Source organism: Chitinophaga eiseniae, from assembly GCF_012641265.1.
GTDB classification, from domain to species: Bacteria; Bacteroidota; Bacteroidia; order Chitinophagales; family Chitinophagaceae; genus Chitinophaga; species Chitinophaga eiseniae_A.
In genome coordinates, this window is sequence record NZ_JABAHZ010000008.1 from 57,672 (window position 1) to 173,014 (window position 115,343).

The 115,343-nt window shown below is 48.1% G+C and carries 79 protein-coding genes (2 of these 79 cut by a window edge); 20 read left to right on the forward strand and 59 right to left on the reverse strand.

Features of this window, described 5'->3' with window-relative positions:
• Window positions 1-728, reverse strand: partial view of a hypothetical protein gene (locus HGH91_RS25845; protein ID WP_168741831.1) — the 5' end (the start) only. The gene continues 3,226 nt to the left of window position 1, outside the view; only the first 728 of its 3,954 coding nucleotides appear in the window; the start codon lies at window positions 726-728; its stop codon lies beyond the left edge, outside the window.
• A 682-nt stretch (window positions 729-1,410) separates the two neighbouring features.
• Between HGH91_RS25845 and trxA the strand changes: the two genes are divergently transcribed.
• From trxA to HGH91_RS25865, 4 genes are all read left to right on the forward strand, one after another.
• The gene (gene trxA / locus HGH91_RS25850; protein ID WP_133810785.1) at window positions 1,411-1,728 is read left to right on the forward strand and encodes a thioredoxin; all 318 of its coding nucleotides are present in this window, start codon (window positions 1,411-1,413) and stop codon (window positions 1,726-1,728) included.
• 141 nt (window positions 1,729-1,869) lie between these two features.
• Complete coding sequence (locus HGH91_RS25855) at window positions 1,870-4,008, forward strand: M43 family zinc metalloprotease (RefSeq protein ID WP_168741833.1); 2,139 nt, start codon at window positions 1,870-1,872, stop codon at window positions 4,006-4,008.
• Window positions 4,005-5,186: an aminofutalosine synthase MqnE gene (gene mqnE / locus HGH91_RS25860; RefSeq protein WP_168741834.1), complete on the forward strand. Its 1,182-nt coding sequence runs from the start codon at window positions 4,005-4,007 to the stop codon at window positions 5,184-5,186. Before HGH91_RS25855 ends, mqnE begins: the two co-directional genes overlap by 4 nt.
• A gap of 12 nt (window positions 5,187-5,198) precedes the next feature.
• A complete protein-coding gene (locus tag HGH91_RS25865; protein WP_168741836.1) occupies window positions 5,199-5,738 on the forward strand; it encodes a DUF192 domain-containing protein in 540 nt (179 codons plus the stop codon).
• 98 nt (window positions 5,739-5,836) lie between these two features.
• On the opposite strand, the gene HGH91_RS25870 is transcribed toward HGH91_RS25865, so the two are convergent.
• From HGH91_RS25870 to HGH91_RS25880, 3 genes are all read right to left on the reverse strand, one after another.
• Window positions 5,837-6,214: a GreA/GreB family elongation factor gene (locus HGH91_RS25870; RefSeq protein WP_168741838.1), complete on the reverse strand. Its 378-nt coding sequence runs from the start codon at window positions 6,212-6,214 to the stop codon at window positions 5,837-5,839.
• A gap of 16 nt (window positions 6,215-6,230) precedes the next feature.
• Window positions 6,231-7,796 (reverse strand): FMN-binding glutamate synthase family protein, encoded by a 1,566-nt coding sequence (locus HGH91_RS25875; RefSeq protein ID WP_168741840.1) that lies wholly within the window; start codon window positions 7,794-7,796, stop codon window positions 6,231-6,233.
• Between the two features lie 279 nt (window positions 7,797-8,075).
• Window positions 8,076-10,367, reverse strand: a complete 2,292-nt coding sequence (locus HGH91_RS25880) for a c-type cytochrome (RefSeq protein ID WP_168741842.1) — start codon at window positions 10,365-10,367, stop codon at window positions 8,076-8,078.
• Window positions 10,368-10,515: 148 nt separating this feature from the next.
• On the opposite strand from HGH91_RS25880, the gene HGH91_RS25885 reads away from it, so the two are divergent.
• Window positions 10,516-11,778, forward strand: coding sequence for a NupC/NupG family nucleoside CNT transporter (locus tag HGH91_RS25885; protein WP_168741844.1), 1,263 nt, complete (start codon window positions 10,516-10,518; stop codon window positions 11,776-11,778).
• 215 nt (window positions 11,779-11,993) lie between these two features.
• On the opposite strand, the gene HGH91_RS25890 is transcribed toward HGH91_RS25885, so the two are convergent.
• Both HGH91_RS25890 and smc read right to left on the reverse strand, forming a co-directional pair.
• Window positions 11,994-12,389 carry a DUF4259 domain-containing protein gene (locus HGH91_RS25890; protein WP_168741846.1) on the reverse strand — a complete coding sequence of 132 codons (396 nt, stop codon included), beginning with the start codon at window positions 12,387-12,389 and terminating at the stop codon, window positions 11,994-11,996.
• A 77-nt stretch (window positions 12,390-12,466) separates the two neighbouring features.
• A complete protein-coding gene (smc, locus tag HGH91_RS25895) occupies window positions 12,467-15,997 on the reverse strand; it encodes a chromosome segregation protein SMC (RefSeq protein ID WP_168741848.1) in 3,531 nt (1,176 codons plus the stop codon).
• Window positions 15,998-16,354: 357 nt separating this feature from the next.
• On the opposite strand from smc, the gene HGH91_RS25900 reads away from it, so the two are divergent.
• Window positions 16,355-18,589, forward strand: a complete 2,235-nt coding sequence (locus tag HGH91_RS25900; RefSeq protein ID WP_168741850.1) for an FUSC family protein — start codon at window positions 16,355-16,357, stop codon at window positions 18,587-18,589.
• A gap of 232 nt (window positions 18,590-18,821) precedes the next feature.
• Here HGH91_RS25900 and bshC read toward each other — a convergent pair whose 3' ends face one another.
• A complete protein-coding gene (gene bshC, locus HGH91_RS25905; protein WP_168741852.1) occupies window positions 18,822-20,414 on the reverse strand; it encodes a bacillithiol biosynthesis cysteine-adding enzyme BshC in 1,593 nt (530 codons plus the stop codon).
• A 188-nt stretch (window positions 20,415-20,602) separates the two neighbouring features.
• On the opposite strand from bshC, the gene HGH91_RS25910 reads away from it, so the two are divergent.
• Together HGH91_RS25910 and HGH91_RS25915 are read left to right on the forward strand one after the other, a co-directional pair.
• Window positions 20,603-20,842, forward strand: a complete 240-nt coding sequence (locus HGH91_RS25910) for a GlsB/YeaQ/YmgE family stress response membrane protein (RefSeq protein ID WP_168741854.1) — start codon at window positions 20,603-20,605, stop codon at window positions 20,840-20,842.
• Window positions 20,843-20,976: 134 nt separating this feature from the next.
• On the forward strand, window positions 20,977-21,978 hold the full coding sequence (locus HGH91_RS25915; protein WP_168741856.1) for a glycosyltransferase family 4 protein: 1,002 nt from the start codon (window positions 20,977-20,979) through the stop codon (window positions 21,976-21,978).
• A gap of 14 nt (window positions 21,979-21,992) precedes the next feature.
• Here the strand turns inward: HGH91_RS25915 and HGH91_RS25920 are convergent, their stop codons facing one another.
• From HGH91_RS25920 to HGH91_RS25930, 3 genes are read right to left on the reverse strand one after another with little or no spacing between them, the layout of a single operon-like run.
• Entirely contained in the window at window positions 21,993-23,462 is a 1,470-nt protein-coding gene (locus HGH91_RS25920) for a glycoside hydrolase family 130 protein (RefSeq protein WP_168741858.1), read from the reverse strand.
• Window positions 23,463-23,475: 13 nt separating this feature from the next.
• Window positions 23,476-24,747 (reverse strand): glucose-1-phosphate adenylyltransferase, encoded by a 1,272-nt coding sequence (locus HGH91_RS25925; protein ID WP_168741859.1) that lies wholly within the window; start codon window positions 24,745-24,747, stop codon window positions 23,476-23,478.
• 54 nt (window positions 24,748-24,801) lie between these two features.
• Window positions 24,802-26,217 (reverse strand): glycogen synthase, encoded by a 1,416-nt coding sequence (locus tag HGH91_RS25930; RefSeq protein ID WP_168741861.1) that lies wholly within the window; start codon window positions 26,215-26,217, stop codon window positions 24,802-24,804.
• A 254-nt stretch (window positions 26,218-26,471) separates the two neighbouring features.
• On the opposite strand from HGH91_RS25930, the gene HGH91_RS25935 reads away from it, so the two are divergent.
• Window positions 26,472-27,644, forward strand: a complete 1,173-nt coding sequence (locus tag HGH91_RS25935; protein WP_211092434.1) for a DUF72 domain-containing protein — start codon at window positions 26,472-26,474, stop codon at window positions 27,642-27,644.
• 105 nt (window positions 27,645-27,749) lie between these two features.
• Complete coding sequence (locus HGH91_RS25940; protein ID WP_168741863.1) at window positions 27,750-30,677, forward strand: FAD-binding and (Fe-S)-binding domain-containing protein; 2,928 nt, start codon at window positions 27,750-27,752, stop codon at window positions 30,675-30,677.
• Window positions 30,678-30,750: 73 nt separating this feature from the next.
• Here HGH91_RS25940 and HGH91_RS25945 read toward each other — a convergent pair whose 3' ends face one another.
• Genes HGH91_RS25945 through HGH91_RS25960 form a run of 4 tightly spaced genes read right to left on the reverse strand, consistent with a single transcriptional unit; the run spans window position 30,751 to window position 37,251 of the window.
• On the reverse strand, window positions 30,751-31,512 hold the full coding sequence (locus HGH91_RS25945; protein ID WP_168741865.1) for a class I SAM-dependent methyltransferase: 762 nt from the start codon (window positions 31,510-31,512) through the stop codon (window positions 30,751-30,753).
• A 10-nt stretch (window positions 31,513-31,522) separates the two neighbouring features.
• Window positions 31,523-34,696, reverse strand: coding sequence for an efflux RND transporter permease subunit (locus HGH91_RS25950; protein ID WP_168741867.1), 3,174 nt, complete (start codon window positions 34,694-34,696; stop codon window positions 31,523-31,525).
• Between the two features lie 20 nt (window positions 34,697-34,716).
• Window positions 34,717-35,871 (reverse strand): efflux RND transporter periplasmic adaptor subunit, encoded by a 1,155-nt coding sequence (locus HGH91_RS25955; protein WP_168741869.1) that lies wholly within the window; start codon window positions 35,869-35,871, stop codon window positions 34,717-34,719.
• Between the two features lie 33 nt (window positions 35,872-35,904).
• Window positions 35,905-37,251 carry a TolC family protein gene (locus tag HGH91_RS25960; RefSeq protein WP_168741871.1) on the reverse strand — a complete coding sequence of 449 codons (1,347 nt, stop codon included), beginning with the start codon at window positions 37,249-37,251 and terminating at the stop codon, window positions 35,905-35,907.
• A gap of 166 nt (window positions 37,252-37,417) precedes the next feature.
• On the opposite strand from HGH91_RS25960, the gene HGH91_RS25965 reads away from it, so the two are divergent.
• Together HGH91_RS25965 and HGH91_RS25970 are read left to right on the forward strand one after the other, a co-directional pair.
• A complete protein-coding gene (locus HGH91_RS25965) occupies window positions 37,418-38,125 on the forward strand; it encodes a TMEM175 family protein (RefSeq protein ID WP_168741873.1) in 708 nt (235 codons plus the stop codon).
• A gap of 11 nt (window positions 38,126-38,136) precedes the next feature.
• Window positions 38,137-39,165 (forward strand): hypothetical protein, encoded by a 1,029-nt coding sequence (locus HGH91_RS25970; RefSeq protein WP_168741874.1) that lies wholly within the window; start codon window positions 38,137-38,139, stop codon window positions 39,163-39,165.
• 44 nt (window positions 39,166-39,209) lie between these two features.
• On the opposite strand, the gene HGH91_RS25975 is transcribed toward HGH91_RS25970, so the two are convergent.
• Complete coding sequence (locus tag HGH91_RS25975) at window positions 39,210-40,184, reverse strand: terpene synthase family protein (protein ID WP_168741876.1); 975 nt, start codon at window positions 40,182-40,184, stop codon at window positions 39,210-39,212.
• A 198-nt stretch (window positions 40,185-40,382) separates the two neighbouring features.
• Window positions 40,383-40,910, reverse strand: a complete 528-nt coding sequence (gene idi / locus HGH91_RS25980; protein ID WP_168741878.1) for an isopentenyl-diphosphate Delta-isomerase — start codon at window positions 40,908-40,910, stop codon at window positions 40,383-40,385.
• Between the two features lie 178 nt (window positions 40,911-41,088).
• Here idi and HGH91_RS25985 point away from each other — a divergent pair, with 178 nt between their 5' ends.
• Both HGH91_RS25985 and HGH91_RS25990 read left to right on the forward strand, forming a co-directional pair.
• Window positions 41,089-41,562, forward strand: a complete 474-nt coding sequence (locus HGH91_RS25985) for a GAF domain-containing protein (RefSeq protein WP_168741880.1) — start codon at window positions 41,089-41,091, stop codon at window positions 41,560-41,562.
• A 37-nt stretch (window positions 41,563-41,599) separates the two neighbouring features.
• The gene (locus HGH91_RS25990) at window positions 41,600-42,340 is read left to right on the forward strand and encodes a tyrosine-protein phosphatase (RefSeq protein ID WP_168741882.1); all 741 of its coding nucleotides are present in this window, start codon (window positions 41,600-41,602) and stop codon (window positions 42,338-42,340) included.
• Here the strand turns inward: HGH91_RS25990 and HGH91_RS25995 are convergent.
• The 25 genes from HGH91_RS25995 to HGH91_RS26115 form a co-directional block, all read right to left on the reverse strand.
• Window positions 42,330-43,907 (reverse strand): gliding motility-associated C-terminal domain-containing protein, encoded by a 1,578-nt coding sequence (locus tag HGH91_RS25995; RefSeq protein ID WP_168741884.1) that lies wholly within the window; start codon window positions 43,905-43,907, stop codon window positions 42,330-42,332. The two genes, HGH91_RS25990 and HGH91_RS25995, sit on opposite strands and share 11 nt — an antisense overlap.
• Before the next feature lie 97 nt (window positions 43,908-44,004).
• Window positions 44,005-45,177, reverse strand: coding sequence for a DegT/DnrJ/EryC1/StrS family aminotransferase (locus HGH91_RS26000; protein WP_168742144.1), 1,173 nt, complete (start codon window positions 45,175-45,177; stop codon window positions 44,005-44,007).
• 18 nt (window positions 45,178-45,195) lie between these two features.
• Window positions 45,196-45,777, reverse strand: coding sequence for an acetyltransferase (locus tag HGH91_RS26005; RefSeq protein ID WP_168741886.1), 582 nt, complete (start codon window positions 45,775-45,777; stop codon window positions 45,196-45,198).
• 19 nt (window positions 45,778-45,796) lie between these two features.
• The gene (locus HGH91_RS26010) at window positions 45,797-46,408 is read right to left on the reverse strand and encodes a sugar transferase (protein ID WP_168741888.1); all 612 of its coding nucleotides are present in this window, start codon (window positions 46,406-46,408) and stop codon (window positions 45,797-45,799) included.
• Window positions 46,383-47,660, reverse strand: a complete 1,278-nt coding sequence (locus tag HGH91_RS26015) for a glycosyltransferase family 4 protein (protein WP_168741890.1) — start codon at window positions 47,658-47,660, stop codon at window positions 46,383-46,385. Before HGH91_RS26015 ends, HGH91_RS26010 begins: the two co-directional genes overlap by 26 nt.
• 6 nt (window positions 47,661-47,666) lie before the next feature.
• Window positions 47,667-49,559, reverse strand: a complete 1,893-nt coding sequence (locus HGH91_RS26020) for an alginate lyase family protein (RefSeq protein ID WP_168741892.1) — start codon at window positions 49,557-49,559, stop codon at window positions 47,667-47,669.
• Window positions 49,556-50,674, reverse strand: a complete 1,119-nt coding sequence (gene wecB, locus HGH91_RS26025; RefSeq protein WP_168741893.1) for a non-hydrolyzing UDP-N-acetylglucosamine 2-epimerase — start codon at window positions 50,672-50,674, stop codon at window positions 49,556-49,558. The genes HGH91_RS26020 and wecB overlap by 4 nt, the downstream gene beginning before the upstream one ends.
• 85 nt (window positions 50,675-50,759) lie before the next feature.
• The gene (locus tag HGH91_RS26030) at window positions 50,760-52,937 is read right to left on the reverse strand and encodes a bi-domain-containing oxidoreductase (RefSeq protein WP_168741895.1); all 2,178 of its coding nucleotides are present in this window, start codon (window positions 52,935-52,937) and stop codon (window positions 50,760-50,762) included.
• Window positions 52,938-52,952: 15 nt separating this feature from the next.
• Complete coding sequence (locus HGH91_RS26035; RefSeq protein WP_168741897.1) at window positions 52,953-54,320, reverse strand: hypothetical protein; 1,368 nt, start codon at window positions 54,318-54,320, stop codon at window positions 52,953-52,955.
• Between the two features lie 4 nt (window positions 54,321-54,324).
• On the reverse strand, window positions 54,325-55,287 hold the full coding sequence (locus HGH91_RS26040; protein ID WP_168741899.1) for a glycosyltransferase family 4 protein: 963 nt from the start codon (window positions 55,285-55,287) through the stop codon (window positions 54,325-54,327).
• A 12-nt stretch (window positions 55,288-55,299) separates the two neighbouring features.
• Window positions 55,300-57,432 (reverse strand): DUF4091 domain-containing protein, encoded by a 2,133-nt coding sequence (locus HGH91_RS26045; RefSeq protein WP_168741901.1) that lies wholly within the window; start codon window positions 57,430-57,432, stop codon window positions 55,300-55,302.
• A gap of 6 nt (window positions 57,433-57,438) precedes the next feature.
• On the reverse strand, window positions 57,439-58,812 hold the full coding sequence (locus tag HGH91_RS26050) for a hypothetical protein (protein ID WP_168741902.1): 1,374 nt from the start codon (window positions 58,810-58,812) through the stop codon (window positions 57,439-57,441).
• Window positions 58,813-58,816: 4 nt separating this feature from the next.
• Complete coding sequence (locus tag HGH91_RS26055; protein WP_168741904.1) at window positions 58,817-59,974, reverse strand: glycosyltransferase family 4 protein; 1,158 nt, start codon at window positions 59,972-59,974, stop codon at window positions 58,817-58,819.
• Window positions 59,965-60,513, reverse strand: coding sequence for a serine O-acetyltransferase (locus HGH91_RS26060; protein ID WP_168741906.1), 549 nt, complete (start codon window positions 60,511-60,513; stop codon window positions 59,965-59,967). Before HGH91_RS26060 ends, HGH91_RS26055 begins: the two co-directional genes overlap by 10 nt.
• 6 nt (window positions 60,514-60,519) lie before the next feature.
• Window positions 60,520-61,614 carry a polysaccharide pyruvyl transferase family protein gene (locus HGH91_RS26065; protein ID WP_168741908.1) on the reverse strand — a complete coding sequence of 365 codons (1,095 nt, stop codon included), beginning with the start codon at window positions 61,612-61,614 and terminating at the stop codon, window positions 60,520-60,522.
• Entirely contained in the window at window positions 61,614-63,131 is a 1,518-nt protein-coding gene (locus tag HGH91_RS26070) for an oligosaccharide flippase family protein (protein WP_168741910.1), read from the reverse strand. Before HGH91_RS26070 ends, HGH91_RS26065 begins: the two co-directional genes overlap by 1 nt.
• 48 nt (window positions 63,132-63,179) lie before the next feature.
• Window positions 63,180-64,493 (reverse strand): nucleotide sugar dehydrogenase, encoded by a 1,314-nt coding sequence (locus HGH91_RS26075; protein ID WP_168741912.1) that lies wholly within the window; start codon window positions 64,491-64,493, stop codon window positions 63,180-63,182.
• Between the two features lie 26 nt (window positions 64,494-64,519).
• The gene (locus tag HGH91_RS26080) at window positions 64,520-66,907 is read right to left on the reverse strand and encodes a GumC family protein (RefSeq protein ID WP_168741915.1); all 2,388 of its coding nucleotides are present in this window, start codon (window positions 66,905-66,907) and stop codon (window positions 64,520-64,522) included.
• 17 nt (window positions 66,908-66,924) lie between these two features.
• Window positions 66,925-67,731, reverse strand: a complete 807-nt coding sequence (locus HGH91_RS26085) for a polysaccharide biosynthesis/export family protein (RefSeq protein WP_317166857.1) — start codon at window positions 67,729-67,731, stop codon at window positions 66,925-66,927.
• Window positions 67,732-67,782: 51 nt separating this feature from the next.
• Complete coding sequence (locus tag HGH91_RS26090; RefSeq protein ID WP_247651849.1) at window positions 67,783-69,594, reverse strand: polysaccharide biosynthesis protein; 1,812 nt, start codon at window positions 69,592-69,594, stop codon at window positions 67,783-67,785.
• Between the two features lie 984 nt (window positions 69,595-70,578).
• Window positions 70,579-71,148, reverse strand: coding sequence for a lactate utilization protein C (locus HGH91_RS26095; protein WP_168741919.1), 570 nt, complete (start codon window positions 71,146-71,148; stop codon window positions 70,579-70,581).
• A complete protein-coding gene (locus HGH91_RS26100; RefSeq protein WP_168741921.1) occupies window positions 71,145-72,524 on the reverse strand; it encodes a lactate utilization protein B in 1,380 nt (459 codons plus the stop codon). Before HGH91_RS26100 ends, HGH91_RS26095 begins: the two co-directional genes overlap by 4 nt.
• Entirely contained in the window at window positions 72,505-73,260 is a 756-nt protein-coding gene (locus HGH91_RS31555; RefSeq protein WP_168741922.1) for a (Fe-S)-binding protein, read from the reverse strand. The genes HGH91_RS26100 and HGH91_RS31555 overlap by 20 nt, the downstream gene beginning before the upstream one ends.
• A gap of 273 nt (window positions 73,261-73,533) precedes the next feature.
• On the reverse strand, window positions 73,534-75,774 hold the full coding sequence (locus tag HGH91_RS31560; protein ID WP_168741924.1) for a helix-turn-helix domain-containing protein: 2,241 nt from the start codon (window positions 75,772-75,774) through the stop codon (window positions 73,534-73,536).
• A 192-nt stretch (window positions 75,775-75,966) separates the two neighbouring features.
• Window positions 75,967-76,158: a cold-shock protein gene (locus tag HGH91_RS26115; RefSeq protein ID WP_079472790.1), complete on the reverse strand. Its 192-nt coding sequence runs from the start codon at window positions 76,156-76,158 to the stop codon at window positions 75,967-75,969.
• 258 nt (window positions 76,159-76,416) lie between these two features.
• Between HGH91_RS26115 and HGH91_RS26120 the strand changes: the two genes are divergently transcribed.
• Window positions 76,417-77,700 carry an MFS transporter gene (locus tag HGH91_RS26120; protein WP_168741926.1) on the forward strand — a complete coding sequence of 428 codons (1,284 nt, stop codon included), beginning with the start codon at window positions 76,417-76,419 and terminating at the stop codon, window positions 77,698-77,700.
• Here the strand turns inward: HGH91_RS26120 and rpiA are convergent.
• The 5 genes from rpiA to HGH91_RS26145 all read right to left on the reverse strand — a co-directional run bounded on the left by rpiA (window position 77,666) and on the right by HGH91_RS26145 (window position 83,302).
• Window positions 77,666-78,367, reverse strand: coding sequence for a ribose-5-phosphate isomerase RpiA (gene rpiA / locus HGH91_RS26125; protein WP_168741928.1), 702 nt, complete (start codon window positions 78,365-78,367; stop codon window positions 77,666-77,668). The two genes, HGH91_RS26120 and rpiA, sit on opposite strands and share 35 nt — an antisense overlap.
• Before the next feature lie 153 nt (window positions 78,368-78,520).
• The gene (locus HGH91_RS26130) at window positions 78,521-79,765 is read right to left on the reverse strand and encodes an NAD(P)/FAD-dependent oxidoreductase (RefSeq protein ID WP_168741930.1); all 1,245 of its coding nucleotides are present in this window, start codon (window positions 79,763-79,765) and stop codon (window positions 78,521-78,523) included.
• Window positions 79,766-79,778: 13 nt separating this feature from the next.
• Window positions 79,779-80,780 (reverse strand): 4-hydroxyproline epimerase, encoded by a 1,002-nt coding sequence (locus tag HGH91_RS26135; protein WP_168741932.1) that lies wholly within the window; start codon window positions 80,778-80,780, stop codon window positions 79,779-79,781.
• Between the two features lie 12 nt (window positions 80,781-80,792).
• A complete protein-coding gene (locus tag HGH91_RS26140) occupies window positions 80,793-82,382 on the reverse strand; it encodes an aldehyde dehydrogenase (NADP(+)) (protein WP_168741934.1) in 1,590 nt (529 codons plus the stop codon).
• Window positions 82,379-83,302 carry a dihydrodipicolinate synthase family protein gene (locus tag HGH91_RS26145; protein ID WP_168741936.1) on the reverse strand — a complete coding sequence of 308 codons (924 nt, stop codon included), beginning with the start codon at window positions 83,300-83,302 and terminating at the stop codon, window positions 82,379-82,381. Before HGH91_RS26145 ends, HGH91_RS26140 begins: the two co-directional genes overlap by 4 nt.
• A gap of 216 nt (window positions 83,303-83,518) precedes the next feature.
• On the opposite strand from HGH91_RS26145, the gene HGH91_RS26150 reads away from it, so the two are divergent.
• Genes HGH91_RS26150 through HGH91_RS26160 form a run of 3 tightly spaced genes read left to right on the forward strand, consistent with a single transcriptional unit; the run spans window position 83,519 to window position 88,694 of the window.
• Window positions 83,519-86,218: a gliding motility-associated C-terminal domain-containing protein gene (locus HGH91_RS26150; RefSeq protein ID WP_168741938.1), complete on the forward strand. Its 2,700-nt coding sequence runs from the start codon at window positions 83,519-83,521 to the stop codon at window positions 86,216-86,218.
• Between the two features lie 60 nt (window positions 86,219-86,278).
• Entirely contained in the window at window positions 86,279-87,898 is a 1,620-nt protein-coding gene (locus tag HGH91_RS26155) for a M28 family metallopeptidase (protein ID WP_247651850.1), read from the forward strand.
• 28 nt (window positions 87,899-87,926) lie between these two features.
• Window positions 87,927-88,694 carry a zinc-dependent peptidase gene (locus HGH91_RS26160; RefSeq protein WP_247651851.1) on the forward strand — a complete coding sequence of 256 codons (768 nt, stop codon included), beginning with the start codon at window positions 87,927-87,929 and terminating at the stop codon, window positions 88,692-88,694.
• 39 nt (window positions 88,695-88,733) lie between these two features.
• Here HGH91_RS26160 and HGH91_RS26165 read toward each other — a convergent pair whose 3' ends face one another.
• From HGH91_RS26165 to HGH91_RS26190, 6 genes are all read right to left on the reverse strand, one after another.
• Window positions 88,734-89,894, reverse strand: coding sequence for a hypothetical protein (locus tag HGH91_RS26165; RefSeq protein ID WP_168741942.1), 1,161 nt, complete (start codon window positions 89,892-89,894; stop codon window positions 88,734-88,736).
• Window positions 89,895-90,279: 385 nt separating this feature from the next.
• Complete coding sequence (locus HGH91_RS26170; RefSeq protein WP_168741944.1) at window positions 90,280-90,789, reverse strand: tetratricopeptide repeat protein; 510 nt, start codon at window positions 90,787-90,789, stop codon at window positions 90,280-90,282.
• A gap of 32 nt (window positions 90,790-90,821) precedes the next feature.
• Window positions 90,822-95,192: a DUF6443 domain-containing protein gene (locus HGH91_RS26175; protein WP_168741946.1), complete on the reverse strand. Its 4,371-nt coding sequence runs from the start codon at window positions 95,190-95,192 to the stop codon at window positions 90,822-90,824.
• 106 nt (window positions 95,193-95,298) lie between these two features.
• Window positions 95,299-98,541, reverse strand: coding sequence for a hypothetical protein (locus HGH91_RS26180; RefSeq protein WP_168741948.1), 3,243 nt, complete (start codon window positions 98,539-98,541; stop codon window positions 95,299-95,301).
• 117 nt (window positions 98,542-98,658) lie between these two features.
• Window positions 98,659-100,080: a coiled-coil domain-containing protein gene (locus HGH91_RS26185; RefSeq protein ID WP_247651852.1), complete on the reverse strand. Its 1,422-nt coding sequence runs from the start codon at window positions 100,078-100,080 to the stop codon at window positions 98,659-98,661.
• A 25-nt stretch (window positions 100,081-100,105) separates the two neighbouring features.
• A complete protein-coding gene (locus HGH91_RS26190) occupies window positions 100,106-101,155 on the reverse strand; it encodes a hypothetical protein (RefSeq protein ID WP_168741950.1) in 1,050 nt (349 codons plus the stop codon).
• 210 nt (window positions 101,156-101,365) lie between these two features.
• Here HGH91_RS26190 and HGH91_RS26195 point away from each other — a divergent pair, with 210 nt between their 5' ends.
• Window positions 101,366-101,710 carry a VOC family protein gene (locus HGH91_RS26195; protein WP_168741952.1) on the forward strand — a complete coding sequence of 115 codons (345 nt, stop codon included), beginning with the start codon at window positions 101,366-101,368 and terminating at the stop codon, window positions 101,708-101,710.
• A 51-nt stretch (window positions 101,711-101,761) separates the two neighbouring features.
• Here the strand turns inward: HGH91_RS26195 and HGH91_RS26200 are convergent, their stop codons facing one another.
• From HGH91_RS26200 to HGH91_RS26230, 7 genes are all read right to left on the reverse strand, one after another.
• The gene (locus HGH91_RS26200) at window positions 101,762-105,118 is read right to left on the reverse strand and encodes a family 16 glycoside hydrolase (RefSeq protein ID WP_211092436.1); all 3,357 of its coding nucleotides are present in this window, start codon (window positions 105,116-105,118) and stop codon (window positions 101,762-101,764) included.
• A gap of 34 nt (window positions 105,119-105,152) precedes the next feature.
• Window positions 105,153-106,430 (reverse strand): Gfo/Idh/MocA family oxidoreductase, encoded by a 1,278-nt coding sequence (locus tag HGH91_RS26205; RefSeq protein ID WP_168741954.1) that lies wholly within the window; start codon window positions 106,428-106,430, stop codon window positions 105,153-105,155.
• Window positions 106,431-106,633: 203 nt separating this feature from the next.
• Window positions 106,634-108,232 carry a RagB/SusD family nutrient uptake outer membrane protein gene (locus HGH91_RS26210; RefSeq protein ID WP_168741956.1) on the reverse strand — a complete coding sequence of 533 codons (1,599 nt, stop codon included), beginning with the start codon at window positions 108,230-108,232 and terminating at the stop codon, window positions 106,634-106,636.
• Window positions 108,233-108,250: 18 nt separating this feature from the next.
• Window positions 108,251-111,529 carry a TonB-dependent receptor gene (locus HGH91_RS26215; RefSeq protein WP_168741957.1) on the reverse strand — a complete coding sequence of 1,093 codons (3,279 nt, stop codon included), beginning with the start codon at window positions 111,527-111,529 and terminating at the stop codon, window positions 108,251-108,253.
• A 117-nt stretch (window positions 111,530-111,646) separates the two neighbouring features.
• Window positions 111,647-112,777, reverse strand: a complete 1,131-nt coding sequence (locus HGH91_RS26220) for a FecR family protein (RefSeq protein ID WP_168741959.1) — start codon at window positions 112,775-112,777, stop codon at window positions 111,647-111,649.
• 68 nt (window positions 112,778-112,845) lie between these two features.
• Entirely contained in the window at window positions 112,846-113,457 is a 612-nt protein-coding gene (locus tag HGH91_RS26225; protein ID WP_168741961.1) for an RNA polymerase sigma factor, read from the reverse strand.
• 145 nt (window positions 113,458-113,602) lie between these two features.
• Window positions 113,603-114,481 (reverse strand): ROK family protein, encoded by an 879-nt coding sequence (locus HGH91_RS26230; RefSeq protein WP_168741963.1) that lies wholly within the window; start codon window positions 114,479-114,481, stop codon window positions 113,603-113,605.
• A gap of 433 nt (window positions 114,482-114,914) precedes the next feature.
• Here HGH91_RS26230 and HGH91_RS26235 point away from each other — a divergent pair, with 433 nt between their 5' ends.
• A protein-coding gene (locus HGH91_RS26235) for an SPFH domain-containing protein (protein WP_168741965.1) crosses the window boundary here: on the forward strand, window positions 114,915-115,343 show its 5' portion. Its footprint extends 1,482 nt past the window's final position; 429 of the gene's 1,911 nt are visible here — the first part of the coding sequence; the start codon lies at window positions 114,915-114,917; its stop codon lies off the right edge, out of view.

Below are 115,343 nucleotides of genomic sequence, written 5' to 3' on the forward strand. Positions count from 1 at the left end.
AACGGAGCAATAATCCTGGTAAGGTTCCACGCAATGGGATAATATTGATATTCATGAATGGCAGCATTGGATTCTCCATCAAACTTCTCCAGATCTATGTCCCTGAACTCATACCTGGTGCCATCTTCTTTAGTAATTATAAAGCCAGTAAGGGAATATGTCGCATTGGGAAGTGAGGTAAATTCTGGTACAATTTTTAGGTTCTTTTGCTCAATTAACTTTATGCTGCGATCCTTAGCTATTACGAATCTTCCTGATGCACCATCAAAATTGAAAGTAAATATATCCGCCTGTGCATCCAGCTTGTTATCATAGTATTTCATTCGCGTACTATCTGCCATTGTAGTTGGATAGGCTGGCAAGTTCAAATACCCCACCTGCGGATAGTCATCAGGCACTCCTCTGACAGATCGCATAACAACTCCGCCTGCATTCAGATTCCAGCTAAGTCCTGATTCTGGCGCATCCTCATTCACTTGTACTCCTCCGGCGAAATAGTTAAGTCCGATATTTAAGCTGAGTGCCCCCCGATCATAAGTAAATAAAGGCACGTACACTTGAGGAATACCTGTAAAAAGGTTAACCGATATAGCGGTATTGCGTTGTTGTGCTATAGTGCTCGCATCCCCATTCGAACTTCCCGTAGCGTTCTCCTGTGCTAACAATCTAAATGGCAGGAATAAAAAAACGAGGGCACAGGCAATTATCAACTTCTTAAATACTCTCATAAGTAACAGGTAAACTGACAACAATCGGTGTCAGACATGAAAAATATTACACTACGGGTTATGTAGTGCTTATCTAGGATTTTAAAAAATACGTTTTAAAACAACAACGTGCCAACGCCGTTAGCGCTTTAACATTGGCCAGGAATAAGACATTAGTGGCGAGTTTGCCGGTGTGGTGATAGATAAACGGGCTCTCTTAACAGGACAATGTATATTCTCATTCTTCAAAAACAACAACATATAATATAGGCTGGGTTAATTATGAATCTTTGGCCGCAAAGAAAATAAATAGCGCGGAGAAAAACAAATAAGGAAATAGAAAAACCTGGATTAAAGCCAGCTGAAAATAATGCCTGCCTAGGATTAAGCTATCTGCCTTACAATTGTCGGAATGTCAGCTATTATATGACGATTCGTCTCACCATGTTTTTACTGTCATCGTTGCCACTTATTGCTTTTTGATCAACCAAACTCATACTTACTTGCTGGTATTGTCGGAAAAACCATTAATAATCACAAATTCATTACTTTTACACCCTGCTTAATCAATACCTGTATAGAGATAATCAATAAGTACCGTGTCAAAAATGCAGTAATTTGCGTTCGGATCAGGATTTGATGACTATTATACGAATTTGAAAATCAAAACAATCATTAATATACCTTTTTAAAACTTTTGAATATGGCTTTAGAAATCACAGACGCGAACTTTGAAACAGAAGTTCTGAATTCCGATAAATTAACTGTTATCGACTTTTGGGCAGAATGGTGTGGTCCTTGTCGCGCGATCGGTCCGGTTATCGAAGAATTGTCTAAAGATTACGCAGGTAAAGTAAACATCGGAAAAGTGAACGTGGACCAAAACCCACAGTTGTCTATCAATTACGGTATTACCAGCATTCCTGCTATCCTTTTCGTAAAAGGCGGTCAGGTAGTGGACAAACAGGTAGGCGCAGTGCCTAAATCTGTGCTGGATAAGAAAATTCAGGCCAATATGTAATTTTTATAAAAACTGAGTGAAAAAGCGTTCCGGTATATACCGGGACGCTTTTTTTTTGATGTCACCTTTCCTCATTCCTTTTTTGGCGACATATACATTCGCAGATTCTTTCTCGTATCTTCATTCCCAAAACTTACCTTTTTGCGTTATCTCTTTATTATCCTGTTTACCTCTTTTTATGGCCTGACAGCGGTGGCGCAGCGGAAATGCGGCACGGCCGAAGTCATACAACAACGCGTAAACGAAAACCCACGATTGCTGCAGATTGTACAGCAAAATGAACGTCAGATGATGTTGGGGCAAGCCCAGCGCGCCAAAGTAGAGGCTATCCCGCAAACGGTGTCTATCCCCGTAGTGGTGCATATTGTGCTCGATGATACCAGCGCCGTTACCTACAACCAGGTACTCTCCCAGATAGATGTATTAAACCGTGACTATAATGCTGCCAATACAGATATCAGCCAGGTGCCGGCAGTATGGCAACCGCTGATCGGCAATACCCGTATTAACTTCTGCCTGGCCCAGCGTACGCCGGATGGAGAACCTACCAGTGGCATTGTAAAGGTGAAAACTGCCGCCGGTCAAAGTTTTTCGATCAATGGTGGCGCCGCCGACGCCAAGTACAACAGTACAGGTGGTTCTGACGCCTGGGATCATTCCAGATACCTCAACATATGGGTCACCCGCCTTTCCGGTAATTACCTCGGTGTGGCAGCTCCTCCTGGTACCGGCTTCCCGGAAGAACAGGAGGGCGTAGTGGTACACTATACCGCTTTTGGCACCACCGGCAGCGTAGGCAGGGTGTATGACCTGGGCCGCACCTGCACCCATGAAATTGGACACTATTTTGGTTTAAAGCATATCTGGGGAGATGATAACGGCGGTTGTACCATCGATGATGGGATTGCCGATACGCCCCTGCAGGGCGATAATACCTATGGCTGCCCCACTTTCCCTAAACTGGATAACTGCACCACAGTGGCGCCCGGTGTTATGTTCATGAACTACATGGACTATACCGACGATGCCTGTATGCACCTTTTCACGGCCGGCCAGGTAGACCGTATGCGCTATGTGCTGGAAAATATCACTGCCACGCTGATGACCTCCGATGGTTGTGTACCGCCTATCCTGGTAGCCAACGATGCCTCGTTGGTGAGTATTGAAGCCCCTTCCGGTAAAATATGCGATCCCCGTATTAACCCGGTGGTGACCATCCGCAACCGCGGCAGCCGCCCGCTCACGGCTGCTACCATCTGGTACCAGCTGAACAACGGCCCCCTTACCTCCTATCAATGGATTGGTAACCTGAACCCACTTCAGCAGGCCACCGCCACTTTACCGCCGGCCGATGTGGCCATTGGCAGCTATAACCTGAAAGCCTATACGCAATTGCCCAACGGCGTGGCCGACGAAAATGTGAGTAACGATACCGCACGTATCCGCTTCCGCTACGATGCCGAAGCTCGCCTTCCCTTTGAACAGGGCTTTGAAGACGATAGCTTCCCCCCTCCCGGATGGGACCTCTACAACCCCGACCGCAGCTTCACCTGGGAACGCAGTCGCGATGTAGGCAAGAACAGCAACGCCTCCGCACTCATGCGTAACCTGGGTTATAATACCAACGGACAGGTAGACGACCTCATTACCCCGGTGCTGGATCCGCAAAACAGCGACTCCGTGTTCCTGTTCTTCGATGTAGCTGCCGCGGTATACACGGATCCGGCCACTGCATCTCCTTCCAATCCCTGGGATACGTTACAGGTGCTGGTGACCACCGACTGCCGCCAAACCGCCCAACTCCTCTATTCAAAATGGGGCGCCAACCTCATCACCCGGCAAAAAGCAGTTCAAACCGAATTTGTGCCCACCGTCACCGAATGGCGCCGTGATTCTGTGGATCTGACCGCTGCCATACATCAATCAAAATTCCAGGTAGCCTTCAGAAATATCTCAAATTCAGAGAATAACATTTATATTGATAATATAAGGATTGTTACTAAAGAAGTGAACCCTACCCTAAGGGAAAAAGGCGTTTTAGTGAATCCTAACCCGACCACCGGGGTAGTTTGGGTCACTTTTTACCAGGTACCGGAAGACCTGGTACAGGTATCTATCTACAATGCCGCCGGACAGTTTATTATGAGCAGAATAGCTAAGGAGATAGGCATCGGGAACCGGCTGACCTTTAATTTGGTAAATGAGCCAAATGGTGTTTATTTTGTAAAATTAATTTACAGGAACAGGGCCAATACCATTAAATTAATGAAAGTAAGATGACGACGAGAAAAGATAATCCGGCAGTTCAAGCGCTCCTGCAGCAAGCCAACATAGATGCAGACATCAAACGCATTGCAGAGAAGATACTCCAGGCAGAAAGAATTACACCCGCAGAAGGGCTGATCTTATTCGAGAAAGGCGATGTAGGCCTGTTGGGCGCCTTAGCCAACCAGGTACGCGAGCGGATGCATGGTGATAAAACTTATTTCAACCGCAACTTTCATATAGAACCTACCAACGTTTGCGTTTTCACCTGCCACTTCTGTTCTTATTCCCGCCTGTATAAAAACCGGGAAGATGGATGGGAACTCAGCATAGACCAGATGATGGATATCGTGAAAAAATACGATAACCAACCGGTAACAGAAGTACATATTGTGGGCGGTGTTCATCCTAAAATGCAGCTCGACTTCTTCGTGGAGCTGATCCAAAAGATCAGGGCACATCGTCCGGATCTGCATATCAAAGGATTTACGGCAGTAGAACTGGATTACATGTTCCGCAAAGCCAAAGTGAGCATCGATGAAGGGATGCGCATCCTCAATGAAGCCGGTCTGCAATCCATGCCCGGCGGCGGCGCAGAAATATTTGCCCCCGAAGTACGCGCGAAGATCTGTCACGATAAAGTAGATGCCGAAGGATGGCTGGCCATTCACAAAGCTGCTCATCAACGCGGTATGCATACCAATGCCACCATGCTGTATGGCCATATCGAATCTTATGCCGACCGTATCGACCATATGGAACGCCTGCGTCAACTGCAGGATGAAACCGGTGGCTTCAATACTTTCATTCCACTGAAATTCCGTAATAAAGGCAATGATATGGCCCATATCCCGGAAAGCTCTATCGTGGAAGACCTGAAACTATACGCCGTAGCCCGTTTGTACATGGATAACTTCCCTCACCTGAAAGCCTACTGGCCTATGCTGGGAAGAAATACCGCACAGCTCACCCTTTCTTTCGGTGTAAATGACCTCGACGGCACCATCGACGATACCACTAAAATTTACTCGATGGCAGGTGCGGAAGAACAAAACCCTTCCATGAACACCGCACAGCTGGCTACCCTGATCAAACAGGCTGGCCGACGCCCGGTAGAAAGAGACACCGTTTACAACGAAATAAAGGATTATACCGAAGTAGTTTTTTCTGATGAAGAACTGCTCACCAAATAGTATTTCTATCTTATGCAACTACACCTTAAATGTATACTGATAGCCAGCTTATATGCTGCGGGTTGCCACCAGCAGGGAAGTAATAATAGCAGCAACAATACCGCTACTACGGAAAACAGTGCTGCTACTACCACGCCCGACGTGGCCGGCGAAACCTCCAATGGGATTGCTTTCAAGAAACAGGGCGCCCTGGCTTTCATCGCAAAATCAGGTGCAGACACCCTGCGTAAAATTGATATACAGCTGGCCCAAACCGATGAGCAACGCGCCGATGGACTCATGTACCGCAAATCAATGACGGACAACCAGGGTATGTTGTTCATTTTCCCTGATATGGAAGAAAGGGCCTTCTGGATGAAAAACACTTACATCTCCCTCGACATTATCTATATCGCAGATAACATGGAAATCGTGTCCATCCAGAAATATGCGACGCCCCTGTCGGAGGAAAGTCTTCCTTCCTACAAAAAAGCGAAGTATGTGCTGGAAGTAAACGGCGGCTTCTGTGATAAATACCACATCGGTTATGGCGATAAAATCAGCTACCAATAAGTAATGATGATTTTTCTATAAAAGGAAGACCCCGCACGAAGCGGGGTCTTTTTTTGCTCTATTGATACATATTTGATCGCTAACACTAATAGCTTCTTTTAAACTGCTGCCGCAGGAGTATTCACGACCTCCAGGATATGCAGCTGCGTTTTACCCGCAGGTACTTCCCAGTCTATCACGTCACCGGTACTATAGCCCAGCAGGGCCGTACCTATCGGTGAGAGAATTGATAATTTGCCCAGCTGTATGTTGCTGGCAGCCGGCAATACCAGCTGAACGCTTCTTACGGCGCCACTGCGCTCATCTCTGAACTGCAGGGTGGAGTTTACCTGTACTACGTCATCCGGTACCTTACCTTTCTTTATCACGGCTCTATCGAGCTCTTCTCTCAGCTTGTCGGAACCCGGTGCATGGTAGCACAGGGTTTTCAGGATGTCGTAATCATGTAGGGACACAATGATCTGTTTCTTTTTCATGATGACCGGTTTTTTATCAATTGTTTACAGATGGCCCCGGATAGAGCGCCGCTCCCGCTTTGCTGTTATAATCCGGAGCATATATTTCTTCATAAGAGCGTACATCCGTTCGGGTTATACGCCTGTAAAGTGCGGCAGGATTTACTTTGTCGGGGGAAGCAAAGCCACAGGCCCCCATCAGTTCTGCCAATGCATAAATGGTATTGCGGTGAAAGTTAGCCACCCTTACCTTTTTGTCGGCTACATTAACGCCCTGGTACAACGTTGGATCCTGGGTAGCTACACCTACCGGGCAACTGCCGCTATCGCATTGCAAAGCCTGGATACAACCCAACGCCAGCATCATTCCGCGGGCACTATAACAGGCATCCGCTCCCATAGCCAGCACCTTCATAATATCGAAGCCGGTGATAACCTTACCACTCGCCAGGATACGTACATGCTGCTTTAGCCCGTAGTGCTTCAACATATTCACTACCAACGCCAATGCATCGTACAGCGGCATCCCGATAGAGTCCGTAAACTCCAAAGGGGCCGCCCCGGTACCACCTTCTGCACCATCTACCGTAATAAAGTCGGGGTAAATGCCGGTATTAACCATAGCGGTGCAAATACGCTCAAACTCATCTGCACGGCCTACACACAGCTTAAACCCTACCGGCTTGCCTCCGGAAAGTTTACGTAACTGCTGCAGGAAGGCCAGCATCTCATACTCATTACTGAAGGCGGTATGGCCGGCCGGCGACAATACGCTTACCCCTGGTGTTACCTTACGGATCGCCGCAATTTCAGGGGTGTTTTTAGCTGCAGGCAGTACGCCTCCCTTGCCAGGCTTAGCGCCCTGGCTCAGTTTCAGCTCTATCATTTTAACAGCACCTTCCGCTGCTGCTTTTGTAAATTCTTCCGGGGAGAAATGTCCCTGCTCATCCCGGCAACCAAAGTAACCGGTACCAATCTGCCAGATCAAGGCGCCACCGTTTTGCAGGTGATAGGGACTGATACCTCCCTCGCCCGTATTATGCGCAAAGCCGCCCAATTGTGCGCCCCCATTCAGCGAGGCAATCGCCGTTTTACTCAACGCACCATAACTCATGGCGCTAATATTCAACAAGCTGGCATTATAAGGCTGTGTACATTGTTCATTGCCAATAGTTACCCTCAAATCCTCCGGTTTCACCTTCATGGGAAACGCAGTATGAGCGGCCCATTCATAACCGGGTTCATACATATTGTCCAACGCACCGAAGGCAACGGTTTGCTTTACATCTTTTGCGCGTTGGTATACTACTGCCCGCTGACGCCGGCTGAAAGGCCTTCCGTCGGTGTCGGATTCAAAAAAGTACTGCCGCATCTCCGGCCGGATTTGCTCCAGCAGGTAGCGCAAACGCCCAAGTAACGGGTAGTTACGCAATAAGGCATGCTTTCCTTGCAGCCGGTCGTAAATCGTTAACAGGCTCAATCCCACTGCCACGGGCAACAGGAACCAACCACTTAAATATCCACGATAAAGGCTTGCAGCGACGCTCACATCCAGCAACAGGCATAAAAAATAAATTGCCCATCGTGCTATCCGATGATTCATAAAACTGATTTTATAAGATTGTTTTGGAAAAAATACTTGATGGAATAACACTACACAGCTACAGATGCAATGATTCCCCCGGGTACAACATTTTAGAAATTAAAAGTTGCCCGGGATTACGTGTTGAAGTCTTTGGGGCAGGATAAGAACGGCAAAAGAAACCCACCTATGCATTTGGATGCACAGAGAGTACATGAAAGGAGTAATATGTTATTTGCCGGATGCAATGATTCATCAATTGTATCCGGCAAATATAGGACTTTTATTAAAAGAAAAACATCATTTCGGTAATTCACCGGCAGTGAAAGGCTTCTGACGGCCCTGGCTTTGCTTTCTCACCTGTTGTACATCTGCCGCCGTAATCTTACCCGCCTTGTTATTCCAGGCGCTACGCAGGAAAGTGAGCACCTCCGCAATATCTGTATCGTTAAACTCATCGCTGGCCCCAATACCAGGCATATCGCCGTTGATTTCCGGTGCTTTGTACACCTTACCATGCACTTCTACCGGGCCGGTTAAGCCAAATAATACGATAGAGATAAACGCATTTTTATTGCCATTTACCCAATTGCTTTCATTCAGCGGCGGTGCCATGGAGGCAATACCCTCCCCGTTTTTACCATGACAGGTTTGACAAACAGTATTAAATATCTTATATCCCCTGGGAAGCGATGTACGCAACGCTTCCATCTTCTTTGCATTGGCTTTATTGTCCAGGTTCTTCAACACTGCCAGCAGTTGCTTCCGCAACACCAGCGTGGTATCAGGATTCCAGGCAGTGACTTGTTTTAACAAGGCAGCCTCGCGGTTGGCCGCATTACTTACCAGCGCAGCCGCCACATAACGGTTAGGGGCATACGCTTTTATCATTTTGTCTTCCAGTCGCGCTGCGGCTGCTTTATCTGCTTTACTGAGTGCCGGTAAAACATACGCCACTACCGGCGCCAGGTAACTATTGTCCGATAAAGTATCCAGCGAAGCCACGGCAGCTTTTACATTAGCGCTGTTTAACACGGAAGGCAACGCGGCCAGGCCCTGCACTTTCAAAGAAGGATCGGGTTGTTGCCATACAAAGGCGAGATCTTCGCTGTTGAGCTGATGCAGCCCTTCCAGGGTCCATAACGCATGCCGTTGCGCTATGGGATGCTGGCTGTCTTTCAGCAGCTCCCTTAAACGGGGCGCCTGGCTTACTTCATGATGATCGATCAACAGCTGCTGCGCTTTATCGCGCAGGGCGCCATTACTACTGAGCAGCTGGTTACACAATGAATCCGGATGCAGCATTACATTTGCCGGGTGGCTACCGGCGGGGATGACCCGGTAAATACGGCCACAGTTGAGCGGCAGCGTGAGCTTCCGCATCTTTATTTCATTTTTTAAATATTCGGTGAGATAAGTTTTGTGTTGGAGTATCCCCCGGTACATGTCTGCAATATAGATAGCGCCATCAGGACCGGTCACTAAGTCCACCGGGCGGAAACGCTCGTCATCGCTGGCCAGGAACTCCTTGCCCTGGTAGGCTTGTACACCTTTTGCCACAAAGCTGCTGTCGGACAGGATATTTCTCTTAATGAGATTAGCCGAAGGCTCTGCTACAAAGGCGTTGCCGGCATAGGTGGCCGGCAGCAGGCCTCCACGGTAAATCAACGGTCCACAGGCAGCGGTAAAGTTGACCAGCCGGAGACTGTCATCCAGCGTACCTTTCTGGTATCCGCGGTTTACCCCCGGTGTGGGATGGAGTGGATAAGTGCGGTTGTCGGGCACAATTTTTTCGTCGAAGCCGGCGGCACGCTGCTGCAGCGGGTTGGTACCTCCCAGTCCTGGTGGGAAATAGTCGCCCAACAAATTCTCAGAGTTATTATTATAGTACAGGCGGCCCTGGTCATCTTGTGTGATGCCCCATTGTCCGCGGAAATGGGTATCCTCTTTCAGCCATTTGTTGCCCACTTTCCGGTAACGTTTATCTGATTTGGCATTGTAGATCCAGTTGTCCATGGCGCGCAACAGTCCATTTGGCTGGTGTTCTACGTTGCCGCCGGCTGCATACTGGTCATCCACCAGGGTTCTTTTGCCGGGTTTATCATGATCATTTTCTATAAACCACAGTTGTGGAGGCGTGGCTACCAGCACCCCGTTTTCCACCAGGCATATGGCCCTGGGCAATACCAGGGAGTCGAGGAATACGGTGCGTTTATCCATGACCCCGTCGTGGTTGGTATCTTCCAGGATCACAATTTTTCCATCGGGTTTATCTTCCCCGGTGCCGGCAGTATCAGGCATGAAGCCGGTCATTTCTACTACCCACATGCGCCCGGCTTGGTCGAAGGTCATGGCTACCGGGGCTACCACCAATGGTTCGGCGGCAACCAGCTGAACTTCGAGTCCTTTGTCGAACACCATATGACTGATAGCCGTTTTTCCGTCTAATACAGGCGAGTTGGCATACTGTTGCCGCATGGCAATGGAATCTTCTTCGTGTTTGTTTTTTTTATCGTGTTGTTTTCCCTGGTGACATGCGCCCAATAAGGCGATGGCTAACGTGGAAAGGAAAAAATAATGATTACGCTGCATGTTTTTAATTCGATTGCAAAAGATAAAAATACATTTCTACCTATATTTTTTCTGAAAAATTATATGAGATAACAGTTTAGTATTTCCAAAGGCAAAAAAACCTATCTTCGTCGCTTCATTGCATACATTTTACGATTTATTTGCATTTATGGAACGCTTTCAGGGCATTTTTGGCATTGTCCTCATCCTGGGTATTGCCTTTTTATTTTCCAACAACAGGAGTAAAATAAACTACCGGCTCGTTGTTACTGGTATAGGATTACAACTACTGATTGGCCTTCTGGTATTCAAGGTTCCCCCTATTACCTGGTTCTTTAAGAAAGTAGGTGATGCCATGGGTAAACTGGAAGCATTTGCCGCCAAGGGAGCATCATTCGTATATGGTGGTATCGGCGTATCGCAGCGGGATGGCAGCATCAAGGATTTTGCCGGCGGTGGATTTGTATTTGCCTTCAACGTAACGGCCACTATCATCCTGGTATGTGTGCTGGTAGCGGTATTATATCATTATGGCATTATGCAGCGCGTGGTAGCGGTAATTGCCCGGGCTATGAACTTTGTGATGCGGGTAAGCGGCGCCGAAGCATTGAGCAATGTGGCCAGTGCTTTTGTAGGCCAGGTAGAAGCCCAGGTAATGATACGTCCTTACCTGTCGAGCATGACCAAAAGTGAGATCCTGGCTTCCATGAGTGGAAGTTTGGCTTGTATTGCCGGTGGTATCCTGGTGGTATACGCCAACATGGGCTTCCAGGCAGGAATGGATATTGCGCCATTCCTGATCACTGCCAGCCTGATGGCTGCTCCGGGCGCGCTGGTGATTTCCAAGATCGTATTCCCGGAAACAGAGGAAAGCGTGACCTTTGGCCGTGTAAAAATGGAAGTAAAGAGCAACTATACTAACATAATTGATGCTATTTCCCATGGCGCCGGCGATGGTTTTAAGATAGCCATGAACGTTATTGCCATGCTGATCGGTTTTATCGCACTGATAGCGCTGGTCGACTGGTGCCTGATTAATATTGGGCATCTGTTCAACCCGAACTTCGACCTGAGCCTGGACTGGATTTTCGGTAAATTGTTTATGCCGATGGCCTGGGCCATGGGCGTGCCGAAAGATGATGTACAAAGCGTAGCTACCCTATTGGGGCAAAAGCTGACCATCAATGAGTTTGTAGCGTTTAAAAGCCTGACCAGCCATAGTGTACCAGTGATATCTCCGAAAGGAATAGCCATTGTCACTATTGCCATTGCAGGCTTTGCCAACTTCAGCAGCGTGGGTATGCAGATTGGCGGTATCGGAGAGCTGGCGCCAGACCGGAGAACAGACCTGGCCAAACTGGGATTGAAAGCGCTGTTATGCGGTACGCTGGCCTCTTATATGTCGGCTACCATTGCAGGCATGCTGATCTAACAGCACGCACCTATCATATTTGAAGGCTGGTCGATTAGATCAGCCTTTTTTATGCTGTCGGCGGGCCTGTATCTCCATAAAAAAACAGTGGGTAGCATATAGCCAGCCACTGTTTCATATACTTATCGGAAAAATATTTCAAAAAAAAGGATAGACGAAGCCAGGGTAAAGCAATTGCCCACCTTCGTTTGCCTGTATCCGGTTCCGGGATCTGACTACTCGAGCCTTTTCACGAGGTCGGCCTGAACGGCTGCCCATGCAGGGCCCTGACCTGATTCTTCCCAGAAGTTCTTCATTTCAGAACCGGCAACAATCTTGTTTACCACAGCGATGGCCTGATTCCGGATTGCGCGGGTAGCAATCAGATTTAAGATATCCAGCCTATCCAGCGGGTCTTCGGGAAAGTCTTCGCTGGGACGGCTCACCAGCGCCGCCACTGTTTCTGCTGCTGCCAGCCCCTCTTCACAATCCGGTATCTCCAGTGTTTCGATGTTGTTCATGATACGTACTAACGTATCCGTCACCAATCCACCGTCTTTGTTGTCTATCAGGTCAAATATCCAATCCTGTGATCCTTCATTTTCAAAATTCCTGGTGCCCCATGCGCCCATAGTGTTTGCGTTTTTTTATTTTTTCTAGAATAAAGAATAAAGTTGTCGAATGCTTTTACAACAATTAAACCAGTTAACTAGTTCAGACTTCTGAAATCTACCGGTACCAGTTTACTTACCCCCGGTTCCTGCATGGTAACACCGTAAATCACGTCTACAGCGGCCATGGTCTGCTTGTTGTGTGTTACAATAATAAATTGTGAATTATCGGAAAACTTCCTGATCATATTGGTGAACTTGCCCACATTGGCATCATCCAATGGCGCATCCACCTCGTCGAGGATACAGAAAGGCGCCGGTTTGATCAGGTAAATGGCAAACAACAGCGCGGTAGCGGTCAGGGTCTTCTCCCCTCCCGACAGCTGCGTAATAGCTGCAGGGCGTTTACCTTTTGGTTTCGCGATAATTTCAATACCGGTATCGGCCAGGTTTTCCGGATCGCTCAGGATCATATCGCACTGGTCTTCTTCGGTAAATAAAGCCTTAAATACCCGGATAAAGTTTTCCTTTACCTGGTTGAAAGTGTCGAGGAACTTCTGGTTGGCGGTCGACTCTACCTCCTGGATAGTGGCCAAGAGAGAGTCTTTCGCATTTACCAGGTCGGTCTTTTGTTCCAGGATAAATTCATATCTCTTTTTCATTTCCTGGTAAGCTTCGATGGCGGTAGGGTTAATTTCACCCATATTCTCCATGCGCTTCTTGAGTCGCTCGGCACTGGCCTGCAATTCTTCCACCGGCAGTTCGGAACTCCGCTGCTCATCAATGATTTCATCGAGGTTCACTTTAAACTCCACGCTGAGCCTTTCTTTCATGGTGGTCAGTTGCAGTTTCAGCTCGTTCACTTTGTCCTTGATGGTATTGAGTTGTTGTTCCAGTTGCTCTTTGGCCCGCTGTTTTGTTCTCAGCGTGCTTTCCAGCTCCTGCAGATGGTTACGGAAATTATAATATTCCTGGTCTTTTTCGTTGAGGGCCTTTTCGTCTTCTTCCCGCTGGCGGAATAATTCTACCAGTCCATCGTCTGCGTGGCTTAATTTTTCCACGACGGTGGCAATATTGGCGACCGCATCTTCCAGCTGTGTTTTATTGCTGGTGATCTGGGTGTGGAGGTCGGTCAGCTGTTTGCGTTTAAATTCCAGTTCCTGTTTGAGGGCCTGTACCTTACTCTGCTGGCGGGTATGTTGCAGGTTCTGGTTATTAAACTGTACGGTGGCCATGTTAAACTGTTGTTCCGCTTCCTGGGCCATCCGGTCGGCATCTGCGATGCTGTCCTGCAGTTCAGCCACTCTTTCATTCAGGCTATCGAGTTCGTCTTTTACTCCGGAAATGCTTTCCTGGTTGGTTTCCAGGGATTGCTGCATTTCTTCGAGGCGTTTATCACCGGCTTCAATGAGGTGATGAAAGTTTTCAATCCGGTTCTGGAGACCAAAGAGCTGGTTGCTCAGTTGGTTTACCTTTTCGCGGGCGGCATTGAGGTTACTTTCATTTAACTGGCTGTTATATCCGAGTACTTCGTTGTGTTTGTCTTGCAAAGCCACTCTCAGCTGGCCTACTACTGCTTCGAGGTCTTTGATTTCTACTTCCAGCTTTTCCAGGTTCTTGGCCCTTCCCAGCTTTTTACCTTCAAATAATCCTACCGAACCGCCGCTGATATTGTATTTACCGCGATGCATGCGGCCGGATTTCTCTACCAGCAGCATTCTTTCGTCGGCCAGCTGGCTGAATTCCAGGCGGGTGAGGTCTTCCCCGATAAACACTTTACCGAGCAGGTGCTGTCCCAGGCCTTTATATTTTTCTTCTATTTCCACCACTTCCAATGCAGGGATGGTGCCCGGAGGCGCCAGCAGCGGTGTGGCATCGATGCGGAACTGGTCCAGGATAAAGAAGTTAGCTTTCCCTTTTTTGTTACTGTCGAGCAACTGGATGGCCTGTACCGCCTCGTGCACATTATTGACTACGTAGTAGCTCAGGTAAGGCTCGAGGAGATTTTCCACGCAGGTACGGTATTCTTCTTTACAAAAGAATATATCGCTGAGGATGGGCGCATTATTATTCCAGTCGGGGTTCTTTTTCAGGAACTTGATACTTTCGGGGTAGCCTTCCAGGCTGTCTACCAGCGATTTGAGGAGGTCGTACTCGTTCTTTTTGGAATCGAGGCTACGGTTTTCATCCACCAGTTTATCGCGGAGTCCTTCAATATCGGATTGGGTAGCGAGGATCTTGCTTTTGGTTTCTTCCTGGAAGCGTACCATGTTATCCAGCTCTGTTTTGCTGGTATTCAGCGTTTCCTGCAGGGCTGTTTTCTCTGTTTCCAGTTGGGCAATTTGTTGCAGGCGATTGGCCTTTTCTTCCTGGAGCTGCTGCATGCTGCGTTGCAGGTTCATCACGGAAGTATCGGCAACGGCCACTTTCTTTTCGGCTTCAAACTGTTGGCGTTGCCAGCGTTGCTGGTCGTTGCGCAGGGTTTCGAGTGCCTGCTTCTTTTGATGGAAGCGTTCTTTCTTTTCCTCCACCATGTCGCGCAATGTTTCCAGTTCGTCGGTCATGGTTTCGAACACCTCTCCCTCTTCTACCACCTGTTTCTCTGTAAATTCAATAGAGGCGGTGAGTCCCTGTAATTGCCCTTCTGCACTGTTGAGGAAGTCGTTAATATTTTTTTCCCGTTCGCGCAGGTAAGTCAGTTGCTGCGTGGCGAGGTTTTTATCGTTTTCTTTGGTACGGATGGTGGATACCAGCTCATTAAAAGATTTCTGCATGGATTGCAGTTCTCTTTCTTTGGCTACGAAATGGAGCTTATCCTGTTCCACGGCGGCTTCGGCGGTGAGGATTTCCGTTTCCAGGGCCAGTTTACGGTCGCTTTCCGACTGCTGGGTATCCGACAGTTCCTTGAAGGTGATGTTAAAGCCTTCCAGGGCGGCTTTGGCCAGTTCTATGCTGATATCGCGGTATTCCTTTTTTACCTCGTAGAAGCGTTCGGCTTTGCGGGCCTGGCTTTCCAGGGTTTTGAGGTTGTTGTTGATCTCAAACAGGAGGTCTTCAATGCGGTTCAGATCCCCTTCCGTAGCGTCCAGCTTGGATTTGGCTTCTTTTTTACGGGTTTTGTAGATAGAGATACCGGCTGCTTGTTCCAGCATCCGGCGACGGCTGTTTTCCTTATCCTTGATAATATCGTCTACCATGCCCAGTTCGATGATGGCGTAGGAGTCGGTGCTCACGCCGGTGTCCATGAACAGGTTATGGATATCTTTCAGGCGGCAGGCTACGTCATTGAGACGGTATTCGCTATCGCCATTTTTGTAAAATTTGCGTGTAATCGTCACCGTGGTAAACTCGGTGGGGAGTACATTTTTGGTATTCTCGAAAGTGAGGCTAACTTCTGCCATTCCGCTGGCGGAACGGCTTTTGGACCCATTGAATACCAGTCCAGCCTGGTTATCAGATCTGAGGTTGCTGATTTTGTGCTCGCCGATTACCCAGCGAATGGAGTCGATGATATTACTTTTGCCACAACCGTTTGGCCCAATCACCCCAGTGATGCCTTCGTCAAACTGCAAAACGGTTTTATCTGCAAAACTTTTAAAGCCTTTAATTTCTAGTGTTTTTAAGCGCACGTCGTACTCCGAGGTTTTTTAAGGCGTCAAAGATATAATTTTAAATCAAAAAGTAATTTAAGTGAGAAGCCATAATATACCGTAATTATTTATACACAATTGCCGGCCAATAGCCTCTGTCCGCAGTAGGCCGCGATCACCTAAGAGTCTGATTATAAATATAGTAAAAAGAACAATTACAATTAAATTTGGTGTTGGAAAAAAAGGCACGCAAAGTAACTAAGTAGCAAAGCAGCAAAGGAATTTATAAGCTCCTTAAAAGCTCATATTTTGACAAAATGGCTTTGCTCCTTTGCTACTTTGCTCCTTTGCGTGACTGCTTTTCCCTATCTTTGGCCATCAAAAACCCGTATACGTTTGCGTACAGAACAGCGAATCAATAACATTAAAAATTTCCTTTACAGTTATCATTTCAGCAACGGTATGCGTACCACCATCAGCGTGGTAGTGCCTTCGCTGGTATTTGCCTATTTCGACGAGCTGGGATTGGGCATCGCCATGTCGATGGGAGCGCTGTGTACCGCCCTTAGCGACGTACCGGGTACCATTATCCATAAACGGAATGGGCTGATCATCAGTACCATCCTCATTTTCTTTACCGCGTTAGGTACGGGCCTGCTGATACCTTACCCGATCCCGATGGCCACCTGGATAGTTGTTTGTTGCTTTGTTTTTGCCATGATGCTGGTATACGGGAACCGGGGCGGCAATATAGGCACCGGCTGTTTACTCGTAATGGTATCTATACTGGGAGAAACCCAGCTCACGCCGCAACTGACATTGCTACACTCTTCGATGGTATTGCTGGGTAGCATCTGGTATGCCGCGCTGGCACTGGTGTTGTGGCAGATACGCCCCTATCTCAACGTACAACAGGCCCTGGGCGATTGTATCACCCAAACAGCCCGCTACCTGGAACAACGGGCCAATTTTTATACGCCGGGCGTCAACGTAATCGACAACTATAAGGCAGTACTGGCGCAACAGGTGATCGTTAACGAAAAGCAGGAAAATGTACGGGAGCTGCTGCTGAAAAGGCGTTCTGCCCAACAGGGCACCACCAGCATTAACAAAAGCATGGTGCTTATTTTCCTGGACATGGTAGACCTCCAGGAGCAGATCATGGCCTCCCAAACAGACTACAACGCCCTGCAGGCCGATTTCAAAGATCTCGACATCCTGGAAAAATTCCATACCCTCATCCTGGCTTTTGCACAGGAGCTGCGCAATATCGGCATCGCCGTGGCTGCCGGCCAACGCTCCTTACCTAAAAACAACCTGAAGGTGGAAATGGAAAAGGTAAAGCAAGCCATTGCCGACATTACCCTGCAACTACCTACCCTCAAGGAAAGAACCCGCACCATTCCGCTTACCAACATCCTGCAAAACCTGCAGGACATGGCGCAGCGCATTTATAACCTGCACCGCCTCACCCGGTTGGAGCGATTGAAAGACGAGTCGATAGATCCCAAGCTGGAGCTGTCGAAATTTACCACCCGCCAGAAATACGACTTTGAAACGTTCCGGGATAACCTTACGTTCAAGTCGCATATCTTCCGGCATGCCATCCGCGTAAGCATGGCTACCGTAGCGGGTTATGGACTGGGGCTTGCCCTGCACCTGGACCGGGTGTACTGGATCTTGCTGACGGTAGTGGTGATCCTGAAACCAGGTTTCGGGCTTACCAAATCGAGGAGCATTCAACGCCTGATAGGCACTGTTACCGGCGCCTTATTTGCCGCGGGGCTGCTATATCTCACCCACAACAATACAGTGATCTTCCTCATGATGTTGCTCTGTATCCTGGGCGCTTATAGCTTCATGACCATCCAGTATACGCTGAGTGTCTTTTTCACCACGCCCTTTGTCATTTTCCTGTTGCATTTCCTGCATCCGTCCGACCTGTACAATCTTACCCAGCGGGTGCTGGATACTTTTATTGGCGGAGGTCTGGCCTTTTTCGCCAACATGCTCCTGTGGCCTACCTGGGAGCATAACTTCCTGCCGGATTATATGAAGAAGATGATGAGCGCCAACAGCAAATATTTTGAGCTGGTGATGCGGGCTTACTCCAACGAAAAGGTAGCTGTTACTGATTTTAAACTGGCCAGGAAAGATACCTATGTGGCTTCTGCCAATATGATGGCGGCCTTCCAGCGTATGTTGTCAGAACCAAAAAGCAAGCAAAAGCATCCCTCGGAAGTATATCACTATGTGGTACTGAATCATACCCTTACCTCTCATACCGCCACCCTGGCGGGTTACAGCATGCATCATGGTGTGCAGTTTCCCCGCCCGGAATACCGCGAGATCACGGACTACCTGTTGCATTACATGGATCAACTTCAACTGATGATGGACCCGGCTACCAGCGCCAACGCGCAGCCATCACCCATTGTACACGCCTTTGACCGGCTCGATGTGCACCTGGAAAGCCTGGTACACCAGCGCCAGCAGGAAATTAATGAAGGCAAAGGCGCTACTCCTGTGAGGGATGAAATGCTGGAAACAAAACAGGTACATGATCAACTGGTTGCCATCTTGTCGCTGATGAAGGATATGAGTAAAGCGCTGGGACAAATAAAACTTTAGTTATGGCGTTATAAGCTATTAATAATGAAGGACCTGAAGCGATTTTTTTCTCGCCAAGGCGCAAAGAAGCAAAGGAGCAAAGATTGAAGCGAATTTTAAGCCCGCAAAGCGGGGAGATTATGTCACCTAGAAGGACATTACATGATCTCCCCGCTTTGCGGGCTTAAAATTCGCTTCAATCTTCATTAAAATCCTTTGCTTCTTTGCGCCTTGGCGAGAAAAAAAATTCAACCTAAGACAACTCTTCTCCCAAAATCATAAACTGGTCGGTTACCGGCGTTAATGCGGCCAGTATCCTGTCGAAGAAGGCAGGGCCTTCCTGGGCAAACCAGGGCATAAAGTTTTCCTTACGTTCCTGGAGGGAGCCGGCAGGGAACCACCTGTTTTTAACACCCCTGATCTGGTCGGTTTGCCAGGCAAACTTTTTCTTTTCTGCCCGCAGGAATTTATGTTCCAGTTTACCGATGGCTTTGAGCGCCCGCTTCCTTTCTGTAGCGGTAGTGGCCACCAGGGTTACATCGATATTACGCGCCTTTGCTTCCAGGGCATCGAATAAATGCTCTACCGCGGTATACTCCTCTTTCAATACCAGCGATGTGTTGGTATGTTGTTTCACATAGTCGTTCACGATATCTTCCGTAGGCCTAAACAGCAGGGTAGCGTTGAGACCCAGTTTAAGCATACGCTGCATAGACGGCAGGTCGGTGAGCAACAGGGAATTGCGCAGCAGCAGCACCGGGTAAGGTACGCCGTAGTGGGCAAAGAGCTGCTTCAGTTCCAGCCAGTAGGCGATTTCGCCGCCACCGCCAATAAACGCGATGTTGGGCAGGATCGTTTCCTGGAACATACCGCGTAAAATAACATTGGGACTAAATTTCTCGGGGTGCGCTTCCAGTTCTGCTTCCAGGGTGCTGGCGGTAAAAGTCAACGAGGTGTGTAATACTTTCCACTCCCCGCCTTCCTGCACAATACGTTCCCGGCTGCCGTCCTGCAGGTAGAACAGGTTTATTTCCCTGGGGTTGGCCTGTACTTTATAGTGTGCCGACAGCTTTTCCATGGTATCATTTACAATCGCATGGGAGGCCTGGTGAAAGAGTTCATCCTTCATAACGGGGATGTACAAACGCTTCAGCGCAGGATTATCAGGCACCAGCACTACCAGGCCAAAGCGGCCAAAGAGTGCGTGTACCAGGTATAAAGTAGCATCCTGGATATTGCGGTGTTCGAGGTAGGCCTTCTGGAGCAGTTCCAACAGCTCCGCACCATGAGGCGCATAGCCCAGCGATTTCCTGACTTCGGCGATCAGCACTTCGAGTCCATCTGGATGCATACGCCCTACAGCGCCCTGCTGACTCGTATTCCAGGTAAGGGTTTTACCATCGAGGTAGATGCTGCCCAGTTCTTCCAGGTCGGCATCTTCACTGCCCATATAATATACCGGCACAAAGTGGTGCTGCGGATATTGTTGTTTCAGCTCCTGGCAAAGTTTGATTGTTTGCAGGATCTTATAGGCGAAATAGAGATAACCGGTGAAAATGTTGGGTTGATGCGCGGTACACACTGTAAAGGTAGTGGGTTGCAATAGCGCCGTAATATTATCCTGTACGGCCTTTACCGGTTCTAGTGAGGCATACTGTTGTTCCAAAGCCTTTACCAGTTCGGCTCGCGGTGTATTAAACCCTTGCCTGGCCTGGATGGCCGCTCCAAAGTCCGGATGCACGGGAGAATAGGTATAAAACGGTCTGATCTGCGAATGCTCGGCTAAAAAATCTGTTACCAGCTGGTTGAAATAACCAGTTTTCCCATAAGGAATATACTCCAGCATATTGAGTTGCGAATTACAAATGATCAATTACATAACGATGCGTGCCAATACATCGAAATTTTTGAATGTACGAAGTTAGTTAAATAGTTAGAACGTGATCCAAAATTAATTCTTCGGTTCGCCATCAAGGATTTATTTATATATTCAAATTTAGTAGTATATTCAATTTAGCACTAAATGCATTCATTATGATTTGGACTCTGATAATCGGCGGCATTGCAGGATGGTTGGCCGGTAAAATTATGCGTGGAGAGGGTTTCGGGATTATTATAGACATCGTGGTTGGCGTTATTGGCGGCTGGTTTGGCGGCTGGATATTTGGCCGGCTGGGCATTCACATGGGTGGCAGTCTTATTGGCTCCCTGCTCACGGCTTTGCTGGGCTCTGTTATCCTGATCTGGCTGATCAGGCTCATTAAACGGGGATAAGCAATTACCCGGTTATTACCGTAGCGTGCAACACCTTTTCCTGGAGAGGTGTTGCATATTTATTTCCCATCCCCAACGACCGAATTGCTTTGGCCCCTGATTTGACTCATCTCTCCCCAAAAAACACCCCATACATGAAAATAGCTATACTGGCGCCGGTAGCCTGGCGCACGCCACCCCAGCATTATGGCCCCTGGGAACAAATGGCCAGCAACCTGGCAGAAGGACTGGTAGCTAACGGCGTTGATGTAACCCTCTTTGCTACGGGCGATTCACACACCAGCGGACACCTCGCGGCTATCTGCCCCAAAGGGTATGAAGAGGACCGGGACGCCGATGCCAAAGTAACAGAGTGTATGCATATCAGTTATTTCATGGAACAGGCGGGGAATTTTGATATCCTGCACAGCCATTTCGATTTCTTACCCCTCACCTATTCGCGGTTGGTGAAAACGCCCATGGTGACCACCATCCACGGCTTTTCTTCTCCCAAAATAATCCCGGTATACCAGCGGTACAATGATATAGGCCGGTATGTGTCTATCAGTAATGCCGATCGCCATCCGGCGCTCAAATATGCGGCAACTATTCACAACGGCATCAATACCGCTGATTTTCCCTATGAGCCGCAGGCCGACAGGTACCTATTGTATTACGGGCGTATCCACCCGGATAAGGGCGCCCATGATGCCATCCAGGTGGCCCGGCATACTGGCTTACAGCTGGTGATAGCGGGTATTATACAAGACGAACAGTACTACCGGGAAAGAGTGTTACCATTTGTGGACCAGGAGCAGATCAAGTTTGTAGGCCCTGTAGGGGGCGCCCAGCGCAGCGCCTTGCTGGGTAAGGCCTTAGCGTTGCTGCACCTGATTCATTTCGATGAACCGTTTGGACTGAGTGTGGCGGAGGCCATGCTTTGCGGCACCCCGGTGATCGCCTTTAACCGCGGAGCCATGCCAGAGCTGATCATAGACGGGCAAACCGGTTTCCTGGTCAATAGCTTGCCCGAGGCGGTAGCCCGCGTAGCCGCCTTGCAATCTATCAGCCGGGAGCAATGTCATGCACATGCCCGGGAAAATTTCAGTACGGAAAAAATGGTGGCGGAATACCTGGCGTTATATGCCCGTATGTAGTTTTCGGGAGAGATTTAAACACCATCTGCTTTTATCTGCGCAAGCAATTTCTCGAGCTTTACGGTAGCAAATCCAGATGCATAGTCGGATAAACCATAAGGGATAATCAGTTCATCGTTATGTACCATGGAGCCACAGGAGTACAGCACATTAGGTACGTATCCTTCCCGCTCATCTTTGTTGGGCATGAGCAGGGGTTCACGGAGGCGGCCTATTTCCCGGCCCGGATCGTTGAGGTCGAGCAAACTGGCTCCTATACAGTAAGTGCGCATAGAGCCAACGCCGTGGGTAATCACCAGCCAACCTTCCGGCGTTTCGATGGGAGAGCCGCAGTTACCTACCTGTACAAATTCCCACGCATATTTAGGTTGGTGTAACAGTTGTGGATTTTCCCAGATATTGATTTTATCGGAATACATGATGTAGCCGTTGATGCCATCAATGCGGGAAATCATGACGTATTTGCCGTTTATTTTGCGGGGAAACAGCGCCAGGTTCTTGTTTTGGGCGCCTTCCCCATAAAGCGGCATGATGTTGAAGTTATAAAAATCTCTTGTTTGCAGCAGTTTGGGCTGAATGGTAATCCCATCGTACGCAGTGTAGGTGGCATAGTAGGTTACATTCCCATTTTCGCTGGTATACCTCACGAAGCGGGCATCTTCTATCCCCCTGCTTTCCGCTTCTGAGTAGGGAAAAATAACCCGGTCGGATAAGTCGGTGTCGAGTGAAAAATTCAGTTCATAGTAAGAGTCTGCCAGCCACAACATTCTTTCCAGGCCTTTCTTCAGGAGGTGATCTACCTGGAACCGCTGTTGCATTTCCCGGATCACTTTTTTCAGGGCCAGGTATTCGAATTCATCGGGCAGGCTGTTTTGTATTTCCTGCATCACCGAGTCGGGCAACCGGATAGATACGGCATTTTGGAAGAAGGTATGTTTATGGTACCTGGAATTACGGATGATTTCCGCCTCGTCTACGTAGTTACCCGGGGATATAAGAGAGATTTCGTTGTTTTTATTGATGATCCCGGAGCGGAAGGCGATGGAAGAAACGTGCCCTTCTCCAACGGCCCGGAAGCTCATGATCACGCGTTTTTCACCTTCTTCCAGCCCGCTCTGGTCCACATCTTCGATGAGGGAGGGATTGAAGAAGGCGGCGGATTCGATCGAATATTCGTTGGTGAAATAAGAGCCTGTCAACAACTTTCGTTTGTGTGACAGGCTATCATAATTTAGGTTGAGGCTGGGAAAGAGGTGGCGAAGCCGGTCGGCATGCCGTTCAAAAATGCGTGTAATATTTCTGTGGCGACGGGAGAACTCTCTTAGTATAGGCATAATGGTTATGTCTACTTCCGCATCGCTCATGGCGGCTACCAATTGAATGATGGATTTAGCCCTGGCTTCTCCGTTGAAGAAAAATCTTGCTACCACCCGTTTCAGATCAGGGTAAATCTTGGTAGATTTCCGCTCTATTGACAGTCGCATGTTACTGGTTTTGTTAAATACTGAATCCGTCTTCCAGGATTACTCCTTTTTTAACAACTACAATGCCGTCTTTCACCGTATACTTTTCAAAATCGCCGTCGGCCAGGTGTTTGCCTCCGTTGATATGTACGCCGTTTCCGATGGCGCAGTTTTTATCGATGATGGCGTTGTTGATCACACAGTTTTCACCGATTCCCATAAACGGGTGTCCCTGGGCTTTAGCTTTTTCAATTTCATCGAGGGTTTGATAGTAATCGCTCCCCATGATGTAGGCATTGCTGATTTCCGTGCCTTTGCCGATGCGGGTACGTATGCCTACCACTACCCTTTCGAGCCGGTTCGCCATTATAATACAACCATCTGCGATCATTGTTTTCTCCATGGTACCGGAAATTTTTGACGGGGGCAACATCCGGGCCCTGGAGTAGATGGTTTGAGACTCGTTAAAGAGGTTGAACAAGGGGATTTCATCTGTGAGGCCGATATTGGCTTCAAAGTACGATTGAATATTCCCGATGTCGGTCCAGTAGCCTTCATACTGGTAGCTGAAAATGCGGCGCTGGGCTTCTATGGCCTGCGGGATGATCTGTTTGCCGAAGTCGGTAGCATCGGGCTTATCGTTGAGCATGTCGAACAGCACCTGCCGGCTGAAGATATAGATTCCCATGCTGGCCAGGTAGATACGCCCTTCCTTCTGCATTTCTTCGCTTACTTCCGACGCCCATGGCGGCAGTACTGCCTGGGATGGTTTTTCGGTAAATGACACGATAGCGCCTTCGTCATTCTGTTTTAAAATACCGAAATCAGATGCGTCTTTCGCGCTCACCGGGATGGTGGCGATGGAAATTTCCGCGCCGGTATCGATATGATGGCGGATCATCTTTTTAAAATCCATCTGGTACAGCTGGTCACCGGAGAGAATGAGTACATATTCGAACTCAAAGTTTTCCATGTGGTGAATACACTGTCGCACGGCATCGGCTGTACCCTGGTACCAGGTGGGGTTATCGGGGGTTTGTTCTGCCGCGAGGATGTCCACAAATCCCTTGTCGAAATTGCTGAAGTGGTACGTGTTTTTAATGTGTTTGTTCAGGGAGGCCGAGTTGAACTGTGTCAGCACAAAGATGCGGTTCAGTTCAGCATTCAAACAATTGGAGATGGGAATATCCACCAATCTGTATTTACCGGCCAGGGGCACCGCGGGCTTTGAACGGCGGCGGGTAAGCGGATATAGGCGGGTGCCGGCCCCACCTCCGAGAATAATGGATATTACATCGTTTGTCATAAATGGAATTGGTTTTAGAAGATCATCGTTCAATATTCAATATGCAATGTCAAATTACTTCATGCTACTGTACATGCTGAGGTAGCGCTGTGCAGAGCTTCCCCAGGAATGGTCCCGCTTCATCCCTCTCAGACGGACTTCTTCGAGGTGTGCCGGATCATGATACAATTCAATAGCCCGTTTTACGGAATAACAAACGTCCCAGACTCCCGCCTGGTTAAATCGTATACCTACTCCATCGTTGTCTCCAAAGTCGATTACCGTGTCTTTTAACCCCCCGGTGCTGCGTACCATGGGTATGGTACCGTAGCGGAGCGCATACATCTGGTTAAGCCCGCAGGGCTCTACCCGGGAAGGCATTAACAGGAAATCGGCGCCGGCATAGATCAGGTGCGATAAGGATTCGTCGTATCCTATATGTACATTAAAACCGTAGCTAACAGTTTGCCGGGTTTGTTGCAGCGACCACTCAATGTGCGGGTCGCCACTTCCCAACACCAGGAAATTCACTTCCCCGGGGAGTTCGTGCAGGGAACGGCCGATAATTTCGGGGAGCAGATCGGCTCCCTTATCGCCCACCAGCCGGCCTATAAAGGCGATCAGCGGCAAAGTGGCATCCAGTCCGAACCGTTCACAGAGTTGTTCTTTGTTCTGTTGCTTACCATCGTCCATGGTGTCAATATCATAGTTGGCGGGTAACATATGATCTGCTTCCGGATCCCATACCGCCGTATCGATCCCGTTCAATATCCCTACCATTTTATCTTTTTCCTGGCTGATGAGGCTTTCAAGGCCGTTGGCGTTATAAAACAGCTCCTCCAGGTAGCCCGGTGATACGGTGGTTACCCGCCAGGCGCATTTAATCGCTGCTGCCAGTGGGTTAATGGCCCCGCCCCAGTCGAGCAAACCCGACTTCCACAGGTCAAATGAAGGAATGAGGTACAGTTTATCCCAGCCAAACTGGCCCTGGTATTGAGCGTTATGAATAGTGAGCACGGAAGGAATATCTTTCAGGCGACCATACTTATACCCATAGTACATCAGGAATGGGATAAGCCCTGTATGATGATCATGGATGTGGATCACATCCGGCTGGTGTTGCCATTCGTTGACCCAGTCCAGCACCGCAACCTGGAAAGCCAGGAAGCGTTCTGTATCATTTGGATAACCATACACGCCCGGCGTATCGAGCAAACCGGGAATATCTACCAGGTACAGGTCGAACCCCAGTTCATTACTTCTCTCTTTCAATACATTAAAGTGATACCAGTCATGCCCCAGCCACATACCGGCCTGGTGTACCACATCAAATTCATGTGTATCATAATACTTTGTCCGGTAAGCGGGTACCACTACTTTGGCAAAATTCCCCAACTGGTGCTGATATTTGGGTAATGCCCCCACCACATCACCTAGTCCGCCTACTTTGGCTACCGGGTAACATTCCGCGCTGATGTGTAAAATTTCCATGCTAATTAATTGATAATGTTTATTAAGTTAAACTGTAAAAACAAGAAAACAAAGGAGCTGTAAAAAAATATTATTTTTTTACAAAAAGCGCCAGGTACAAAGTAAACAGCTAATTGATGCGAATAATCTTTGGAGATATTTAAAACGGTGTTACCATTTGCTATCATCGCTTTTTTGCTTTCGGCTGTCGGCTTTACGCTTTCCCCTATCTTTGTATCGTCATGTGATTCCTGCTCACCCTTAAACTCCCCTTTATGGATTTTGGTCGCGTTCCAGAAGCTACGTTATCAGATATCGATTTTAAATTACCTGCTGAACCGGTGTTCAATAAACAAGTGCTAAAAGGCCGTCCGGTGGCGCATCCGCTCACTTACCTGGGTTGTGCCAAGTGGGGAAGAAAAGAGTGGATCGGGAAAATATATCCACAGGGCACCAAGGAGGCCAATTTCCTGGATGAATATGTAAAACACTTTAACAGTATTGAGCTCAATGCCACGCATTACCAGATCTATGGCCCTGCTACCATTGCCAAATGGGACGTCAAAGCGGCGGGTATGGATTTTAAGTTTTGTCCTAAAGTGCCGCAAAGCATCAGCCATTTCAGCACGCTGATCAATGCCGGCGACAAAACTACCTCTTTCCTGGAGGGCATACTGGCTTTTGGAGAGCACCTGGGGCCTATTTTCCTGCAATTGAGCGATAAGTTTGGCCCCGCCAAACGTGATAACTTATACCAGTACCTGGCTTCCCTGCCGAAAGACCTCCAGTTTTTCGTGGAGTTGCGCCACCCGCAATGGTTTGAAGACGAAGCAGTGCGGATGGAACTCTTCGATAAGCTGCGGGAACTTAACGTAGGCGCTATTATCACCGATACTGCCGGCCGTAGAGATATTGCCCATATGCACTTAACCGTTCCCAAGATATTCATCCGGTTTGTGGGCAATAGCCTGCATCCCACAGATTACACCCGTATCGATGACTGGGCCAACCGTATCAAATACTGGCTGGATAATGGTTTGGAAGAAGTATATTTTTTCATGCATATGCATGACGAGGCTACTTCGCCGGAGCTGGCGTTGTATATGACAGAAAAGTTCGAGGCCGTGTGCGGGATCACTGTAAAGAAGCCGGTGTTTGTTACTGGAGAAGCGGCGGTGAAGGCGCCTGCAAAGGCAGTAAGAGTGCCCGCAAAGAGGCAGAGCAGCAAAGCAGCTAAGAGTGAGCCGGAGAAAGCGCCTGCAAAGGTAAAAAGCAGCAAAGCAGCTAAGAGCGAACCGGAGAAAGTTCCCGCAAAGACGCAAAGCAGCAAAGCAGCCAAGAGTGAGCCGGAGAAAGCACCTGCAAAGGTAAAAAGCAGCAAAGCGGTCAAGAGCGAGCCAGCGAAAACGCCTGCAAAGGCTAAAAGCAGCAAAGCGGTCAAAAAATAAAACAAGCTTTGTGTCTTTCCTCCTTTGCTCCTCTGCGTGAGAAAAAACCGAAAAAAGCCGGACTGAAGTATTAATTTCGCCCTCTCAAAACCGGTACATACCATGATGCGCGACAAGCTAGAGCAATTGGCCCAGAAACTGGAAGGCACGCTTTATACAGATGATACCATGCGGACACTCTATGCCACCGATGCGTCGGCATACCGTGAAATGCCGCTGGCAGTAGCTATTCCGCAGCATATCGATGATCTGAAGACACTGATTCGTTTTGCGCGTGAAAATAAAACCTCCCTGATCCCCCGTACCGCCGGTACCTCGCTGGCCGGACAGGTGGTGGGCAACGGTATTATTACCGATGTATCCCGCAATTTTACACAAATACTGGAACTGAATAAAGAAGAAGGCTGGGTACGTGTGCAGCCAGGCGTTATCCGTGATGAGCTGAACCTATTCCTGAAGCCGCATGGCTTTTATTTTGGCCCGGAAACCTCTACCGCCAACCGTGCTATGATTGGCGGTATGGTGGGCAACAACTCCTGTGGCTCCAACTCCGTGGTATATGGCAGTACCCGCGAACACCTGCTGGAAGTGAAAGCCCTGCTCAGCAACGGCGAAGAAGTGGTGTTTGGCAGCATGGATGCAGAGGCCTTCCACCAGAAATGCGAAGGTCCGGATACGCTGGAAACCGCCATCTACAAGCAAATCCGCACCAGCCTGAGTAATCATACTTACCAGGATGAAATCCGGAGAGAATTCCCCAAAAAAAGTATTCCCCGCCGCAATACCGGCTACGCCGTAGATATGCTGCTGGATACCAGCCCTTTCACCGCCGGTACGGAAGATTTTAACTTCTGTAAACTGATTGCCGGATCGGAAGGTACGCTGGCATTCCTGACTGAAATAAAACTGCATATAGATCCGCTCCCTCCCAAAGAAACGGGCCTGCTCTGCATACATTTCAATACCATCGACGAGTCGCTGCGCGCCAATATCCTGGTGATGGAATACAAGCCCAGCGCCAGTGAGCTGATCGACCACTACATCCTGGAATGTACCAAGGATAACATCGAACAACGTAAAAACCGTTTCTTCGTACAGGGCGATCCCGGCGCTATCCTGGTGGTAGAGTTTTGCCGCAATACCCGGGAAGAGATCATAGAGATCACCGGCAAGCTGGAAGCTACGCTCCGGTCGGCCGGACTGGGGTACCATTTCCCCCTGCTCTTTGGAGAGGATAGCAAGAAAATATGGGGCCTTCGCAAAGCCGGCCTGGGCCTGCTCAGCAACCTGCCCGGCGACGAAAAAGCAGTGCCGGTAATTGAAGATACCGCCGTAGCGGTAGAAGATCTCCCCGATTTTATCCGCGACTTCAACGATATCCTGCACCAATACAACCTGCACGCCGTACACTATGCGCATGCGGGTAGCGGTGAAATACACCTTCGCCCTATCATCAACCTGAAAACGGAAGAAGGCAACCAGCTGTTTCGCAAGATAGCCGAGGAAATTGCCACCCTGGTAAAAAAATACCATGGCTCCCTCAGCGGGGAGCATGGCGACGGCCGCCTCAGAGGCGAGTTTATCAAACAAATGGTAGGCGGCAAAAACTATGAACTGCTTCGCCAGATCAAATATACCTGGGACCCGGAGAATATCTTCAATCCCAATAAGATCGTAGACACGCCGTCGATGAATAGTATGCTCCGGTACGAACCCGGGCAGAAAGCGGCAGATATCAAAACGATCTTCCACTTCCCGGACCAAACCATGCTGCAACACGCGGAGCAGTGTAATGGCTCCGGCGACTGCCGCAAAACGCAGTTGAGCGGTGGCACCATGTGCCCCAGCTATATGGCTACCAGGAATGAAAAAGATACTACCCGCGCCAGGGCTAATATCCTGCGTGAATTCCTCACCCATAGCACCAAGGAAAACCGCTTCGACCATAAAGAAATTTACGAAGTGCTGGACCTCTGCCTGGCCTGCAAGGGCTGTAAGTCGGAATGTCCGTCCAACGTGGATATGGCCAAACTGAAAATGGAGTTCCTGCAGCACTACTACGATGCCAACGGGGTACCGCTGCGTGCCAGGATGATCGGTAACTATTCAAAGTTATCTGCACTGGCAGCTATCGCTCCCGGCATGTACAATGCCGTGATCAACAATTCCTTTACCGGTGGCATTATCCGCAAGTTTTCCGGCTTTGCGGCCAAACGCTCCCTGCCAGGTTTACACACCATCACCCTGCGGAAATGGTTCAAAGAAAAATGGCCGCTCGAAAAACAGGGAACTGCAGCTGGTCAACGGAAAGTGTATCTCTTCTGCGACGAATTCACCAACTATAACGATACCACCATCGGTATTAAGGCGGTACAGCTGCTGCACCGGCTGGGTTACGACGTGCAAATGATAGCACACCCGGAAAGTGCCCGTGCCTATATGTCGAAGGGATTGTTGCGCCAGGCCCGCGAGTATGCCGAAAAGAATGTTCGTATATTCAGCAACGTTATCAATGAAAACGTACCGTTATTGGGTATAGAGCCCTCGGCTATCCTGAGTTTCCGGGACGAATACCCCGACCTGGTAAGAGAAGAACTCCGCGCCACAGCGAAAACATTAGCCAAACACGTATTCCTGGTAGATGAATTCCTGGCGGCCGAAGCTGAGAAAGGACATATCAGGGCGGATCAGTTTACCGATGCTCCTCAACATATCAAATTACACGGGCATTGCCAGCAGAAAGCATTGTCATCTGCCCTGTACAGCAAGAACATGTTGTCGCTTCCTAAAAATTATACCGTAGAAGTCATCCCTTCCGGTTGCTGCGGAATGGCGGGGTCTTTCGGATATGAAACCGAACATTACGACCTGAGCATGCAGATTGGCGAGATGGTGTTATTCCCCGCGGTACGCAATGCCGCCGCAGGCACGCTGATTGCGGCGCCAGGCACCAGCTGCCGCCACCAGGTTAAAGATGGTACGGGCGTTAAAGCGCTGCACCCAATAGAGATATTGTATAACAGTCTCAAGTAATTACCTGTATAATATAAAAGCAAGCAGGCGAATAACGGGTGTTATTCGCCTGCTTGCTTTTATATATTTCTGTTTATTTCTTCGATATTCTTCCCCAATACAACTTCGTTTCGTAATGAAACTTCACCATGCCCTGTTCCTGGTATTTCCAGAAAATATCTTCCAGGTCCTTCATCATGGCGGGATAGGAAGGATGGTCCTTTTCAGGCACGTAGGAAGAGGAAAGCATACGCCCTTTCAGCGCGGCAAAATCGAAGATCTGCGCATTCTGAAACGACATTTCATGAATGGCAGCGGGCGCAAAGAAGGAGGCTAACTGCGACGCACCTACGTTTCTGTGCTGCAACTCCTTATAATCAGTTCCGTATTGATGTAGCAGCTCTTCGTAGCTTTTCTCAAAGGGAAGTTCAGACTGCCGTACATTCCACATCAATACAATCGCCGCGTTGTCTTTACTGATGCGCTGGAATTCGGCGGCAGTAGCGGATTGATCGAACCAGTGAAAGGCGGTACCCGCCAGGATCAGCTCTATCGAGTCATCGGGTAAGGTGGTATGCTCTGCGCTGCCGGCTACTGATTGGAAGCCGGGATACCGGTGCAGGAGTTTTTCCGCCATTTCCCGCATTTCTGTATTGGGCTCCACGGCATATACCTTGTTGCCATTATCCAGGAAGGGTTGGGCGGAAATGCCGGTACCGGCGCCGATGTCTGCCACCAGGGTGTCGTGGGTCAATCCTACTTCCTTAGCCAGGTAAGGAATGATGGCCGCCGGGTAATGCGGCCGGTATTTGACATAGTTTTCTACGCGTGTACTGAAACGTTCTGTATTTTTCATCCTGTTACGGTTATTCGCCTAAACCTTTGGGCTTTTTCTCTTCATTGCCGTGTGCTTCCAGATCGGCCAGTTTCTTCTTACCGTAGGCCAGTTTGGTGATCAGTACATATAATACCGGTACGGTGAAGATACCCAGCATCGTTGCTGCCAGCATCCCTCCCACTACGGTGAAGCCTATATTAACACGGGAAGCAGCACCGGCGCCCTTTGCCAGGCACAAGGGCATCACCCCCAGGATGAATGCGAAGGAAGTCATCAGGATGGGGCGTAAACGCAGTTTCACCGCCTCCAATGTGGCTTCCAGCAGCGGCATCCCCCTATCCACACGCTCCTTGCAGAACTCCACGATCAGGATGGCATTTTTGGCAGCCAGACCTATCAGGGTAATCAAGCCGATCTGCGAATATACGCTATTAGCCTGTTTGGTAAGCGACAATGCCACGATAGACCCAAATAGGGCTACCGGCACCGCCAGCAGTACGGAAAATGGCACCGACCAACTTTCATACAGGGCCGTGAGCAACAGGAATACAAAGAGAATAGATAAACCAAAAATCAACAGGCTACTATTACCAGCTTCAATTTCCTGCAGGGATACGTTGGCCCATTCGTAGCTGAAGTTTTCAGGTAATACAGAAGCGGCCACCTCCTTCAATGCATTGATGGCGTCGCCACTACTGTAGCCGGTTTTGCTGTCCCCATCAATTTCTACGGAGCGGTACAGGTTAAAGTGGTTAATAACCGGTGCACCGGCAGATTTTTTGGTGGTAATCAATGCGCTGAGCGGCACCATTTGCCCGGTATTATTCCTTACGTAATAAGTATTCAGGTTATTGATACTGGTGCGGTACAGCGAATCAGCCTGCAACACCACGCGAAAGCTGCGACTGAATTTGGTGAAGTCGTTGACGTAAAGTCCCCCGAGGAAGGTTTGCAACGCATTGAATACATCACTCACGGCTACGCCGAGTTGTTTACACTTATCACGATCCACTTCCACATTGAACTGTGGCGTATTAGCGCTGAAGAAAGCGTACGCCCGCGCAATTTCCGGCCGTTGATTGGCGGCCATCAGGAACTGGCCCATCACCTGGAGGAACTGGTTGATATCCGGGTTGCTCCGTTGTTCGAGAATAAAGGAGAAACCACCGGAAGTACCTAACCCACGCAGGGTGGGCGCCGGGATACAGATGACGTTGGCCCCGATAATGCGGCCAGCAGCGCCTTGTATGCGCCCTAATACAGTATTGATATTATCGCCATGAGCGTATCGTTCATCCCAGGGTTTGAGGCTCACGAAAAAGGTACCGGAGTTTGGCTTGGTGGCGTTGGCCACGAAGTTGATACCGGTGATCCCGAAGAAGTGACTTACAGCGCTGTCTTTTTCGAGGATACTACTGATTTCCGCTACCACTTCTTTGGTACGTTCTGTAGAGGAGGCTTCCGGCAATTCCAATGCAATGAACAGGGCGCCCATATCTTCCTGTGGCACGAAGGTAGTCGGCGTTTTCTTAAACAGGAAAGCGGCGATGGCAAACAATACACCCAGGATGATCAGCACCACGGGTGTAAAGTGGATGGCGTGCTTTACCCCATTGCCATAGCGATTGGTAAACCTGGCAAACCACTCGTTGAATTTAAAGAAGAGTTTATTGAGTCCGTGTGATTGTTTGGTGAGGTGTGCCGGCTTCAGCAAAATGGCCGTCAGCGCCGGCGTGAGCGTCAAAGCCAGGAAGGCCGATAACAATACCGAGAAGGCGATAGTCAATGCAAACTGCTGGTACAACCTTCCGCTTACCCCCGGAATAAAGGCCACTGGTACGAATACTGCGGCCAGGATCAGCGCAATAGCGATTACCGGGGCGCTCACTTCCGCCATGGCTTTGAAAGTAGCCTCGCGGGGCGACATGAGGTCGGCGTCGATATGGTGCTGTACCGCCTCCACCACCACAATGGCATCATCCACCACGATACCGATGGCCAGCACAAACCCGAAGAGGGTGAGCGTATTGATGGAGAAGCCCAGCAGCTGGAAAAAGATAAAGGTACCGATCAGGGAAATAGGGATTACCAGGATGGGAATCAGGGTCGCTCTCCAGTTCTGCAGGAACACAAATACCACGATTACCACGAGTACCAGGGCTTCTATAAATGTTTGTATTACTTCATCGATCGATATTTTTACGAAGGAGGTAGTTTCAAAGGGAATGAGCCAGTTTACATCGTCGGGAAAGCTTTTGGCCATATTCTTCATTTTGACGATCACCCGGTCGTTTACGTCGAGTGCGTTGGCGCCGGGCGACAAATAAATGGCCATCCCGCTACCGGTTTTACCGTCGGCTTTAGCTTCAATGGCGTAGGTAAAGGAGCCCAGGTCGATGCGGGCCACGTCGCGGAGGCGTACCAGGCCTCCATTGGGACTGGTAGCTACCACTACATTACCGAATTCTTCAGAAGTGGCCAGGCGTCCTTTCACGCTCACAGTATATTCAAATGCCTGGGACTTGCCCATGGGCGGGGCGCCCACACTACCGGCAGGCACCTGTTGGTTTTGTTCTGTAATAGCCCGGGAAATATCACCGGCTGTCAGCCCCAGGGCGGCCATCTTATCCGGGTTGAGCCAGATACGCATACTATAGTCCTGGGAGAAGGCATTTACATCGCCCACTCCGCTGATACGGGCCAGTTCCGGTTTCAGGTAAATATTCATGTAGTTATCCAGGAATTCGCGGCTGTGCTTTCCTTTGGGAGAGTTGAGCGCGATTACCATCAACATGTCATTGGAGCGCTTTTTAACGGTAACGCCCACACGCCTTACTTCATCAGGCGTACTGGGCAACGCCAGGCTCACCCTGTTTTGTACGTCGAGGGTGGAGATATCGGGGTTGGTACCCAGTTTAAAGGTCACCGTAATACTCATAGATCCATCGTTGGCGCTTACCGACTGGATATACATGGCTCCGGGGGTACCGTTTACCTGGTTTTCTATGGGGGTGGTCACTGTTTCCTCTACCGTTGTGGAGTTGGCTCCTACATAGTTGGCGCGTACATCCGTTACCGGTGGTGCGATATCCGGCAGCTGGGCGATGGGCAGGTTAAACATGCAAATGAGTCCTACAATCACAATGATGATGGCAATGACGATCGTAGTATTCTTGCGCTCTATAAATGTTTTTGAGATCATACCCTGAGAGTGATTTAGGATTAATGTTTACCTGCCCCGGGAGCTGCGCCAGGTGCGGCGCCGGGTCCGGCAATATTCACGGTATCTCCGGGTTTTACCCGTTGCAGCCCTTCCACTATTATCCTATCGCCGGCATTTAACCCGCTGGTGACCAGCAGCATGGTATCGGTAACCGGGCCAGGTATAATATCCCTTGCGGTGACCACATTATCTTTGCTGAGCATATACACGCTGGTTTCAGAAAGATTCTGGATAATCGCTTTGGCGGGAATAGCCAGCTGGGTACCTGGTGTGCCATACTGCATCACGGCTACGATACTCATCCCTGATTTCAGCATGCCATCGCTATTCTGGAATACGAGCCGTACCCTGACAGTACCGGTTTGTGGATCTATAATATTATTGATGGTCAGTATTTTCCCTTCTTCCCCATAGCGGGTACCGTCGCCGAACTGGATATAGAATTTATGGTCTCCCTGTCCTTTCAGCATCCGCTGGAATTCCGGCAGGCGGGCCTGTGGAATATCCATATCAGCGAACATGGGATGTTCGTTAACGATGGTGTTGATGAGCGTTTGGCCGGCGTTAACGATATCACCGACTTTAATTTGTGCGATGCCTATTTTCCCGGTCACCGGCGCTTTTACCACCGCATGGCTCACGTCCGTACCGGCTTTTGCCACGGCTGCTTTGGCGGCAGCGAGGTTGGCTTTGGCGGTTAGCATGGCCGTGTTGGCCTGGTCTACCGTTTGTTTGGAGATCGCATCATGCTCCAGCAGGGATTTATATCTTTCATAATCCCTTGTTTTCTGCGCCAGGTCGGCTTCGGCCTGTTCCTGGGAAGCAGCTACCTGGCCATAGGCAGCGGTATAGCGGCTTCTGTCAATATCATACAGGGGCTGGCCCTTAGTTACGCTACTACCGTCCGGTACGCGGATCGCTTCCAGGTAGCCGGTAACATCGGGGCGAAGGGATACAACGTCGTGGGCCACCAGGGTAGCGGGAAATTTTTCGGCTACGGTATAGGAAGCAGGCGTTACTTCCACGGCTACTACCGTAGGTTTCATCTTCCCCATCATAGCAGCCTGCTGTTGTTGCTTTTTGCTGTTACCACAGGCCACACAGAGCATCATTCCTGCCACATAAAATGTCCGCTTGTAATTGACTGGATACATATGAGAAATTAATTGCGAATTACGAATAATAGCTTATTTGATCTTGCCCATGGCCTTGTCCAGGTCTGTTTTACTGGTCAGGGTATTCAGCAGTGCCTGCACATAATTCACCTGCGCCTGTTTCAGGTCATTTTCTGCTGAGGTAACATCCAGACTGGTAGCCACTCCCTGTTCAAATTTTAACACGATACGATCGTATATGCCCTGGGTTAAGTCCATATTGGTTTTCTGTGTTACATATCTTGCTTTGTTATTCTGGTACTGGGTATTGGCATTGGCCACATCCAGCTGTACCTGGTCCCCGATGTACCGGAGCGTATTTCTCGACTTCTCCAGGGTAATCCTGTTTTCCCGGATCTGATGGTATCTCTCTGTTCCGGCAAAAATGGGCCATTTCAGGGTGAGCCCCAGTGCAGAGGCGCCATAGCCGGTTTTATAGAGGTCGCTGAACTTGGTAGAGAAATAGTTATATCCATAATTCACATAAGCGTTTAGCTGGGGAAGGATACCCAGCTTTTTACTTTTCAGGCTCAGCTCATCCAGGGCTACCTGGGTGGTTTGTATGCTGTATTCAATGCGGTCCTGCACCTGGTAATCCACCGTATCTGCGATAAAAACATCTGCATTAAGGTCCTGCACCGTTTCGGTGAGGGTCAATTTGTTTTCCTGCGGCATGCCCATCTGGAATCTCAATAACTGCATCGCATATACGAGATCCCGTATCTGGGTTTCAATATCTGTGACGATATTATTATAGGACACCTGGATACGGTCTACATCTACCCTTTCGGCCACACCTACATCATAGCGGGCTTTGGTATCCGACAGTGTTTTGGAGAGCTGGGTCATGTTGGACTTTGCCAGCCGGATATTTTCTTCTGCGGCGAGGGCGGCGTAGTAGGCTTTGGTAATGGCTACCCGGGTATCTATTTCTGTACGTTTGAGGCTCTTTTTAGAGAGATCCCCATACACCCGGGAAGCTTTAAGGCCCAGGAAGTAATCGCTGTTGAATATCACCTGGTCTACCTGTCCTGTGGCGGCAGATGCCCATTTGGTACCGAATTGCACTGGTATTTTTTTGTCATAGTTCCCATTGGCGATATCAGGAATTAAGGAGGTCTGGAGTTTGAGATTGTCTGTGATACTGGCGTTCACATTCACGTGAGGTAGAAATTTCCCTGTATACTCCTTAATCTGTTCCTGGGAGAAGTTTACATCCAGCCGGGCATTTACCACATCATTCTGATGTGCGAGGCCGTATTGTATGCAATTGGCCAGGTTAAAGTCATAATTGCCAGAGCGTGAGGTATCCACCTGCCCGTAAGCGATAGTTATTTGGGTCCATAAAAGAAGGGTGAATAGAATATAACGACAATGCATACTTATTACTTTGAAAGTATATGATGATTGATAGATACTTAACAATAAATAGGTGAAAAAGTTGTGCAGGGATAAAAGGGATTATCCCGGCAGGTGGAAAGCACGATTACGGGCTGCTAAAAGCTATTTTCGTATCTTTCGGAAAAGTATATTGTTAACTATGTCTATGTCTGTTATCAAAGAACCCAAACCTTTACATCGTGTGTTTGAGCTGGAGCGACTTATTCTTTTCTGTGATATGGTATTTGCCGTTGCTGTTGCGTTACTGGTCATCGAAATCAAACTGCCCGTTCTTCCGGTTAAAATGCCTGTCGATCGTGACTATTGGGAATTAATGCGGCCTACTGCCTATGAATTATTGGCTTTTGCAGTAAGTTTTATATTTATTGGTAATTTTTGGGTACGACACCTGCAATTATGCCGGTTGCTCCAAAATTACAACGAAGGATTGATACACCGGCATCTTTTCTTTTTGTTTTTTATTGTGTTATTTCCGTTTTCCACCTCCGCGCTCCTGCATACCAGCAGTCATTTTATGCTGCCATTCTTTATTTACCTGTGTAACCTGACGGGGTGCCTGGCAGCGTTGTTCTGGATCAGTTATTTTATTTTCCAGAAAAATCCGGATTTAACGATGGAGGGACATCATACAGAGAAAACATTGCTATACCAGCGCTTAAAATATGGTTTTCTTACCATGGCAACGGGTTTCACGGTGATTGCCATGACCTATTTCCTGTACCCCGACAACACGGCGTACCAACGTATCAGTTATATTGCCATTCCGGCGCTGGCTTTGTTTAACCATTTCCGGTTAAAGATAAAAAAACGTAATACACTTCGGTTGGTACATAAAACAGGACCACACAGCTGAAAATATCGCCTATGTTAACACTCGATAAGCGGGAAGCCCAGGTACTGCAGCGGGCCATCCATCAATGGGAGCAGGAACAGCTGCTCACAACCGAGCAGGCCAGCCGGTTGCAGCAAAGTTATAAGGTGGTGAACACCGATTGGCAGACGCTTACCCTGTATATTTTTATTGCCGCCGTATCCTGTGCGCTGATGGCCTTTGGATCGCTGGTATTGGATGAGAAATGGATAGAGATTATCCGGAAGAAATTTTCGATGACCGATGGGGTCATTGCCCTGCTGTTTGCGGCTGTCAGTATCTTCCTTTGTTACGAGGGATGGCGGCGTAACCGGCACCAGCCGTTGTTTTCCTTTAACCGGGAGCTTTTCTGGCTCCTGCCTGTACTCAGTATAGGCGTGAGCGTGGTATACCTGGGAAAGAGTCTGCAATACCTGGAAGGCAATTATGGGGTTTTCTGGTTGCTGGCTACCGTTTGTTATGGCGTGCTGGGCATTGCCCTCCGTTCACGGCTCATGTGGATAGCTACGTTGCTATGCCTGGTGCCGGCTTATGTAAAGCTCACTTACTACCTGACCGGCGATGCCCCTTTTTTCCTGGGCATGAACCTGCCCTGCCGCATGGCTTTACTGGGGGTTTTGCTGACAGGAATGGCCTGGGGACTGCGCCAACTCAAGGTATATGCACCCATCAAAGATATCAGCTGGACCGGCGGATGGTTGTTGTTCATCATTTCCGGCTGGTTGATTTCTATCTTTGGCAATTGCGGCACCTGGGAAGAATGGCAACAGTTACGGCAGATCCACCTGTTGCAATGGGTGATTGTATACAGTCTTCAATGTGTGGGTATGATATGGCTGGGCATCCGGGTAAAAGATGATTTGTTGCGTGACCTGGGCGTGACCTTTCTCCTGTTGGACCTATATACCCGTTATTTCGAATATCTCTGGGACCATACCAATAAGGGCCTGTTCTTTGGTATCCTGGCACTTTCTTTCTGGTGGGTGGGGCGGTTGATCGAAAAGCGGATGAAGCGTAGTTAAAAATGGCCCCCGGACGTTTACGAAAAATGCCGGGGGCCGTTGACTTATGCCGCGACTATCGCTTGCTGTTCCAGTCCATACCTGCCGGTATCCTTCACGCTCCAGTCGAAGTTGCCCACCATCCAGGAGCGCAACACGGCTACATACCGGAGCAGTTCATAATCTGTTTCATCTCCTTTCAGGGGCAGCAGTTTTTCCAGGGCCACGAATATGGCTACTTCTTCATTGTGCATACGGGCTGCCTGGTCAACGGCTTCCTGCAGGGAAATCTGCCGCTGGTGTTGCAGTACCAGCACGAGATTGTGTACATCGCCCTGCCGGGACTCCTTGGTACAGGAGAAAAGGTCGTTCGACCAGCATACCACGTTATTACAGGCCTGGATCATGCGTTGCAACAGGGCTTGTTCTACTACCGGGCGGGGGAGATAGATTTTTTCAATGATTTCTATCGCTTCAATATCCGCCAGGAGGGCGCCGGTATAGGGGCGCATGTGGATGTAATCATCCACGGAAGGTACCCTGCCTGCTTCCCGGTTTTCCGCCTCCCAGATGCAGGACATAAAGTAATCCTGCATGCTGCGGATAAAGCGCAAACGCCAGGCAGGTGAACTGATGGCACGCATACGGTCCCATATACTGCTAAGACCGGCGGCCAGCGGTCCGCCGGTAGCCAATGTAACTATCTGGTTGGTTTGCAGGATATCCATCAGGCCGGCCATCACGCTTTTCAGGTAGTCGGCTTTGCGGCCAACGGCCGCCTCATCGCATTGATCATCTAAAATAAAGAGCCAGGTGTTGAAATCAGCGATAATGCATAATTCATGCAGCGCCGCATCCGGGAAGGCTCTTCCCGCCAGCCATGCGAAACGCGCTTTCTCAAAGCGTTTCAGGGCTGTGGCAGAAGTAATAAGTCCGTAGGTTTGTACCCAGTTGGTAATGTGTTGCTGGGCTTCATTTACATGGTGGTTTACGCCCGAGGTAAAGGGATAACTGATTGCTGGCATTTGAATGGTTGTCATGAGAGTTGCGTTTAAATAGTGAATTAATAGAGGGTTGAAAATGACATAGGGATAGCCATATGGGTATATGGCATAATATAATTGTGACAGGCACGCAAAAGCAGGCCACACAAAGCGGCAAAAGCAGGTAGGTGCGGTAATTTATTTCCTTAAAGTAATCCGGTTAACAGCAAATTGGCATAGCTAAACAAAATTTTATCAAACGCTCGGGATCTTCATATGTTCCAATACCATAGGCAGTGCCTTATGAAACCAGATGGTAAAGGTATCGGGCTCGTTCTTTATTAACTCCAGGATCTGACGGGTGGGCAGGTAGCGGTAGTCACATACTTCGGCGGCGTTGGGTAATATATTGCCATTATAAACGCCCAGCAATACGTGGTCAAATTCGTGTTCGGTTAACCCATTATCAAATTCCGATTTATACGTAAAAGCAAAGATTTCATGCAATTCGCAGTCGAATCCCATTTCTTCCTGTAATCGGCGGTGCGCTGCAGCAGCGGTGGTTTCACCGGGAAACTGGTGACTGCAGCAGGCGTTGGTCCATAATCCTGCAGAATGGTACTTTTCCAGCGCCCTGCGCTGCAACAGCAGTTCTCCAGCATCATTTATAATAAATACAGAAAAAGCACGGTGCAACACCCCTTTCTGGTGTGCTTCCATCTTCTCCATAGTACCAATAGCCTCATCTTTTTCGTTCACTAAAATTACGTCCGGTGATTTCATAGTATTAACAAAGATATTTTAATTAAACTTCTGGCAGACGGAAAATAGGATGAACTGGCAAAAAACAATGCTTCATACAGATTTTACCGGTTGAATGGTTAACAATAAATACTTTAACGGTTATTCAGCTAATATAATATAAAATTTCCGGATTTTTGCGCTATTAACAGCAACGATTATGGCAGAAGACTTACATGTTGTACAGGGAAATAAAGAAGAACAATACCGTTCCCTGATCCCGCAAATCAAGGGATTACTGGACGGAGAACCCGACCTGGTGGCCAATCTGGCCAATGTAGCAGCAGCTTTGAAAGAGCAGTTCGGTTGGTTTTGGGTAGGCTTCTATCTCGTTAAAGGAGAAGAATTAGTATTAGGCCCCTTTCAGGGACCAATAGCGTGTACACGTATCCGTAAGAACAAAGGTGTATGCGGTACCAGCTGGGCACAAGCTACTACCCTCATTGTACCTGATGTGGAAGCCTTCCCGGGACATATTGCCTGTAGCAGCTTATCCAAATCAGAAATCGTGGTACCACTGATCCGCAACAGCGAGGTAAAAGCAGTGTTGGACGTAGATAGTGAATCCTTATCTCATTTTGATGAAACAGATCAGCGATACCTGGAAGAAATTGTGGCACTGATTGTGTTATAAGAGAGCGAAAAATTACTTCATCGCTTTAAAGACAAGTATGCTTTTTTTCCGTAAACGAAATACCGATCCTGTAGTGCCTGCACAGCTGCTGGCATTTATGGGGACAGATATACATTCGCATCTCATTCCGGGTATTGATGACGGAGTGCCGGATGTGGCTACAGCAACGGAGTTTATAGAACAGTTACAACATATGGGGATTCAGAAAATTGTGACCACCCCACATATTATGATGGACCGTTATCCCAACTCCGCCGCCACTATTGCGGCGCCCTACCAGGACGTGGTGGAAGCGCTGGCCCGGAAAAACAACACGATTTCCTTTCACTATGCAGCAGAGTACTATATGGATGAAGAGTTTGAAACACTGCTCCAACGGCCCCTGCTGACGCTGTCTGGTAATAAAGTACTGGTGGAAATTTCTTTCATCTCCCCTCCTTTACAGCTGGCGCAGTGGTTATTTGATATACAGGCCGCCGGGTATCAGCCTGTACTCGCACATCCGGAAAGATATGCCTATTACCATGCTGACATTGCAAAATATGAGCAACTGAAAAAACAAGGCTGCCTGCTTCAGCTTAACCTGCTGTCGCTGACCGGGTATTATGGCAAGCATGTGCAACAAGCGGCGGAAAAGCTGATGGCAGCCGGTTTACCTGATCTTATTGGTACAGATCTGCACCATGAGAAACATCTTCATGCCATTGCCGGCATCGCTAAAAGCAACAAGTTGCGGAAACTACTCGATACTTATCCTTTCGGAAATGCTACCTTATAAGCGTTACCGTACCGGTTTGTTTACGTGCCTGCTGCTTACTATCGGTATACAATAACATCCATACATAACTTCCTCCCGGTAACGGACTTCCTTTCAATGTGCCATCCCACACACCTTCCGGATCATTGGTGCTAAACACTGTCTGGCCCCAACGGCTATATACTTCCAACCGGTAATCGTGTACATCGTCGTGCACCTTTGCCCGGAACAAGTCATTTAACCCGTCACCATTGGGCGTAAACGCTGTGGGTACAAACACTGCACATTCGCGGTTATTGCGGATAATGTCTGCCTGTCCATCCGTTTCACAGTCATGTGCGTCTTTGATCCTGAAATGGAAATTGCCGGCATCCAGCCCCGACCAACTGCTATCCGGCTGCCAAAGCCCGTTATCGAGACTATAGGCATAAGGAAGCGTACCGCCGGTAACATCCAGCGATATTTTCCCATCGAAAGTGGTGGCACAACTGATATCCTTCTTGCGTACTCCCGCAATTGCCAGCGGGGCAGGTTCCACTACGGAAATATTGTCAATCTGTTCTCCACAGTTTTCTTCATCTTTTATCCAAATGCTATAATTACCGGGAGATAATTTTTCGAAAGAAGCGGTGTAAGTGCCGGTGGTACTACCATTGAAATAATACCGGTAAGGTGGCGTACCTCCTGTGGTTTCCAGCTCAATAGTATTGTCGTTCTGGCCGTAACAGCGGGAGGGTGTCACCGTAATCTTACTTTTCACCTCCCAGCCTATAATGGTAAAATGTTGGGTAACGCTGATACCATTGGGATGTGTTACCGTGACGTCGTAATCGCCGGGCGCCAAACCGGTGATATGCGAAGTATTTTCTCCTGCGCGGCTCCAGCGGATGGCACAGGTGGCAGATACACCCGTGATAGTAACGCTGGCCTCCCCGGTTTGTTCCCCTTTACACGTATTTTTCAGCGACAGCGTGAGCTGGGGTGTTTCCAGCAAGGCGCCAGACAGGTTGTCCATCAATACAGCGGAACCATAAATGCTTTTGTCGCAGGGAATCGTGGCATCTGCCATGAAAGTGATAAACTTATAATTACGGGAGGGATGGAAAGTAAATGAATAGCGCTTCCAGTTAGTATGTGTAAATGCGCCTGAACTCCATAGTCTTTCTGCCGTATCCGTGGGCGTATTGCCGCCATATACCGTGAGATTGCCATAACAGGTGAGCGAAGAATATTTGGTGGCATAAGCCAGGTCCAGCGCTATTGTATAGGTTTTGCCACCAATCAGTGATACCTCCTGGCTGATGGCCTCCAGGTAGGTAGGACCACTATGCATACCTACATAGGTGGCGCCGTTGGAAGGCGGCAGATTAATATCGAATGTGCCTGGTTGTACATCCGGCGTATTTCTTGGTTTCCATAAATCGGGTACCTTATCTTTCCCCGGCGTTCCTTCCAAGGAAGGATTTTTCAGTAAAATATCCTGTGCGGTAACGGGATGCAAGGCACTTATGATACAAAACAATACTGCTGCAAGGTGTTTACATACACCGGACAAAGCATCGGAATATTTCAACAGCAGTGGTGTCATCGTTGTTTGGGTTTATAGAGTGGGATAACAGGAGAAGGTTACACTTATTTTTATTTTCCTGCCTGGAAATAAAATAAGTGTAACCTCCTGTATCCATTTAGTCTTGTGACTGATACGTACGGGAAGCATTTACTTTTGCTGCTGCAAACAATCCCCTGATTACGTCTGTAACACGCCACAGGTCTGCCGGCGTAAGATTAGATCCGCTTGGCAGGCATAATCCATTATCAAACAGCTTTTCGGAAACGCCGTTTACGTAGGCCGGCATTTTTTCAAAAACGGGTTGCATATGCATGGGTTTCCAGAGCGGCCGGGATTCGATGTTCTCTCTCTCCAACGCCAGGCGTATGGTTTCACGGGTAATGCCGTTGCTCTTCGCAGGGTTCACCAGGATAGTGGAGAGCCAGCGATTGCTAAAGAAACCTACGGGCTCTGATACAAAAGTAACACCTGGCAAATCAGATAACTGTGCCACGTAATGCCGGTAGTTTGCCCGGCGTTGTGCTACCCTTTCTTCCAGCACCAGCATCTGTCCACGGCCAATACCAGCACAAACATTGCTCATACGGTAGTTGTAGCCAATATGGCTATGCTGATAGTGAGGAGCGGCGTCGCGTGCCTGGGTAGCCAGGAAACGGGAGTGACTGATGAGCGTTTCATCGTTACTTATTAATGCACCTCCACCACTGGTCGTAATGATCTTGTTTCCATTGAAACTGAGAATCCCCAGTTTACCGATGCTACCGCAGGCTTGCTCCCGGTACCAGGAACCCAGGGCTTCCGCTGCATCTTCAATGACGGGAATCTCATAACGGTTGGCGATCGCCATAATCTCATTCATTTGTGCCGGCATGCCATACAAATGAACCGGGATAATTGCCTTCGGCTTTTTGCCATTTTCGATGCGATCTATGATCGCCTGTTCCAGCAAGGCCGGGTCCATATTCCAGGTAGACGTTTCACTGTCTACAAAAACGGGCGTAGCGCCCAGGTAGGCTATGGGATTGGCGGAGGCAGAGAAGGTCATGCTCTGGCAGATGACTTCGTCACCAGCTTTCACTCCCAGTGCGATTAGTGCCAGGTGCAGTGCCGCCGTTCCTGACGATAAAACGGCCGTATGAGCAGTACCTGTAAACGTTGACAAATCTTTTTCGAATCCATCCACATGGGGGCCCAGCGGGGCAATCCAGTTACTATCAAACACATCTTTTACAAATTCAAATTCCTTTGTTCCCATATGAGGGGAGGATAACCATATTTTCTTATTCATCATGGTAATTTTTTAAGTTTATCTTTTACGTGCAGGATTTCCTACTGCTACGCTATGATCAGGTATATCTCTGGTAACAACTGCTCCTGCGCCAATAACGGCCCATTTGCCAATAGTAATACCGGGAATCACCACTGCACCCGCCCCGATGTGCGCGCCCTCTCCTACTTTTACATTGCCACATAGTGCGGCGTTAGGAGAAATGTGCACAAAGTCCTCGAGCACGCAGTCGTGGTCTACCGAAGCATTGGTGTTGATGATGCAGTGTTTGCCCACCAACACATCGGCATTTACGGTAGCTCCGGCCATCACTACTGTTCCTTCCGCTATCATCGCAGACGGAGAGATATTAGCTCTTTCGTGTAGCGCAGTACCGAAAGGAACAGATAGTTGTTCCGCGATATTTTTCCGGACAGCGTTCTTTCCAATGGCTATAATTATCGCTGCAACCGGCATTTCAGGCGAATAAGCTATTACCGGATATTGCCAAACCTGCTTTATATCCGGATTGTCGTCAAATAGTCCCTCCACGGGAATCTTCCTGGATTGCAGTATTTCGATAATCACTTTTGCATGCCCACCGGCGCCAAATAAATACATACCTTATTATTTAATGCTATCATCCATTTCCCATAAAACGCTCCATGGTAGCAACGCCTGCCGCATTGATCCCTTCCGACTTTATCACTTTTTGTATTGTCATCCGTATTATTTTCAGATCCAGGGCAGGGCTGATATTATTTACGTACCATACATCATAGGCAAACTTCTGTTCCCAGCTGATGGCGTTACGGCCATTCACCTGTGCCCAGCCGGTAATACCGGGCCGTACTTCATGACGGCGATGCTGCGTATCGTTGTACAGCGGGAGATAATCTACCAGTAAAGGGCGGGGACCTACCAGGCTCATATCTCCTTTTAATACATTGATCAGCTGGGGAATTTCATCCAGCGATGTTTTCCTGACGAACTTCCCGACTGGTGTCAGCCTCACTTCATCCGGCAGTAACCGGCCATTTGCATCCTTCCGGTCGTTCATTGTTTTGAACTTAATGACACGGAATATCCGTCCATTTTTGCCCGGCCGGGGCTGCAAAAAGAAGGGACGGCCACTGTTAGCGATAGCCAATAACAGCACCAGTACCAACATCACGGGTGATAATACCACCAGTGCCACCAGTGCTGCCGTGATATCCATCAGCGGTTTAAACAGGTTCCTGTACCAGTGCATTGTTTGATTTTATTGCTTTAACGATCTTTTTCCTGACGAAATCCAGGTAGCGGGATGCCAATACCTGGCGGTCGAAATTCTGCTTCGCATAACGGAAACCACTGTCGCCTTCCGTTTGCAGGCGCTGCGGATCTTCCAGGTACTCCCGGATAACCGTGTTATAAGCCGCCGTATTTTCAGGCTCTACGTAACAACCCGCCCCTGCTGTTTCCACCAACTCCCTCGACACGCCGTCGATCGCCATGAGGATAGGCTTACGGCAAGCCATGTAGTCGAATGTTTTATTGGAGTACACCGTTTTAAAGGTGTCTACCTTCTTCAATATAGAAGCGCCCATTTCAGAAGCCAGGATATACTTAAATACATCTGCCTTAGGAACAGCATCCAGGAAGCGTACATTCTTCACACCTTTTTCCACCGCGAGCTGCTGTAACCGGGGCTTTTCCATTCCCTGCCCTATCAGCAGGAACAATACGGGCGTATCTTCCAGCGCCTTGCCGGCATCCAGCACCTGCTCCAGGTGGTTGGCCACGCCATGCGCACCCACGTAGGTGATCACAAATTTGTTGCTCAACTGATGCTCACGGCGAAAGCTATCCCGGTCGAATGATTCCAGCAGGTGATCCGACAGGGAGAAATCTGCCGCATTGGGAATGAAGATGAGCTTTTGCTCCGGCACATTTTTTTTATCGCGCAGGGTATTATAGAATGCCGGCGTCAATACATTGATCATGGCTGCCTTACGATAAATAAAATCCTCTACCCAATAAGCCAGTTTGATGACGAATTTATTCTTCAATACGCCTGTATCGATGGCCGACTCCGGCCAGAGATCACGCACTTCAAATACAAATGGCATCCGTTTCAGCCTGGACAACAAGTATCCCGAAAAGCCTACGAATAAAGGCGGAGAGGTGACTACCACTACATCAAACTTGCCCTTTACTTTAAAGAGGCCTGCCCAGAGTGAAGAGAACATGAAAGAGAAATATCCCCATAGCCTGCCGAGAAAACTGGCGTTGTAAGATTCCGACACATGACAACGCCACACGGTAACGGCGCCCTGTTGCTTCTTCACAAAGTATTTCCCCTTGTACTCTTCTCTTTTAGCGGAGCCGTTGTAATGCATCATGCCGCCTAACACCGTTACTTCAGCGCCTTGCTCTGTCCAGGATTTGGTGATCTCATTCCATCGGGACCCTCCGGGATCATCTTCTTCCAAAAAGTATTGATGTACTAATAAAATTTTCATGGATAATTATATTATGATCTCAGTAATAATAGTATCAGCAGCGGTCGTAAAAACGATACTGCTGTTCTTTTCTTTTACCCCATACAGAGATGAATACATGCCCGGCTCACAAGTGGACTGCAAAATAGCGCCACTACTGTCTTCCGACCTGGTATTCAATTTCTCCGGCGTACAGGTGTGCCACAACTGTCGCATAGACAGGTGGGCAGGTTTATGTTGGATATGGTCTTTTATGATCCACTCGGCCGCATTTTTCTTCTTCCGCACCTGGCGGATATGAACAATGTCGGCGCCTGCCTGCTGAAAGCCGCTGATAGCTCCTTCCCAGATATATTCATCCGGTGTTTCGTATAATCTTGCCCGTGAGCACTGTGTCCAGTTATACCAGATAAAACGGGGCCCTTTCAGCATTTGGTCGTAATGACCCAGCATCACGGTGTTGTGGGAAGCGGTGCCCATGAAATAACGCAAGGTGGTTTCATCGGTATTATACTTATAGCTGCCTGCATCCATCAGCAGGTTTTCGCCCTTATGCCAGATATCGAGGTGCAGGTTATCTGCCTGGGAGGGCCTGTCTTTGTGATTGCCACAACGGAGAAAGGTCAGCGTTTCCTTCTCTCTGCAAATAAAATATCCTCCCTCCGGGAATGAATACAGTACTTTGTCTTTCTCCAATACGGTATCGTGACTAGCTGCCGGCTGCAACCCGTACCAATAAAGGTCTTCGTTGGCTTCCGGCAATGCTGCATCCATTTGCAGCAACACTGCCAGCGCTTCCAGCTGCGGGCGATAATCGCGGTAGTGCTGATCGTTGAGGCGGAAGAATAATGCCCCATCATTGGCGCCATAGTTCGGCAGCCAGCCGTTGCTATCGTTCATGCATACACGCAGGAAACGCAATGACTTAACCGCCCTTTCTTTCACATGCCGCGCAAAGGATTCACCGTTGAGCTCCGACAGCCGCAATGCCCAGGTAAACAACTGGATCACCACACGGTGGTAGTTCATGGAAAACTGCAAAAAGGTACCATCGTCGTATACCTGGTAAGCAATTTCTTCTTCAAACCATTTCTTACCCTGTTCTTTCCAGCTGGCAGCGCCAGGCAGGGAAGGGAACAGCAGTCCACCGAGATATAATGCCAGCGTTTCTGTGATAGCATGATTATTACGTACGGCGATGCGGGAAAAATTGATATTATGAAATACATGATGCAGCTGCCAGTAGATAGCATACTGTACCTGGTCAAAAATTTCGTCTGTCAACGCCGGTGAATGGCGGTAAAAGTACAGGGCAAACGTCCAGTTGAGTACCCGCAGGCTAATCTCCTGGCTACATTTATAGTGAGGACCGCTGTTTACCTTGTTAGCGCTGATCCAGGAAAGGATGTCGTTAAACACCAGCGTGGCATTATCCTTTTCAAAGTGATGGTCATAGCGGATAATATCATACAGGTAGGCAAAACGCGCTTTTTCCCATACAAACTTAATATCCCCTGCTTCCAGTGAATAGTCGTTTACCTCGGTCCAGTGCTGTTCTCCATTATATAAAAATCCGGAATCGGGATTTTTCATCCAGGAAAAATCTTTACCAAGCGATAAAGGAGCACCGTTGAAGAAGGTGAGTTTTCCTTCTTTGATCTGTTTAAACCGTGCGGTCAGCGCAGGCGTTGGCTTTCGCGCGGCAGTTACTTCTTCCCGGCTTTGGAAGAAAAACGCTACCGGCTGCTGCTTCCACTCATCCAATGACAAGTAACGCTGAAACGCAGGCGCCTGTGGGAAGCGCTTTTTAAGGCGCCCGGTCCTGCGGTTCAACTCATGAACAGAACGGAATGCCACATACCGCCAACCCATGTTCCGCACTACTTTCAGTCCATTTATTACTGTATTCAAGCTACTCATACTACTGTTGTCTCCTGCTGTTTTACAGCAAATATTTTTGTCAGGTGTGCTACAATTCTCTCTGATGTTTTGCCATCCCATAAAGCGGGAACAGCTCCTTTTTTCCATTGCCCTGCAAATAATTTCTGCATAGCGGGCGCCAGTGCTTTGGGATCTGTGCCCAGTAGTTCGTTGGTGCCGGTAATACAGGTTTCAGGACGCTCGGTAGAGTCCCGCAGCGTCATGCAGGGTACTCCCATGACAGTCGTTTCTTCTGTGATACCACCTGAGTCGGTGATCACCGCTTTCGCATTTTCCACCAGGTAGTTGAATTCCAGGTAACCCAGTGGCTCTACCAGGTGTAAACGGGGATGTGCCACCGCAATTTTTTCCAGGTTTTTGGCCGTGCGCGGGTGTACCGGGAAAATGACCGGTAATTGCTGGCTATTGCTCATAATTTCATTGATCAGCAGCGCCAGGTTATCTTCTTCATCCACGTTCGCGGGACGATGGAGGGTCATTACCAGGTATTGCCGGGGTTGCAGTCCGGCCCTTTCCCATATGGGCGGCGGCGTAAAGCGACTCCGTTGTTTCAGGAGTGTATCAATCATGGTATTGCCTACAAAGAGAATCTGTTCTGCGATTTTCCCTTCCTTTTGCAGGTTGGTATTGGCAATAATAGAGGTGGTAAAGAAATAGTCGGTGATGGCATCGGTTACCAGGCGGTTAATTTCTTCGGGCATAGTAATATCACCGGAACGGATACCCGCTTCTACGTGCGCTACTTTGATCTTCATTTTTTTTGCTACAATGGCACAGGCCAATGTAGACGTTACATCTCCCACCACCAGCAACAAATCGCAGGGATGCGCCGTCAGTTCCTTTTCAAAGCGGACCATGATATTGGCTGTTTGTTCCGCTTGTGTACCACCGCCTGATTCCAGGTTAGCATCCGGCTCAGGTATTCCCAGCTGTTCAAAAAATGATTGACTCATGTTTTTGTCGTAATGCTGGCCGGTATGCACCAGTCTATAACTGATGTTGTACCCGTCCTGGCGCTTTTCCTGGACGGCGGCAATAATAGGAGCTATTTTCATGAAATTAGGGCGCGCTCCCGCGATGATGGTTAACTTCATATCGATATGGTTTTTAAATATAATTAATGGTTTTTCGGCTATGGCTATTGCTACATGGTTCTTCAGATATATACTGCAGACGAATCTATACAACTGCTACAGGCCTCTCTTCCGCTTTCTCCGAACGGTTTTTGGCGGTAGCGCCTATGGGCGCTACTGCTACCCAGCCCCCTTGCTTCAGGCTATCAATTGCAGCGAAGCTGGCCAGGGTGGTATTGATGATTTCGTCAAAAGGAATGAGTGCTGCGCCACCATTTTTGATACGTTCGGTCAATAGTCCGAATTGGGCCTTGTGCCCTTTATCAATGCCGGTCTTCAATTTGGTGAACCCTTTAAACCCGAATCCTTCGGTAACCCGGTAGTTGTCGATGACTGCCGTCCGTTCCTGTGAATACACCTCTATCCTTTCTTTTGCGTATGTTTTGGATCCATTGGAGAAATAGTTGATTACGCCGGTGGAACCGTTTTCATATTGCAATAAGATGGAAGCGTTGTCCGTGTTTTCTGCCGGGTTGGTGCCCATGGCATTCATGCAAACGGCCTTTACTTTACTACCGGTCAGGTAAGTGATCAGGTCTATAAAGTGGCAGGCTTCCCCGATGATACGGCCACCGCCTACTTTCATATCATGCACCCAAACATTGGCCGGTATGGCGCCGGCATTCATAGTGGCAATGATATTCATGGGCGTGTTACCTACCAGTTGTTTAACTTTCTGTACATGCGGCGAAAAACGGCGGTTAAATCCTACGGTGAGCGTAACAGATCCGTTGTACGCCGCAACAATCCTTTCCAGTTCTTCCCGGTTGAGTGCCAGCGGCTTTTCTACGAACACATGTTTGCCCGCCTGTAAGGCTTTCGTTACCATACCCGCATGCGCGTTATGACGGGTGGTGATCAACACCGCGTCGGTATCTGCATCGTGCAGCAGCTCCTGGTAGTCGGTGGTGCTGTAGGCGATCTTATGTTTTTTTGCCAGGGCAGTACCGGTAACCCCTCCGGCGCTGGCAATGTATTTAATATTGGCGCCTACTTTTTCAAGGGCTGGCAACATGGTCATCTTGGTAAAATTGCCTGCTCCCACGATGCCAAAAACGCCTTTCGAGCCTTTGAAAGAAGCACCGGGAATAACCTGTACCACCCGCTCTGCCGTGGCCTGTTCGGGGTATACCAGGATGGAGGCAATGGCATTACTATGCCCTATATCGCCGTATATTTTCTGGTATTCCGCCAATGGCACCCGCTCCGTGATCAAAGAAGCTACATCCAGCTTCCGGGCGCTGATGGCCTGGAGTATGGCTTCGAAATTTCTTTTTTCTGTCCATCTCACAAAGGACAATGGATAATCCTGGCCCCGTTGCTCATAATTTTCGTCATAACGGCCAGGCCCGTACGAACAGGATACCTGGAAGGTGAGCTCTTTCTCATAAAACTCTGCCCGGCTGATATTGAGCCCGATTACCCCCACCAGCACAATCCTGCCGCGCTTACGGCTCATCTGGGCAGCCTGGGAAATGATATCATCTGTTTTGGCAGAAGCGGTGATAATAACGCCGTCGGCCCCAATGCCGCCGGTAAGGTCCATCACGGCTTTTACCACATCCGTTCCTTCCCGGGGATTAATGCCGATGATACCTTTTTCACGCGCCAATGCTATTTTCTTTGCGTCGAGATCTACGCCTATAACCCTGCAGCCATTGGCTGCCAGCAAGCCTGCGGTCATTAAACCGATCAGGCCAAGGCCGATCACTACTACTGTTTCACCGAGGGTAGGATTGCATAACCGGATGCCTTGCAGCCCGATAGAACCAATCACAGTAAATGCCGCTTCTTCATCGGTTACATTGTCTGGAATGGCTGCCACCAGGTTTTGCGGTATGCATACAAACTCCGCATGTTGGCCATTAGAGGCCACGCGGTCACCTATTTTAAAGTCATGTACGTCTTCTCCTACTGCGATCACTTTTCCCACATTACAATATCCCAAAGGGAGTGGTTGTCCCAGTTTATTGAATACAGCTTCCAGGGTGGGCATCAAACCTTCCGTTTTCACTTTATCCAATACCTGCTTTACCTTATCGGGCTGCTGACGGGCCTTCTGGATCAGGTTGGCCTTCCCAAACTCCACGAGCATGCGCTCCGTTCCCAGCGACACCAGGCTACGGGTAGTTTGTATCAGCACACAGCCCCGGCTGATACCCGGCGCTGGTACATCCTCCAATATAGTTTCTCCTGTTTTGAAAGACTGGATCAATTGTTTCATTGCTTCAATAGTTTATTAGTTTGTTATTTCAGCATGGTTCACCAGCAGGTTTACCTTTCCTGAAACGGTTTTAATAGGACGATCAATTAACTTAAACTCAAATCGTATATCCACGTTACTGCTATCAAATAATTTTTCCGGGTGTTGTAATTCAGAGATACTGTCAGACAATACATACAGGATAGTGGCTTCTCCCGGCTGCCGTTGGGTAATCTGGAGATGCGAACACATATCGAACAACCGGTGATGACGCCCAAAAATGAGTCCTGTTAAAGGAATCCTTTTGTTTTTTGCATCCAGCACAAATTCGCCAGCCCTGCCCCCCGCGATGGAAAATGACTGCAATACGCCATGGTTTGACTTTGCATCATTGATTTCATCGTAGGTATCATACCTGATTAAGGGAGAAGCCATATTATAGAAGCCTGTACCTACCAGGTTTTGTGTACCGTTGTTGGCGTTATTATCTAACGCCTCCGTATATCCGTAGGTCTGGAAAGGCGTATACACAAACTTCTCCGTTTCATAAGCCAGTACGCTCCTTTCAGTATGCCCGTACCAGGAAATGGTAGATATGCCAAAAACCTTCTCCAGGGTATCTCTGAATAAGGGCATCGGGTATTCTGAACTCAGGAAAGCCCCTTTCAGGTTCTTTTTCAGGAGCCCGATCAATTCATGATCATGATCCCGGCAGTATAAGCTAAATTCATACAGCGCACTGGGATAACCATGCAGGTATTCAATCCGCTGCCTTTTCAGAATTTTCTTCAGCTCTGCTGCACACAGCTTCAGGTCTTCATAAATATTTACGCCGTAGCTATGACGCAGGGCATCATATTCCACGCAGTTCTTCTTAAACTCGCTTCTGCCCGCAAAGGTCAACTTCAGGCTACTGGGCTTATATCCCAACCGTTCCCAGATACGGTGCATATGTGCCCATTCATTGGCAATCATTTTCGAGGATACATAAAACGTAAGCGGGTTACCGGAAGAACCGCCGGTATTGGCGATGTACTTATCTTTTATGTCAGCCGTTCTTTCTTCCACCGCATATCGCTTCAGTATTTCCTTGTTGATCACGGGCACCCTTTGTATGTCGTCAAAAGATTGTACCTCCCCTGGAGAAAATCCTTTTTCGTCGTAGTAGGATTTATAAAACGGTACCTGTTCATAAGCATAGTTTAATATGTGACGAAAGCGCTGCAATATAAATGCCCGCTGTCCTTCTATATCCAATGCCTCATAGGCCGCAATATCCGACCGCCTGCGCTGGTAAACGTTTCCTACGCCGGGTCTGCTTTCAAAGGGAATAAGCGATAAGGCCTTCCCGATCAAAGGACTATTTATATTCAGGTTCTTTTTAACAAAAACGATTAAACTCATACAGCTAATTGATTACTTCCTGGTACAGCTCCAATAACTCGGCGGCTGCATTCTTTAAATGAACTCCTGGTGTATTATTATCTCCTTTTTTCAATTGACGAATCGCCTGTTCTATGGCTTGTTCGCTGAGTGGTACCAGCTGCACGCCGGCAGGGCGGTTTACCACCTCTGTTGCCAGCACCTGTCTCTTCAGGTACAGCGCTTCTTTCACCGACAATGAATCACCATCTGTGGTGGTGATCCGTAAAAACACATCCGACATTTTCAGCACTTCAAAAAAACTATGCGGCTGATCAATGAGTATGATATTTTCCGACAGCGGTTCTCCTGTTTCGGCAAAATATCTTTGATAGCTGCCCGACGGATCGGAAATGATCAAACACGCTTCCGGCCATGCTTTAAATATTTTTACCAGCAACGACACCTGGTAAATTTCGCGGCCCTGCTTGTCTCTCGACACGCTGGAGGCATTGGTAGCGCAAACCAGGCGGGTGCGTTGTTGTAACACGGCTTCTTTTATAGCCGCCGGCAGCACTTCCTCCTGTCCTGGCGGAATAAACGCCGGGATAAACCGGGTACGTTTATTCATCCTGCTGCCCAGTTCCATGCTTTTCTGATTCAGCACAATCGGCTGGTAAGCCAGGCGGAACGACCAGTTGTCGGCCAGGTTTTTCATGGCGCTATACTGTCCCACATTTCCATGGTAAGTAAATACCACTTTCTTCCCCAGCAAGGTGCTGACTGTTACCAGCGCGCATCTTAACAGGGGATTGGATACATGGAAATGAACAAACCGGTGCCGCCAGATACTTTTCAGGGTGTCGGCAGGTTTAGCTCTCCTGATATCTGAAAACGTGTAATCGTATCCGTTACCATCCAGGAACTGCCGCAGCCGCTTGATGTGCATCGTGATTCCGCCAATGGGAGGCGGCATGGTAGCCAATATCAATAGTGCCGGTTTCCTCATCTTTTATTCTTCTTAATTTCCCAGTGTTTTAATCATTTTCTTCCTCGCATCTTCTGCTGCCGGGGCTTGCCCTTCGTTGGCCAGCACACTGCGGCATAAGTCCATCGCCGCCTGCTGTCCTGCCTTCCGGGCGTAGGCCGATAGCAGCATATAATCTTCCACGCCTGCTTTAAAGGCCTCCCATCTCCTGCTGGACAGCACCTTATTGCCATCATCGTAGATCACGGCAAAATCGGCCGACTTACCATCAAAATCATCCCATACAGCCGTAGCGTTGGCTTCATGCCCTACATCGGCATATTGCCAGAAGCCGATCCCGGTAATGCCCGATGCGTATGCTTTCCAAGCCATTAACCGGTAATAGCTGTAAGGAGATAAAGACTTGGTAGGTTTCTTAATATCGTATAGCCAGTTTTTGCCACGGGGTGCATAGTTTTGCTGTTTCTCCCGGAGAATATTAGGGCTGCAAAACAGCTGGCAAATATCCAGGTTGTTGCCTATAGACTTTAAAGTACCGGCATTGGAAATAGTGGCAAAAATGCGGGCGTCTTTCCTGGCAGATTTAATCCAGTCGGCAAACTGTTGAAACGTATTGAGCTGTGCGGGTTTTACCTCATCAAACGGATACAGGTATACGTTATCTGCGGATATACCGGCACTTACAATGGCTTTCATCAACGCATCGTACCAGGTAAGGAAAGATTGCTTCCAGGCATCAGACAGGAAGCCGGATTTCGCATTCACGGAAAAATCGAGGTAAAGCAATACCTTATCAAATCCTTTTATATACTGGAGGTAAGCCTGTAGTTTCTGGTTACTGGCCACCGGTACATTGGGCAGCAATATGCCTGGCGGAATCACAAAAGTATTTACATAGTGATTCAGCAAATCCTGCCGTGCACTGGCTTCCCGGCCCTGGAGCAGGGGATCGCTGAAATAGGCCCATACGTTTACATCGGGGCGAAGGTTCGTATAGCCCGACAAGGAGGCATTGCCGGCATTAATAGCCAGTTCGCTGCTGGCTGTATGGCGCGGGTCCTTTATGCTAAGTGTTACCTTGCTATTCCCCGCGCTTTTAGCCAGGGTTTTCATTAAGATAAGGCGGTTTTCCCGCGGCGCCAGTTCCATCGAAGCGCCACTTTGCAGTTCCATCAGGGCATCGGGGATCACTTTAAAATCGCGGCTCTTCACCGGTTTAGCCCAGTACACATTTACACCCAGGTCGCCGGCGTTGCTGGTATATGACAACGTAACGGTGGCGCTCTGGTTGCCGGGATTGGAGATCAGCCATCCACTGTAGGACGACAATCCCTTAAACGTTTCTACCGGAACAGGGCTGTTTACCGCCTGTAAATCGGGCGCAAACGGGGACGCCAGCGGCACCAGGGTAACTCCCGACTGACCGGAAGTGGTGGCCGACATCACCGACAGGGGGGCACTTTTAGCTACCGATGCGCCGCTCGCTTCATTTGAAAAGCGTTTGCCGATCGCCGCATCCCGGCAGGTTTTAATAAAGCCAGGGAGGTCGTTGTCGCTCACGGTTTTATAGGTACCAGCTTTACCGGCATTATCTTTACCCGCTATAATTTGTATTTCGTCTGTAAAAAAGTAGCTGCCATTGGGAATAGCCAGCACCCTGACATATTTCCCTACAGCTTGCAGGCCTTTCAACGACAGCGGAATAATTTTATAATACTCATCTTTGTCAGACGATTGCTCTGTCATATCACCCAGGAACTGCCACTGCTGCTGATCATTACTGATAAATACCAGCACGCTGAGTGGCATACTCACTTCCGCTTTCTGCCCTGTTACCGTATTCAGGTTAACACGGGATACCGGCACCGGTTTATCAAAAGAGAAGTCGATGGTCACCTGCTTCACATTCTGCCAACCCAGCGCCGCAGGATCCTTCCAGAAGGAAAGCACGCTGGCATATCTGCCATCTGTCAGCATTTCTTTCTGGCTCTTGTCTTTCGTTAATGTATAATTGGGCGCCGGCGTAACAGCAATTGTCGCCTTGTCTGCGATATTCTGAGAAAACGTGTCTGCACAGGAAGTCATCAGGCACCCCACGATGATGATACACATCTTCGCGTATTGGGTACTGCCAGAGCATACTATGTTAAAAAGTTTGCGCATCATCGTTCTTTATTTTATTAAGGCGTAAGCAAAAATCAGGGTGAAATAAAACAACAATCCCCGGGCAACGAGTTGCTTTCTTTTGGCTTTAGCCAGTGATAAAATCCCCCCCGAAAAAATGACAAAGACAACGGGGTATACCGACATAATTCTCCGTGTATCTGCATTTGCGCTGGCACCCAGGATTAAGAGGATGGCAATCGCAAATAAAATATTCAATTCTTTAAACTGGAATAATGGGTTCCTTGGCTTTATCAGGCTCGTGTAAATAATCACTACCCACACCACAAACCAGAATACCGCAGCAACAGACCAGGGTATAAAAAAGAGATTCTCCTCCCATACCGAGTAGAACGGGAAGGGAAGCGTTTGGGAAAACAAACCCACCGCAATATGTCTCACTCCAAAAGGCAGGCGAAGCAACATGCTGCCAAAAGAGCCCAGCCCTGCACTGGAGGACGAAAAATCACGATAGCTATCGCTCGTGTTCTGTATCGTATTCAGCCCTTCCTGCAGCACCGCAATCTGCGTTAGTGCAGGCAATGCCAGCATCACCAGGATAGGGATCTTAAATTTATTGGCCGTTACATTATTCTTATCTGTTACCAGCAAATAGATGTAGGCAAACAGGAAAGACACAGAGAAATAGCCGTGCTCGGGCCGGAAGAAAAAGATGACCACGGTAAGCAAAAGGCCATAAAAGATACCTGCAAACCCTTTCCGAAAAACGATCAACAAAAAATAAAGTCCAAAGAATAAACCTATGTGCACATCCCGCAGGTAAATGGCAGAATAAAAGAAGTTATAGGAAAGGAAGCCGTATATAACGGTCATCCTTACACTGTATTCGTCTGTGATATAGTTGGCCAGCAGGTTATAGAGGATGACCAGTATGGCGCTGGAACAAGCCACAATCTGGAGTTTCTGTAAAAGTAAGGAGTTAATGTCGATGCTTTTTGCAATGAATGCCACCACGGTGGAGAAATAGGCAAATCCTTTCCAGTCATTCGCAAAGAAGTCGTTCCGGTAGTAAGTCCCGATTTCGCCGATGCTGCCCGCGCCTGATACTTTATCGACGTAAGTATAGAAGGTCACCGAATCTTTTGCATAAAAGATATCCTTGAATGGGTCCTGTACAAAGAGTTCATTGGTGATCATCATATAAGTACCATATACCAGGAAAAAAGACAGGAAGATCGTATAGGACGATTGTCGCTTCACGGCGTCTTTGGCCATCAGGTGAATGCAGCCCATTCCAAACAGCACCAGCAATACGTTAAACAGGAAAGTAGCCAGGCTAACAGATACGATGCCGGCTACTCCTGCAAAAACGAAGTTCAGCAGGCATAAAATATTAATATGGGCGCTTCGGTTCCTTATCATCCAATCAAAAATTTATTATTCGCTCCGCCATGCGCATATTTGAAAATTCGGCGGTTGCTCTTTTCAGGGCGTTGGTTTGCAAACGCTCTCTCAGCGGCTTATTTTGTAATACATTGATCACTTTATCTGCAATTGCTTCTCTCGACAATGGATCTACCAGGTACCCGGTTACATCTTCTACCACGGCTTCATTAGTGCCTCCCCGGTTGCCGGCGATAGCTGCTTTACCGCAAGCCGCGGCCTCCAGGTACACCAGCCCGAATGACTCATAATACTGGCTGGGCAAAATGAACAGGTCGCAAACAGCGAGGTAGGTAGACAATACATCCCTGGACACACCACCTGCAAACACTACATGGTTTTGCAATCCACGCGCGGCCACCATCTGCTCCAGTTGCGGTAAATGATCCCCATTGCCCACAATTACAAAAAGCAAATCCGGCACAGACTGCAATATCTTATCCAAGCTCTCCAGCACCACTTCCTGTCCTTTTTCTTTTACGATCCTGGAAGCGCTGAGTAGTATAGGTCTTTCTTTATCAATACCTAGCTGTGCTTTCAACACGGTCACTTCTGCCGTTGTTCTTGGCTGGAAGATATCGGTGTCAATACCATGCCTGATTAAGTGCAATTGATTTTTCAGCGGAGTTTGCTGCCACATGCTGAGCTCTGCCTCACTCACCACAATGATCTTCTTTTGTTGCAGGAAGAAATTCAGCATTCTTTTCTGCATGCCAAACAATCTCAGTGCCAGGGAGGGTTTTTCGAAGAAACTATTTTTCTCGTTGCCGTGAAGAATAGAAACCGACCGTCCCAGGATACCTTTTAGCGAAGACTGAAACAGGGCTCCCATCTTCTTCGAGCGACCGTCGCTAAAGATGATGGTATCAAATGATGCCTGTTTCAGTATCTCCTTAAATTTTAGGTAAAGCAGGTAAAAGTGAATAATTTTTCTGGCGGGGATCGTATAACAAGCTACCTGGTATTTCTTTCCGAAGTCAGCCAGGAACTGCCGGTTGTTGGGGGTACTATACGTCAACAGGCTTACCTTATGCCCATTTTTTACCAGCCCAATAGCCAGGTCATGTGCATAAACGCCCGCCCCACCAATGATGGGTGGAAATTCATAAGATATGATTAATACATTTTTCATCATCTGCATTCATTCAAAATATAACCTTCTACACCTTTCCCTGGTGAAATCACACCTGGATTGCCCATTACCAGCGAGCCGGCGGGAACATCCATGGTTACATAAGCCCCGGGCGCAATCAACACGTCATCACCTATCGTAATATTTCCTACAATCACCGCATTGGAACCTATCCATACGCTATTGCCTATTGTGGGTACTCCTTTTAGCCGTCCCCTGCTCACCTGCCCGATAATAACTCCCGGTGAAATATTTACATTATCACCAATGCTGGCATTCCCGTTGATCACCACCGTACCAAAATGCCCGATATAAAATCCTTTCCCTATGCGGGTAGTGTATGGTATCTGGAATCCGTACTTATAAGAATAATGCCGGATAAACAGTCGCCACCAAAGCCGGAGTAAACCAGTACTACCAGCGCATAACCGGAAAAAAAACATATACCGGAATCCCTCTATCAGGCAAAATCCTTTCAGTAAATCTTTTACACCGGTTCTTCCATGGTATCGGTACAAATCTGACTTTATCAGCTTCCAGGCGTTCATGCTATCCTATAGTTTAATATTATCAATCATCAGGTCGTTGAATGTGCCCCGGATCTTCTTGCTGTATTCAATCGTCTGCGTGCCGGAAGAAATATATTCCTCGTTAAAGGATTTCAGTTTTTGCGAAATCAGGTAGGCCTTCACCTTACACTGATGTTTCATAGCCAGTATCAAGGCATGCATTCTTCCGGAATACACATCGGATGCCGACTTGTATAATTGCTTTAAATCATCGATAGATGCCAGTTTGGCCACGCTGATCTCCACATTGTATTTGCTGCGTATATAATCGCGGAAGGCAATGGTTTCCGCGGCATCAGTAATGGTAGTGTAAAACAGTTCCACCGTTAGCCCCTGGCGCAGGTAGTTATTGATTTCCGCATACCACTCTTCATAATAGGCCTCGCTGGACTTTGCCAGTTTATTATACTTCGAAAAAACTTCCTTGTAATTGGTGATGCCGATCAGCGCTTTCCGGTTGGGGTTTGCTTCCTCCATCCTGTTTTTACCGCTGTAGAAGGCAATATCCGGCGTTACAATGGCCTTATGACCAAATTGTTCCTGCAGGCGTATTTTGGAAAACTGATCCCGTACCCATACCAGGTCCACCCTGGATAAGGCTTTGGCAAACAGGCTCTTTTCTTTCGCATTAAACGTTGTGCCTACGCCCACCCCGATAATATAGATCTTAGCCTGACTAAATTTTTTAATCAAATATGTCCACCAGTATAAAGCAATAGAAAACCTGCTGGGATAATCTTTACCAGATGATTCTATCAGCTGTCCCCCTCCTATTACGATCACATCATATTCGCCTGCTGATAATTTCTTCCGGATAGCGTTATAGTTGATGCCAATCCAATAGTAGAAAGCCAATTTCAATCTTGCCTTACTGGTAAGCGACATAGGCGCTATTACATTGCCGGTAGCTGCTGCGGCCAGGTAATCATATTCGGGCAGTCGCGCCAGCCTGGGGTTGGTAAAATAGGCGAACTCCGTACTAAAGTCACTGTCCCGCAATAAGCTGGTCATACTCTCCCTGATAGCCTGATCCCCCAGGTTATTAGAAAATCCCTCATTAATTATCAGTGCCTTCTTCATTACCTTCTCCTTATAAGTTTTTCAATTAATAATCGCTGGTCTTTATTCAATGTTACAAACCAGGCGAAGGGTATGCTTGCCACACCAATGAGTGCACTCGACACACACATGGCCATCCATGAACCGGGTACCAGGAAATGCCTGCAACCCCACGACATCAGCAATACCCATAGAAATAATGCCATTCCTCTGCCTATGCTGGGATAATAAAACCAGAAACGTTGCTCTAATATCTTTGCCGCATAAGTAGGGGAAAAAATCAGGTTCTTTAAAGTCAGCAGTATAGCAGATGCTATGGCTACGCTATAAATACCCAGGTCGAAATATTTGATGATCAATATACCCAGTACCAGGTTAAGCCCTCCGCAGAAAAACGAGGTGAGCCCCGGTACTTTTACTTTGTTGTATACCGCATTGATCGATAGTATCGGCAGTACCGACAGGTTAAAGATCAAATGGCCTGTCAGCAGGATCATCAACGGGTAAAAATGAACAAACCGGTCGCCAATCCAAAGTTTCAGTATCACATCAGAATACGCCACGATGATACCGATAGGAATCGCCAACACCACTCCCATGGCGACTACGGAATACCTCGAGAATTTCAGCAGGTTATTAAAATCCTTTTCTGCGTAATACTTGTATACCACCGGTGTAAAGATGGCCACAAATACCCCCGCAAAAGAGCGCAACAGGGTATGCCATTGCGCTACTGTACTGAATTCCCCGGTAGCGGTAGGTCCGTAATAATGATTCAGTAAGATGATATCAATATTAATAAAGAGCAATGTACCGATCTGGTTAATGACCAACCAGAAGCTCATAGACCCTACGTACTTCACGATCTGCTTATCAAAGCTGGATGCCCGTAATTTCAGGAACGGAAATTTCCGGATAATCCAGATCAGCGCGGCCACAAATGATACCAGCGATGCCAGGAAAAAGGCCACGCCGATCAGGCTTAGCTGGGCAGAAGCATTGAGTAATAAATACACCAACGCTGTTCTGACCACTATTTCCAGGATGGCGATAATGCGCTGAATGTATATTTTATTCGACGCAAAAGCCGGCACCAGGAAGAGCCCGCGGATAAAGGTGAGTACGAAAGAGGTAATGATAGCAACAAACACCCACCTCATTTCATTCACGGTATGCCCGTGATAACTCACCAGGCTGTCTATTTTATACAGAAACCAGCCGATCAGCGGCAGGATGGCAACAATCAACAGCAAGGCTGAGATAATAGAAGAAGAATAGATGGCGTTGGAAGACGCATGATCATCTTTTCTCATTGCCAACGTAAAGTTCCTGCCAACCGACGCGTCGATAGCGATCGTAATAATAGACAGGTATGAACTGAAAGAAGTAGCCAACGCTATAATACCATAGCCATCTACACCAATCTTAGCTATATAGAACGGTACAACTACCAGTCCTAATAGAATATTTAAAACCAAAGCTAAAAAGTTCGTCCCCAGGTTTAACGACATCTCATAGCTCACTCCTTTCATTGACATCAACTATCAATTTACAATTTACTTATACCTATATGTTGGTTACCGGTTCTAAAGCCTGGCATCCACCAGGCTTCTGTCTACACAAGATTTGGTATCAAAAATGACCCCGTTGTTACGCCTGTATTTCAGGTAATCAAAGGTTAAAAACTCTTTATGGGCAACAGCTACAACAATGGCATCATATACCGCTGCTTTATCTATAGCATTTAATATTTTTACGCCGTATTCTTCTTCTACCTCTGCCGGATCAGCCCAGGGATCATAGATATCTACATTCAGCCCAAACTGCTGCAGTTCGTGGTAGATGTCTACTACGCGGGTATTACGTACATCCGGGCAATTTTCCTTGAAGGTAATGCCCATGATAAGCGCCCTCGACCCTTTGATCTTATGATCTTTGTCGATCATCAGCTTTACTACTTTATTGGCTACAAAGTGACCGATGTGATCATTTACTCTGCGGCCGGAAAGGATTACCTGCGGATGATAGCCTACAGATTCTGCTTTATGTGCGAGGTAGTAAGGATCTACGCCAATGCAGTGGCCGCCTACCAATCCTGGCTTATATTTCAGGAAGTTCCATTTGGTGCCGGCAGCATCAATAACATCGTTGGTATCAATACCTATTTTATCGAAGATCAGCGCCAATTCATTCACAAATGAAATGTTTACGTCGCGCTGGGCATTTTCAATCGCTTTGGAAGCTTCGGCCACTTTCAGGCTGGGTGCTTTGTGTGTACCTGCTTCAATGATAGAACCATACAGGGCGTCTACCTTGTCAGCAATTTCCGGGGTAGAGCCGCTGGTTACTTTCCGGATCTTTGTGAGCGTATTTACTTTATCGCCCGGATTAATCCTTTCCGGGGAGTAGCCTACAAAGAAATCGGTGTTGTATTTCAGTCCGGATACTTTTTCCAGTACCGGCACACAATCTTCTTCCGTGCAACCGGGGTATACGGTTGATTCATAAATAACCAGGTCGCCTTTTTTCAGGATACCTCCGAGCATTTCAGAGGCTTTGATCAGCGGGCCCAGATCTGGCGCCTTAAACTCATCTATGGGCGTAGGCACGGTGACGATAAAGGTGTTATATTTTTTTAGCTCAGCAGCATTGGAAGAAAAAGCGAGCCCGATGTCAGATTTCTTATCGGCTTTGAGTGCTATCACCGCATTCAGGTCTTCCATGTTAGCTTCTCTGGTACGGTCAATGCCGGCCGCCAATTCCTGTACCCTTTCCTTGTTGATATCAAATCCCAATACATCGTATTTTTTGCCAAATTCTATCGCTAACGGCAAACCAACATAGCCAAGGCCAATAACGGCCAGGTGGATATTCTCAACGCTGTTGTTAATCTTCACCATAAAATATTTATTCTTCTTTTTATTTTTTAGTCTTGTGATACTGTTTTCTTTTTCCTTCTCCCAAGGATGCCCTTGCGCTGGTTGTTTTCGCCATACCCGTATCCGTAGCCATATCCATAACCATATCCGTAGGCACTATTATTTTTCACATCGTTGATCACGATATTGAGCCTTGGCAGCTTGCGCTGCAGGTACAGATCTTTAGAAATCTGCAGCTGTTGCTTGAACGTAAAGCTGTGACGCACCAGGTACAGTGTAGCATCTGCATAGCGTCCCAGGATCTGTGCATCGGTTACCAATCCTATCGGAGCGGAATCGATGATGATATAATCGAAGCGTTCATTCAGTTCTTTAAACAACTCTTCCGTTCTGGTCTGCAGGAATAATTCCGTAGGATTGGGTGGAATAGGTCCCGAACTGATTATCCAACAGTTATCGTGAATACCCGATGGTTTAATCAGCGCATCCATAGACGTTTTGCCGATGGCGTAGGTGCTAAAGCCCTCATGGTTAGGCAATCCCAGTCGCTCTGCAATCCGGGGCTTGCGTAAATCCATTTCCATCAGCACCACCTTTTTCCCGGAAAGGGCCAGCACGGCTGCCAGGTTGGTAGATACGAAAGATTTTCCCTCACCTCCCATACTGGAAGTAACAATCACTGATTTATTACTGATATCGGACAACACGAACTGGAGGTTGGTTCTTAGTGCCCGGAACTGTTCTGCTACTGGTGTACGGGAATCCGTTTTGGTGATGATCATATTGTTGGCGCTGTGACCAATTTCTGCCAGCACCGGAACCGGCGTATTACTCGTCACATCCTGTTTATTCTTCACTCTCCTGCTCAGCAGTTCCTTCATATAGAGGTAGGCGGCAGGCAGCGCTAAGCCAAGTACCACTCCCACCAGGAGCATGAGTAAGCGTTTTGGTTTATAAGGCAGGGCGTCGCTTTTGGCATCGTCGATAATGCGGGCGATGGCGAGGTTAGAAGTTTTGGAGATCGCTGACTCTTCTCTCTTTTTCAGGAGGAAGAGATACAGTTCCTGTTTGATAGACTGTTGACGGGAGATATCCAGGAATATTCTTTCCTTCGCCGGCACTTGCCGGATCTTTTGATCGAGGGCGCCGGCATTCTTTTGTTGCTCGGCAATGCCTACCTCTATTCCTCTCTTCAGGGAGGCCAGGTTGCTCAGCAGGTCTGCACGGATACCGGCCAGCTGCTGATCCATCGTCACGATTACCGGGTTGGTAGGCGTGTTGGACATCAGTTGCCGTTCCCTGTCCAGCTGCAGGGTGTTGTAACGCTGTACCAGTCCTACGAAGGTGGGGTCCTGTACAATCAGGGAAGAGGGTACTACCCTTTTACTGTTTTCCGTATCGTGCATATATTGCTCCAGCGATTCTACCACGTTCAGTTGTACCTGTTGATCCAGCAATTGTTTGCGGGCATCGCCGGTACCCTGCACCAGTAATTTTGACTGGGCTTCGATATCGGCCAGTTCATTGGCCTGCTTAAACTGTTGAATGTTTTTTTCCACGCCCGACAACTCCTGGGTAACTATTACCAGGCGGTTATCGATAAAGGCGATGGTACTGTCGGCAATGCGGTTTTTGTCTTCCACGCTTGCTTTCAGGTAGGCCGTCAGCAATTCATTCAGCACTTTCTCTCCTTTTTCCGGAACGCGGGCGTTCAGGGTGAGATCGATGGTGCTTACCTGTTTATTCGGAATTCGTACATCCAGCTGGAGCTGGTAATTCGCCGTAGTTTCATCTACAGATGCTACTTTCACGGTATATGCCGGTCTGCTAAAGGGCAATCCCGTGAGCACAAATTTGGCGATCCCCTCGCGGAGATGAAGGGTATCATTCCAGGAGGCAGTACGGGTGCCTTTTTCGCCCGACAGTTCAAATTTGTCTTTTCCTATTGGCGATACCACATAGGAGGTTTTCATAATGGTATCTTTGAGGGAAAGCCATTGCAGTGCAAAAGGGAGGTTACCGTATTGCTCGGTTTCCTTTACCCTTCCTTCTACAAAGTAAGAAGTATTTAGTTGCAGGTTGTTGACCACCTTCTGCATGAGTGTACGTGATGTCAATATCTCTACTTCATTGTCGACACTGCTCTTATTGGAAAACACTTCGAGTTGCTGGAGTATTTCCTGGCCGGGGATATCCCCCCCTTTCTGGTCATCTTTCACCAATACTTTGGCGCTGATCTTATAGCCTGGTGTGGCATAGCGGAGGTATAGCCATGCGCCGCCTACTCCCATGATCACAAAGATGACAAACAGGTACCAACGCCGCATGAGGGTATCGAGTATGTAACGGGGACTGATACCATTGTCTTTCTCTGGCTCCCTGGCCTCGTGCCCATTTAAATAGGCGCCCTGATTTTTAAAGATGTGCTCTGGCATGTTTTCCATTTAAAAATTTAAAATTTGACTCTCGACACCACTACGATCAACAGTGATAGAACAGATGCCATGATAGAAATACGTTTTACCTGCGCCAGGTCTGTGCTGGATACTTTAGCCTTATTAGGCTCTACGTATATCACATCTCCCTGTCTCAGGAAAAAGTAAGGAGAGGAAAAGATATTGCTCTGGTTCAGGTTCATCCTGATAAATTCCTTCTTGCCGTTGTTATCCCTGATCAGCAGCACATTTTCCCTTTTTCCGTAGATGGTCAGATCGCCTGCGGCACCCAATGCATCCAGTAAGGTTACCTTCTCATTGGGCATCACGTAGGTAGATGGTCTGTTGACCTCTCCCAGTACTGTTATTTTAAAATTGGCAAAGCGTACGTTCACTACCGGGTCTTTATAATAAGTAGCGGCTACTGCTTTGATATTTTCTCTTACGCTGTCGGTGGTTTTACCCTGTACCATTATTTTACCTATCAGGGGCAATACGATATACCCGTCTTTGTCTACCAGGTAACCACTTATCGCAGCGGGGGCTGCAGCCGTGGTATTCCCACTTACCGGTACGGGGGCGCTGGATTGATTCAGCATCGCCGTAGCGGTGGGATCTAATGTCTGGATGGTCACCTGTAAGATGTCATCCACCTGGATCAGGGGCGTTGAATAAGCCGCCTGTTGTATTTCATGCTGCCTGATGGTATCCGGTACATCCTTGAAATAAGTTATATTTTTAGGCGCCGAACAGGAGCTGACCAATAACGTGATGACTCCTGATAATAAAACGATAATTCCTTTGAAATCTCTGATAGATCGCACACACATATTATAAATACTCTAGTTGCTGGTTTAGTAATGAATAAGGGTGGATTAGATAATCATTTTTCCCTTATCAAGTTCTTCGTAGGCAGAGTTTTTACTGATAAACTCTGGTACCAGCTGCTTCATCCTGGCCACTGTTGGCGTGAGATAATGCTTCCTGGCAGATTCTATCAATTGGTTCACCTGCTCATTCACTTCTGTAAAATCGACTGCTCTTACTTTGGCGATCATAATTTTTTCGTGATAAGTAGGCAATGTATTTTCGGCATTGTTTAAGAGTTCCTCATAGAGCTTCTCTCCCGGGCGCAGGCCGGTATAGATAATCTGGATATCTCTTCCCGGTTCTTTACCGGTCATCCGGATCATTTTACGCGCCAGCTCTGCAATCTTCATGGGCTGGCCCATGTCGAAAACGAATATCTCTCCTCCTTGTCCCATAGAACCTGCTTCCAGCACCAGCTGGCAAGCTTCGGGAATGGTCATAAAATAGCGGGTGATTTCCGGGTGAGTAACGGTTAACGGACCACCTTTTTCCAGTTGTTGTTTAAACCGGGGAATCACTGAACCATTTGAGCCCAGTACGTTTCCGAAACGGGTGGTGATAAAACGGGTAGGTGGCGCGCCAAAAATGGGGCCCATCTTCTGGTATTTTTCGCTGAGATAGTTATTGAAAGCTTGAGAAAAGATTTCTGCGATACGTTTGGAGGCGCCCATCACGTTGGTGGGGTTTACCGCCTTGTCGGTGGATACCATCACAAATTTTTCCACGCCATAGTCTACCGACAATTCCGCTACGATCTTCGTCCCCAGTACATTATTCATCACGGCGATAGATGGATTTTTCTCCATCATGGGCACGTGTTTGTATGCAGCAGCATGGTACACTACGGCAGGCGCATAGATATCAAACAGTTGCTGCATCCTTAACCGGTCGCATACATTACCGATATATGGAATCACCTGTATACCTTCGGATTTCTCTGCAATTTCCAGCTCCAGCTCATGCAGGGGCGATTCGGCTTTATCGCAGAGGACGATGACGGACGGTTTATAATTCAACAGTTGTCTTACTATCTCGCTGCCTATAGAGCCAGCAGCGCCGGTTACCAATATGCTCTTCCCTTTCAGGTCTTTATTCAGCTGTTTATTCTTAATATTAATAACAGACCTCTCGAGCAAGTCTTCAATATTAATATCCTTTAGCTGAATGCTGTTGCTGGCGCCTTCTGTCCACTGGCTCACGGGAATAATTTTTTGCACCCGGATATTTAATGCCATGCACTCTTCTACCAGGTCGTTCAGGTGAGCTGGGTCCAGGTGATCGTTAGGAATAAGCAGTAAGGAGATGTTTCCTTCCTTTACCATTTTAAAGAGTTGCCCTTTCCGGGAAGCATATACAGGAAGTCCTTCTATGGATTTGCCTGCATGTGAGTTGGTATCCGCCAGGAATGCGGTGATCCGGATATCGGCAGCCGGGTCATCACTGATAGCTTTACGCAGCATCATGCTGGAATGCCCGGTATAGTAAATAGCTGCGCGGGTACGGTTGCGCCGGGGAATTTTTTTATAATACCGGAATATCCATTTTGCCAATAACCGGTAAGACAATAACAGGAAGGAACTAACAAAGAAATTAATCAGGATAACGGATATGGGGAAGATATTCATTTCCATATCCGGTAAGCGGCTGTAACCTATTGTAAATAATATCAGGCAGCTGGTAATATTCAGGCCGGCAATACGGCCAATATCCGCCAGGCTGGTATATCTCACGATGCCGCGATAAGTCCGCAATAAGAGCGACAGGCACAGGTTTACACCCAGCACAATCGCGGCGGTTTTCACCGTTGCATATGCCATTAATGCCTCAAGATCAAAATTAAGCCGGAGGAGGAATGCGATATTAATTGCGATAACGGAACACCCGAGGTCTAATAGAAGAATTAGCCATGACGGGGTAATCCACGATGAACTACGCACCATAGGTTCAATAATAAGATATGGTTATTAAATATAAATATGCTCGGCTGACTAACTACATTCGCGCAGGTTTTCCAAGGTTTTCATAAGGGCGCTTTCAGTTAATGTCAGAACGAAAATAAATGATTACAAACTATCGGTTTTCAAAGTTATCACAAAGTAACTACTAAATTTGATAACTTCTGTTATCAAAAAGTAAAGTGTGAAAAAAAATTTTCAACATCTCTATCTTTTGATAAAACGACAGTGCATAAGGAATCCGAACCGGCTTTAACAAGCGATTATAACAACACCGTATCGGAAGGATTATTCGTTCAAACGCTACCTGTACACACAATACAGAAATAACCCTGACGTATACACGAATACAGATCAGATCAGCAACATCTGCTATTCATATGACCTATAACTACAGAAATTTTACCTGACTTGCTCCCTTGGTGGCGGAGCAACAGCTGCTGCTTTTTTAATAAATGGCTTCTCTTTGACAGCTCTAAAGTGTTTGCTAAGTGATGATACATGGTCTTTCAATTTTCTGGTTAACGCAGTTACTAAAAAATATGGCTATACGATATGGTCAAAAAAATCTGCGTCAATGACTACTTACAATGCCCGCACTAGAAACAAACACCATACCAACTTTGACAATTTATTTATTTTTATGATCTAAAGTTAACGAACTATTTAAACAAATAACGTTGTCTTTAAAAATTTACTAAAATATTTATATTATACATCTATCAGGATACCTGACTAACGGCACGGCCCCTCCGTTTAAGCGGAGGGGCCGTGCTATGCCTGCTAACGCAGAAGTGCATACGTAATTTATATGATGGTGCACCTATCAGGTCGCGCCTACGTAATTTATCCGATGATAAATACCACCAGGCTTTTGGCGCCATGTGCTCCCAGCACCAGGGATTGCTCTATATCAGCGGTTTTGGAAGGTCCGGCAATAAAGACCCCGAAACCGGACTGAGGGGCTCCTATTTGTTCGTAGGCCTCATGCATGGTAGGCAATAGCCGTTCACGTGGTAATACGATAGCCAGGTGCTGACAAATAAAGGGCAGTACCCGCGCATGTATATCCTCCTCCGTAACCCAGATGGCGCCATTTTCTGCCACTCCCCATTGTCCCGGTACAATAGCCATATCCACATCTTCCAGGAGGTGAGGATCTTCGTTGGCCCATGCCCGTTGTATATCGCTGGCAGTAATTACCCGTTGTAAACCGGGGTACTGTTGTGCCAGGATAGCAGGGATTTCGCTTTCGGCTTTTATTTCAAACAGCACACCGCCTAATCCTTCCAGCACTTTACGGTAAGCCTCCAATGTGCCGGGCATATTACCGGATAAACCGGTCAGCGAAGGAAGAGCGGATGCTTCCGGCTGATGTTGTTTTATAGCGGCTAATATTTTTTCCCTGCTGCTCATGTTGACTTTTTATTTTTCTTATACCATTCAGAAAATGATTGTGCCGGCGGCGCTGGCATTTCCCGTTGTTTATACCAGGGATTCATCCGGTTGTTAACCATCCCCGGAAAAGCACGCATCACCCAGCGGCCCATTTTACCGGCTGTTTTATATACACCGGGAGCAGATAATACCCCTGTCATTACTTTCATGCCAGCGGTTTTAGCCGTGCTGGTATAACCTTCTTTTACCAATACCTGCCGCCACTTATACAACTGCTGGTGAATATCTATTTTCACGGGACATACATTGGAACAGGACCCGCAGAGCGTCGACGCAAAGGGCAAGTCAGCATAATCCTTCATATCCAGGTTAGGTGCCAGGATAGCGCCAATGGGACCCGCTACCGCATTGTGATAGCTATGTCCGCCGCTGCGCCGGTATACGGGGCAGGTATTCATACAGGCCCCGCAACGGATACATTTGAGCGAGTTCCGGAAATCTTCCCGTCCCAGCTGCCGGGAACGACCATTATCTACCAGCACAATATGCAGCTCCTGCCCTTCCCGGGGCTTCCGGAAATGACTGGAATAGGTGGTAATGGGTTGCCCGGTAGCGCTGCGTGCCAGGAGGCGCAGGAAAACGCCCAGGTGCTTACGCTGCGGGATTATCTTTTCTATGCCCATACAGGCTATATGTACCTTGGCCAGGTGTGCTCCCATATCTGCATTTCCTTCATTGGTGCATACCACCATCTCTCCCGTTTCCGCTACAGCGAAGTTCACGCCGGTAATAGCGGCGTCGGCCTGGAGGAATTCTTTCCGGAGATGTAGGCGGGCGGCCGCTGTCAGGAATTGCGGATCAGCATTGCCGGCGGGAGTGCCCAGGTGTTCATGAAATAACTCGCCGATTTCCTCTTTCTTTTTATGAATACAGGGCAATACGATATGGCTCGGTGGTTCCTTGGCCAGCTGCACAATCCTTTCGCCCAGGTCCGTATCAATCACTTCAATACCGTTGGCTTCCAGGTGTGGATTCAGGTGGCATTCCTCTGTGAGCATGGATTTACTTTTCACCATTCGCTTCACCCCATGTTTTTGGAGGATATCCGTCACAATACGGTTATGCTCTGCCGCATCCGCCGCCCAGTGTACAATGGCGCCATTCTGCTGTGCCTGTTGTTCAAACTGCAGTAAATAATCATGCAGGTTGCCCAGCGCATTGAGCTTAATGCTGGAAGCGGTATCTCTCAACTGCTCCCACTCCGGGATGGTCCACGCCATGCGATCGCGCTTGGCGCGTACCCACCACAGGGTCTGGTCATGCCAGTTTACCCGGGGTTCGTCCTCGTTGAACTTGTCGGCCAGTGTGGCGTGATCAGCTGTTTGCCTGTTCATCTGTGTATTGATTGAGTATTTCAGCAATATGCATCACTTTCACACCGGCATGCTGCCGGCGCAAAATACCTTCCATGTGCATGAGACAACTAACATCGGTACCGGTAATGACCTCTGCGCCGTGTTTAACGTGGTCGGCTACACGATCTTTCCCCATTTTTACGGACACCGCTTCTTCAGCTACGCAGAAAGTACCACCAAAGCCGCAGCACTCATCCGCTCTGTCCAACGGTACCAGCTCCACTCCTTCCACCATGCGCAGCAACTGTTCGGGTTTGGAGAAAGGCGCAGCCACCAGCTCGCTCATCTGCGCCAGTCCAAGGCCACGCTGTCCATGGCAGCTCTGGTGTAATCCCACTTTACAGGGGAACCTGGCTGGCAACGACGTTACCTTCAGCACATCGGTCAGGAATTCGGTGAGTTCGTATATACGTTGGCGTATTTTCTCTGCCTTCGGTTCCGCCGCCGGATCATGCAGGTGATCCTTGATATGGAGCACACAACTGCCGGAAGGGCCTACAATATAGTCGTAGTCAGCAAAGTTTTTGATGAACAGGCTATTGCACTGGTGCGTCAGGTGCTCATATCCTGAATTGGCCATGGGTTGTCCGCAACAGGTTTGTCCCTGCGGGAATCCCACTTCACATCCCAGTTTCTGTAACAACTGCAGGGTGGCAATACCTACCTGCGGGTAGAACTGGTCAATATAACATGGTATAAATAATCCTACTTTCACGGGTAAAGTAATTTAAATGATCATTGCTGACCCTGCAAATTTAGCGGGCAACGTAATAGTAATCCTACCTCTTTTTTACCGGTTACTGGCTTATTTTTCACTGGTACAAAATAAAGAACCGGATTGGTGTTACCAACCCGGTCCATCCTGCTGTGGAGCAGAAAGCATAAAGCAGAAAGCAAAAAGCTATTGTAGCGAGTGATTAATACGAGTAAATACCCGCTAAGATCACTCGCTACAATAGCTTTTTGCTTTCTGCTTTATGCTTTCGGCTTACCCATTCATGATTTGTTCCTCTTGCTTCTTTTTGAGGTACCACTGCACCACGCGGATCTCTGCGAAGCTGGCGGCGTCTCCTACCCTTTCCTTGATGGGGCCGGCGGCCGTAGCGCCCAGTTCTCCGATGTGTTTCAGGATAAGCCGCATTGTTTTCTCCGATACGAAGCGACCGATCTCCATTTCTCCTGCTTCGACACACTGGGCCAGGTGGCTTTCTATGGTGCCGATGGCCAACTGCCGGGCAGCGGCAATATCCGCGATCGACTTGCCCGCCAGGTAGAGTTCCAGCGTGCCTCTGCGGCTACTTCCTTTCTCCACTTTGCCTTTGGCGGCCTTTTCTTTGGCAGCGGTGATAGGCGCTGCAGCAGCGGCTGCCTCCGCGTCGCGCAGGCGGGTATAGTCTTTTAATCCGCTGGTAAATACCAGGTCGGCATAAGACACTTCCCAGACATGGCGCAGTTTATTCCAGAAATCGGCTTCCAGGCCCATCAGTTGGAGCAGGTATTTCTTGGATTTCGCCTTTTTAACGGCGGTGATATGTGCGTGTAGCGGCGCTATCAGGTCTTCATAGATGCTCTGGGTAAAATACCCGATAGCTTTGTTTACCCGTTGCTGCAGCTGTTCCATTTCCCCGGTTTGTACGGCGGTATCGAGCAGCTGATGCAGTTGCAGCACAAATTTGGCGGCCACTTCCTGTTGCTGATCCACTTTAGCGGTGAACTGCCGGCTCAGGGTAATAGCGGCATCAAAGTCAGGCACCTTTTTATCCTGGATCCATACGGCATGGGTGCGTACCGTTGCCTGCATACGATACCAGTCAAATAGCTGGAGCAGGGAGGTAGCCTGGAATTTCTTTCGCTCCATTTCCAGCAGTACCACCAGTTCATTGGGCTCGTTTTCCTTTTCGGCAAACTCGATCACCTGGCGGTCGGTTTTAATGCTGCCATGCCCAATACGCGAATGCAGTACCAGTCCATCGAGCGATGTGCAGCGGCTCAGGGCCACGTATACCTGCCCGGGTGCAAAGGCGTAGCCTGCGTCGATAATGGCCCGTTCGAAGGTAAGCCCCTGGCTTTTATGGATGGTAATAGCCCAGGCCAGGCGGATGGGGAACTGGGTGAAGCTGCCTATTTCTTCTTCTTCAATGCTATTTTCTTCCGCATTGTAGGAATAGCGGATATTTCTCCAGGTTTCTTTGCCCAGTTTAAGTTCTTCGTGGGAGCCGGCGAGTACCAATACAATCTCTTCGTCGTCAATTTCCTTTACGGTGGCTATTTTCCCGTTGTAGTAGCGGCGGGGCTGTGCCAGGTCGTTTTTCAGGAACATTACCTGGGCGCCTACTTTTAGTTGCAGCAATAGCTCTGTGGGCAGGGCTTTATCACTGAAATCGCCTTCTATTTTGCCTTCGAAGCGGTATACTTTTCCCGGCATGTCGGCCAGGCGCCGGGCATTGATTTCATCGGCCTTCCTGTTATGGGTGGTGAGTACGATGTATTCTTCATCATCTCCCGTAAAATGCGGCTGATAGCGTTCATTCAGCAACTGCAGGTCTTCGTGCAGTACTTCGTTATTACGTACCCGGTTGAGCACATCGATAAAGATCTGCTCATTTTGCCGGTATATTTTTTTCAGTTCTATATAGAGCGGTGGCGCCTGTTCAATTACTTTCGCGGCAAAGAAAAAGGTACTGTTATAGTATTCCGAGAGGAGCCGCCACTCTGCATCGGGCACCACCGGGGGCAGCTGATACAGGTCGCCTATAAACAATACTTGTACGCCTCCAAAAGGTAACAGGGGTTTATTGCGAAAATGACGGAGTATTACGTCTATGGCATCCAGCATATCGCAGCGTACCATACTCACCTCATCAATGATGAGCAATTCCATTTCCTGCAGCAGTACTTTCTTATCGTTGGTAAAACGGATATTGCGAAACAGGCTATGTTTGTCGGTGCTGCTGATTTCATCCATGCCAAATCCTCTTTTCGTGCCGGGGATAAATGGTCCGAAAGGCAGCTGGAAGAAGGAGTGCATGGTAACGCCGCCGGCGTTGATGGCGGCTACTCCTGTGGGCGCTACTACTACCGTATTCTTGCGGGTATGTTCTTTAATATACTTGAGAAACGTAGTTTTTCCTGTTCCGGCTTTACCGGTCAGGAAGATATGGCGGTGAGTATGGTTTATGAAATCTGCCGCCAGGTGAAAGATGGTATTTGTATTATCCGGTTGGGGCATTTCTGTTTAAATTGAAAAGGCAAATGTACAGAAAATCCGGCGAAAAGCACGTTAAATGAACGGTGTGGGACCGGATCATTCATTTCTCAAATGAATAGTAACGGTAACGATTAAACGAAAATCAAACAAAAGCGCATAAAAAAACCGTCCTGGCTTAGCCGGGACGGTCTACAAAAACTATTATAAAATAAATTATGCCAGTCTTACGTTAACAGCATTCGGGCCTTTTCTGCCTTCTTCCACGTCGAATACTACGCGGTCATTTTCGCCGATGCTTTCTTTGATACCAGATACGTGAACAAAAATTTCTTGTCCTGAACCTTCGATTTTAATGAATCCAAAACCTTTAGCTTCATTAAAAAATTTTACTACACCTGTTTGCATTATATTTAATATTTAATTGTGAACGTGTTCTCGCCATTTATTTTACAGCAGGCGGCTACCTGGGCGACTAGAAGAAAAACTGTAAAAAAAAGCTGAATGTGAGAGGTGATCTACCAACAGAATTGAAATACATTATCTTTAAGAAGCGGAACGAAGATAGGTGTTTTATTGAATACAACCCTAATTTATTTTAAAGTTTTTCTTCTTACAAGGGCTGCCGGCGCAGATTCCACATTAAAGTATATTTTTGCATCATATATGAAACATCCTGACGCTTGGCGCATAAAAGCCATCTTAACCGGGTCGGCGGGCAACCTGGTAGAATGGTACGACTGGTACATTTACGCTACTTTTTCCCTTTATTTTGCGCCTGTTTTCTTTCCCAAGGGCAATTACACGGCCCAGTTGCTGAATACAGCGGCAATTTTTGCAGTAGGCTTCCTGATGCGCCCTATAGGTGGTTGGCTATTTGGCCGGATTGCCGATAAAAGCGGGCGGAAGGCCTCTATGACGCTGTCGGTGCTGATGATGTCGCTGGGTTCCCTGCTCATTGCCTTTACGCCTTCGTATCGTGCCGTTGGAGTAATTGCGCCGGCATTGTTGCTGGTAGCGCGGTTATTGCAGGGACTGAGCGTAGGAGGCGAATATGGCACTTCTGCCACTTATTTGAGTGAAGTAGCCACCCCGGAGCTGAGGGGCTTTTATTCCAGTTTTCAGTATGTGACCCTGATCGGGGGACAATTAATAGCCCTGGGCGTGCAAATGTCGCTGCAAAAGGTGTTTCTGACACCGGAACAACTGCAGGAATGGGGATGGCGCATCCCATTTGTAATCGGGGCCGCCCTCGCTTTTTTTGCACTGTACCTGCGGCGGCATATGCAGGAATCGTCTTCTTTCGAAAAAATCAGGGATGAAAAGGATAAAGGTTCGCTGAAACGCCTGTTCACAGAACATCCCAGGGCAGTGCTCACTGTAGTTGGGCTCACCATGGGCGGCACGCTGGCGTTTTATACCTATACCACCTACATGCAGAAATTCCTGGTGAATACGGTGCACCTGACCATAGAAAAGGCCACTACCATCACGTTCTTCCTGATGCTGATATTTGCCTGTTTACAACCTGTATTTGGCTGGATTTCAGACATCTACGGCCGGAAGCCATTGCTAATGGGCTTTGGGCTGCTCGGCACGCTATTTACTGTGCCTATCCTGACGGCGATCAGTCAAACCAGCTCCGAATGGGCCGCTTTCTGGCTTATCCTGGTCGCGCTGGTCATTGTGAGCGGTTATACTTCCATTAATGCGGTAGTAAAAGCAGAGATGTTCCCGGCCGAAATCCGGGCCCTGGGAGTCGGATTCCCTTATGCCCTGACCGTAGCACTTTTTGGGGGCACGGCAGAACCCATCGCCCTATCCTTTAAAAAAGCGGGACATGAATCGATGTACTACTGGTACGTGACGGCCTGTATCTTTATTTCGTTACTGGTATATATTACGTCCCGCGATACTAAAAAGACGTCTTTGCTGGATAAGGATGCGTAATTTCCCTGACACTGCCATCTGCAGCACCTATAATCAGGCGGGTGGCATAATGCAGGAATAAGCCGTTTTCCACTACGCCGGGCACATTGTTCAGCTGTGCATGCAATGCTGCAGCGTTATGGATTTTCTGGTAATGGCAATCCAGTATGTAGTTTCCATTGTCGGTCAGGAAGCGCTGATTATCTTTCATCCGCAGCACCGGGTGAGCGCCCAGCGCTACCAGCTGCCGGAAAGTAAGTTCCCAGGCGAAGGTGGCCACTTCTACCGGCAATGGAAATTTCCCAAGGTGCTTTACCAGTTTTTGCTCATCTATAACTACCAGCATCTCTTTTGAAGCGGCCGCAATAATCTTTTCCCGGAGCAAGGCCCCTCCTCCCCCTTTGATCAGCTGCAACTGCGCGTCGGCCTCGTCGGCCCCGTCGATATCTATATCAATGCTATCTACCTGGTCAAAATCTACCAAAGGAATGCCCTGTTCCCGGGCTAATTCCTCCGATTGCGCAGACGTTGCCACTGCTTTTATATCCAGGCCCTCTCTCACGAGTTCGCCCATACGAAGAATAGTGTAATAGGCAGTACTGCCTGTGCCCAAACCAACGGTCATCCCAGGTTTGATGTATCCGGCGGCTTTTTCGCCGGCAGCTTTTTTACCAATGTTCGTTTGCATGCGTCAAATATAAGGAAAAGCAGGAGGCACGCAAAGGAGCTAAGAAGCAAAGCAGCAAAGAAATTTATAAGCTCTTTATGAGCGCATGTTTTGATAAAATGCCTTTGCTGCTTTGCTTCTTAGCTCCTTTGCGTGCCTCCTGTTTTAAACTCTTTAGCTCCACCGGGCCGGCGAGAAGGCAGCCAGGTCGATACTGGTACTTTCGTTATTGGCCAGTTCTGCGATCAGCTTGCCTGTAGCGGGTCCCAGGCTTAAGCCCATCATAGCATGGCCAGTGCCCAGTAGCAGGTTGTTGTACTGGGGTGCATAGCCGATATAGGGCAGTCCATCCGGTGAACAGGGTCTGCAACCGCTCCATACGTTGCTCTTTTCAGGCATACTAATGGGGAGATTGGAAAAGTAGTGTTGAACTGAGTTAACGATACCTGCCACGCGGTTCATGTTTACCTGGTCGTTTACCGGCGCCACTTCCATGGTACCACCGTAGCGAAGACGGTTGCCCATGGGCGTTAATGCTACCCGGGCTTCGCAGAGAATAGCGGGGATATTCAGGTTCACCGAAGGAGCATCCAGGGTAACGGAGTATCCCTTGCCGGGCATCATGGCTACCTTTACGCCAGCCATCCGGGCCACTGCGGGCGACCAGGAGCCAGTGGCCAGTACAAACAGATCAGCGGTATGGGTACCCTGGCCGGTTTGTACCGATGTGATTTTTTTCCCGGAAGATTTGATGGCAGTGACTTCACTATGCGGCAAAAACTGCACCCCGCGTTGTTTCAGGTAAGTGATCAGCTGCTGCATCAGGTCATTGGGATATAGATGCCCGTCGCAGCGATAATGCACCCCTCCCAGCACATCGAGTTGTACCTGGGGTTCCATCGCCTGAAGTGCTGCTTTATCCAGCACCACCGCATCCAGGCCCATATCGTTGGCCTGCTTTGCCAGGTGGGCTTCTTCTTCCGCCACTGCGGCTGTCTTATAATACATGATAATCCCTTTACGCTCCAGGCCGAAATTAAATCCGTCCTGTTGCGCCAGGGTGCTGTATAAAGATCGACTGAGGAGGTTGATATCCCGCAGGGGTAAGGCAGACTCAATTACATGCCTGGCATTGGCACTTTTCATGAACTTGAGCCCCCAGCTAATCAGCTGCTGGCTCAAAGATGGTTTTACATAAAAAGGGCTTTTGCTGTTAAACATCCAGCGGATACCCTGTGATACGATACCCGGTGCGGCCAATGGCACAAAGTGACTGGGCACGATCATTCCCATGTTGCCATAGGAGCAGTTATCACTAAAATCTCCTTTATCCAATATCGTTACCTCCCAGCCGCTTTCCTGCAAATAGTAAGCGCTGCAAAGGCCGATAATACCGCCACCGATGACGATTGCTTTCATATGCTTAAAAATATTAGATCACCTGGAAACCATGTACATACGGGTCATCGTCGTCCAGGATAATAGTGTTATAGCCTGTTACCTTCGCCCAGCCTTCAATACCTGGCACGATGGCCGGTTTGCCGGCAATGGTGGTTTCGTCTTCAATAGTGCCGGTGAACTGGGAACCGATAATGCTTTCATGAATAAAGCAATCGCCTTTCCGCAACTTTCCTTTGGCGTGCCACTGGGCCATCCTGGCGGAGGTACCGGTACCACAGGGAGAGCGGTCGATGGCTTTATCGCCATAGAACACCGCATTGCGCGCCGTGGCTTCGGGACTGATGGTAGCGCCGGTCCACAGCAAATGGCTCAGCCCTTTGATATGTTCATTTTCCGGGTGCACAAAACGGTAATTTTCGTTTAGCCTTTGCCGTAATACCCGGCTCCAGGAAATGAGCTGATCAGCGGTGTAGTTTTCCAGTCCCCGGAAATTTTCCTGCGGATCTACGATGGCATAGAAGTTACCGCCGTAGGCTACATCTACCTGTAACATACCCAGGTCGGGGCACAATACTTCCAGGTTTTCTGCGGCCAGGAAAGACTTTACGTTAGTGAGCTTTACAGATTTCACTTTAGCGCCTTCCTGCACGTAGCTGACCAACACCAGTCCTGCCGGCGTTTCCAGGCGGAGTTGACCGGGTATCTTAGGGGTAATGAGCCCCTGTTCGATGGCGATCGTCACCGTGCCAATGGTACCATGTCCGCACATGGGCAGGCAACCGCTGGTTTCGATATACAATACACCGATATCATTGGCTGCATCGGTGGGCGGATACAGGATGCTTCCGCTCATCATATCATGGCCCCTGGGTTCAAACATCAGTCCCTTACGGATCCAGTCGAATTCTTCCAAAAAATGGAGACGTTTCTCCATCATGTTGTTCCCTTTCAATAAGGGCCCGCCTCCGGCAACCAGTCTTACCGGGTTGCCGCAGGTGTGTGCATCTATACAAAAAAATGTTTTGGCTGACATAAATTCTCCTGGTTATGATCTAACAGCATCTTTCGTTAATTGTCCCTCTATGCGACGCCAGATACCTAAAGGGTTGTTATCTTTCAGGGCATCGGGCAGCAGCGACTGCGGGCAGTCCTGCAGGCATAGCGGACGGGCAAAACGCAGGATCGCTGATGCGCCCACCGAGGTACTTTTTACATCGGTAGTAGCGGGAAACGGTCCCCCGTGTTGCATGGCATAGCCCACTTCCACGCCGGTAGGCACATTATTAAAAATGATCCTGCCTACCTTTTCCTGCAAGATAGCAATTGCCGGTGCAAAAGACTGCAGATCTTCCGCAGTGGCCATCACCGTGCCGGTGAGTTGGCCATGTAAGGATTGCAGCAGCGCAGACAATTCTATTGCATCATCGCATTCCACCAGTAATGACGACGGTCCAAATACTTCCTGCTGGAGTTGGGGATCACTGATAAAATCGCGGGCACTCACCCGGTACAGCGCAGGTGCACCCTTGGTTTGCGCTGTTTCTGCGGGGCCGGCAAAAAGCGTTTGTACGCCTTTCCTGCCTGCCAGCACGTCCCTGTTTTCGTAATAATGATGGCAGATACCCGGGTTCAGCATAGTAGCCGCAGCAGTGGTGCTCAGCTCCTGCTGTAAGGTAGCTGTAAATTGCTCCGTAGCAGCGCCGGATAGCGCAATGAGTAAGCCGGGATTGGTACAGAACTGGCCTGTTCCCAGCGTGATAGACCGGGCATACTGCACAGCCACGTCGCTGGCGGCTGCTTCCAGCTTAGCTGGCAGCAGCAGTACGGGATTGATACTTCCCATTTCTGCGTATACCGGGATAGGTACCGCTCTTTTGTTGGCTGCTTCAAAAATAGCCATGCCGGCTTTGAAGGAGCCGGTAAAGCCGATGGCTTTGATGCCGGGATGTTTTACGAGTTGTTGGCCTACCGTAGCACCGGGACCGCTGATACTGGAAAATACGCCATCTGGCATACCGCATTGCTGTGCAGCCTTCTGTATTGCCAGGGCCACCAGTTCGTTGGTGCCGGGATGCGATTCATGGGCCTTTACGATGACGGGATTACCGGCGGCCAGGGCCGAGGCAGTGTCGCCACCTGCGGTGGAAAATGCCAGCGGGAAATTGCTGGCAGGGAATACCAGTACAGGTCCCAGGGGCACCAGCATTTTTCGTATATCCGGTCGCGGTAGCGGGGTACGCTCTGGCAGCGCCACATCGATAGTAGCATCTACCCAGGAACCTTCCCGCAATACGGCGGCAAACAGACGGAGCTGGGACACGGTCCGCATCCGCTCACCGGTGATCCGGGCCAATGGCAGTCCGGATTCTGCCACCGTTCTTTCCAGGAGCGGATCGCCGATAGCCAGTATTTCGGTGGCAATCGCTTCCAGGAATACCGCCCGTGCTTCCGGGGAAGTCAGGCGGTAAGTTTGAAATGCCTTGGTTGCTTTGTCCACAGCCAGCGCTATTTCTGCATCGGTAGCTACCACAAATGCTTCCGGCAGCGCGGCATTACTAACGGGACTGTATGCACGAAGTACATCGGCGCCGGCAGCGGCAGTGTCAAAACCAATTATATTTTTTCCACTAATCATGAAGGGAGTTTTAAATAGTCGGGCAGTACGGGACGGTTCGCCAATCCGGTAGCAATCACTTTTTCCGCATATTCTTTTTCTGCGCCCTGTGGCAGCAGGCGTGGCGCCCGTACGTGGGTGGTACCAATACCGGTAGCCGCAGCCGCCATTTTGATGTATTGTACTAATTTCGGATCGATATCGAGTTCCAGCAATGGCATAAACCAGCGGTAAATAGCCAGCGCTTCTGCAATACGTCCGGCTTTGGCAAGACGATAGATGGCTACCGTTTCACGGGGAAAAGCATCCACCAGTCCGGCTACCCAGCCGTGCGCTCCGATCACCAAGCATTCCAGCGCGAGGGTATCTACGCCGCAGAGGATACTGAACCGGTCACCAAAACGATTGGTCATACGGATTATATTGGTAGTATCCCTGGTAGATTCTTTTACCGCCTGGATATTAGGCGCTTTGGCCAGCTGCTCAAACATGTCGAGCGTCACCATAATCTTATAATCGACCGGATTATTGTAGATCATGATGGGTAAATGCGTGCTATTGGCTACTGCCAGGAAATAGGCTACGGTTTCGTTGTCATCTGCCTTGTAGCGCATTGGCGGTAACAGCATCAAACCAGCAGCACCAGCTTCTTCGGCTGCCTTAGCACAAGCAACCGCCGCGGTGGTGGTTTGCTCTGCAATATTCATGATCACAGGTATTTTTCCAGCGAGAAAAGCGACCGCATGTCTTACCAGCGCATACTTTTCGTCGTTCTGCAAACTACTGGCTTCTCCCAGTGAGCCGCCCAGAATAATACCATTTACACCTGCATCTACCTGAGCCTGCAGGTTTTTGTCGAACATATCATAATCAATATGATCATCAGCAGTGAAGGGGGTGAGCAATGCGGGAAATACGCCTTGCCAGTTAACTTGTGCCATTTTCCTATCTGTTTTTTTTATGTCAACAAAAATAGAAGGAGCTACCCGACAGTATGCTACTGTAATTAATCAATTATGCGCAAATTTTAACCTAAAAAAACAGCCTTTCCTTCCTATTTAATAAAAATCCGCATATATTCTTTTCAGAAAATTTTCGGCGGCACTTCGGAAAAATTGTCCTAATTTCTCGTGTTACCCTTTGTGTAATCCGTCTCTATGCTGTATTTGAAAACTATTGCTTTTTGTCTGCTTTTCTGCGCCCTTGCTGTAACAGCGAGCGGACAAGCCTGCACGGAAATTGGTCAAACTCCCACCTCTGCTTTCCCGGTTTGTGGCACTAAGATATTCAAACAAGATAAAGTACCGGTATGTGGTATCAATAGCATTCCCGGTCCGGTTTGTAATAACCCGGATGATGGGAATCATATGGACATGAACCCGTACTGGTATAAATTTACCTGTTATACAGCGGGGACACTGGGATTTACCATTACGCCCAATGAACTGAGTGACGACTACGACTGGCAGGTTTTCGATATCACCGGACGTAATCCCAATGATGTATTTACCGATATCAACTTATTCGTGACCATGAACTGGTCGGGCGAATCGGGTGTTACAGGCGCTTCTTCAGCTGGCACCTCCCTGTCTGTATGTGGGGGGCGCAATCAGCCGCTATTCAGCAAAATGGCCAATATACAGGTCGGGCACGAATACCTGCTGCTCATCAGCCATTTTTCCGGCAGCTCTCAAAGCGGTTACCAGCTGGCGTTTGGCGGTGGTACCGCCGTGATCACCGATCCCACTATTCCGGAACTGAAACTATCAGGGTATAACTGTGGCCCCTATACGATAGGATTAAAGCTCACTAAAAAAGTGAACTGCGGCAGTATTGCCGCCGATGGCAGCGATTTTGCCTTTACCGTGGCGGGCCCGAAAATCACCACCGCCACCGGCGTAGGCTGTAGCAGCGGATTTGACACCGATTCCATTTTATTACAACTGGATAAACCGCTGGCGCCAGGTGTTTATACTGTTGTTTCACAGATCGGAAAAGACGGCAACACGGTATTGGATGCCTGTGGCAATGCTATGCGCGTGGGCGATCAGACTACGTTTAATGTACTGGCTTCTCCCCCGGTGCCCATGGGCAGTATTAAGATCCCGGCCTGTGGACCGGATCAGCTGCAACTCCAGTTTAGCGCACCTATCCGCTGTGCTTCTATATCGCCCGATGGAAAGGATTTTGTGCTGAGTGGCCCTTCCGCAGTGAAGATCACCGGCGCCAGCGGCAACTGCAGCGCCGACGGACTTACCACCGTTATTACCCTTCAACTGGATAAACACATTACGCAGGAGGGAAATTATACCGTGACATTGACCACCGGCCCCGATGGCAACACCATCGAAAATGAGTGTCATGTCCCTACTCCACCGGGTGGTACTGCGAAGTTTAATATTCCCCATGAGCCCTTTGTGGCGCTGGGCCCTGTAACACCGCCGGCCTGCGGCCCCAATGCCATACAACTGGTGCTGGCTGATCCTGTCCGGTGCAGCTCCGTAGCGGGCGACGGCAGCGATTTCACTATTACCGGTCCTTCTGCCATAGTAATCACCAGCGCCAGCAGCAGCTGCGACGCCAGCGGCATGACGAAAGTAATTACCTTACAATTAAAAGACCGCATATTAAAAGACGGCAACTACCTGGTGGTGCTGAAAGCCGGAAAAGACGGCAACACCTTGTTGAGCGAGTGCTGGCAGGAAACACCGGCGGGATCGCAACAGCCCTTTACCATTGCACCGCAACCAGCCGTGGTACTTGGAGCTATGGCACCTATCACCTGCAGTCCGCAATCCGTGAAGGTGGGATTGTCGGTTCCAGTGCAATGCAACACCATTGCGCCCGATGGCAGCGACTTTACTCTCACTGGCCCTGGCGGCATCCAGATCATAAAAGCGATTGGCATCTGTAACAGCAATAACCTGGCAGACTCGATTGAACTGCAGCTCTCCGCCCCCATTTTAAAAGCAGGCGATTATCATATTACCCTTAAAGCCGGTACCGACGGTAATACGCTATTGAGCGAATGCTGGCAACCTGCCGCTATCAACCAGGTAAGCAATTTCCGTACAGCCGATACCGTTAATGCCAGCTTCAGCTATACCATCCAACAGGACTGCCGTATATCCACCCTACATCTGCAGCATGATGGTCAGCATGCCGTAAACAAATGGGCCTGGTCATTCGACGACGGCGATACCTATACTACGCAAAATGTAGTTAAAACGTATACCTCGCTGGGCATGAAGCACCTGCAACTGACCGTGAGCAATGGCATTTGTACCGATACCAAAAGTATAGATACCCTGCTCAGGAGTGAAGTAACCGCACTTTTCGACGTGAGTCCCGGTCCCTATTGCCCTATGGACCTGGTGCTGCCGGAGAATAAAAGTCTCGGTAAAATACAGGCATGGACCTGGTACTATGGCAACGGCGCCATAACCACCGGTCCACAGGCCACCCGGATGCAATATTTCCCTACTCAAAAAGAGCAGCAATACCTGATCCGGCTCATTGTTAAAAACGACGCCAATTGCCTGGATACCGCCGATCATTATATTACCGTGGTATCCAGCTGTTATATAGACGTACCTACCGCCTTCTCCCCCAATAATGACGGGCAGAACGACTATCTCTATCCACTCAACGCCTATAAGGCCGTAGACCTTCATTTTGCCGTGTATAACCGTGTAGGTAATCTTTTATTTGAAACCACCGACTGGACCCATAAATGGGATGGTACTGTAAAAGGACAACCTGCCGACCTGGGCACTTATGTATGGATGCTGGAGTATACCGAGAAAGAAAGCGGCAAACGGGTATTCCGGAAAGGGACCACCGTATTGGTTCGCTAGCCATTTTTGGAATTGTTGCCGAACTCCGCTAAATTTTGCCCGGAAAAAACTTGTAATACTTTGAAGGGACCGATTATTCTCGCTATGGCAGGCGCTTTGCTGGGATCATCCGCTACCGCGCAGGATTCAGCCGCCATCCAGGCTATAAATGCCAACAGTTTAGCGCAACATATAAAAGTACTCGCCTCCGATGCATTCGAGGGACGTAAACCGTTCACGCGCGGGGAAGACAGCACCATTCAATACCTGGCGGACCAGTTCCGGCAGCTGGGATTACAACCTGGTAATGGCAACAGCTATTTCCAGGAGGTGCCCATGGTGTCGATCAGTTCCCGCCCCGCCGACCATCTCGTGATGGAAGGCGCCGGCGGTGCAGTAACGCTGTCTTACCTCGACGATTTCGTAGCCGCCACCCGCCGCGTACAGGAGCAGGTGAGCATTTCGCAATCGGAATTGGTGTTTGCGGGTTACGGCATTGTAGCCCCGGAATACGGCTGGAACGACTATAAAGGGCTGGATGTAAAAGGCAAAACGGTGATCGTGATGATCAATGATCCGGGATTTGCCGACAGCAGCTTGTTTAAAGGCCGTAACATGAGTTATTATGGCCGCTGGACTTATAAATTTGAAGAGGCTTCGCGGCAGGGCGCCACGGGGGTAATCATCATCCATGAGACCGCCGCCGCCAGCTATCCCTGGAAAGTGGTGCGCAGTGGTTGGTCCAACTCCAAGCTGCACCTGCAAACGGCTGATAACAACCAGCATCGCACAGCGCTGGAGGGATGGATTACGTTGGATGCCGCCAAAAAGATCTTTCAGCTGGCCGGCATTTCGCCAGATATTATGCAAAAGGCCCGGACAAAAGGTTTTAAGCCGGTAGACCTCCATTTACATACTTCTCTCGTTATCAACAATACCATTAAAAAATCGACCTCGCATAATGTGCTGGCGGTATTGCCGGGCGCCAAAAGGCCGCAGGAATGCGTCGTATATTCCGCTCACTGGGATCATTTTGGGATAGGAGAACCTGTTAAAGGCGACTCTATTTACAATGGCGCGGTAGACAATGCCACCGGCACCGCAGGGTTGCTGGCACTGGCTAAAGCCTTCACCCGGTTGGCACAAAAGCCGGAACGCTCCGTATTGTTCCTGTCTGTAACCGGTGAGGAGCAAGGCCTGCTGGGTTCCGAATATTACGTGGCCCACCCCAGCTTTGTATTGAACAAAACCGTGGCAGATATCAATCTCGATGTGCTGAATACTTTCGGTCGCACCCGGGACGTTACGGTGATAGGCTATGGGCAGTCGATGCTGGATGAATACGCCCGTCGCGCCGCCGCCCGGCAAGGCAGGGTGATTGTTCCCGAAGCCAACCCTGAAGGGGGCTGGTTTTTCCGTTCCGACCACTTCAACTTTGCCAAGAAGGGAGTGCCCGGATTGTATATTGGTCCAGGTACCGACGCCATAGGCCATGAAGCAGGCTGGGGAAAAGAACAGATAGCGGCGTATAACCGTTTACGTTACCACTCTCCCGCCGATGAATTTAACCCGGCTATCTGGGTCATGGACGGCATGGTAGCAGATGTACGCCTGTTGTTTGACGTAGGCTATCATCTCAGCAATGAAAGCAGCTACCCTGCCTGGAAACAAGGATCAGAATTCAGCGCATACAGAAAATAGTGTTAAGATGGTTTTATTTGGATTGATAATGATAGGATTGATCCTGTTCCTGTACTTCAAAAACATGTACAGTCGCAGGCAGCTAAAGAAAAGTGCAGTACCGACAGATTACCAGGCGCTGCTACAGGAGCATGTACGCTATTACCAGCAGTTACCGCCGGCAGAAAAAACGCGGTTTGAAGCCATGGTACAGCGTTTTCTCAAAAGGACACATATCGAAGGCGTAGGCGTTATAGTAGAACCGCTGGATCGCGTACTGGTGGCCGCCAGCGCTATCATCCCTATTTTTGGATTTAAAGACTGGGAATATTTTAATCTCACTAACGTGATACTCTATCCCGATACCTTCGACTCCACCTACCAGTACGAAGGCAATAACCGCAATATCTTAGGCATGGTAGGTACCGGTCCACTAAATGGTCAAATGATCCTGTCGCGCTCCGCGCTGCGGGACGGGTTCTCCAACGTGACAGATAAAAACAATACCGCCATTCATGAATTCGTTCACCTGCTGGACAAAACAGACGGCATCATTGATGGTCTGCCCACCAAACTGATGGAGCACAGCTACAGCATTCCCTGGATGAAGCTGGTGCATCAGACCATACAGGAAATTTCCGCAGGGCATACCGATATCAATCCGTATGCGGCGTTTAATGAAGCGGAGTTTTTGGCGGTGATATCAGAGTACTTTTTTGAGCGTCCGGATTTGCTGGCAGAAAAACATCCGGAGTTATATGAGATGCTGACGAAGATATTCCGGCAGGATCCGGGGAAGATGGGAACGGAACAATAATCATAACAACGGCCACCGGTACGGTGGCCGTTGTTATGATTATTTCTTCTCAGCTATTTGTTGCTCCAGCTTGTGGGTTCGCTCCAGGGAGGCTTCCAGCTTTCTATTCAGTTCAATGATATAGAGCATCTGCTCTTCTACTTTCTGGAGTAGCAATTTCTCCATCTCTCCTACATCCAGGCCATTGGTACTGATTTCTTGTTCAGAAGGAATGGTGGGCAGGTGTTTATTCGTTTTCACAAAATGTTCTACTTCCTGTAGGGTAGGTAGTTGGTAGGTATCGTGAAATACAAAGTCCGGCCAGCCGGTTTGGGTAACCTTAATGCGTTTGGCAAAGAGGTCACCGTTGACGGCTAGTTTAGCCTGCGGTAAGGTAGTACCAATCCCTACATTGCCGTCGTTTCTTACATACAGCAAAGGATTAGAGCCCCCAGCGGCGGCGCTTCCATCGGTATTCGCATTGCCCAGCACGGCAAGGGCATATTGAGACGCCGAATTAGATAATGTTCCAATAGCCACGCCATAATTTTCGCCCCAGAGGTAGGCAGCTGCTTTGTTTGTATTTCCGCGGGATACCAGGTGTAAAGGGTAATTGGGTACGGTACCGACACCTACATTAGCCTGTACAGTCATATTTCCTTTTACATCCGTTGCAGGCAACAGATTAAATTGGTTATTATCGAAATCACATTTGATACCAAGTATATTGGTACTGGTGAGAAATCCGGTCGGTGCGGTTACTGTTTGACTGAAAGGAGCGGCATTTAATGGAATTGCCCCAAAATCAGCTACCGGGCGGTAATACACATTTCCCCATTGATAATTGGAGCGCAGCCATAAAGCATTATTAAAGACATAAAAAGTAGCCGCAGCGGGATTACCTGAAATACATCTAACTTCCAGTCCGTCGAACCTACCAGTAGTTCCTTCATATTTATCCACCCTGATCTGGTAAGTACCCTGGCGATCGAAATAATTCGCATCTCCCTGGATGCTCACTTCGTAAATACTGGCATACCGGTGATTGTCACTGTTCACCTGCAGTAGTTTAAAGTACTGTAATCCCCATGGTGAATTGGGCTCATTAGTGGCTCCTACGAGGACCCAATCGCCAATTCGGGCGGCTGTTGTGGCGTGGAGGTGGGGTAGATAAAACAGGAAAATTACAGCAAAGAGTAAAGGTTTGATAAAAAAACGCATAGATATTAGGTATTTAAGTTAACAATGGTGTGTTAAATCGACTAATAGTAGGTTGTTTACTTGCGATGATATGTCTATTTTTTTTGAAAAAATTGGTCAGGCAAAGCGAGATGTTCTCGTTACATGAAAATTTCACCTCCTGTCAACTTGTAGTACCTTAAATATATGCAGCACTAGTTGGCTAATTGACATGATATTGCTAACAATGACGATATACGTTTTTCATGAGCAATATATTAGATTTAATCCTTTGCAGGCGATGTATTGCCACTAGTCTGTAGATTAACGTAACCCGTTGAACACATCCAACACTACCAGCTGATTAACCACGGGCAGGCTGTAATGCTATGGCATGCCCGTGATTATAAAAGCCTTTTACAAATAGTTATGCCTCTTTCCAAATCGTCATTTTATCGTCAAGGTTTAAATCTCGCCAATGTCCTTTCTGATCTTCATTACTAATAAATGTGGTCAATTTATCCCTTTTCTTAATTTTAAAATACAAATTCAAATATCGCCTTGCCATATTATCCTCATGCATTTTATAATATACCAGGCTAATTCTAAACCTACAATCATTTTTAAGGGCCTTCGCCTTCATTATATCAACACCTGTGTATTTGCAAATCTTGTCAATATTCCAACTAATTATTCCTTTTGAAAGAATAATTGCTTTTTCGTACCAACCCAACATTTCTAAATCAACTGCCAGATTAGCAATATAAACAATACTTTTTTTGTTGCACAACCAAGCCCGCCTATCGTAAACATAGGCTTTCTTATAGTTTTTCTCTTCATAATAGCTAGCCGCAATCTGTGTCAAGATCTCTGGGTTCTCACCCTCTTTCCTCAAGATTGCAAATAACCGACGCCTGTCCTTTACTATTTCCTTCATATTAAAGCTGTATTTATAGTAGAATGACCTACCTACGTTCCTGGCGTTGTCGGCGCTGGAGGTTTGGGCTGTTCCGATGCTGGAGGAGCTGGAGGTCTATTTGCCCTTGCATCAGCCGCTTTCTGTTCCCTTGCTCTTCTCTTATTTGCTTTTTCATGCTTTCCTGCATTTCTTCCTCCGGAATTATGCTCGCCTCGTACCGTCTGATTAGAATTACCAGATCTACCTCCGGCCCGCTGTCTTTGAGCCTGTTCGTGAGCATCTTTCTGTTCTTTTGCTTCTTTTGCTGCTTTGTCTGCAGCAATCTCGTCCATCAATTCCTGCATTCCACCTCCTTTTTTCTTCTTTGCAGCCGATTTAATTGGCGTTAAAATAGGTGCCGGAACTGCTGGCGCCGGAACTGGTATGCGTATTGGTTTTAAATTCACAGGAGCTACGGGAGGATTCCCAGGAGATGTTTTTGGACCGAAGAGGATAGGAATAATATTACCCACTCCGCTCATGTTATCATATCTCTCAGCATCTTCTCCCTCTAATCCAAATGCGGATGCAGGTGTATTATACAGACCCAATGTTATAGTATTATTAATGCCATTAATTAACCCAGCAGTGCTAATCAAAAAGCCTCTAACGCCCGTGGGAGGGTCTCCATCAGGCTCGTCTCCGAGAAAATCACTATAACTAATCGGGTTGTTATAATTGGAAACATACGGAGACCATGCCTCCATTTCATCAATCTTTGGATCTATCTGATTCCACCTGCCTATCTGTGGATCCAAATTCCTATAAAGAGCATCATACTGATTTAAATCAAGATCCGTCGTATGCTCTATACCATTGTACTCTTTTTTGTTCTTTGAGTAATTCGTTCCTTTCAATGCTTTCGAACTAATCCCCACCATCGTCAGCCCAAATGGATAATAATGTGTTTCTTCCAATACCGGTCCGGTACTATGCGCTACCACCAGGTTATCGAAGAATACATCCTGCCCACTCTCATTGCTGGTGTAAATATATACAAATCCGGTCTTTTTGATCACCATCCGATCAGTGGCCAAAGTTTGCAGGGCATCTGGTGTTCCTTGCACCTGTTTTATACCACTGTTTTCATTCACCATGTTAAACTGGTCATCGAACAGGATGTAGTTGAGATAAGCCCTTGGCTTATCTGCGAGGTTCTGGTTGGGGTCTTTTTGTTTTAACTGGTCGTAAGCCGAATTATTAAACATAATGGCCAGTGGAGAACCCGGACCTGTAGCACCGTGTACTCCATCTGACACTCCTCCACTTCCAAAAGCTTGTAATAAAGCCGCTAACATGCCAGCGGTGTTGGTAGCAGACGTATTGGCAGCAGTACTCTTATAGAAAGCTTTACTACCTACCTGCAAGGTATCCCCAGCGATGACACGTAATACCAGTGAAGGGCCTATTTTCTGCCCACTTGTAGCATTCAACCTTGCTACGTTGTCGTTGGGAGACGTGGTTGGGTCAGCAGGGTAACCAACAGGTTTAACCGAACGGGTATTATCGATATTACTAAACAACACCGCTTCTTTTGCTGCCATCGCTGTTTCCATGGTGGCCGCGTAAACGTTCTGATCTCTCTGTTCTGTTAAAACTAACCGTACATTCCCGAGGTGATCCTTTACGAAATAGTCATAGTTCCAGCTGGCTGGTTGCCCGGTTCTGCAAGTAACCCTGAGGCGTCCTTCTTCATGTCCGGCAAACTGCAAGGTGTCGTTTTCGTAAACATAGGCGCCAATATAATCAGTGGTAGTAGTCTTGGGTTGTGAGCTCGTGCTATCTGTAACAATCTTTCTCAGCTTGTTACCACTCGCGTCATAGAGATAACTAATCGTGCCCTTGCCATTAATTTTGATTAATACTGGCAAATTCAAGTGGTTATAAGAGATCTGAGTGATGCCCTTATTCAGATCTTTTATCAGGTTACCGGTGGAGTCATAGTCGTAATCATCTCCAGTATTAGTGCCATTCTTAAAATCACCCAGTGCAGACAACACTGCACTGCTATCATATACCTGTGCCAGTTTATTACTATTAGAGCGGTATGTATAGGCTAGCCGGTCCACCTGTTTGCTGGTTGTACCATCCAGGCCATTCTGCGCCATCTTTCTGATATTCCCATTAGCATCGTAGGTAATCCAGTTGGTAGAAAAGTCAACTGGGTTATTCACCCAGGCTGTATTAGGACTGTTCTGTTGGCGGAACTCCGCATGTGTCACCCGACTTACGCGGTCGTAGTTATAGCCATAGGCTCGCGGCACCGCATCATTCCAGCCTTTCCAGCGGATGCCAGCAATATTACCATTAAAAACGGTATCTGTAAACCCTTCATCATAGCTGAATTCCTGCCCCCAATGAGCTGTATCGGCCTTACTATCCAGGTAATTTTTATTGATACTCTTCATCCAACCGCGAATGTTATACTCATAAGACATTCTTTCAATAGGTACAGGCGTACCTGCACCTTTGGTTTTAATACCGAGGCGCTTGGCTTTTAATTGTCCCAAAGCATCGTACTCATTTATTGCAATGGCTCTTTCCAGGCTATCGGCATCATTGTAGCGTTTCTTCACAGTAACTAATCTCCCAGCGTCATCATATGACATCATCGTTTGCTCCTTTACCTGCGGAACCATCCCGCTACGTGGATTCTTATGATTCAGGTATGTGCTCAACACCCTTCCACTAAAATCGTACTGGCTACTTAAGATATCCTGACCGCCAGCTATATTATCGCGAATTACCTGGGATGTTCTTCCCTTATCGTCATAATAATTAGTAGCAGTGAGCCACTGTTCTGTATCCACCACGCGCACTTTAGTCCCCGTTACTAATCCTTTTGTCATGTTACTGATAACAAAAGCTTCTTTATAGGGATTAAGTCCTGCATTCAGTCCGGAAGAATCGGCCTTTACAGCCGACTGTGCGCCGGCAAAATCGTATTGATCATAAAATGTATAAGTAAGCGGCGTTAAGTTACTGATATTAGGTAACGGATTCGTAACTACTAGGGAAGCCGTATCTCCATTGGCCGAAGGATTAATTAAGGCGTCAATTTCACTACTTGTGCCGGTATCAAAACCATCGGTAAAGGTGATACTCTTAGTAGCTTCATACTTATTCCGGTCATTTACACCAATTACCAAATCCGCTATTCCCGGGAAAATATAAGAGGTAGATCCGGTGGTATTCATCACTGCATTCATGCTTGTCTGTAAAGCATCCCATGTGGAAGACGAAGCATACAGCGCTGTTTCTACTGGTCTGTTAAGTGCATCATAGAAGGAGACTAACCATTTCCCGCTTGCTTTCAGGTTACCATCTCTTGAGAACACCAACCTGTCGCGGATGTCGTATACCATTTCCGTGGAATCGGCTCCGGGTATTTTCTTTACAATCATTCTATTACGGCCATCGTAACGGTACTGAAAACACAGCTCACGGGCTACATTTACCGGATTCCAGGTACCAACTATATTCTCCACTGCTAATGGAGGCATTACAAAGCGTAAATTTCCAAGGTCGTCATAAATATAGTAAGTACACAACCAACCCATATGAGCAGAACCTGGTGTAGCGATAACCTGCACTTTCTTCAACACTACATGATCAGTTTTATCCTTAAACTCTACGATCTGATTACCACTTTCATCTATCGTCACATTTTTATACAATTCACCCGCATTATAAGTTTTTGTGCTTATTGGCAAACCTGCACCCATAGGCATATCCCATATCCGTACGGAATCTGCCACTCCATTTACCAGGTATTGTTGTTGTACCGGGTGATTTCCTCCGGTCTTAGACCAGCTATTACCTGGTGCATAGGCATTCAGCACTCTATTCAAAGGAGATGGCTCGAAGTCAACCTGGCTATAAAAAATACTTTCACCTTTGGAAGAAGGACTCAGTACAGTATCCTGGTAAAAGGCTTTTTGGCTGTTGAATGGATCTGTTTTAAACTTGCCGTCGTTGGTATTACCAGTTTTAGGTACGTAGGGCAGGTATTTATATTGTTCGCGACCAAAATTGTCATATACCACTGGCGTTACCAGGTCGCTGCCTGCCGGATTGGTTCCTTTCGCAACGGTTTGCAGGAGACGGCCAAGGCCATCAAAATATTGCGTAGTCTGTTTTACTTCTGTAACCGTACGATTCGCTGCCTTTACAGCAGCTGTATCTACTGTAGGCATAGAAGGCTCGAAAACACGCACATAGTTGATAGTTGTATTGGTATAGCCGGCCGGTACTGTTATCGGTACCGCCGACTTACGGGCTACATTTCCATCAGGGATATTCTGGGCAAACAGGGATGTAATATATAATATACCACCCAACGACAACAATACACACTTTATTCTGTAAGGGATTCTATACATATCTCAATCTTAAAAATGGGATAAAAAATTGGGCATTATACTTTTGAATTGGCAAGTGTCTCATCAAAACCGCGGTATGCTTACCTGGTGTGATGCTACTTCCCTATCAGTTCACCGGGAGCTGGTACTTATACTCATACATTTTAATGATTTTACCATCCTGCCCTTTTACACACTTTAATCTACCAAACCCGTCATACTCATAGTATTTCGTGCGGCCAGCCGGATCTGTTTCACTGGTCAGTCCAAATAAAGGAGCATAAGTATAAGTCCATATCAACGCTCCTGGTAACCCTGTACGGAGCCTATCCAACTCTGCACGCATCGCGTCGTCTGTCGTTATTCCAGTGGCATTGTCCAGCACCGATTGCGTGATTTTTGTCTTAGCAGTTGCATAGTCGCTTCCCATTATCTTTGCAACAGGATATCTTCCGTTATACCCCCAGAGATACACCTCTTTCACATCATTTGATTTTTGTTGCTCCAATATGTTTCCATAAATGTCGTAGGCATTATAAGACATGTCATCTGCACTGACATCTGTTCCATTAATTCTCGTTTTTAATAAAGTGGAAGATGGGAATATCTGCGATGCAATACCGTTCCAACCGGATTTAAAGGTAGTTACCAAAAAACGTTGCAATACATTGTTTCTGTAGTCGCCTTTCCAATAAGGTTGCTTTAAAATATTGGCAGTTACCATTTGGTTTAATACAGTGACATTGGGGTCAGATACGGTATGATCCCCAGGATAATGGGAAGTAATGGAGGTAGCTACTCCCTTACTATCAATCGTATAAATGGAATCCGGAAGAAGAGCGTTGTTATAATGGTAATTCGTAACGGATTGGATCATTTGTCCATCATCAGTATACTGCGTATTAGTAACTTTAGACGGAAGAAACTTGCCTAATTTTATTTTATAAGAATTATTCCAGAAATCCGTTAAAGGTGGATCTCCTACCACACACCTCCATTCATCAAACCAATCAACGGTGTTATAAACGCTTGCACAATAAATTTCCCTCCAGTTAAATAGGCTATACTCATTCTCCTCAGCACTAACCAAGGCATAAGTATTGCCTGCCTCATTATACTTAAACAATTTCTTTGATTCCAATAAATCGTCTCTTAAGCTATTTCCCACAAAATCTTTCCCTCCTACCGCTACAGGGTTAGGGACCGATTGATAGTCTGCTGGTATAATATAACTAAACAGCGTTTTCCCATTAGGTTTTCCATTACTATCCCAATCATATTGTACTACAGCTGGATAAATTACATCTCCTCCGCTGAAAGAAACACTTGGATAAGAAGCCTGCCCCAAATAAATAATCTGAGCTCCATTGCGTACTACACAACTTGTTCCGCCACCTGTCGGAGTGGCTCGTCTGAGGCCTTTTGTGTAATAATTCTTATAAAAGATATCAATAGGCCTCAGCGTTACTCCGTACCCTTCCTCGTTCTTTCCATAGCTATAAGTGGTCCTTCTCTTCAGTGTGTCATTGGCATCGTAATAATTTATTGACTTATTTCTCACCCCCCCTCCGGATACGATGCCCTCGGATACTGTGCGTATCTGCACAATCACATCAATAGTAACGGTAGTTGTAGCATAGTCATTAATAGCCACGTACACCTGATAAGTGTGTGTTGTATCAAAATTATATGGGTATTCAATGATATGTGATTTTGCATATTCACTGCTAAATTGTCCGGATATCCATGTCTGTATATCGGTTCCGGCAGTCAAATCTCTGAAAACGACCGTTTGCGCCTCGATAACTGCATTTGGAGAAAAGGGAGAAAGGGTAATTCTTACTGTTCCCGCATTAGTAGTACCGGTTAGCACCTGTGGCGCCTTAAAGTTCTCCTGGCGAGTTACTGTACTATTACGCCCTGTTCCTGCTAATTTGAAAGAGAAAAGTCCACCTTCCTTATACTCTGCTTGTGAAAAATGGACTTTATTAGGTTCATACTCAAAAACTGTGCGACCTCCAGTAGGATAAGTTATACTGGTTAAGATACCTGCCTGCAGAAAATTGTCATCAGGTTCCCGATTAGCAAGCCCAATTGAGCCAAATTTCTTTAATGCGTCCTGATCAGGCAGGATGTTCGGTAATAAACTACCATTATTCCTGCCGTTATAATAGCCCCAATAATCCATATTATAGGAAGTTGGGTCTGGCAAAGGAATATTATTATAGGAAAAATAATATGTCTGAGCGGAATCAATTCCATTGATATCAATGGTGCTATACGAGGTCAATTTAAGTCTGGATGTAGCAGGAGAGCTATTAAATTGCGTGGCAAAATAGTCATAGGTAAACACAATTTTCTTTAATCGCTGATAACCTCCATTCTTTTTGTTAAAAACAACGATACTGTCTAAAGCATGCCGGGGATTGCTAGCCAATTCGAGACCGTCCTTCCGGGAAGTATTCGCATAAAACACTACCTTTCCATCTCTATAGATTATTTCTTTTAGGATAGGGTTACCAATACGATTAGTAGAAACAGTTGTGCTGGCATTTTCGCGAACAAAATCCATTAAATCATCATCAGACTCTCCTTTTCTATACCTAACTGAGCTCACAGCAGATGTAGAGACTTCACCTTCAGATGTATAAGAAAAATCAATGCTATCAATACCATCGGCCGAAACCATTTTGGTCAGATTCCAGGACTGAACGTACGACCGAATCGTATGATCATCATTGAAGAAACTATTTTTCATGTCGAAATAATATTTCGTTCCATCATCATCAACAATACTGTAAGTATTAACAGATGCATCTCTATTAATTACAACTGGAGCATATGGAATAGCCCGGAATTTCTTATCATCCCGGGAATACACAAACTTTCCCGCTTGACTGGGCAATGAGTAGTTAAATATATCGGCCTTCATATCCGGCCGGTCATTACTCCAGTTATCAAGTGTTAGGTAATCTTTTATCCGGTCGGCTGAGTCGGCCGATATATTTTGGTTAAACCAACCATAAGTCAATTTTTCGTCTTCTACACCATTCACCGTTCTGGCGATGGTGCCACCAGGCATTAAACTCCATCCGAGTCCCACCCAAGTAGCTTGTTGGGTAACCTTGATTCCGGATGAATGGTAACTCAGGGAAACGGGAACATGTAATTTTCCTACACCAATATCAAATAAAGGAAGGTTAATTGGTGCTACTCCATTCATTGGTATAGTGGGAACATCAATGTACTTCGATAATGCTGCTACGTTGGGGGCTAAAGGTGTTATGGCTGCTTTATCTATGCTTACCTGCCCAAATACAATAAACCCTTTCAAAACAAGGCTAACAAAAATTGTAATTACTCTTTTCATCTATTCTATTATTATCTCGGTTCCATCCACTGTTTCTTAATCCCGGAATTCTGACCCCTGCTTTCTTTCCGCAGCTGTATCACACACTCCTGATGCTATCAGCAGACATACTTTTTTTTAAAAATTATACCCAAACCTCACCTTTACCGGATCCGTCCTGGGCACATGCGAATTATACAAAAAATCAAACAGCACCATCATATTCCCCTTCAGCTTACTATTGATCTTATACTTCTTACTAATCCCCAGCAAACCACTTGGCGTCCATGGCTGCCCTACTCCATCAGGTACTCCCACGTAGCTGGGTTGATAGTTTTGCTCATAACCTCCGTTCAAAAAGAAAGTACCTTTCAACTTCCAGTCTACAAAGGAACGGATGCTCATACCTTGCCCGGAGAAATGGATATCGTTGAAGCCTGTACCCATGCCCAGTTTATAGGATAACCCTACCCCCGCGCTACCATTCTTGTGAAACTTATAAGCCACCTGCCCGGCGAGATCGCTGGTAGTGGGAAAGAACTGCGTGCTTCGCTGAAACTGTATATTACTGCCAAACTCCAGGCGTTGCAGGAAGCTCTTGGTCTTCATTTCTTTTGGCTTAAAGTCCGGCATTTCAGCGGCATTGTCCAGGTCAGGGAATTTACTTTTCAGTTCATTAAGCCGGCTACGGGCTTCTGCCATCTGCTGACTCACCGCTGCGCCCGCATTAGGGCCACCACCCAGGCGTTGCTGGATCAATTGTTCTACCTGGTTGCGGGTTTGTAGTCCTTCCAGGCTTTGGGCGGAACCAGCGGCGCCCTGAATATTAAAGAGGCTGGCCAGCTGCGAGTGTTTAGACATAAAATCATTGAAGGCAGGCAATTTTTTGATCATTTCCATCGCTTTTTGTTCTGCCTTCTTCTTGTCTTTAAACACTTCTTTATATTCTTTCAGCTGTTGCGCGTAGTAGTAAGCTTCCTTATTCATCTTCTGCAAATCCTTAGTGAAACCGGTATATTGGCTCAACTGTTCCTTGAGCAATTGTTTACGCTCGCGGATATACGCTTTGATCTGCTCCGCTTGTGCCAGTTTATCTTTCAGGTTATCGACCGATTTTAACGAGCCATTCAGCTTGTCGGTAATGCCTTTGGATTGTTCCAGTAGTCCTTTTGATTCCTTTAAGAAGCCCAGCGAATTACTAAGGCTATCGAGATAAGGACCGCCCGATTGCGACAATGCGCCGGAATATTTCCCGAGCTTGCCTTTTACGCGCGATTTTAAACTGCCCAGGGAATCGATGGAATGGGTAAACAGGTTGTTGGCTTTGAGGGAATCGACACGTGCCAGCCGCCGTTTCAACTTCTCCTCCTGCTTCATAAAACGGGCCAGCGCCACCTCGCTACGCTTGGTCACCAGGCGCTCCATTTTATCAGACTTTTGCTTTACCTGGGAAAGGTATTTTGCCGGTATGGGGGTCACTTTCTTCAGCAGGCTATCCTGGGCATGAGCACCCAGGGCGCTCATCTGGCAAAACAATGCGAGGTAACAAATAAATTTCATGGCGGATACTAAATAAGGTGACAAATTATTGCGCAATCTTCTTTTTCAATTCCTGTACTTCCTGCGTCAAAGAAGTTATTTTCTTATTCATCTCTATCATATAGAGCAGCTGTTCTTCTACTTTCTTCAGTAACTGCTGATTCATTTCTCCCAGGTCTACGCCTTTCTCTGCCACTTCAGCCGCAGATGGAATTTCTGGTAAATGCTTATGGGTACGAACATAGGCTTCCATTTCTCCTAAAGTGGGAAGTTGGTAGTCGTGCTCAAAAACGAAATCAGGCCAGTTGTTATAAGCTTTTACTACTACTTTTGTAAAAACACCACTGCCGTTTACTGCTAATTTATACCCTTTGGTATCGGTGGTACCTATTCCTACGCTACCATCCCCCTTTACCTGCATTAGGTTCACTCCGGCACTATTAACCGCCAGCACATTATTTGTGGTTAAACGGGTACTGGTTTTAGTCCTGCCATCGAGGATGACAGCTGCCACCGAAGCATCCGATGCAGGCAACACATCTTCTGCCTCACCGGTAATGTAGAGGCCGAAGGATCTGCCAGGTATGCTGGATCTTCCAATCAGGTTGGGAATAAACACACCTGTAGCGCTGGTGGCGTTCCTGACGGATAAAGACGCATCAGTAGCAGGCACATTGCGTTGTGTAAACTTCACAACATAGGTCCCGGAATCTCCGGATACCGTCAACCTCGCATCAGGCGACCGTTCTCCAATACCAACAAAGCCATTATTAAAGATCCTCATGGCCTCCATCAGGCTATCCCGCCCTTTAATACTAAATTTCATGACACTCTGCCTGTTGGAAGCGATAGTTCTCTCCACCTCCAGTTTACCTACCTCCGTACCTGCCATATTGAATTTGAGCGCTCCTACATTTCCCAATACGTCATACTGATGAGTGAGTTGTATATTGGACAAACCATCTGAATATATTTCCAGCTTCGTAGCCGGATTAATAGTTCCGATACCAGCATTACCAGTAGATTCAAGTTTATTCTGTGCCATCACATGCAGACAAAAAAAGGATGACAGCACCAGTGATACAATACATTTCATAGATCAGGGGTATAATTAAAAGTTAAAAATGCTTTCGAGTATAAAATAAAGTGAGATAGTTTTAATATTTCATGGGTTAAATATGCTACTGTCAATTAACCGCAATATTAACACAAATCGGCTAATTTATAATGCTTTATAATAAAAAAAGACGATCCTCCCCCACTATCCGGTATCAGTCAACACAAAAATTTTTACCTTCCGGGAAAAATGCCGTCCCTCCACCTACTCGTTATTAAAACCCTCCAACCTACCGCACTGGCGGCCTTCTACACCGGCCTTGGATTCGAATTCGATTACCATCAACATGGCAATGGCCCTTTTCACTATGCCAGCAAGGGAACACCCGTAACACTGGAAATCTATCCTTTACCAAAAGGAGTAACCATAGCGGATACCACTACCAGGTTAGGTTTTACGGTAGATGATATTGACAACCTGGTCCAACGGTTGCCACCCGGAAACATCGTAACGATGCCCGCTTCTACGCAATGGGGCTACGCAGCCGTTATTCAGGACCCCGACGGCCGTAAAATAGAACTGGTACAGGCATAAAAATGCCGTCTCTACTGAGTAGAGACGGCCTATTCTCATGATAACTTTTTCTTACAGTGTCTTCACTCTCATATACCGGAAACGCACGGTGGATCCATGTCCCAGGAAACCGATATGACCGGTTTCATTCTTCAGACCCGGGTGGTCTTTGTGATCCAGCGTACCGTTTTTACGGGCATCGGCAATATCACCATCCAGGATCACCGTACCATTCAGGATTACCTTGATATGTGTACCATCTACAATCGCTTCTTCTACATTCCACTCTCCTACTGGTTTCAGGAAACCGCGTTTGGCAGGAATAACACCGTAAACAGAGCCATGATACTGGTATACGTTCAGGTTTTTATACACATCTGCTTCGTTGTCCAGGATCTGTAATTCCATACCTACATAAGCGGCATCGCCCTCCAGCGGTGCACGCACGCCCAAACCGTTGTTAGCACCGGGTGTAAGCTGGAACTCGAAACGGAAAGAGAAGTTTTTGTATTCATCTTTTGTATACAGGTTACCATGACCTCCGTTAGAAGGATCGATCACCAGGTTACCGTCTTGTATCACATAGTCTTTCGTGTTACCCACCCACTCATGCATGTTGGTACCATCGAACAACAGTTTGTACCCTGCCTTCTTTTCTTCGTCGCTCAGCACATATGGCTTAGGACGGGGCAGTTCTTTGATGTACAGATCACGGTAAGCTACATAAGTACCATGTGCCTGCAGCTCTATCTGCTCTTCGGGGAAGATAGGCAAACCACGGTCCCAGTAGTTTTCCAGGATCGTATTATCTGTTACCAGCTGACCATTGAGGTATACCGTTACCCGATCGCCCTTCATGATGATGCGGAAGTGATTCCATTCGCCGATCGCGTTATCTGCCAGTACCAATGGTTTGCTTTCATGTTGCTGGTTGTTGTACAGTCCACCGGAACCTACCTGCGCGCCTACATCTACGCGGGAAGTATCCCAGATCTGTACTTGTGGAGAGCCACGCAGGTAAATACCGGCGTCGCCCTGTGCCGTGATCTTCCAGTCTACCAGCATTTCAAAATCGCCGTATTTCTTATCGGTACAGAGGTTATCGCCATGACCGTTGAATACAAGGAGGCCGTCTTTCACCGACCAACCTTTGCGCATATTATCATCCGCTTTATCCTGTGCTTTTGCCAGGGTTTTGGCGTCCATTTTACCACGGACAACCGGGTTTTCCACCAGTCCTTTCCAGCCGCTCAGGTCTTTCCCGTTAAAGAGGGAAACGAAACCTTCGCCGGCAGGCATTTCTGCCAGGTATTTGCGGATCGACTGGCGCTGGTAGTCGGCATCCTGGCCTTTCAGCACCTGGGAAGTTTTTTCCAGCAAGCTACGTACGGTGGTACCGTTGTAACTTTTATCTGCCAGGGCAATATTCATTACCGCGTTAGCGGCTGCCTGTTGCAGGGAAGCATTGTCGAGATAGTTACCGGCAAACAGTAAGGCAGACAATGTTTTGCATTGCTCTGTGCCTTCCAGCACCTTCTGCTGTATAGCAGTCGTGGTGGCCAGTTCCATGGCGTTACGGTACATCAGCAAACGTTGATCTGCCGGAAAACCGGATCTGCGGGTGAGTGCTATATAGCCGGCAACGGCGTCGTCGCGGTAAGCCGCATTATCGCGGGCGATCTGCAATAAGGCAGGTGCTGCTGCGGCATTCTTCCAGGAAGACAACGCCGCTACGGCTGCTTTTTTCGTAGTTGCATCACCGTTATTAAAGGCGTTTAATACGGTAGACAAAGCGCTGGTTTCGCCAATACCGGCCAATACCGGCAGGTAACGTGCCTGCTGTGCTGCGCTGCCTTGTTTCATTTGTGCCTGTATCGTGCTACTGCCTGCGCCGGTGTTGATGATGGCTGCCTGGAGATTACTGATATCCGCGTCGTTGCCGGCATTATTCAACAGGGAAAATAGCGCAGGTAAGTTCGCCTGGGTGGCTACGTCTTTCAGCGCGCTGATGGCAGCACTGCGGGTGCCTGCATCATTGCTGCCGGTGAGCGGCAATACATCGCCTACACGGTTGTCTGCTTTACGTGCAGCCAATACCGCGAGTAAGGCGGTTTGCGCACCAGCCGGCATGGTAGAAAGCGCGGCGCCTGATTGAGCAGCTACTTCATCTCCAGGGATAGTGAATAGTACATTCTTTACTGCATCTACGGTAGTGGCATCTCCTGTTTTCATAGCAGCGAGCAGGGCTGGTAATGCGCTGCTGCCGCCGATTTTACCGGCAGCGGTAATAGCCGCCAGCTTTACGCCCTGGTCTTTGCTACCCAGCAATGACTGGATAGCTGTTAAGGCGCCAGTTACTTTATTATCTCCCAACATACCTACTACAGCTGCTTTATCGGCGTTATCGGCGCCTGACAATTTCTTCAGCCACAGTGGATTGCCTGCCAGGCCATACTGACCCGCAAATTTCAGGGCAGCATCGCGGTAAGCGCGGTTTTTATCATTGGCGGCTGCCAGCAGCAGCGGCAGGCTTTTATCGCCACGGATGGCGGTGAGCAGCTTCAGCGCGGCAGTACGGGTAGGTACCTGGGCATCTGTTTTTGCCTGTTTAAAAATATTTTCTGCAATTTTTTCTGCTGCCGATTTATCTGTCAGCGAAGCTGCATAATACAGGTAAGAGGTGGTAGCATCTGTTACATCATATCTATATGCAGCTTTTGCTGCAGCCGCAGCCAGCGCGGGTGCAGAAGCCGGAGCGCCGATCTGGGCCAGGGCATACAAAGCTACTTTAGCGAGGCGTTTGTCGCCATCAGTGGCTAGCGGCGCAATAGCGGCGGCAGCGCCGGTATAACGGCTATCTCCCAACGCTTCAGTGAGTGTAATACGACGATCGCCGGAAGCGCTCTTCAGTGCCTGCAACAACGCTTGTTGTGCATCCGGTGTATTGATTTTCACCAGCGCACGTGCAGCAGGATCACAAAGCCGTTCATCGGCCAGGTAGCTTTGTAAGGTGCCTACGGCATCATTGTCTCCTACGGTTTGTAACTGGGTAAGGAGAAACATTTTATTTTCCGGGTCCTGTGCTTTGCCCAGTGACTTGCAAAGCGCTGCTGCTGCCTGTTTACGGGCAGTTTCTTTTCCGGGCTGGGTTACGTAGTAACAGTAACCGGAAATGGCATATTCCAGCTGCGTGTTATCGCCTTTTCCCGGCGCTGCCAGCATACCGGCAATGGTGCTCAGTCCTTCTTCTCCCAGGGCTCCAATGGCCTCCATATTGGCATTAAACTGTGCCCGGCCCGGCGATGGCATCAATGCCAGTACATCGGCCACCTTGGTATGAAATGCACGCTGATCTGATGGTCCCTGTGCGGATACCAGGCTACTCCCGCCAACCAGTAATGCAATGAGTAAGTGTAATATCTTTTTCATAATTGTTTACTTGTTTGTGCTGATTCCGGCTGTTTTAGATGGTCCATGGCCCACGCATAGGCTGATAGATGAGCGCATTGGCGCCGGCATCATCGATAAATTCCTGCTTTACCGGGTCAAATTTCAATGAGCGGTTGAGACGCAAGGCAACCTTACCCATGTTGACCAGGGTAGCGGAACGGTGACCGTTTTCCTCGTTCAATGCAAATTTGCGACGTCTTTTCACGGCGTCTACAAAATCTGTTTGCTGAGGTGCCGGATCAGGGAAGGCTGCCAGTTTCTTTTCCAGGTCAGGAATGTCTGAACGGAAACCCGGGTACAGCTTTCCTTTAGGGCCTTCAATATAAGCAGCCTTTTCATCAGCGCCATCACCATCCAGGATGATCTGGCAACCGTCGGCATACGTGTACGTAATTCTTCTCCAGGTACCTACCGCATCGGGGTGTTGCTGTGGTGCATCTACTTCTACACTCACAGGGCTGGTATCATCTTTCCCCAGGAAGTATTGGATAGGATCCAGGTAATGCTGCCCCATATCTCCCAAACCACCACCATCATAATCCCAGTACCCACGGAAGGTCTGGTGTACGCGATGCGGGTTGTAAGGACGATAAGGCGCAGGGCCCAGCCACATATCGTAGTTCAGTTCTTTAGGCACCGGCATGGCTTCCAGGTTCGTTTTACCGATCCAGTAAAACTTCCAGTCAAAGCCGGTGTGCTTACTCACGGTCACTTTCAATGGCCATCCGAGTAAACCACTGTCCACCAGTTTTTTGATGGGCTTTACGGTAGTACCCATTCCATAAAATCTGTCTTCAAAGCGGAACCAGGTATTCAGGCGGAAAATTCTGCCGTGCTGTTGCACCGCTTCCACCAGGCGTTTTCCTTCTCCAATAGTAGCCGTCATAGGTTTTTCGCACCAGATATCTTTTCCGGCACGGGCAGCATCCGCTGCAATGATACCATGCCAGTGCGGAGGCGTGGCTACGTGCACAATATCTACTTCCGGCAGGGTAATCACTTCGCGATAATCAGAAAAGGTTTTCACCCCTTTGCCTTTTTCGCCCAGCTGGTCTACCGCCAGTTTCAAATGACTGCTATCTACATCACAAAGGGCTACAACACGGGTGCCGGCATAGCCAAAGTGGCCGCGGCCCATGCTACCGGTGCCTATCACAGCTTTGGTCAGCTGGTCGCTCGGCGCCAGGTAACCACGACCCAGCACATGCCTGGGTACAATTGTAAATGCAGCAAGCGCTCCCAGGGAATTTTTGAGAAATGCCCGCCTTGAGTCACTGTTTTGTTTCGCCATATTTCAGTTTGATTGAATGCTGTATGCTTGTATTAAAGTTATCAGGTTACTATAGCTGTTCACTGTATTTTCACACCGTATGATAATATTTTCACTATCAAGCTAGATCTTGGTCTCTCTGACAGGTAAGATATAATCTAACGGTGTGAAAAGCAAGTGTTACTCATGGAAAAAATGATAAGCGGTAAAAAATCCGCTCCTCATTAATACCCCGGGTTCTGTACCATCTCGGGGTTCGACAAAGTTTCTTTTTCCGGTACAGGCCACAGGTAATCGCGATCGATATATGCACGGTCCTGCACCTTTACCTGTACGCCGGTCTGCGGATTGGTAGCACCAAATACCTGTCCGTTCATCACCGCTTTTACAATGCCCCAGCGACGGATATCAAAATAGCGCTGCCCTTCAAACGCCAGCTCCGACTGCCGCTCCCGGCGCACCAGCTGCCGCAGCAAGTCCTGGCTATTATACCGTTGCATATCCACCGGCGGCATCCCCGCCCGGTTACGGATATCATTGAGATAAAGCGCCACAGCCGGGTTCTTCCAGTCGCCCAGCTCTATCAGCGCCTCTACATACGACAACAACACTTCGCTATACCGGATAATCATAAAATCGAGTGATCCCGTTCTGCTCTGCCGGTCGCGGGCATCCAGGTACTTTCGTATCCAATACCCTGTGGCGGTAGATTTCTGTACCCCTATTTTATCTGTATTGTTAGTAGAATTATCAAAAGGTTGTAAGATATAACCCGCATCTATAAACGATTCTCCGGGATATAATACCGAAGCCACCAGCCGTGGATCCCGGTTATTATTATAGTTAGGATTTTTACGGTAAATAGCCAGGGAGTCTGCCCCCAGCTCCGCCAGGGTTTTACCTTGTTTGGTTTCAAAGTTGTCTACCACCAGCGAAGTAGGTGATACATAGGTTTCGCCGCCAATGCCATAAGGCGCGAAGGTAGTCCAGGCGTTATTACAACCTCCCGGCGTAAAAAAGATCCTTTCTTTATTCAACTTACCGGTATAGCTAAACAACTCCGCGTAATTGTTCACGTTCGGTTTTTCGCTGCGATACAACTGGTAAACCCCGGTACCTATTACTTTGGCAGCCGCATCCCGCGCGATATCGTAGTGATGGAAGAACAATGCCAGCCGCACGATCATCGCATTACAGGCGCCGGCAGAAATACGCCAGGTTTCATCGCTGTCATATTCCTTGGGCAGGTTTTCAGCACAAGCCTGCAGCTCGCTTAAAATAAAAGCATATACTTTATCTACCGGATCTCTTTTCAGGTGATTGGTAGCCGGCGTCAGCGACTGCGTCACAATAGGAATATCCCCGAAGAAAAGCATGATCTCCATATGATAGTAGGCACGTAAGGCACGGGCTTCATACTTCATGCGGGTACGTAGCTGATCGTCCATGAAGCACTTATCTACGTTTTCCAGGAAACGGCAGGCGCGGCGGATATCTATATAATCATCTCTCCAGATCCACTCTGCTACATCCCAGGTAGGATTTTGCAAACCCCTCGTATAAATATCGTAGTTACCCCGGAAGTCGCCGCGGCATACCGCTTCATCGCTCAGGCCTGACCAGAACATTACATTACGGCCGGTTGATCCTGCAGGCACACCTGCGTAAATAGATCCCAGCGCACTGTACGCGTGTCCTTCTGTTTTCCACCACACGGCATCGGTTACGCCATCAGGACTATCATGCGTCAAAAATTTTTTACAACCCGGAAAAGATAACAACGCCAGGCTCATTATAAAGAGAATGCTATATCTGGATTTCATCGTGCAATATTTTAATCATTAAAGTTGGATACTTACCCCTGCGGTATACATTTTCATGATACCATATGTCCACTGGTTGCCCTGGCTTTCCGGGTCTACCAGCTTCATCGACGTAAATACAAATGGGTTTTGCGCATTTACATATATGCGGGCGCCGTTAATGCCTATGCGTTTTAAACGTTCACCGCTGAAGTTGTATCCCAGCTGTATATATTTTATGCGGGCATAAGCGCCATTCTGTATCCAGAAATCGGAGTTTAATTTATTGATACTGGGAGAAGTTGTTAACCTCGGGAAACGGGCATCGGTACGTTGCGGCGTCCAGTAGTGATCAGCATAATAACGGGTAGGCACGCCACCGTCGAACGACATATCCAATGGATAGGCCAGCATACCGGCTAAGATGGCATCGTCTTTACTCACGCCCTGTAGCAACATTTCCAGTTCCCATTTTTTATACGTCAGGCGGATATTGGCGAAGTAATCTACTTTAGGAGTAGGATTGCCTATTACCGTCTGATCTTTTCCGTCAATGACATTGTCGCCATTCACATCTACATAGCGAATGTCGCCGGGTTTCTCGTTGGCAATAATGGGTACCAACGGCGTACCATCTGCTTTGAAATCGCTTGCCTGCAATAACCCATTCGTCTTATATCCGTATAGGCTTCCCAGCGAGTATCCTTCTTTATGGATCGTACCACCGCTGATGTAAGGTCCACCGCGTAAAGACAGCAACTCGTTGTTGTTATAGGAAATACCAGGTCTTACCGATAGGGTGATATTTTTTCCAATGTTGCTATTGTAATTGAGCGACAGCTCGATTCCTTTGTTCCGCAGCTTGCCGGCATTGATAGGCGTGGTCCCCATTCCACCTACATAAGATACGGGTGGGTTGAGGATGATGCCATTGGTTCTTTTATCGTAATAGTCGAAGGTGAATTCGAGCTTACCTTTAAACAGGCTCATATCTACGCCCAGGTCCAGCATGTCTACCGTTTCCCAGGTAATATCAGGGTTTCCAAATACCGACTCTACCCCATCGCTGGCACTGATCATGTTTTGATACTGATACAGCTCAATATTTTCATTTCCCAGTCGTCCATAGGAAGCACGCAGCTTCAGGCTGTTAATGGCCCGCAGCGATTGCATAAAGTTCTCCTTGTGTACATTCCATCCCAATGCTACCGAAGGGAAGGTTCCAAACTTGTGTCCAGGCCCGAAGCGGGAGGAACCATCAGTGCGGATAGCACCTTCCAGCAGGTATTTATCTTTATAGGAATAGTTCAGCTTACCATAAAAAGACAAGAGTGATCTTACCTCCCAGTAGCTGCTGTTATTTTCTTCCTGTGAGTAGCCACCCATTACATAAAAGTGATGGTCTTTTAAGTCGTAGGTATAATCTGCCGTAACGCCGGCATAGTAATACGTTGTTCTGTCGAAGCTGGCCGACCGGCTTACCCCCCAGGTTTGTACCAGCTGTCCGCTGAAATAATCGAAGAAATAATAGTTATCCCTGGTATTGCGGGTCACATCGCTGTTTAAACGAAAACTAAATTGCCCCCGCAAATTCAGTCCCGGTAATACTTCCCACTTGGGTTGCAGGTTGATACTGGACTGCCCGTATTCATTGGTACTTTTTCCTCCATGTTCCGCATAAGCCACGGGGTTTACAATATCTACATAGCGGCCGTACATAGTGGGCGCGCCATCTTTTTCGGGGTACTTGGGCAAAATAGTGGGTGGCACGCGGAACACATCTTCCAGTATGCGGTTACCACTGTTACCATTGGGGCGGTTAGGGTAGAAAGTATTTCGCTTAATGGCCAGCATATCCATGTACACCAGGAACTTCTTGCTGAGGGTGATAGAAGTGTTGGCGCGCACGTTATACTTGTTGGAATGATTCAGCGGAATCATTCCATCCTGGAACTGGTAGTTGGCGGTAAGGGCGAAACGTGCCAGGCTGTTACCACCGCTGATGCCGAGCGAGTGGCTGGTGATGGCGGCCGCCGGGTTAATAATTTCCTTTTGCCAGTTGGTGTTGGGATATTTGATCGGGTCATCGCCAGCTTCCGTGTGCTTAATATCATCATCGGAGTAAAACGGCTGATTGCCGGCATTTACCTGTGCTTCATTAAACATGCGCATATACTCCGGCGCTTCTACCAGCTTAGGCATGGTAGAGGGCGTTTGTACGCCATAGTAACCGTCGTAGGTAACGGCTACCCGGCCTGCCACGCCACGCTTGGTGGTTATCAATATTACGCCGTTGGCAGCACGGGCGCCATACACCGCTGCTGCGGCGGCGTCTTTCAATATGGTCACGCTTTCTACGGTTACCGGGTCAATATAGTTCATGTCCATAGGTATTCCATCTACCAGTACGAGCGGATTAGCGCGGTCAGCCTGGAGGGTGCTGAGGCCCCGTATTTTAATAACGGCGGCATCACCGCCCGGCAGGCCGGAACTCTGGCTTACCTGTAAACCGGTAACGCCTCCCTGCAGCGCTTGTGACAACGCCGTGATAGGCTTGCCATTGGTTTGTTGGGCTATGTTTACAGAGCTGATAGAGCTGGCGATATGTTTTTTCTGCTGCTCGGAAAGTCCTACTACTACGACTTCATCCAGGGCTGCCACTTTTTCTTTCAGGGAGATATTCAGCGCGTTGTGGCTGCGGATCACCGTATGTTCTTCGGGAAGGTATCCCATTTGTGTAAAAACGATCACCGCATTTTTCTTAGCCTTTAAGGTAAAGTAGCCGTCTACGTCTGAAGTGGTGCCAATGCTGTTATTGTCTTTCACGCGGATGGTTACCCCTGGCAATGCCTGTGGAGGTTCGTGGTTATCGTATACACGGCCACGTATAAGATAAGTACTGTCTTCTTCTGTGGAAATGCCGTTAATTTTATCTGTATGCTTTCCTTTTTCCCGGGGAATGATGGCTACCTGGTTGCGCACAATCCGGTAGCTGAGCGCAGTATTGGCCAGTGCCTGGTCCAGTACTTCTGTCAATTTTTTATCGCGCAATTCAAGGGTGACCGGTTGCTCTTTATTCACCAGTTCATCTTTGTAGAAGATGCGCCAGGTGCTTTGCGACTGGATCTGGCTGAATAACTGCGGCAGGGTACCCTGGCTTAACCGGATAGTAAGATGGTTGTCCTGCGACCTGCCTGTAGCGGCAATTCCCATCATGGCGGTGAATAACAGGAGTGCGGTTAGTTTCATTGTTTTCACTAGTTTGGTGGCAAAAGTACTGCCTGGCGGGACACGCCATTGCGCATAGATTTTTTTCATAACTTCACGTTAGTTTTTTTGGTTAATAAAAAGACATACGCTACCCTACCCCCGTAGGGTGGCGCCACCGGAAGATGTTCCACCATCTTCCGGTTTTTTTGGTCATATTTTGGTTTTCTACTCTTTCTCTGTTAATACGATGCGCTGTCCATATCGCTCATAGCGCAGGGAGTTGGTGGCGCAGATTACTTCCAGCACGTTATCAAGGTTATCTTCCAGGTCCAGGTCGCCGGAACAGGTTTCCAATCCAGGTTTTGTGGAGGCCAGGTCAAGCTCTATGTTATAGTATCGCGTTAATTTTTTCAGGATATCTTTCAAAGGCGTGTTAAAAAAGAGCAGGCGGCCGTCTTTCCAGGCGGTATAGGTGGCTATGTTTACGCGGCTCATCTGTAAGCCACCAGCTTTTGCATCAACAGTAGCCATATCGGCTGGTTGCAGCAGTTGCGAATGCTCCCGGGAAAAGCCATGTCCGGGCACATGCAGGCGCACACTTCCTGAGGCCAGCACAAGGCTTTGCCGGGTATCGTCGGGATAGGCACTGATATTAAAAGTGGTGCCCAGTACCTCGGTGACTAAACCTGACGCATATACGAAGAAAGGCGACTGTGAATTGGGAGCGATATCAAAGAAGGCCTCTCCTTCCAGGTACACTTCTCTTTTTCCATTTTTAAAGGCAGCGGGATATACCAGGCGGGAGCCGGCATTCAGCTGCACCACGCTGCCATCTTCCAGCTGTACCCGGGCACGGCGGCCATAGGGCACCAAGAGGGTATTGTAAGTGGCGGCGGTAATACTCAGCGTGTCTTTATTAATGGTAACACCTGTACCTCCGCCGGCATATACCAGGGCGGCATTCTTCCCTTTCACCACTACTGCCTGGTGTTGCCCAACCAGGAGGCGGGTATCCGTGAGGGGCTGGTCATGGGGCAGCTGCCGGGCAAAGCGTAATAAATCGTTCTGCCGGGGCAGGAAATACCAGAGTCCCGCCGCCAGTAATACCAGTATGGCAGCGGCCACTTTAAGGTACAGGTACCGGTAGCGGGCCGGTTGAGGCACCAATCCCGGCGCAATCTCTTCCCAGAGCGCGGCTTTGTCGGCCGGGTCCCATGCTTCGTTCCCGGCATTCCGGATCACCCGTTCCACCGATCCTGCCAAAGCCTCCAGGGCAGGATCTATGGGCGTGCCCGGTGACTGTTGGTCACTCCCCAATATATCTTCCAGGGTCGGATACTTTTTTCCGCGCTTCATGCAATATCTTTCCAATAAAGAGTGATCAACAGATCAGGTATAGACTGCTGAGCCCAACTTTTTTTAAATTATTTTTTTTGAGATAGCCAGGACATCAATAAAATTAGGAGCGGCAGCACCGGCACTTTTTCCATGCTGGACCGCAGTTGCCGGAAAGCGCGATAGGCCAGGGTGCGGCAGGTAGGGACACTGATTTTCATAATACCGGCTACTTCTTCGTAAGACAACTCGCAATTGAACTTCAGGAACAACACCTCTTTTTGCCGGGCGGGAAGGTCGTTGAGCTCCCGGGTAAGGATGCGCAGCATCTCCTGCTGTTGCTCGGCCGCAATGCGCTGCTGCTCTACATCCGGCTCATAGGTGATGGAGAAGTAATCGTCTGTTTCCAGCTGGTCGGCAATGGCATATTTCTTTACCGCCAGGTGAATTTTACGCCGGAAGGACCGTAGCAGGTAAAAGCGGATATTTACTTTGGGAGAAAGATTACGCCGGTAGTGGTATAGGTCCAGGAAGAGATCCTGGATACAGTCCTTGATCAGCGCGGTATCCTGCACGTAGCGTAATCCGTACCGGAAAAGCATATCCGCAGATGTATCATATAATTCTCTGTAGGCTTCCTGATCGCCCAATATGATATTATCCCACAAAACATTATCTGTTTCCATTACGCGGTCTTTCAAACAGTTGCTATTTAGACGTCACCCAAGATAGAGTAAAAAGCTTAAAGCAGAAAGCAAAAAGCTATTGTGGAGGATGACCTATGCGATTTTTAAATACTCGCTAAGATGATCCTCCGCAATAGCTTTTTGCTTTGTGCTTTAAGCCTTATGCTTTCTCCAACTCATGCCATAGGCTGGCAGCACCAATCAGTGCGGCGGCCTCACCCAGCGTAGCTTTTACTACGGGGACGGTAATCTGTTGTTGTTGTAATTGTGTTTCCAGCAGTGGGAAGAAAAGGTCAGATGCATTGGCGATGTTGCCGCCAATGACAATCACTTCCGGCTGTTCGTCCCTGACAAAATCGACGAGTACGACAGCCAGGTTGACTGCAAACTCATTGAACAGTTCCTCGATCCTGCTATCAGTTGGCATACGTGCCACCAATGCTTTTACGTCGGCTACCGTTTCACCGCTGATTTCCTGGTAACGTTTTACAAACCAGCGGGTCGACAGGTAGTCTTCCGCTATGCCATCTTTAAAGGGGGTACACCAACGGTTGGCGTCTTTAGCCACCCCGTCGTGGTACCAGGCAGAGCCCAGGCCGGTGCCGAGAGTCAGCCCGATGCCCCGTTGATAGTTCCTTCCGGCGCCGCTGAATACTTCACCCTGTAAAAAGCAGCCGGCATCGTTGATAAAACGGATCTGTTCCGGCAGGATATCCAGTTGTGCTGCCAGCAATTGCTTTATATTAAGCTGGTACAACGCATCAAATTTATCCTGCCCTTTCATCAGGCTGATACCTTGCTCGTAGTCGAAAGGGCCTGGCATACCAATCCCTATATGCTTTACCTCTGCGGGAGCATGACTGAATACTCCATTGATCACTGTGGCCCATGCTGCGATTATATCGGCTGCTTCCCCATGTGAATTAATGCGGGTGCGGTTCCACGAACCTTCTATGATAGACCTTGTTTCAAGATCTACCAATGCTGCGGTAATATGAGAGCCGCCAATATCAATTCCTAACGCCGTGGAATGCTTCATAAAAGTTGTAAGATAGAGTGGTTGCTAAATCGTTTAAGCTAGACAAATATAAAAAATATTTTGGTTGATTTGCTCAGAAAAATCGTTTTAGCAAGATGAAAAATGGTAAAACTGGCTCTAAATATAGGGCGTTTTTCCAGAAATCAAAAAAACGTACTTGCTTTTCGAAAAGAAATCTGTTGTAAAATATTTTGACAGATGAAAAATTATTATCACTTTTACATCGTAATTCATTTCACAATGGAATCTGATCATTGCTCCGGCAGTAATATGTTAACAGCCTACATCGCTACTAACTTTAACACTTCTCCCCCAGCTTTATAATTCAAACATGCCCGGCTTCACCATCGAACTGACACGTCTGTCAGCAGTGTGCCCGTGCAGGTAATCATCACTATATTTCATCAACATTCATTAACAACACCCAACAACAATGGAAAATCCAATTCTCAGATGGGCATTGCTCATCGGCCTACCCCTGTTATGCCTGTTACTGTACAAGATCATTCTTCGTATATGCTTTGGCGTAGTTATCGTACCGGAAGACCGCATCGGCCTGGTCACCAAAAAATTTGTGCTCATGGGTAAACAGGAACTGCCCGAAGGCCGTATCCTGGCTATCAACGGAGAAGCCGGCTTCCAGGCGCAAACCCTGGCCCCCGGCGTATACTTCGGCAAATGGGCCTGGCAGTATAGTGTTGCCTTCCAACCCTTTACCATTATCCCTACCGGTAAAATCGGACTGGTGCTGGCGAAAGACGGCGGGGAACTGGAAACTGGCTCCATCCTGGCTCGTAAAGTGGCCTGCGACGCCTTCCAGGACGCCGAAGCCTTCCTGCGCAATGGCGGCCGGAAAGGACGG

Coding starts and splice junctions, on each gene's coding strand:
- trxA (WP_133810785.1), top strand. CDS start 1,411: ATGGCTTTAGAAATCACAGACGCGAACTTTGAAACAGAAGTTCTGAAT.
- mqnE (WP_168741834.1), top strand. CDS start 4,005: ATGACGACGAGAAAAGATAATCCGGCAGTTCAAGCGCTCCTGCAGCAA.
- HGH91_RS25865 (WP_168741836.1), top strand. CDS start 5,199: ATGCAACTACACCTTAAATGTATACTGATAGCCAGCTTATATGCTGCG.
- HGH91_RS25870 (WP_168741838.1), bottom strand. CDS start 6,214: ATGAAAAAGAAACAGATCATTGTGTCCCTACATGATTACGACATCCTG.
- HGH91_RS25875 (WP_168741840.1), bottom strand. CDS start 7,796: ATGAATCATCGGATAGCACGATGGGCAATTTATTTTTTATGCCTGTTG.
- HGH91_RS25880 (WP_168741842.1), bottom strand. CDS start 10,367: ATGCAGCGTAATCATTATTTTTTCCTTTCCACGTTAGCCATCGCCTTA.
- HGH91_RS25885 (WP_168741844.1), top strand. CDS start 10,516: ATGGAACGCTTTCAGGGCATTTTTGGCATTGTCCTCATCCTGGGTATT.
- HGH91_RS25890 (WP_168741846.1), bottom strand. CDS start 12,389: ATGGGCGCATGGGGCACCAGGAATTTTGAAAATGAAGGATCACAGGAT.
- bshC (WP_168741852.1), bottom strand. CDS start 20,414: ATGCTGGAGTATATTCCTTATGGGAAAACTGGTTATTTCAACCAGCTG.
- HGH91_RS25910 (WP_168741854.1), top strand. CDS start 20,603: ATGATTTGGACTCTGATAATCGGCGGCATTGCAGGATGGTTGGCCGGT.
- HGH91_RS25915 (WP_168741856.1), top strand. CDS start 20,977: ATGAAAATAGCTATACTGGCGCCGGTAGCCTGGCGCACGCCACCCCAG.
- HGH91_RS25920 (WP_168741858.1), bottom strand. CDS start 23,462: ATGCGACTGTCAATAGAGCGGAAATCTACCAAGATTTACCCTGATCTG.
- HGH91_RS25925 (WP_168741859.1), bottom strand. CDS start 24,747: ATGACAAACGATGTAATATCCATTATTCTCGGAGGTGGGGCCGGCACC.
- HGH91_RS25930 (WP_168741861.1), bottom strand. CDS start 26,217: ATGGAAATTTTACACATCAGCGCGGAATGTTACCCGGTAGCCAAAGTA.
- HGH91_RS25935 (WP_211092434.1), top strand. CDS start 26,472: ATGGATTTTGGTCGCGTTCCAGAAGCTACGTTATCAGATATCGATTTT.
- HGH91_RS25940 (WP_168741863.1), top strand. CDS start 27,750: ATGCGCGACAAGCTAGAGCAATTGGCCCAGAAACTGGAAGGCACGCTT.
- HGH91_RS25945 (WP_168741865.1), bottom strand. CDS start 31,512: ATGAAAAATACAGAACGTTTCAGTACACGCGTAGAAAACTATGTCAAA.
- HGH91_RS25950 (WP_168741867.1), bottom strand. CDS start 34,696: ATGATCTCAAAAACATTTATAGAGCGCAAGAATACTACGATCGTCATT.
- HGH91_RS25955 (WP_168741869.1), bottom strand. CDS start 35,871: ATGTATCCAGTCAATTACAAGCGGACATTTTATGTGGCAGGAATGATG.
- HGH91_RS25960 (WP_168741871.1), bottom strand. CDS start 37,251: ATGCATTGTCGTTATATTCTATTCACCCTTCTTTTATGGACCCAAATA.
- HGH91_RS25965 (WP_168741873.1), top strand. CDS start 37,418: ATGTCTGTTATCAAAGAACCCAAACCTTTACATCGTGTGTTTGAGCTG.
- HGH91_RS25970 (WP_168741874.1), top strand. CDS start 38,137: ATGTTAACACTCGATAAGCGGGAAGCCCAGGTACTGCAGCGGGCCATC.
- HGH91_RS25975 (WP_168741876.1), bottom strand. CDS start 40,184: ATGACAACCATTCAAATGCCAGCAATCAGTTATCCCTTTACCTCGGGC.
- idi (WP_168741878.1), bottom strand. CDS start 40,910: ATGAAATCACCGGACGTAATTTTAGTGAACGAAAAAGATGAGGCTATT.
- HGH91_RS25985 (WP_168741880.1), top strand. CDS start 41,089: ATGGCAGAAGACTTACATGTTGTACAGGGAAATAAAGAAGAACAATAC.
- HGH91_RS25990 (WP_168741882.1), top strand. CDS start 41,600: ATGCTTTTTTTCCGTAAACGAAATACCGATCCTGTAGTGCCTGCACAG.
- HGH91_RS25995 (WP_168741884.1), bottom strand. CDS start 43,907: ATGACACCACTGCTGTTGAAATATTCCGATGCTTTGTCCGGTGTATGT.
- HGH91_RS26000 (WP_168742144.1), bottom strand. CDS start 45,177: ATGAATAAGAAAATATGGTTATCCTCCCCTCATATGGGAACAAAGGAA.
- HGH91_RS26005 (WP_168741886.1), bottom strand. CDS start 45,777: ATGTATTTATTTGGCGCCGGTGGGCATGCAAAAGTGATTATCGAAATA.
- HGH91_RS26010 (WP_168741888.1), bottom strand. CDS start 46,408: ATGCACTGGTACAGGAACCTGTTTAAACCGCTGATGGATATCACGGCA.
- HGH91_RS26015 (WP_168741890.1), bottom strand. CDS start 47,660: ATGAAAATTTTATTAGTACATCAATACTTTTTGGAAGAAGATGATCCC.
- HGH91_RS26020 (WP_168741892.1), bottom strand. CDS start 49,559: ATGAGTAGCTTGAATACAGTAATAAATGGACTGAAAGTAGTGCGGAAC.
- wecB (WP_168741893.1), bottom strand. CDS start 50,674: ATGAAGTTAACCATCATCGCGGGAGCGCGCCCTAATTTCATGAAAATA.
- HGH91_RS26030 (WP_168741895.1), bottom strand. CDS start 52,937: ATGAAACAATTGATCCAGTCTTTCAAAACAGGAGAAACTATATTGGAG.
- HGH91_RS26035 (WP_168741897.1), bottom strand. CDS start 54,320: ATGAGTTTAATCGTTTTTGTTAAAAAGAACCTGAATATAAATAGTCCT.
- HGH91_RS26040 (WP_168741899.1), bottom strand. CDS start 55,287: ATGAGGAAACCGGCACTATTGATATTGGCTACCATGCCGCCTCCCATT.
- HGH91_RS26045 (WP_168741901.1), bottom strand. CDS start 57,432: ATGATGCGCAAACTTTTTAACATAGTATGCTCTGGCAGTACCCAATAC.
- HGH91_RS26050 (WP_168741902.1), bottom strand. CDS start 58,812: ATGATAAGGAACCGAAGCGCCCATATTAATATTTTATGCCTGCTGAAC.
- HGH91_RS26055 (WP_168741904.1), bottom strand. CDS start 59,974: ATGCAGATGATGAAAAATGTATTAATCATATCTTATGAATTTCCACCC.
- HGH91_RS26060 (WP_168741906.1), bottom strand. CDS start 60,513: ATGAACGCCTGGAAGCTGATAAAGTCAGATTTGTACCGATACCATGGA.
- HGH91_RS26065 (WP_168741908.1), bottom strand. CDS start 61,614: ATGAAGAAGGCACTGATAATTAATGAGGGATTTTCTAATAACCTGGGG.
- HGH91_RS26070 (WP_168741910.1), bottom strand. CDS start 63,131: ATGTCAATGAAAGGAGTGAGCTATGAGATGTCGTTAAACCTGGGGACG.
- HGH91_RS26075 (WP_168741912.1), bottom strand. CDS start 64,493: ATGGTGAAGATTAACAACAGCGTTGAGAATATCCACCTGGCCGTTATT.
- HGH91_RS26080 (WP_168741915.1), bottom strand. CDS start 66,907: ATGCCAGAGCACATCTTTAAAAATCAGGGCGCCTATTTAAATGGGCAC.
- HGH91_RS26090 (WP_247651849.1), bottom strand. CDS start 69,594: ATGGCATATGCAACGGTGAAAACCGCCGCGATTGTGCTGGGTGTAAAC.
- HGH91_RS26095 (WP_168741919.1), bottom strand. CDS start 71,148: ATGAGCAGCAGGGAAAAAATATTAGCCGCTATAAAACAACATCAGCCG.
- HGH91_RS26100 (WP_168741921.1), bottom strand. CDS start 72,524: ATGAACAGGCAAACAGCTGATCACGCCACACTGGCCGACAAGTTCAAC.
- HGH91_RS31560 (WP_168741924.1), bottom strand. CDS start 75,774: ATGCCCCAACCGGATAATACAAATACCATCTTTCACCTGGCGGCAGAT.
- HGH91_RS26115 (WP_079472790.1), bottom strand. CDS start 76,158: ATGCAAACAGGTGTAGTAAAATTTTTTAATGAAGCTAAAGGTTTTGGA.
- HGH91_RS26120 (WP_168741926.1), top strand. CDS start 76,417: ATGAAACATCCTGACGCTTGGCGCATAAAAGCCATCTTAACCGGGTCG.
- rpiA (WP_168741928.1), bottom strand. CDS start 78,367: ATGCAAACGAACATTGGTAAAAAAGCTGCCGGCGAAAAAGCCGCCGGA.
- HGH91_RS26130 (WP_168741930.1), bottom strand. CDS start 79,765: ATGAAAGCAATCGTCATCGGTGGCGGTATTATCGGCCTTTGCAGCGCT.
- HGH91_RS26135 (WP_168741932.1), bottom strand. CDS start 80,780: ATGTCAGCCAAAACATTTTTTTGTATAGATGCACACACCTGCGGCAAC.
- HGH91_RS26140 (WP_168741934.1), bottom strand. CDS start 82,382: ATGATTAGTGGAAAAAATATAATTGGTTTTGACACTGCCGCTGCCGGC.
- HGH91_RS26145 (WP_168741936.1), bottom strand. CDS start 83,302: ATGGCACAAGTTAACTGGCAAGGCGTATTTCCCGCATTGCTCACCCCC.
- HGH91_RS26150 (WP_168741938.1), top strand. CDS start 83,519: ATGCTGTATTTGAAAACTATTGCTTTTTGTCTGCTTTTCTGCGCCCTT.
- HGH91_RS26160 (WP_247651851.1), top strand. CDS start 87,927: ATGATAGGATTGATCCTGTTCCTGTACTTCAAAAACATGTACAGTCGC.
- HGH91_RS26165 (WP_168741942.1), bottom strand. CDS start 89,894: ATGCGTTTTTTTATCAAACCTTTACTCTTTGCTGTAATTTTCCTGTTT.
- HGH91_RS26170 (WP_168741944.1), bottom strand. CDS start 90,789: ATGAAGGAAATAGTAAAGGACAGGCGTCGGTTATTTGCAATCTTGAGG.
- HGH91_RS26175 (WP_168741946.1), bottom strand. CDS start 95,192: ATGTATAGAATCCCTTACAGAATAAAGTGTGTATTGTTGTCGTTGGGT.
- HGH91_RS26180 (WP_168741948.1), bottom strand. CDS start 98,541: ATGAAAAGAGTAATTACAATTTTTGTTAGCCTTGTTTTGAAAGGGTTT.
- HGH91_RS26185 (WP_247651852.1), bottom strand. CDS start 100,080: ATGAAATTTATTTGTTACCTCGCATTGTTTTGCCAGATGAGCGCCCTG.
- HGH91_RS26190 (WP_168741950.1), bottom strand. CDS start 101,155: ATGAAATGTATTGTATCACTGGTGCTGTCATCCTTTTTTTGTCTGCAT.
- HGH91_RS26195 (WP_168741952.1), top strand. CDS start 101,366: ATGCCGTCCCTCCACCTACTCGTTATTAAAACCCTCCAACCTACCGCA.
- HGH91_RS26200 (WP_211092436.1), bottom strand. CDS start 105,118: ATGAAAAAGATATTACACTTACTCATTGCATTACTGGTTGGCGGGAGT.
- HGH91_RS26205 (WP_168741954.1), bottom strand. CDS start 106,430: ATGGCGAAACAAAACAGTGACTCAAGGCGGGCATTTCTCAAAAATTCC.
- HGH91_RS26210 (WP_168741956.1), bottom strand. CDS start 108,232: ATGAAATCCAGATATAGCATTCTCTTTATAATGAGCCTGGCGTTGTTA.
- HGH91_RS26215 (WP_168741957.1), bottom strand. CDS start 111,529: ATGAAAAAAATCTATGCGCAATGGCGTGTCCCGCCAGGCAGTACTTTT.
- HGH91_RS26220 (WP_168741959.1), bottom strand. CDS start 112,777: ATGAAGCGCGGAAAAAAGTATCCGACCCTGGAAGATATATTGGGGAGT.
- HGH91_RS26230 (WP_168741963.1), bottom strand. CDS start 114,481: ATGAAGCATTCCACGGCGTTAGGAATTGATATTGGCGGCTCTCATATT.